We start from the raw sequence: 115,343 nt of genomic DNA on the forward strand, positions 1-115,343 counted from the left end.
CGTCACTCCTCGTCGTACAGGCCGGTCGGCCCGCTCAACTTTGCCTGTGCAAGCTATTCGTTTGCGAGAGTGAAACACGAAGACCCCCCGTCATCCCATCCCCCGCACCCCCGGCCCCCGACGCCCCCACCCTGGCGCCACCGCGCCACCGCGCCAGTAAAGCCGACGAGGCCCCGACCGCTCCAGCGGTCGGGGCCCCGCACTAGGACTGTTGTAGGAGCTCACACACCCGAACCTGCGGGTACGGAGTCGGTCGCCTCCGTCCACAGATCCTGCTCGGCGCGATCCGCCTGGATCTGGCGGTACACGAGGAGCCCGCCGATGGCGGCCAGTGCGACCAGGAGCAGCTTCTTCACCGCGCTACCTCGTCTCTTTCTTGACGTAGGGGACCTCTGGCGCCCGATGATACACACCGACCGATACCGATCGGTGACCTATGACCGGCATTGGCCGAGGAGAAATCGGGAAGGAGACGGGGATCAACTCCCTGCCTCCATACGACATCAGCCCGGACGGAAAAAATCTCCATCCAGGCTGATCGCGACGGTGGGGCTAACAGGACTTGAACCTGTGGCCTCTTCCTTATCAGGGAAGCGCTCTAACCGTCTGAGCTATAGCCCCGCGCTGCACCGAAAGATTAGCGCACCACCTGCCCCGTCCCAAAATCGGTAACGGCCGGGCCGCTACTCGTCCTCGGCCAGGGTCAGCTCGACGCCGCCCACAAAACCCGCCGACAAGTTGTAGATAAAGGCCCCGAGCGTGGCCAGCGCGGTCGCCAGCACCACATTGATCACGGCGATGATCCCGGTGAACCCCAGGACACGCGGAAGCGACAGGAAGGACTCCAGGTCGAACCCGCTGCCCTCCTGCGACTCCGTGGCGTCGCTTATGGTGCCGCCCACCGCGCTGAAGACGCCCATGGCGTCCATGACCATCCACAGCACCGCCACCGCGATCACGGTGCAGATCCCCAGCGCGATCGCCAGCAGAAAGCTGACCTTCATGACCGACCACGGATCGACCCTGGCGACCCGCAGCCGCGCCTTACGGGTCCGCGGCGCCGGACGGGCCCCCGCGGACGTACGGGGGCGGCGGACGGCCGTGGCGGCCTGCTGGTACCCCGTCTGGGCGGCCTGTGCCGACTGCCCGGGCACCGCGGAGCCGCCCCGCCCGGCCCCGCCGCCGGGCGGCGGGGCGTATGCCTGCGGCGGGTGGTACGGCTGCGCGGGCTGGGCGGGAGCGGGACGCTCGTTGGGGAGCGGGCTGGAGTACTGGGGCTTGGGGTGCGGATCGCGCTGCGGCCGCAGCTTCCGGGTCTCGGTCACCGCCGCGGGGGCGGAGTCCCCGGCCGGGCCACGGGCGCCGTCCCCAGCGGTGTGACCGCCCGTCGGGGCTCCTGATCCCGGATGCCCTCCGGCGTCCGCACCGCCGCCCGCGGCACCCGTGGCTCCACTCACGACTTACTCCTCGGTCTCGTCGGCCGGGGGCGCTGTGCCCTCGGCCGCCTCGGACTCGGCCTCCTCGGCTGGTGCGTTCCCGGCCGCGATCTCTTCCTCGACCTCTTCAGCCTCACGACCGGCCTCGGCGTTCCGGGCGATGCCGACGACGGCATCGCGCTTGCCCAGGTTGATCAGTTGGACGCCCATGGTGTCACGGCCCGTCTCCCTGACCTCATTGACCCGGGTGCGGATCACGCCACCGCTGAGCGTGATGGCGAGGATCTCATCGGTCTCCTCGACCACCAGCGCCCCGACCAGGGAACCACGGTCCTCGACGATCTTCGCCGCCTTGATGCCGAGGCCACCGCGCCCCTGGACGCGGTATTCATCGACATTGGTCCGCTTGGCGTACCCGCCGTCGGTGGCGGTGAACACGAACGTACCGGGCCTGACGACATTCATCGAGAGGAGCTCGTCGCCCTCGCGGAAGCTCATGCCCTTCACGCCGGAGGTCGCGCGCCCCATCGGGCGCAGCGAGTCATCGGTCGCCGTGAACCGGATCGACTGCGCCTTCTTGCTGATCAGCAGCAGATCGTCCGCGGAGGAGACCAGCTCGGCCCCGATCAGCTCGTCCTCGCGGCCGTCCTCCATCGCCCGGAGGTTGATCGCGATCACACCGCCCGAGCGGGGCGAGTCGTAGTCCTTCAGCGGGGTCTTCTTCACCAGCCCGGACTTGGTGGCCAGCACCAGGTACGGCACCGCCTCGTAGTCCCGGATGGCGAGGATCCGCGCGATCTTCTCATCGGGCTGGAAGGCCAGCAGATTCGCCACATGCTGGCCGCGCGCGTCGCGCCCCGCGTCGGGGAGCTCGTACGCCTTCGCCCGGTAGACCCGGCCCTTGTTGGTGAAGAACAGCAGCCAGTGGTGGGTGGTCGAGACGAAGAAGTGGGAGACGATGTCGTCCTGCTTCAGCTTCGTCCCCCGCACGCCCTTGCCACCGCGCTTCTGCGAGCGGTAGTCCTCGGTCTTGGTGCGCTTCACATAGCCGCCACGCGTGATCGTGACGACGATGTCCTCCTCGGCGATCAGGTCCTCGATGGACATGTCGCCGTCGAAGGGGACCAGCTTGGTGCGCCGGTCGTCGCCGAACTTCTCGACGATCGCGGTCAGCTCCTCGCTGATGATCTGCCGCTGCCGCTCGGGCGAGGCCAGGATCGCGTTGTACTCGTTGATCTTCACCTGGAGCTCGTCGTGCTCCTGGACGATCTTCTGCCGCTCCAGGGCGGCCAGTCGCCGCAGCTGCATCTCGAGGATCGCGTTCGCCTGGATCTCGTCGATCTCCAGCAGGCCCATCAGGCCCTCGCGCGCGGTCTCCACCGTGTCGCTGCGCCGGATCAGCGCGATGACCTCGTCGATCGCGTCCAGGGCCTTGAGCAGACCGCGCAGGATGTGCGCGCGCTCCTCGGCCTTGCGCAGCCGGAAGCGGGTCCGGCGGACGATGACCTCGATCTGGTGGGTGACCCAGTTGCGGATGAACGCGTCCAGCGAGAGGGTGCGCGGCACGCCGTCGACCAGCGCCAGCATGTTGGCACCGAAGTTGGTCTGCAGATCGGTGTGCTTGTAGAGGTTGTTGATGACGACCTTGGCGACCGCGTCCCGCTTGAGCACGATGACCAGGCGCTGGCCGGTGCGCGATGAGGTCTCGTCGCGGACGTCGGCGATGCCGCCGACCCTGCCGTCCTTCACCAGGTCGGCGATCTTCTGCGCGAGGTTGTCCGGGTTCACCTGGTACGGCAGCTCGGTGACCACCAGGCACTGCCGGCCCTGGATCTCCTCGACCTCCACCACCGCGCGCATGGTGATCGAGCCGCGCCCGGTGCGGTACGCCTCCTCGATGCCCTTACGGCCGACGACCAGGGCGCCGGTCGGGAAGTCCGGGCCCTTGATCCGGTCGACCAGCGCGTCGAGCAGCTCCTCCTGGGTGGCCTCGGGGTTGGCCAGCGCCCACTGGGCGCCCTCGGCCACCTCGCGCAGATTGTGCGGCGGGATGTTGGTGGCCATGCCGACCGCGATCCCCGCCGAGCCGTTGATCAGCAGATTGGGGAAGCGGGCCGGCAGGACCGTCGGCTCCTGGTTACGGCCGTCGTAGTTGTCCTGGAAGTCGACGGTCTCCTCGTCGATGTCCCGGAGCATCTCCATCGACAGCGGCGCCATCTTGCACTCGGTGTACCGCATGGCCGCCGCGGGGTCGTTGCCCGGGGAGCCGAAGTTGCCGTTGGAGTCGACCAGCGGCATCCGCATGGACCACGGCTGGGCCAGCCGCACCAGCGCGTCGTAGATCGACGAGTCGCCGTGCGGGTGGTAGGTGCCCATGACGTCACCGACGACGCGGGCGCACTTGTAGAAGCCCTTCTCGGGGCGGTACCCGCCGTCGTACATCGCGTACAGCACCCGGCGGTGCACCGGCTTGAGGCCGTCCCGGACGTCGGGCAGCGCACGGCTGACGATCACGCTCATCGCGTAATCGAGGTACGAGCGCTGCATCTCCGTCTCGAGGCCCACCGCCTCGACGCGGAGGGCGGCGCCCTCGGCGAGCTCGTCGGGGGTCAGGTCGTCGGGCGTGTTCGGGGTGTTCTCGTCGGCCATTGCTGGTCAAAGTCCTTCTGTCGTCTGCGGCTGGGGGCCGACTCAGATGTCGAGGAAGCGGACATCCTTGGCGTTGCGCTGGATGAACGAGCGCCGTGCCTCGACGTCCTCACCCATGAGGACCGAGAACAGGTCGTCGGCCTGGGCCGCGTCGTCCAGCGTGACCTGGCCGAGGACACGGTGGTCCTGGTCCATCGTGGTCACCCGCAGCTCTTCGGCGTTCATCTCGCCCAGGCCCTTGAAGCGCTGGACGGAGTCGTCCCTGATGCGCTTGCCCTGCTCCCGGCCGGCCTGGATCAGCGCGTCCCGCTCCCGGTCCGAGTACGCGTACTCGACCTCGTCCCGGCCCCACTTGATCTTGTAGAGGGGCGGGCGGGACAGGAAGACATGGCCCGCCTCGACCAGCGGGCGCATAAAGCGGAAGAGGAAGGTCAGCAGCAGGGTGTTGATGTGCTGGCCGTCGACATCGGCGTCCGCCATCAGAATGATCTTGTGATAGCGGAGCTTGGCGATGTCGAAGTCCTCGTGCACCCCGGTGCCGAAGGCGGAGATCAGCGCCTGGACCTCGTTGTTCTGGAGGATCTTGTCGACCCGGGCCTTCTCGACGTTGAGGATCTTGCCTCGGATCGGGAGGATCGCCTGATACTGCGGATTGCGGCCGGACTTGGCCGAGCCGCCGGCGGAGTCACCCTCGACGATGAAGATCTCGCACTTCGACGGGTCGTTGGACTGGCAGTCGCTCAGCTTGCCCGGCAGCGACGCGGTCTCCAGCAGCCCCTTGCGGCGGGTCAGATCGCGCGCCTTACGGGCGGCGACGCGGGCCGTGGCCGCCTGGATGCCCTTGCGGACGATGTCCGCCGCCTCATTGGGGTTACGGTCCAGCCAGTCGGCGAGATGCTCGTTGACGATCTTCTGGACGAAGGTCTTGGCCTCCGTGTTGCCCAGCTTGGTCTTGGTCTGGCCCTCGAACTGGGGCTCGCCCAGCTTGACCGAGATGATGGCCGTAAGGCCCTCACGGATGTCCTCACCGGTGAGGTTGTCATCGCGCTCCCGGAGCAGCTTCTTGTCCCGCGCGTACTTGTTGATCAGATACGTCAGCGCGGCGCGGAAGCCCTCCTCGTGGGTGCCGCCCTCATGGGTGTGGATGGTGTTCGCGAAGCTGTAGACACCCTCGGTGTACTGGGCGTTCCACTGCATCGCGATCTCGAGGGAGAGCATCCGCTCCTTGTCCTCGGCCTCGAAGCCGATCACCGTGGGGTGGACCAGCTCGCCCTTGCGGGAGTTGAGGTAGGTGACGAAGTCGACGATGCCGCCCTCGTAGTGGTACTTCACGGAGAGCGGCTTGCCCTCCTCGTCCACATGGGCCTCGCGCTCGTCCGTCAGCGAGATCGACAGGCCCTTGTTGAGGAACGCCATCTCCTGGAAGCGCCGGGCCAGCGTCTCGAAGGAGTACTCGGTGGTCTCGAAGACGTCCGGGTCCGCCCAGAAGGTGACCGTGGTGCCGGTGACCTCCGTGGCCTCGTTCCGGGCCAGGGGCGCGGTCGGCACTCCGGTCTTGTAGTCCTGGGTCCAGCGGTAGCCGTCCGTCCTGACCTCGACCGACACCTTCGACGACAGGGCGTTGACGACGGAGACGCCGACGCCGTGCAGACCGCCGGAGACGGCGTAGCCGCCGCCGCCGAACTTGCCGCCCGCGTGCAGCACGGTCAGCACGACCTCCACGGCCGGCTTCCCCTCCGAGGGGACGATGCCCACCGGGATCCCGCGGCCGTTGTCCACGACGCGGACGCCGCCGTCGGCGAGGATCGTGACCTCGATGCTGTCCGCGTGACCGGCCATGGCCTCGTCGACGGAGTTGTCGACGACCTCCTGGACGAGGTGGTGCAGGCCGCGCTCACCGGTGGAACCGATGTACATACCGGGTCGCTTGCGGACCGCCTCCAGCCCCTCCAGAACGGTGATCGCACTGGCGTCGTACGACGGCGGAGCCAGGGCCTCGTCGTCGGGCGTGGACGGGATGTTTTCGATGGGGTTGCCGGAATCGGCCACGAAGCGCCCTTTCTGGCACAGCACAAGCCGTCTCCGGGCAGGCGGGAGCGGCTGCGTCGTTCAACATGTGTCCGCAAGCGCTCGGTGCGCCAGCGGCGACGGTGTACGGCCCCAGTCTACCGGTAGCGCCGACAAGAATGGGGGCTTGCTGCCGCCTGAGTCCGCATGTGCCGCCCTGAACCGGCCGCCGCCGACTCCCCATATGCGGGGACGGGCTCCAAGAGGCTCACGCCGCCACTCAGCGCTTCGGGCTGTCAACCACCGGCTACCGTGACCGGGGTCTCAGCAGTCACCCTGTTACCCCCGGTTAACAGCAGGGCTCACACCGGATCACCCGTAGGTGTCCCCCGGGCCCGTGGAACCCGGGGAGCGCAGCGGGCCGTAGCGCCGGGACGGGCCCCCGGGGCCCAGAACCTTGATCAGCTTCACCGTGCCCTGGCCCAGGTCGGCGTTGAGCCTGGCCACGAGCTGGGGCGCGAGCAGCCGCAGCTGGGTCGCCCACGCCGTGGAGTCACAACGCACCGTGAGCACCCTGGCGTCCTCGTCATAGCGCAGGGGCTCGCAGTGCTGGGCCACCTCAGGGCCCACCATCTGGGGCCAGCGGCCCATCACCCCGCCGACCGCGGCCGGGGTCTCCCAGCCACGCTCGGTGATCAGCCGGTTGATCGCCGCGCCGAGCGGAAGCGGATCGCGGCCATCGGCGCGCGCGCCGGAGCGCAGGCCCCCTCTGCGCGCCTGCTTCTTCTGCTGGGCCGCGGCTCCCCGGGCGCGCGCCTGCTCCTTGGCGGCGCGCAGCGCCACCCGCGCGAGGTCGACGCCCGACGGCTCGGGCACCGGTGAGGACCCGGGCGCCGCCGAGGGCCGCGCGGGCTGGTCCATTCCGTCCGTCATGCCCGCCGCACCTCGCCCTCGGACACCGCGTAGCGCGTACCGGCGAGCACCCCCGGGACGTCGTCCTCCACCGCCGCGGTCACCAACACCTGCTCCCCGGGGGCGACCAGCTCGGCCAGCCGCTCCCGGCGCCGCTCGTCCAGCTCAGCGAAGACGTCGTCGAGCACCAGCACCGGCTCGCCCGCCTCGGTGCGCAGCAGATCGTAGGAGGCCAGCCGCAGGGCGAGGGCGTACGACCAGGACTCGCCATGGCTGGCGTAGCCCTTCGCCGGGAGCCGGCCCAGCTTGAGCACCAGGTCGTCGCGGTGCGGGCCCACCAGGGTGACCCCGCGCTCGATCTCCTGCTTACGGGCCTCGGTGAGGGCGGCCATCAGCAGCTCGTACAGCTCCTCGCGGCTGCCCGCGCCGGCCGGCCCCTCACCGGCCGAACCGCGGTACTCCAGCAGCACCGGGCCGCCGCCCGGGGCGAGCTGTTCGTACGCCTTGTCGGCGAGGGGCTGGAGCACGGAGATCAGATCGAGCCGCTGGGCGAGCAGCTCGGCACCGGCCCGGGCCAGGTGCTGGTCCCAGACGTCGAGGGTGGACAGGGCCGCGTCGCCGCCCCCGCCGCGCGAACCGTGGCGCCGGGCCAGGGCGGCGGTCTTCAGCAGGGTGTTGCGCTGCTTCAGCACCCGGTCGTAGTCGGAGCGGACCCCCGCCATCCGGGGCGCCCGCGCGGTGATCAGCTCGTCCAGGAACCGGCGGCGCTCGCCCGGGTCGCCCTTCACCAGGGCCAGATCCTCGGGCGCGAACAGCACCGACCGCAGGATCCCCAGCACATCACGCGGCCTGACCTGCGAGGACCGATTGATACGGGCGCGATTGGCCTTGCCCGGGTTGAGCTCGAGCTCTATCAGCTGCTGCCGGTCCCCCTGGACGACCGCGGCCCGGACCACGGCCCGCTCGGCGCCCATGCGCACCAGCGGGGCGTCGGAGGAGACCCGGTGGCTGCCGAGGGTGGCGAGATAGCCGACGGCCTCGACGAGATTGGTCTTGCCCTGGCCGTTGGGCCCGACGAAGGCCGTGACGCCCGGGTCGAGCGCCACCTCGGCCCGGACGTACGAGCGGAAGTCGGCGAGCGAGAGATGCGTGACGTGCATGGTGGGCTGCGCCGACCTCCCCCGGCAGTACTGCTCGCTTCCCACCCCGAGGGGTGGCTGCTTCTCGTTGCTCCCGACTACTTCTCGTTGCTCTCGACCGCGTGGCCGCCAAACTGGTTGCGCAGCGCGGCGACCATCTTCATCTGCGGCGAGTCCTCCTGGCGGGAGGCGAATCGGGCGAAGAGCGACGCGGTGATCGCCGGCAGCGGCACGGCGTTGTCGATCGCGGCCTCCACGGTCCAGCGGCCCTCGCCGGAGTCCTCCGCGTAGCCCCGCAGCTTGCCCAGGTGCTCGTCCTCGTCCAGGGCGCGGACGGCCAGGTCAAGCAGCCAGGAGCGGATGACCGTGCCCTCCTGCCAGGAGCGGAGGACCTCGCGGACGTCGGTGACCGAGTCCACCTTCTCCAGCAGCTCCCAGCCCTCGGCGTAGGCCTGCATCATCGCGTACTCGATGCCGTTGTGGACCATCTTGGCGAAGTGGCCCGCGCCGACCTTTCCGGCGTGGACGGCGCCGCCCCCGGCCTCGGGCTTGAGCGCGTCGAAGATCGGCTGGACCCGGGCCACATGGTCGGCAGAGCCGCCGTACATCAGCGCGTAGCCGTTGTCCAGGCCCCAGACGCCGCCGGAGACACCGCAGTCGACGAAGCCTATGCCCTTGGCGTTGAGCTGCTCGGCGTGGATCTCGTCGTCGGTCCAGCGGGAGTTCCCGCCGTCCACGACGATGTCACCGGGCGACAGCAGCTCGGCCAGCTCATCGATGGTGATCTGGGTGGGGACGCCGGACGGGACCATGACCCACACCACGCGCGGGCCCTCGAGTTGGTTGACGAGCTCATCGATGCTGTGGACATCGGCGACGTCCGGGTTGCGGTCGTATCCGATGACGGTGTGGCCAGCGCGGCGGATGCGCTCGCGCATGTTGCCGCCCATCTTGCCGAGGCCGATGAGACCGAGCTCCATCAGTGATCCTTTGTGCCGTAGTCCGTTGCGTTTCGCGGTGAATCCGAGCCTACGCCCGTGGGTAGCCGCACAGATGTGGGCTACACCCGCTCATTCGCTCGGCCTTCAGCCGCTCAGCCGGACCGGCATGATCAGGTACTTGTACGCCTCGTCCGCCTCGGCGTCGATGGCGGGCTTGCCACTCAGCAGGGCGGGCTTGGTCGAGGTCGTGAAGGACAGCTGGGCGATCGGTGAGTCGATCGCGCTGAGGCCGTCCAGCAGGAACGTCGGGTTGAAGGCGATCGAGATGTCGTCGCCGTCGAGCTGGGCGTCCACCCTTTCCACAGCCTGTGCGTCGTCACTTGACCCGGCCTCCAGGATCAACACGCCCTGCTCGAAGGTGAGCCGCACCGGGGTGTTGCGCTCGGCGACCAGGGCCACCCGCTTGACGGCCTCGACGAACGGGGCGGTCTCGATCACCGCGACCGAGTTGAACTCGGTGGGGAAGAGCGTGCGGTACTTCGGCAGGTCGCCCTCGAGCAGCCGGGTGGTCGTACGGCGCCCGGCGCCCTCGAAGCCGATCAGGCCCTCGCCCGCACCCGAGCCGGAGAGCGCGAGCGCGACGGTGTCACCGCTGGTCAGCGACTTGGCGGTGTCGAGGAGCGTCTTGGCGGGCACCAGCGCGACGGCCGAGATGTCGGGGGTCTCGGGCTTCCACAGGAACTCGCGGACCGCGAAGCGGTAGCGGTCGGTGGAGGCCAGCGTGACGGTGTCGCCCTCGATCTCGATCCGCACACCCGTGAGCACCGGCAGGGTGTCATCACGGCCGGCGGCGATGGCGACCTGGGCCGCGGCGGCGGCGAAGACCTCACCCGGGACCGTGCCGGTCGCGGTCGGCATCTGCGGCAGCGCGGGGTACTCCTCCACAGGCAGGGTGTGGAGTGTGAATCGCGAGGAGCCGCAGACGACGGTCACCCGCACCCCGTCGCTGGAGATCTCCACGGGGCGGTTGGGGAGGGCGCGGCAGATGTCGGCGAGGAGACGGCCGGAGACGAGGACCGTGCCGTCGTCCTCGATGTCGGCCTCCACCGAGACGCGGGCCGAGACCTCGTAGTCGAAGCCGGAGAGGCTGAGGGTGCCTTCCTCCGCCTTCATCAGGATCCCCGCGAGGACGGGCACCGGCGGTCGGGCCGGGAGGCTGCGGGCTGTCCAGGCCACCGCCTCCGCGAGTACATCGCGCTCCACCCGGATCTTCACCGTAAGCCGCCTCCCGCTGTTGCTGGCTCGCCCTGCTGGCCTTCGTCGTCGGCTGTGTCGCCAGAGACCAGTCTGACGCACGCCGCCGACAGTCGGTGCGGCTCGGGGTCAAGTCGATGCACGGGGTGTCGGGCGGCTCGGCCCGAGGTTGTGCACAGGCCCCACTTCGAAGCGATTTCCTCGCTATCTCTATGTGGTCGTAGTAGTAGGCCCTGTGGAAACCGTGGAAAACTCGATCTGCCCTGGTCAGAGGCGCTTTTTTATCCACCGGCCCTGTGGGTGGAGGCCGTGGATAACCAGGGCTTTCTGTGGACGCCGAAGAGTTCTGCACATGCGATACACAGACATCGCCCGGTTCTCCCCAGCGTCGTCCCCAGGTTTACCCAGCTTCCCCACAGCCCAACCCGCCTCTTCGGTGTGACGCCTTTCACTCGGTCCGGTGACCGAGGCCGTTTCGTTGCCGAACAGTGGACAGCGGTGTGGAGAAGCTGTGGGCAACGGGCCCTCGGCTGTGGGTTGCCGGTGGACAAGCTGACGGGCGGCCTGTGGGCGCCTCCATCATCCACAGTCTGTGGACTCCGGTTAGCCACAATTCCACAACCCGCTGACCTCGGGTGATCCTCTTTTCATCGCGCACCCTGTGGACGCGATCGGGACAACTCCCATGTCCCCAGGGTGTGGACGGTGGATGAGCTGTGGATCTGTGGAGAACCATGGTGCCCGGGCCATGAATCGAACAGCTTCGTAGCCATGAACGACGAGGGTTCGCGAGGCAACAACGCGATGCGACAGAGGTAACAACGCGAGGCGACAAGGGGGGACGACGAAGGGCGCCCCGGGAGATGTCCGTCCCGGAGCGCCCTTCGGCGGTGCGCGGTGGCCCTGTGGGCCCCTGTCAGCCGTTCTTGATGCGGTTGGTCAGCTCGGTCACCTGGTTGTAGATGGAGCGCCGCTCGGCCATCAGCGCCCTGATCTTGCGGTCGGCGTGCATCACCGTCGTATGGTCGCGGCCGCCGAACTGCGCGCCGATCTTGGGCAGCGAGAGATCGGTCAGCTCCCGGCAGAGGTACATCGCGATCTGCCGCGCGGTGACCAGCACCCTGCTGCGGGAGGCGCCGCACAGATCGTCGACCGTGTGCCCGAAGTAGTCCGCGGTCGCGGCCATGATCGCGGTGGCGGTGATCTCCGGGGCCGCGTCCTCGCCGCCGGGGATCAGATCCTTGAGCACGATCTCGGTGAGCCCGAGGTCCACCGGCTGCCGGTTCAGGCTCGCGAAGGCCGTCACCCTGATCAGCGCGCCCTCCAGCTCACGGATGTTGCGGGAGATCCGCGAGGCGATGAACTCCAGCACCTCCGGCGGCGCGTTCAGCTGCTCCTGCACCGCCTTCTTGCGGAGGATCGCGATGCGTGTCTCCAGCTCCGGCGGCTGCACATCGGTGATCAGGCCCCACTCGAAGCGGTTGCGGAGCCGGTCCTCCAGGGTGACCAGCTGCTTGGGCGGCCGGTCGGAGGAGAGCACGATCTGCTTGTTGGCGTTGTGGAGCGTATTGAAGGTGTGGAAGAACTCCTCCTGCGTCGACTCCTTGCTCGCCAGGAACTGGATGTCGTCGACCAGCAGGATGTCCATGTCGCGGTAGCGCTTGCGGAACGCGTCCGCCTTGCCGTCGCGGATGGAGTTGATGAACTCGTTGGTGAACTCCTCCGAGCTCACATAGCGCACCCGGGTGCCGGGGTAGAGGCTGCGCGCGTAGTGCCCGATGGCATGCAGCAGATGGGTCTTGCCGAGCCCGGACTCGCCGTAGATGAACAGCGGGTTGTACGCCTTGGCCGGCGCCTCGGCGACGGCGACCGCCGCGGCGTGCGCGAAGCGGTTGGAGGCGCCGATGACGAAGGTGTCGAAGAGGTACTTGGGGTTCAGCCGCGCGGTCGGCTCACCGGGGCCGGACGCGGGCGCGGGTTGAGCGGCGAGCGGGCCGGGGGCGCCGGTCTGCGAGGGCAGTACGGGCGGTCCGCCGCGGGCGCGCTCGAGCGGGTCGGGCAGATCGTGGCGCTGCTCGTACGGCGGGCGCTCGGGGCTCGGCGCGGGGCCGGGGATGCCAGCGGGACCGCCGCCGGGGCCGGGGCCCGGCCCGGGGCGTTCGGCGCCCGGACCGCGGTAGTCGCCGCGCGGCTGGTCGTACGGCTGCTGGTCATAGCCAGACTGCTGGTCATAGCCGGAGGAGGCGTGCCGGGAGGCATACGGGTCGCTCTCCGGGAAGCCGCCGAGCCGGGGCTGCTGCCAGCCATAGTCGTCATGGCCCCGCGGCCAGGCGCCCGGTTCGGGGCGCGACTGCTGATACCCGGGGTACGCGGGGCGGGCCGATGGAAGATCGTCCGCCGCCTGGCGGCTGTAGCCGTCCCGGCCGTCGTAGCCCTCGTAGGACTCGCGGTTCTCGTAGGACTCGCGCTGATCGCGCTGGGGCTGCGGGGGGACGATCGGTTCACCCGCGGACTCGTCCACGGTGATCGCGATGCGGATCGGGCGGCCGCACTCCCGGCTCAGTGTTTCGCTGACGACGGGGGCCAGCCGTCCCTCCAGTACGCCCTTGGCGAACTCATTGGGGACGGCGAGCAGTGCGGTGTCGGCGACCAGCGCGAGGGGCTGGCACCGCTTGATCCAGTGCTCGTCCTTGGCCTCGACGCCTTGTCCGCCCTGTCCGGAACCCTCTCCCAGCAGCCGCTCGAGCACGCGTGGCCACACTGCGGCAAGATCGGCGGGTACGTCAGCCACAGGGCACGCTCTCTCACTCGCTGGGTGGGGGACGCCGACAGGTCCCACGAATGCGTGGTTCTCGGGACGGGCGTGAAGGAATCGGAGCCTAGCCACGGTAGTCAGGCCGGGGTACGCGGTTCAAGTCGTTGTCCACAGGGTGTGTACAAATGTGCCATGCGATGTCGCCGGGCGTTCCCTTGCCCCTAGGCTGTGGGGGGATAGCGTGCCGTCAGGGTGTCGGCCACCGGTTTGACCGGATGGCGTAACCGCGCGTACCGTAACCAGGTCGAGTTGTCGATGGCTGCTGCCGCCTGCCTCCGATGGGCAAGGATTCACGGGCTGATGATCCGTGGTCGTGAAGCGGTGCACTCGGGCGTATTGCGAGCTACTCGTGGGCGCACGGTGACAGCCAAGCGATAGACCGCCACCATCCGATTCATTTCTGGAGCCCCCGAGTGAGCAAGCGCACCTTCCAGCCGAACAACCGCCGCCGCGCGAAGACCCACGGCTTCCGGCTGCGTATGCGCACCCGTGCCGGCCGCGCGATCCTCGCGTCCCGCCGCAGCAAGGGTCGCGCCCGCCTGTCGGCCTGAGCAGCCTGACCCAAGGTCCATGACGTGCTGCCTACCGAACATCGGCTGAGGCGGCGCGAGGACTTCGCGGCCGCGGTACGCCGAGGACGCAGGGCCGGGCGCCCGCTCCTTGTCGTGCATCTTCGTACCGGCCTCACCAGCGGTGATACGGACCCGCACGCATCCGGGGAGAGTGCTCCTCCGGCGCGTGCGGGTTTCGTCGTAAGCAAGGCTGTGGGTGGCGCCGTCGTCCGCAATCTGGTGAAGCGGAGACTGCGCCATCTGATGCGGGACCGCATCGACCGATTTCCCGCAGGTAGCCTTGTGGTCGTACGGGCGCTGTCCGGCGCGGGTGAGGCGGGTCACGACCAGCTGGCCCGTGATCTCGACACGGCAGTGCAGCGGCTACTGGGAGGGGTGCCGCGATGAAGTATCCGCTGCTGTGGTTGATCAAGCTGTACCAGTGGACCATCAGCCCGATGCTGGGACCGGTCTGCAAGTACTACCCGTCGTGCTCGCACTATGGCTATACGGCCATCAACCGGCACGGCGCGGTGAAAGGAACGGCGCTGACGGCCTGGCGCATCCTGCGCTGCAATCCATGGTCACTCGGTGGCGTCGACCACGTCCCGCCCCGGAAGCGTCCGGTGTGGCACCAGCGGCTGCGGAACCGCCTCGGCGGGCATCCGGCTGTGGAGCCTGCCGCACAGCCCGAGACCCAGCCCAAAGCCCAAGGAGCCTGATTCGTGGACACGATCCTCGGTCCTCTTTATGACGTAGTTTCCTGGATCATCGTCCAGTTCCACTCGTTCTACAGCTTGATCTTCGATCGGGACAGTGGCTGGGCGTGGGGTCTGTCCATCGTTTCGCTGGTGGTGCTGATCCGGATCTGCCTGATCCCGCTCTTCGTGAAGCAGATCAAGTCGACGCGGAACATGCAGGCGCTCCAGCCCAGGATGAAGGCGATCCAGGAGCGCTACAAGAGCGACAAGCAGCGCCAGTCCGAAGAGATGATGAAGCTCTACAAGGAGACGGGTACCAACCCGCTCTCGAGCTGTCTGCCGATCCTCGCGCAGTCACCGTTCTTCATCTCGCTGTACCAGGTGCTCAACCACATCGCGAACAACAAGACGGTCGGTGTCATCGACCAGTCGCTGCTGGACAGCGCCCGTAACGCCCATATCTTCGGTGCTCCGCTGTCGGTGAAGTTCATGGACTCGGCCTCGAAGGTCGAATCCCTCGGCGCCTCGCTGACCGACGTCCGCGTCGTGACGATCACCATGATCGTCCTGATGTCGGCCTCGCAGTTCTTCACCCAGCGCCAGCTGATGACCAAGAACGTCGACCTCACGGTGAAGACGCCGTTCATGCAGCAGCAGAAGATGCTGATGTACGTCTTCCCGATCATGTTCGCCGTCTTCGGCATCAACTTCCCCGTCGGTGTCCTCGTCTACTGGCTGACCACCAACGTCTGGACCATGGGCCAGCAGATGTTCGTCATCCGCCGGAACCCGACCCCGGGCAGCGTGGCCTTCCAGGCCCGCCAGGAGCGGCTGCGGGCGAGCGGCAAGCTGAAGGAGGAGCCGGCCGAGGTCGCCGCGAAGGAGGCGGCCGAGACGGCGCGCGCCAACCGTCAGCAGCCCAAGCGCCAGACCAAGTCCCAGCGCGCCACGACCGGCCACAGCCGGGCCAGCTCGCAGCCGGCCTCCCCGACCTCCTTGGAGAAGTCCCCCGAGGACAAGCCCGTCGAGAAGGAGGGCCCGGGGCAGAAGCAGGGCTCGGCACAGAAGAAGGGCGTGCAGGGTGGCAAGCCGGCCGGCGGCGGCTCGGCTTCCGGCTCCTCCCGTGGCTCGAAGTCCGGCCAGCGCAAGGGCCAGCAGCGCCCCAAGCACCCGTCCAAGAAGTAACGAAGGAGTCCATCCGTGACGGAAGGCACCACCCCGGCAGCCGAGGGTGTCGACACCCTGACCCGCCTTGAGCAGGAAGGGGAGATCGCGGCCGACTACCTCGAGGGGCTGCTGGACATCGCGGACCTCGACGGCGACATCGACATGGACGTCGAGGCCGACCGTGCAGCGGTGTCGATCATCAGCGACTCGACCAGCCGTGATCTGCAGAAGCTGGTCGGCCGCGATGGCGAGGTGCTGGAGGCCCTTCAGGAGCTGACCCGCCTCGCGGTGCACCGGGAGACCGGTGACCGCAGCCGGCTGATGCTCGACATCGCCGGATACCGGGCCCGTAAGCGTGCCGAGCTGACCGAGCTGGGCACCAAGGCGGCCGACGAGGCGAAGGGCACCGGTCAGCCGGTGAAGCTCAAGGCGATGACGCCCTTCGAGCGGAAGGTAGTGCACGACGCGGTGGCCGTCGCCGGGCTGCGCAGCGAGTCTGAGGGCGAGGAGCCCCAGCGCTGTGTGGTCGTGCTTCCGGTCTGAAGCGGTTCCGCCTCGTGATCCACACGGCCCCGTCTGCCCGCAGACGGGGCCGAATCTTGTCAGCCTTACATCATCGTGCAGCAGTGTTCGGTACGGAAGGACGGTCCCCGTGACGGAAGCAGCGGAGCTCCCCCCGGCGCCCCCCGAGGCAAGGGACGTATTCGGTGACCGCTTCCCGGAGGCCGTCCGCTATGGCGAGCTGCTGGCGGATGTGGGAGTGACCCGTGGGCTGATCGGCCCGCGTGAGGTGCCGCGGCTGTGGGAGCGGCACCTGCTGAACTGCGCCGTGCTCTCCGAAGTGGTGCCCGAGGGGGTCACTGTCTGCGATGTGGGGTCGGGGGCCGGGCTCCCGGGTATCCCGCTCGCCCTGACCCGTCCCGATCTCCGGATCACGCTGCTGGAGCCCCTGCTGCGCCGGACCAACTTTCTGCGGGAAGTGGTGGAGCTGCTGGGGCTGGAGCATGTGACGGTGGTGCGCGGCCGTGCCGAGGAGGTTCTCGACAGGCTGACCCCGATGCATGTGGTGACGGCTCGGGCGGTGGCCCCGCTGGACCGGCTGGCCGGCTGGGGGGTTCCGCTGCTGCGCCCGTACGGGGAGATGCTGCTGCTGAAGGGCGACACCGCCGAGGAGGAGCTGAAGCAGGCCCGGGCCGCGCTGGGCAAGCTGGGCGTGGTGGGGACCTCGGTGCTGCATGTCGGTGAGGGAGTGGTGGACCCGCTGTCCACGGTGGTGCGGGTCGAGGTCGGGGAGAGCCCCGGAGGTGTGCGCTTCGCGGCGAAGCGGGCCAAGGCGGCTCGCCGGTCGCCGCGCCGTCGGCCCTGAGTCACGTGGATTGCTCCATGGTCGCGGCTTAGACGCATTGCTGCATGGCCCTGACTCAGGGGCATTGCTCCATACAAGCTGGCAAAACTACACATACCGGAGTGTCGCGACCCATCGACGAGGCCTCCCGTGCATCGTGTTTCACGTGAAACGTCGCTCCCTGCTGCATGGAATCATCAGTCGCGGTCGTGCGGCGGCCTCGCCCCGCGACCGCCGACCCCGTATGAACGTGGATTCATCCACAGGAGAACGGGCCTCGCTGGTTCACGACCCCAAAAGCATGGCAGGCTCTGCTTATTGCGAGCCTGATGTCGAGGAGAGTGAATCCTTGCGGTCCGACGCCAACATCGCGGGGCCGATGACCGATCCGGTCCCCGGCCCCCGTACCGAATCGCCGGGGGAGGATGTTTCACGTGAAACGCCGCCTCCGATGGACGACACCCCCATCGGCCGTGCAGCCCAGCTGGCGGTCGAAGCCCTGGGTCGCGCCGGTGAGGGGCTGCCCAGGCCGGAGCAGACCCGGGTGATGGTGGTCGCCAACCAGAAGGGCGGGGTCGGAAAGACCACGACCACCGTCAACCTGGCCGCCTCGCTCGCCCTGCACGGCGGTCGTGTGCTGGTGGTCGACCTCGATCCACAGGGCAACGCCTCGACGGCGCTGGGGGTCGACCACCACGCCGAGGTCCCATCGATCTATGACGTGCTGGTCGACAGCAAGCCACTGTCCGATGTGGTGCAGCCGGTCCCGGATGTGGAGGGCCTTTTCTGTGCTCCGGCCACGATCGATCTCGCCGGCGCGGAGATTGAGTTGGTCTCTCTGGTGGCGAGGGAGAGTCGGCTCGAGCGGGCCATTGAGGCCTATGAGCAGCCGCTGGACTACATCCTCATCGACTGCCCGCCCTCGCTGGGCCTGCTGACGGTCAATGCGCTGGTGGCCGGCGCGGAGGTGCTGATCCCGATTCAGTGCGAGTACTACGCACTGGAGGGGCTGGGGCAGCTGCTGCGCAATGTGGATCTGGTGCGGGGTCATCTCAACCCCAAGCTCCATGTCTCTACGATCCTTCTCACCATGTACGACGGTCGCACCCGACTGGCCTCCCAGGTCGCCGACGAGGTGCGAAGCCACTTCGGCGGTGAGGTGCTTCGGACGAGCATTCCCCGGTCGGTGCGCATCTCCGAGGCCCCCAGCTATGGGCAGACCGTCCTCACCTATGACCCGGCGTCGAGTGGGGCGCTCTCCTATCTGGAGGCGGCCCGCGAGATCGCCCTCAAGGGTGTCGGCGTGCAGTACGACGCCCAGTACGCCCATGCCTTGCCCGAGCTCAGCCAGCACGACCAGCACAGCAGCATGCAGGAGGGGATTCAGTGAGTGAGCGACGCAGAGGACTGGGCCGTGGGCTCGGTGCCCTGATTCCTCCCGCGCCGAAGGGGGCGGACAACGCCGCGTCCTCGGCGGGGGCGGGAACGGTCACGACGACCGGGGCCACCACCTCACCGACCGCGGTCCCGGTGCTCACCCAGGAGCGCGGAGTGGCGGCGGCGAAGGTGGCCGGACTGGCCGCGACCACCGTTCCACAGGAAACCGAGCCCGCGCCGCCGGAGCAGGGGCCCGAGGCCGTAACCGCGGAGGCGATGCCGGAGGAGGTGGCCGGAGCCCATTTCGCCGAGCTGCCGCTGGACTTCATCACTCCCAACCCGCGGCAGCCCCGTGAGGTCTTCGACGAGGACGCGCTGGCCGAACTGGTCACCTCGATCCAGGAGGTCGGTCTCCTCCAGCCCGTCGTCGTACGGCAGTTGGCCCCGGAGCGCTATGAGCTCATCATGGGCGAGCGGCGCTGGCGGGCCTGTCGTGAGGCCGGGCTGGAGAAGATCCCCGCGATCGTCCGGGCCACCGATGACGAGAAGCTTCTCCTCGACGCGCTGCTGGAGAACCTTCACCGGGCTCAGCTGAATCCGCTGGAAGAGGCGGCGGCGTATGACCAGTTGCTGAAGGACTTCAACTGCACGCATGACGAGTTGGCCGACCGTATCGGGCGTTCGCGTCCGCAGGTCTCCAATACGCTGCGGCTGCTGAAGCTCTCCCCGTCCGTCCAGCGCAGGGTGGCGGCCGGGGTCCTCTCCGCGGGCCATGCCCGGGCGCTGCTCTCGGTGGATGACCCCGAGGAGCAGGACCGGCTGGCCCATCGCATCGTCGCCGAGGGGCTTTCGGTGCGTGCGGTGGAGGAGATCGTCACCCTGATGGGGTCGCGCTCGGGCGGTACGACAAAGCCCAAGAGTCCCAGGGCGGGCGCGAGGGTGTCCCCCGCGCTCACGGATCTGGCCTCACGTCTCTCTGATCGGTTTGAGACGCGGGTGAAGGTCGACCTCGGTCAGAAGAAGGGAAAGATCGTCGTCGAGTTCGCCTCAATAGAGGATCTTGAGCGGATCCTCGGCTCGCTGGCCCCCGGTGAGGGACCGGTGCTGGAGCAGCCGCTCTCCCCCGAGGACGAAGCGGTGGACGAGGACGAGTGAGGCGCTGCCCGTGCGGCCATCGCCGTACGGAAGGGCAGCGCGGGGCGGGTCGCGTTCCGACATGGTCGGAAGGCGACCCGCTGTTTGCCTAAGGGCGGTATCGGTGCAATCTCGGCACGGCTACGATGCGGTCAGATAGGGCGGATCCATGTGGAGGCGCCGCATATGGAGGGCAGGGCCATGCGATCGGTGAGCCGCACCGGACTGTTGGCCACAGGATTGGGCCTGGGAGCTGTCGGCGGTTTCGTCGGCAGTCTGCTCAGGGAGCGTAGTGCGCTGTCAGCCGCCCGTGGTGCGGCTGGCCACGGAAGTGAAGGACTGGCTTCATGGGGCGTCGGCTCGTACCGCTCACGTTGGACAACCTCCCGGACATCCCCAAGCGCTGTCGCGCATGTGTCTTCTGGGAGCTCGACCCGGTCAGCGGCGAAGCAGCCGTAAGGGCCGGGCGGCCGGAGCTGGAGAAGGAGGCATGGATCTCCGCCGTTCTGCTGGAGTGGGGATCCTGCGGCCGGGTGGTCTATGTCGATGAGGTTCCGGTGGGCTTTGTGCTGTACGCGCCTCCGGCGTATGTGCCGCGCTCCACGGCCTTCCCGACCAGTCCGGTCGCGGCGGATGCCGTCCAGCTGATGACGGCATGGCTGATGCCCGGATACCAGGGGCAGGGGCTGGGCCGGGTGATGGTGCAGACCGTCGCCAAGGATCTGATCCGCCGGGGCTTCAAGGCGGTGGAGGCGTTCGGGGACGCCACCTGGAAGGAACCGGCGTGTGTGCTGCCCGCCGATCATCTGCTGGCCGTGGGCTTCAAGACCGTACGGCCGCATCCGCGCTACCCCCGGCTCAGGCTGGAGCTGAGGACGACGATCTCCTGGAAGGAGGATGTCGAGCTGGCGCTGGACCGGCTGCTCGGCGCCGTCCAGAAGGAGCCCGCGCTGCGGCCGCTGTAGCGGTTCCACGTGAAACGCCAAGGGCTCGGCTTTCACGTGAAGGGCCCAGGTTCCACGTGAAACATGGAGGGGCTGCCCCGATGGGGCAGCCCCTCCATGTATGAGGCAACGCGTGGCGTGCTCAGCCGATGAAGTCGGCCAGGTCGCGCTCGATGGCGGCCTTGGGCTTGGCACCGACGATGGTCTTGGCGACCTCACCACCCTGGTAGACATTGAGCGTCGGGATGGACATCACGCCGTACTTGGCGGCTGTCGCCGGGTTCTCGTCGATATTGAGCTTGGCGATGACGATCTTGTCGGGGTGCTCGGCCGCGATGGCCTCCAGGGAGGGGGCGATCTGGCGGCACGGACCGCACCAGGCGGCCCAGAAGTCGACGAGTACCGGCTTGTCGCTCTTGAGGACCTTCTCCTCGAAGTCGGCGTCCGTCACGGTAACCGTGGGACCGGCCATGGCAATCTCCTTAGTGAGTTGGTGCAGAGGTGGGAAGCGGAGTCAGACGGTGGCGTCGCCCTGGCCCAGCGAGGCGAGGTACCGCTCGGCGTCCAGTGCCGCCGAGCAACCCGTGCCGGCCGCGGTGATCGCCTGACGGTAGGTGTGGTCCACGACATCGCCGGCGGCGAAGACACCGGGCAGGTTGGTCCGGGTGGTGGGCGCGTCCACCTTCAGGTACCCGTCGTCGTCCAGGCTCAGCTGGCCCTTGAACAGCTCGGTGCGCGGATCGTGGCCGATCGCGATGAACAGTCCGGTGACCGGCAGCTTGGATGCCTCGTCCTTCTTGACGTCGCGGATCGTGAGACCGGAGAGCTTGCCCTCGCCGTGGATCTCCTCGACCACGCTGTCCCAGACGAACGAGATCTTCGGGTCGGCGAAGGCCCGCTCCTGCATCGCCTTGCTGGCCCGCAGGGTGTCCCGGCGGTGGACCACGGTGACCGACTTGGCGAACCGCGACAGGAAGGTCGCCTCCTCCAGAGCCGTGTCACCGCCGCCGATGACGGCGATGTCCTGGTCCTTGAAGAAGAACCCGTCACACGTGGCACACCAGGAGACACCGCGGCCGGAGAGCTCGTCCTCGCGCGGCAGCCCCAGCTTGCGGTGCTGAGAGCCGGTGGCCACGATGACCGTCTTGGCCCGGTGGACCGTACCGGCGGAGTCGGTGACGGTCTTGATCTGCTCACTGAGGTCGACCGCGGTCACGTCGTCCGGAACGAGCTCGGCGCCGAAGCGCTCGGCCTGGGCCCGCATGTTGTCCATCAGATCGGGACCCATGATCCCGTCCCGGAAGCCCGGGAAGTTCTCCACATCGGTGGTGTTCATGAGAGCACCACCCGCGGTCACGGAGCCCTCGAAGATCAGCGGCTTCAAGGAAGCACGGGCGGTGTAGAGCGCGGCCGTATAGCCCGCGGGCCCGGAACCGATGATAATCACGTTGCGGACGTCGCTCACGGATGTCTTCCTTGTCTCTGCCGACTGCCGGACTGCTGACTGGGCGGGCGGCTCCGGGTCCCCCCGGAATTCCGCTGCCACCCCACCCAACGGATCCTACGGGTCAGGCATTCCCGAGCGCTGTCAGGCAGGGCCCCATGTGCGGTGCGCCTCAGCGGCGCGGATAGGTCCGGGTCACCAGAAGCTCCCCGGGGGACGACGGACGCGCCGAGACACACGACGCGTCGATCACAAAGGCGTCGACGCGTGAGCTGTCGGAGGGGTGCGGGAGGACGACGATATAGGCACTCTGGCCGTCGTAGGTGTCCTGCTGTGCCGCGAGCGCGGGCTCCTTGCGGCCGGTGCCGCTCTGTACGCAGGAGGGCACCTCAGGGTCGTCGTCGGCGCGCAGCGGCACATCGGGTGAGTTGCCCTGCCCGGTGACGCCGTCCGACGCGGTGGACTTCCGGTCGGCCAGCAGCTCGTGCACGCGGTCCTTGAGCGTGCCCGAGGAGAGGGTGGCCTTCGCGGTGGAGCTCTGGCTGGTGTGCGCCTGGGGGTCGCCGTCGCCGTGATCGCCGGAGGAGCCGCTTTGGAGGAAGAAGGATCCGATGCCGATCACCGCGGCGGCGCATGCGCCGCCGAGGACGGCCTTGCGCCAGCGGCGGGCGCGGCCGGTGCGGGTGCCGGGTCCGGTGGAGCTCCGTCCGGGCCCGGTGGCCCCACGGGGACGCCCGGCGGGCCGGTCCGCCGCGATGGACGGCTTGGCCGTGGTGGGCTCTGCGGTGCCGGTGCCGGTGCCGGTGCCGGGGTCGCTGGAGGCGTCATCGGCCGTTTCACGTGAAACGGCCGTGGGCGCGGCGGCCGGGTCAGGAGTTTCACGTGAAACATCGGCCCGGCGCTCGGGGGCGGTCGCGTCGAGAAGCGCTTCGGCGGCCAGGGCCGCATCGATGCGGCCCGCGATCTCGGCGGGCATCCGTACCGGCCCGGGAAGGGTCCCCAGCAGGGAGCGGATCTCGTCCAGGGACTCCCATACATCCGTACAGAGCACGCAGCTCGCGAGGTGAGTGCGCACATCGACGGCGCGGGACGGAGAGAGCAGACCCTCGGTGAGTGCGGAGATCTCCGCGACTTCAGGGTGCTCTTCCGTGTCCGTCGAGGATGTCACGCTCGCCCACCTCCGCCCTTCACGGCATCTGTGTCGTTCGGTCCTGCCGTCGGTGGGACGGACGTCCCCTGCGTCCGGTTCCTTCCCATGGCCGAGGGTGAGCTACCCCTCCCGCTGGGGTGGAGATGTGAGAGGAGGGGCAGCAGCCGTGCGCGGCCCCGGGCGCAGCGGCTCTTTACGGTGCCGGTGGGAACGTCCAGGACCTTGGCCGCCTCCGCGACCGGGTAGCCCTGCATATCGACCAGCACCAGGGCCGCGCGCTGCTCGGGAGGGAGGGTGCGCAGCGCCTGGAGCAGTTCGCGGTGGAGATCACCGCGCTCGGCGGGGGCTGCGGCCGACTCATGGGGTTCCAGAAGCTGCTCGAGCCGTTCGGTGTCGTCGACGGGGGAGGTGCGACGAGAGGCGGCCTTGCGTGCCCGGTCCAGACAGGCGTTGACCGTGATGCGGTGCAGCCAGGTGGTCACGGCGGACTGGCCCCGGAAGGTGTGGGCGGCGCGGTAGGCGGAGACGAGCGCGTCCTGGACCGCGTCGGCGGCTTCCTCACGGTCGCCGAGGGTGCGCAGCGCCACCGCCCAGAGTCTGTCGCGGTGGCGCCGCACTATTTCGCTGAAGGCGTCCGGGTCGCCGTCGACGTGCCGGGCGAGGAGCTCGCCGTCGCTCGCTCCGCCGATGGTGGCGTCGTCCAACGTTGAGCCCCTCCCCTCTCGGCCGACCGTAGAGGGTCAGCCCTTGACCTTGATCTCCGAGATGCCGCCACGGTAGCGATCGGGGGTGCTGGCCGGAAGCTCCGTGATGTGGACCAGGACGTATCGCGTCCGTACCGGCTTGTCGAGAACGGTGGACAGCTTCTTCCCGACGCTCTTCAGATCGGTGAGGTGCTTGGAGAAGGCGCTGAGTGAGGTGGGCTCGGAGGACGAGGGATCGGCGGCGAGGACTTCTACCTTCTGCCCGGTGCTGTAGAAGTCGATGTCGAGGCTCGAGACGCTTTTGGCGCTGCCGAGGTCGACGACGATGCCGCTGCCCTGCTTGCGATTGGGCAGGTTACCGAATTTTGGGTAGTCGTAGAACAACTTGGTCACCCAGGCGGTGGCCGCATCGCCGTCGACGGCGCCATTGACCTGGTCCGGGGCGAAGGGCCTGTCCAGCGGCGAGAACTCCGTGGCGCCCTCGATGCTGAGGGGCTTGCCCGTGGGCTTCTGGGCCTTACCGTCGTCCTTCTCACTGGTGGATCCGCCCGGGCTGGACTTGTTCTCCTCCTTGAGGAGGGTGTCCGCGAGTTGCCAGCTGCCGAGGCCGAGAGCGGCGATCAGAAGGGCGGAGACGGTCCACTTGAGGGCCTTGCCCGTACGGCTCTGCAGCGGTGGCGGAGGCGGCACGGGAGCGGCCGGACGGGCCGGGTGCGCGGTGCCCCCGCGGTTCGGCTGCTGGCCGTACACACCTTGTTGGTACGTCGTGCGCTGGTATGCCTGGGAAGGGGCGAAGGCGGGCTCCGGCGGCCTGATGCGCGGCATCGCCGCGACGGCCTTGGCCAGCTCCTCGGGGGTGGTGCAGGGCTGGTCCTGACGGGAGGCGGTGGCTCCGTCGTTGACCAGCGCGCGCATCGCGAGCTCGGACAGGCCGCGGTGCACTCCGGCACGGACCTGGTCGGGGGCGATCAGGCCCACGCCCTTGGGCAGCCCGGAGAGGCCGTAGGCGTCGGTCTCGTAGGGCCAGCGCTGAGTGAGCGCCGCGTACAGCAGCGCGCCGATCGCCTCGGTGTCGGTGCGCTGGGGGTGGTCGACGCTGATACCGCGCAGGGCGGCCATGACGGCCAGCCCGCGGATGCGGTACTGACCGGACTCGGTGCGCAGCACGGAGCCTGGGTTCAGCCGCAGATGGGCCAGGCCCTCGCGGTGGGCGGCGGCCATGGCCTGGGAGACCTGGCTGACGAGTTGGTACGCGTCGTGCGGCTCGAGGGGCCCGGCGGCCAGCACGGCGGTGAGCTCGGTGGCGTCGGGAAGCCACTCATGGACGACATAGACGAGGTCGTTCTCCTCGACGGCGTCGAGGACCTGGACGAAGCGGGGGTCGCCCAGCAGGGCCGCGGAGCGGGCGGCGGCGAGCACCGATCTGGCGCGCGGATGGTCCGCGGGAACGACATGCACCCCGACGGCGCGCCGCAGTTTCTCGTCCACGGCACGCCAACTGCTGAATCCGTCCAGACGGGTGACGCACTCCTCCAGACGGTAGCGTCTGGCCAGCTTGTGGCCGCTGTGTAGTTCGAGCGGGTTCGTTTCGGCCGCGGCGCCCTTGTCGTCGGTGACCGCGGCCTCTGTCCCCTTGCCGGCCTTCTGTTTCGTCCCCGCCCCGTCGGCCGTGGCCTTACCCGCCTTGGCGGTCAGCGGCTCCTCTCCACCGCTGTCGGCCACGTCGACGGCAGCCGTGCTCCGTTCCGCCACCGTCGTTCCTGCCTCCCCATCCGTTGCGCCTACTCCGAGCCAAGACAATTGTGCCCACAGTCCGCCGCTATGCACGACACACGGTGGCGGACGATGGTTGTGCTCAATGATCAGCGTCCGAGTCGTCCGCGCACCATACCGACCATGGCCGTCAGCTCATTAACGCGCATCCGTTTCGCAGCAATGTAGAAGACCGCGATAAGAACGAGACCGCCGCCGAGCAAAGCCGCTACGGAGCCGACGACGCCCATTCCGAGGGTCTGCATGATGGTGTAGGCCGAGCCGCCGCCCAGGAGGGCGGCGGGGATGCTGGCGCCGACGAGCCGGGCGTAGGTGCGTACGACGCGGGGGCCGTCCAGATCGCCGCCCAGCCGGTGGCGCAGCCGCTTCCAGGCCACGCCCACGCCGATGGCGTAGGCGAGGCCGTAGGCGGCGGCCATACCGGCGACGGCCCAGCGGGCGGGGAGCAGGAGATAGGCGAGCCCGGATCCGGCGGCGTTGACGGCGGCGATGATCACTGTGTTGTAGAAGGGGGTGCGGGTGTCCTCGTAGGCGTAGAAGCCGCGGAGGATGACGTACTGCACGGAGAAGGGGATCAGCCCCAGGCTGAACGCCATGAGGATGTAGCCCATGGAGACGGCCGCATCGGTGCCTGACGCGCCGAACAGCAGCGTGCACATGGGGATGCCCAGGGCGATGAAGCCGAAGGCGAGCGGGACGATGGCGACCGCGGAGGTGCGCAGCCCCTGCGAGATGTCGTCGCGGACCGCCCCGGCGTCCCCGTCGTGGGCCGACCGGGAGATCCGGGGCAGCAGCGAGGCCATGACGGAGACGGTGATGATCGCCTGTGGCATGCCCCAGATGAGCTGGGCGCTGGAGTAGCCGACGAAGCTCATGCCCGGTGCGTTCTGGTTCTCGGCATCGGCACCGGCCGCGGTGGACAGCTGGGTCACGACCAGCACGCCCGCCTGGTTGGCCAGGACGAACAGGACCGTCCACTTGGCCAGCTTGGCGGCCTTGCCGAGGCCGTGGCCGCGCCAGTCGAAGCGCGGCCGGAAGCGGAAGCCGGTGGCACGCAGATAGGGGAACATCGCCAGGGACTGGACGATGAGCCCCAGCAGGGTGCCCATGCCCAGCAGCCGGATGCCCTCGGCGGTGATGGTCGTGGTGTCCATCTTGGAGCTGCCGGCGGTGCCGAACACCCAGATGAACAGGCCGAAGGTGAAGATTATGACGATGTTGTTCAGGACGGGGGTCCACATCATCGCCCCGAACCGGCCCCGGGCGTTGAGGATTTGGCCGACCACCACGTGAATGCCCATGAAGAAGATGGTGGGCAGGCAGTAGCGGGCGAAGGTGACCGCGACCTCGTTGTCGGCGGGGTTGTCCGCGATGGTCGGCGACATCACGCGGATCAGCACCGGCGCGGCGATCACGGTCGCCGCGACCAGGAGGCCGAGCACCACCATCACCAGGGTGAGCAGCCGGTTGGCGAATGCCTCGCCGCCGTCGTCGTCCTCCTTCATCGCGCGTACGAGCTGGGGGACGAAGACGGAGTTCAGACCGCCGCCGATGGTGAGGATGTACACCATGGTCGGCAGCGTGTACGCGAGGGCGTAGGTCGAGCCGAGGGTGGCCGCGCCCAGGCCCGCGAGGACCACCATCTGCCGGACGAAGCCGGTGAGCCGGGAGACCAGGGTGCCCGCGGCCATCAGCGCGCTGGACTGGAGCACGCTGGACGCGCGGCCCTTGCCCCCTGAGGGCTTCTTCGGCTCGGGCTCGGCCGCGGGGGCGGTCACCACCGGGGCGGCCACCGTGGGGGCGGCGGCCGTCGCGCCCGCGGACTCGGATCTGGGCGGCCCGGGGACCGGTGGCTGCCCCTGAGCGGGCGCCTGGCCCTGGGGGCGGTTCGCCGGGGCCTGTGCGTAGCCCTGGCCCCGCGGGTAGCCCTGGCCCTGGCCGGGCCGGGGCTCATAGGGCTGCTGATCGCGGTAGAGGTGCGCGAAGGCGTCCCGCTGTGGCCGCTCCCCCGCGCCGTGGCCGCCGCCGGGCGCCGGATGGCCCTGGCCCTGCTGACCGGCGGTGTACGGCTGCTGTGCCGTGCCCTGCTGACCGGCGGCGGCCTCGGGGGACCAGACGCGCGGGTCGGGGCCCTGCGGCATGGGGGGCTGCTGGTAGTACTGCTGCTGGTGGCCGTCCTGCCGCGGTGCGTGGGAGGAGTGCCGGTCATACCGGGGGTCCGTCAGCGGATCGTGGGGGTACCGCTCCTGCGTCGGATACGGGTACGGCGTGAAGCTGCCCGTCGCGTACGCGTCGTCCAGATACGGGTCCGGCGCGTAGTACTGCTGGCCGTACGACTGGCGCGGATCGGCCGCGGAGGCCTGGTGGGCGTCGCCCAGATACGGATCCCGCTGGTGCGGTTCCTGCCCGTAAGGGTCGTGGGGGCCGTGAGGGGACGGCTGTGGCGGCGGTGGCACTCGGCCGTCACCGTCATACGGCGCGTTCATCGCTACCCCACCTCATCGTCCACTGCGGCCCACTGGCCCCGGCATTGGTCAATGGTCCACTTTCTCACCCGAGCCGGACGGGCCAGCGCTTTGCGATCCGGTGTCCGCCGCCGGGTCACTCGGCTGCCCGGGCAGGAGGGCGCCGGCGGGGTCACTCCGGTCGGTCTCCGGGGCCTCGCTGTCATCCTCATCCGGTCCGTCCGCCTCCTCGGCGTCTTCCCCGTCCCCGCCGTCCTCACCGCTCCTGGCGGCAGCGCGCTTGCGCTGGATATAGATCCGGACACCGGCGAGGACCAGCAGCAGCACACCGCCGGCGATCACCAGAATCACGGTCGACGTGATTTCGGTGACATTCACCTCGAACAGCATCTTGTCGCCGTACGGCTGGCCGTCCGGGGTGTAGAGCTGCGCCGAGACCCACACCGGGCCGTTCGCGTTGGCCGTGGTCCCGAACTTCACGGACTGGCTGTGGCCGCCCTCCACATTGACCAGCTGGGGGTCGCTGACCGTCAGCCGGTTGCCCTGCTGGGATTCGAGGACGAGCCGCAGGTCGACGCCCTGCACCAAGTTGTTCTGGACGGTCACCGGGACGGTCGCGCTGCGCCCGGAGAGGGTCATGGCCGACTTCGGGACCAGGCGCACCTTCTTGGTGAGCCCGGAGAGATAGGTCTGCACATCGTGCCGGAATCCGGCCGCGTTCCGCGCCTCGCTGCGCCACGAGGTCGACATCTCGCGCATGATCGCGTTCCCGAAGGGGGTGACCACCCGGTATTTGGCGTTCAGGATCGGCTCGAAATTGTCCAGGGTCTTCTGGGTCTTCTGGACGCTGTCGAACGCCTCGGTGGGCAGCTCCCGCGCGCGCAGCGACCGGGGGTAGGTGCGGGTGCTCGGCACCCGCTGGGTGGCGCCCGGGTCGGGCTTGGCCTTCGCGGCCTGCCCCAGGCCCAGCGGCTGTGTCCACTGTCCGGAAAGCCCCTCCAGGGCCGCCGCCATCGACTGCGCCTGGCTGGTGGTGGGCGTCCGCTGGGGGGCGACCACGATGCTGCGCTGCTTGTCCGGCGCCTGGAGGTTGATCATCTGGCTCTGGGCCAGGAACCGCTGGATGGCGAGGGTGGAGTTCTCCGCCTTGGACATGTCGCCGGTGAAGGCCGTCGACAGCCGCGCGTCGGCGACCACCGCCGTATTGCCGCCGCCGATCTGGCGGGCCGCGGTGGGGGTGTAGGAGAGCCCCCCGGTCTCGCGCAGGCTGTCGCTGCGGGCGATGACGTTGTGGGCGCCCGCGGAGGTGGCGACGTCCACGATCGAGGAGTCGACGGCGCCGTCGACGGGCCAGGCGAAGTCCGTGCGCGGCCGCACCCCGAGGATGGTCTCCACGGCCTTCGAGGCCAGTTCGGTGGCGGTCTGGAGGTGGCTGAGGGCGCCGGAGACGTTCTTACCGCGGTGGGCGAGCGAGGCGAGGTCGGGGTCGGCGAACGGCAGCGCGATCACCTGCTTGCCGTCCACGGCCTTCTGGAGGGAGTCCAGCCACTGCTTGGCGACGGTCTGGCCGCGGCCCGCCCTGGTCCCGTTGCCCGAGGGGTTCTGGACCTCGTACTTCTTGGTCATCGCGTCGACCGTGGCGAGCAGGTCGGGGTCGACCACCCAGGTGATGGGCAGGTTCTTCCCCAGGGCGACCATCTGCTGCAGCCGGCCGCCCGGGGCCAGCTCCTTGACCAGGCGGTCGTCCCGGAAGATCGGGGTGCGGTCCTCGTCGTTGTCCGTGCGGGCGGTCACATGGGTGGCGGAGACCAGCGGCCACAGATAGGTGAGCTGGGACTTCTTCGGGGACGGGCCGGACTGCCAGGGGAGGAAGGTCCGCTCGATGCCCAGCACCTGCGGCCAGGGCTGACGGGAGGTGCCACCGGTGAGCGAGACGCCGAGTTGATAGACGCCGTTCTCCCCCAGGTGCAGCTGATCCACCGGTATGGAGAGGGAGAAGTCACGGCTGGTGCCTGCCGCCAGCTTGCCGATCTTCTTGGCGTATTTGCCGTCGATCTCGGTGCCGTCGAGTCCTTCTGAGTAGCCGGTGCGGTGGGCGGTGCTGTCGATCGCGTTGCGGCCGCTCATGGTCGGTCCGACGCGGAGGCCCACCCGAGCTCCTGAGACCGTGCCCCTGGTGTCGTTGGTGACGGTGCCGCTGACGGTGAGGGTGTCGCTCTTCTTCGGCGCGGTGGGGGTCAGCGAGGTGATGGAGACGTCCACCGATCGCGAGCCCGTGGCCCTGCTCTCGGCGTGGGCGGTGGGTGCCGCCGGAATCTGTGTCAGGCCCGCGAGCATCGGCGCCGCGGCCAGCAGGGCCGCCGTGCGCCGCAACCATCGCCGGGCACGAGCGGAAGTTGTCCCCCGGAGGTCTGCCGCATCGGCCACGCGCTCGCCCGTCCCTCGTCGTCAGTGGTCGTCAGTGGTCGTCTGTCGTCAGTGGTCGTCGCAGTGTGCGTCCACGAAATGGTAACGATGCCCGCTGTGACGAAGTGCTGTGGATGGCTCCACAAGATCGTTACGCAGTGGTGGCCCCGTCTGGGGGTGGAGTCTCGGGGGCGCACGGCCACGTACCCTGTTCTGTTGTGCCGAACGCCAACAATGACAGCCGATCCCCGCAGTCGACCAACGAGCTCAGCCAGGTGCAGCGCCGCGCCGTGGGCGAACTCCTGCGGGTCTCTCCCGTTGCCGACGATCTTGCCCGCCGTTTCCAGCAGGCCGGTTTCCGCCTGGCCCTGGTCGGCGGGTCGGTACGGGACGCGCTGCTCGGACGGCTCGGTAACGATCTGGATTTCACGACGGACGCACGGCCGGACGAGGTATTGAAGATCGTACGGCCCTGGGCGGACGCGGTCTGGGACGTCGGCATCGCCTTCGGCACGGTCGGCTGCCGCAAGGGCATGTCGTCAGGAAGCGGTTCGGATCAGTGCTTCCAGATTGAAATCACGACTTATCGGTCAGAAGCCTATGACCGGACATCTCGGAAGCCCGAGGTGTCCTACGGCGACTCCATCGAGGAGGACCTGGTCCGTCGGGACTTCACGGTCAACGCGATGGCGGTGGCGCTTCCGCAGAAGGAGTTCATCGACCCGCACCGCGGTCTGGAGGACCTTGCCGCCCGGGTGCTGCGCACTCCGGGGACGCCCGAGGAGTCCTTCTCCGACGATCCGCTGCGGATGATGCGTGCCGCCCGCTTCGGGGCGCAGCTGGATTTCGAGGTGGCCCCCGAGGTGGTCGCCGCGATGACGGAGATGGCCGAGCGTATCGACATCGTCTCGGCGGAGCGGGTGCGTGATGAGCTCAACAAGCTCGTCCTGGCCGACCACCCCCGCCAGGGACTGCGGCTGCTGGTGGAGACCGGACTCGCCGATCGCGTCCTGCCGGAGCTTCCGGCGCTGTGCCTGGAGCGGGATGAGCACCACCGCCACAAGGATGTCTACGAGCATTCGCTGACGGTGCTGGACCAGGCTATCGATCTGGAGACCGAGGGCCCCGATCTGACGCTGCGGCTGGCGGCGCTGCTGCATGACATCGGCAAGCCCAGGACGCGCCGGTTCGAGAAGGACGGCCGGGTCTCCTTCCATCACCACGAGGTGGTGGGGGCGAAGATGACCAAGTACCGGATGACGCGGCTCAAGTACTCCAATGAGCTGATCAAGGATGTCTCGCGCCTGGTCGAGCTGCACCTGCGCTTCCATGGCTATGGCACCGGGGAATGGACCGACTCCGCGGTCCGCCGCTATGTCCGTGACGCCGGGCCGCTGCTGGACCGGCTGCACAAACTGACCCGCTCGGACTGCACCACGCGCAATCGGCGGAAGGCGCTGGCGCTCTCGCGTGCGTACGACGGCCTGGAGGAGCGCATCGCCCGGCTGCAGGAGCAGGAAGAGCTGGATGCGATCCGCCCGGATCTGGATGGCAACGAGATCATGAAGATCCTCGGTATCCCCCCGGGGCCACAGGTCGGCAAGGCGTATAAGCATCTGCTGGAGCTGCGGCTGGAACATGGCCCCATGGAGCGGGACACCGTGATCGCCGCGCTCCAGGAGTGGTGGGAAGCCCAGCCGGAGGACTGAGCCCCTTACGTTTCACGTGAAACATCGACCCGCTTGGGGCTCTGCCGGTCATGTTTCACGTGAAACCTCACCAGGACCGCGGTGACCGCGTAGAGTAGCGCCACACAGATCAGCAGCGCGGCCGATCTGCCGTCCGGCGGCAGTATCACCGCGGCGACTGCCGCGGCTCCCACGAACGCGACATTGAACAGCACGTCATAGAGGGAGAAGATCCGCCCGCGGAAGTCATCGGCGATGGCGGACTGCACCACGGTGTCGGTGGCGATCTTCGCGCCCTGGGTGATCAGCCCGAGGACGAACGCGGCGATCAGCATGGGAGCGGGTTCGAAGGGCAGTCCCAGCCCCGGCTCCAGGACGGCCGCGCTCCCCGCGCACACCATCACCCAGGAGAGCCGGCCGTCCGGCTGGGAGGACGGCATACGGGCGGCGAGCCGGGCCACCGCCCAGGGTGTGATCACGGCCGCCGCGAAGAAGCCCGCACCCGAGACACCGACGGCCAGCCCCAGAAGCGCGAGGCCCTCGGACTCGGTATCGGCCCATGCGTAGCGGCAGAGCATCAGCACCGTCACCGTGAGCGCTCCGTAGCAGAAGCGCATCAGCGTCATCGCGGTCAGTGCCACGGTGGGATCCCGGCGCTCCAGCAGATGGCGTACGCCCGCGACCAGGCCCCGCGCGGTGCTCATCAGGGCCGCGGAGAGACGGGGTTGAAGGGCCGCGGGGTCTGGCCCCAGCAGACCCGGGGCCATCAGCAGGGCCGTGAGTCCGGCGATGAGATAGAGCACGGCGCCCAGCAGAACGACCAGCGCGTCCGAGGAGGTGCCTCCCGGGCCCGACAGCCGGACGATGAAGGCGAGGCTCCCCCCGGCCGTGGCGGCGAGCGTTCCGGCCGTGGGCGAGAGGGAGTTGGCCATGACCAGACGTTCCTGGCTGTCCACGACGCGGGGCAGGGCCGCCGAAAGACCGGCCAGCACAAAGCGGTTGACGGCCGTCACCGACAGGGCCGAGACATAGAAGAGCCACGCCGGCACCTGACCCAGCACCAGCACGGCGGTTCCGACCGCCAGCCCCGAGCGCAGCAGATTGCCGTAGAGCAGCACCTGCCGTCGGCGCCAGCGGTCCAGCAGCACCCCGGCGAAGGGGCCGAGCAGGGAGTAGGGGAGGAGCAGGACGGCCATGGCGGAGGCAATGGCCGCGGCGGAGGTCTCCTTCTCCGGGGAGAAGACCACATAGGTGGCGAGCGCCACCTGGTAGACGCCGTCGGCCGACTGGGAGAGCAGCCGGATTCCCAGGAGGCGGCGGAAGTCCCGCAGTTGCAGCAGTACGCGGAGATCACGCACAACAGGCATGGCGTCAGCCTCACACACCACACGGGCCTCCGGGTGTATTACCCGGAGGCCCATGATCACGCGGCGGGAATCAGCGCATGGCGCTTCAGCGCTCGACCTCGCCCTTGATGAACTTCTCCACGCTCTCCCGCGCCTCGTTGTCGAAGTACTGCACCGGCGGCGACTTCATGAAGTACGAGGAGGCCGAGAGGATCGGGCCGCCGATGCCGCGGTCCTTGGCGATCTTCGCGGCACGCAGCGCGTCGATGATGACACCCGCGGAGTTCGGGGAGTCCCACACCTCGAGCTTGTACTCCAGGTTCAGCGGGACATCGCCGAACGCGCGGCCCTCCAGGCGGACATAGGCCCACTTGCGGTCGTCCAGCCAGGCCACGAAGTCCGAGGGACCGATGTGGACGTTGTCGGCGCCCAGCTCACGGTCGGGGATCTGGGAGGTGACGGCCTGGGTCTTGGAGATCTTCTTGGACTCCAGGCGCTCCCGCTCGAGCATGTTCTTGAAGTCCATGTTGCCGCCGACGTTCAGCTGCATGGTGCGGTCCAGGATGACGCCCCGGTCCTCGAACAGCTTGGCCATCACGCGGTGGGTGATGGTCGCGCCGACCTGCGACTTGATGTCGTCACCGACGATCGGCACCCCGGCCTCGGTGAACTTGTCCGCCCACTCCTTGGTACCGGCGATGAAGACCGGGAGCGCGTTGACGAAGGCGACCTTCGCGTCGATGGCGCACTGGGCGTAGTACTTGGCGGCGTCCTCGGAGCCGACCGGGAGGTAGCAGACCAGAACGTCGACCTGCTTGTCCTTGAGGACCTGGACGACGTCGACCGGGGCCTCGTCGGACTCGTCGATGGTCTGGCGGTAGTACTTGCCGAGTCCGTCGAGCGTGTGGCCGCGCTGGACCTGGACACCGGCGGTCGGCACGTCGCAGATCTTGATGGTGTTGTTCTCACTGGCGCCGATGGCGTCCGCGAGGTCCAGGCCGACCTTCTTCGCGTCCACGTCGAAGGCGGCCACGAACTCCACGTCCTTCACGTGGTAGTCGCCGAACTGCACGTGCATCAGACCCGGCACGCGGGTGTCCGGGTCGGCGTCCTTGTAGTACTCGACGCCCTGCACCAGCGAGGCGGCGCAGTTGCCCACACCGACGATGGCTACACGAACCGAACCCATTCCGGTTGCTCCCTGTGTGTACTGGACGAGGCCCCGCGGATGCCGGGCCTCACTTGGCGGTGTCATCGGACGGATCCGGCTGGGAACCACCCCGGTGCCGGGGCGGGCCGTCCGCATCTTCTGACTGGTCCTGTGACTGGTCCTGCTGTGGCGGCCGGTCCTCGTCCCGCTCGGTCGTCCGGTCCTGCCCGGCGGTGCCGTCGCGCCGATCGCGCCCGGCCCGCTCGCTCTCGATCAGCTCGTTCAGCCAGCGCACCTCGCGCTCCACCGACTCCATTCCGTGTCGCTGCAGCTCGAGGGTGTAGTCGTCCAGGCGCTCCCGGGTGCGGGCCATGGCGGCGCGCATCTTGTCCAGGCGCTCCTCCAGGCGGCTGCGCCGCCCTTCCAGCACCCGCATCCTGACGTCCCGTGACGTCTGGCCGAAGAAGGCGAACCGGACGCCGAAGTGCTCGTCCTCCCAGGCGTCCGGCCCGGTGTGGGAGAGCAGCTCCTCGAACCGTTCCTTCCCCGCCGCCGTGAGCCGGTAGACGATCTTGGCCCGGCGGCCGGAGAGGGGCGCCGAGAGAGCGTCCTGGGAGGCGATACCGGATTCCTCGATCAACCAGCCGTTGGCGACCAGCGTCTTGAGGCAGGGATAGAGACTGCCGTAGCTGAACGCTCGGAACACCCCGAGGGAGGTGTTGAGCCGCTTCCGCAGTTCGTATCCGTGCATCGGCGACTCGCGCAGCAGGCCGAGGACGGCGAACTCCAGGACGCCGGAGCGTCTGCTCATTCCCCGCCTCCCCTCTCGTTCGGGCCCGCTATGTCGAGCTGATGTATCGACTCGATACATCAAGACGATAGAACCGTGCTCGGGGTGGGACAAGAGGGACCACGGTGAAGGCCGTCACATCATCAATTCGAGACACTCAATCTGACGGTTATGGAGTGAAGGTGACGGCTGGGCGGGTTTTGACCGTGCGTACTCTGTTCGCCATGCAGACCTATGGGAACCAAGTGACGCCGCGATGCGTCCTCGTCCCGGATGCAGTGCGTCCGGTTGCCTGGTGCGACCGGTTCGCACATTGGGGGGACCGGAAGCCATCTGCCGCTTTCAGGCGATAGCGCCTGCCCGAGGAGAAGTCGTTCCATGAGCGAGCACCGTCGCAAGCCGCCGCAGCCCCAAGGTGGCGGACGAGCAGCGGCCCGGCGAGCCGGACAGCAGTCGTCCGGCCGCCGCGCAGCACCGACGCACAACGCCGCAGCCGGGTCGGGCGCCACCCCGCAGGGGGAAGAGCGTCCTTACGGGGGCCGCGCGGCGGCCCGCCGGGCCGCCCAGCGCAGCGGTGGCCGTAGACGAGGATCCGAGGCGAGCTCGGCCGGCGCGGGCCATGGCGGTCGCGGAGGCGGCCGGCGGGGGACCGGCGGCGGCCAGGGGGGCGATGGGCGCCCCGGCAAAAAGCGCTTCATCGACTATCCGCGGGGCGGGCGGTCGGGTTTCCGGCGCTGGATCCCGTCCTGGAGGCTGGTGACGGGGACCTTCATCTTCTTCTTCGCCGTGCTGGTCGGCGCCGTCGGCATAGGTCTGTGGCTGGTGGAGGTGCCGACCGCCCAGGCCGCGTCCCAGACCCAGAAGAACGTCTACTACTGGGCGAACGGCAAGCAGATGGTGGTCTCCGGCGGTGGTGACCTCAACCGTCAGATCGTCCCCCTCAGCAAGATCCCCAAGTCCATGCAGAACGCGGTGATCTCCGCGGAGAACGCCAGCTTCTACGAGGACAGCGGCGTCGACCCGATGGGTATCGCCCGCGCGGTCGTCAACATGGCGAAGGGTGGAGCGACCCAGAGTGGTTCGACCATCACCCAGCAGTTCGTGAAGAACACCTACCTGGACCAGTCACAGACGCTCACGCGCAAGGTCAAGGAGCTGTTCATCTCCATAAAGGTGGGCGCGACCAAGGACAAGGACTACATCCTCGGGAGCTATCTGAACACCGCGTACTACGGGCGCGGTGCCTACGGCTGCCAGGCGGCCGCCCGCGCCTACTTCGACCAGGACTGCGCGAAGCTGACGCCCAGCCAGAGCGCCTTCCTGGCCGCGACGCTCAACGGCCCCAACCTCTACGACCCCAACGGCGGCTATGGCGCCGCCGCCACCAAGGAGGCCAACACCAAGCGCGCCAAGCAGCGCTGGGAGTGGACTCTGCGGCGTGAGGTCGCCACGCACAGGATGAGCAAGGCCGAGGCCCAGAAGTGGATCGGCAGAGACTTCCCGATGCCACAGGACCCCAAGGTGGCCACGAACAAGCAGGGCCAAATCGGCTACCTCACCGATCTCGCGGACAACTACATCGTCGCCAACACCGGCATCAACAAGTCACAGTTGGACAAGGGCGGCTATCAGATCCACACCACCTTCGACCAGAAGAAGATCGGTGAGCTGACCCGGGCGGTCGAGAAGGTCTCCAAGGAGAACATCAAGCCGAATGACCGCGCCGTGGACAAGCACGTCCAGTTCGGCGGCGCCTCGGTGGAGCCCAAGACGGGCAAGATCGTGGCCATCTACGGCGGCAAGAACGCCCTGGAGCACTACCGCAACAACGCCGACTACACCGGTGTTCAGGTGGGCTCGACCTTCAAGCCCTTCGTGATGGCCGCCGCGATGACCAATGGCGCCCGCGATCCGAAGGGCCAACGGGACCAACCCGATTCCGAACGCACCCGGGTCTCGCCGAGCAGTGTCTACAACGGCGACAACAAGGTGACCCTGCGGGACTACGACGGGACCGTCTGGCACGACAAGGACGGCAAGGAGTGGCACCAGCGGAACGACGGTGACGAGGACAAGGGCCCGATCAGCCTGCGCACCGCGATGCAGTATTCGGTGAACACCCCGTTCATCCAGCTGGGCATGGACGTCGGCACCGACAAGGTGCGGGACGCGGCCCTGAACGCGGGCCTCAGCAAGGAACAGCTGTCCTCGATCACCCCGACGTTCTCGCTCGGCACCTCCGCACCCAGCGCCATCCGGCTCGCCGGGGCGTACGCCACCTTCGCGGCCAGCGGTCAGCAGGCCGATCCGTACTCGGTGGAGCGGGTCGAGGACAAGAACGGCACCGTCTACGACCACAAGCAGGAAGCCGAGGTCAAGCGGGCGTTCGACTCGAACGTGGCGAACAACGTCACCGACGTCCTGGAGAACGTGGTCCAGCACGGCACCGGTACCTCGGCCAAGATCGGCCGTCCGGTCGCGGGCAAGACCGGAACCACCGACGAGAACAAGTCGGCCTGGTTCTCCGGCTACACCCCGCAGCTGTCCACCGCGATCGGCATGTGGCGGGTGAACGACCAGGCCAAGAGCCAGAAGTTCCTGTCCATGCGCGGTGTGGGCGGCCAGCAGACGATCCACGGTGCGTCGTTCCCGGCGGAGATCTGGGCCGACTACATGCGCGGTGCCCTGAAGGGCGTGCCGGCCAAGGACTTCCCCGCGGCCACCCCGATCGGCGAGAAGGTCTTCGGCGAGGACGCGAGCCCGAGCCCGACCCCGACGACCGAGAAGCCGACCGAGTCCCCGTCGGAGACGCCTACGGAGACTCCGACGGAGTCCCCCTCGGAGACGCCGCCCGGCAGCCCGACCCCGACCGGTACCTGTGACCCGCTGGATCTGGACTGCAACGACAACGGCGGCAACCAGAACGGAGGCGCGGACGGCGGCCCGGGAGATCCGTCCACGACGCCGACGACGGAGGATCCGGGCGGCCCAGGCGGCCTGTTCGGCGGCCCGTCCGGGGCCCGCAGGGAGGAATAGCCCACCGTCCCGTACGACCGTTCACCCCTCACCGGCCGCGCCGGAGCGAACCCGCTCCGGCGCGGCCGGCCCCGTTGCGGGCCTTGGACGGCCCTCTGCGCCTCTGGTACGCCTCGCCCCGGCTGGGTAGCCACCCGGGCGTCCGCGGCGCGCTCAGCGGCCGCTGGGGCGGTCCTGACTCCTCCTGCGGGGCCCGTGCGGCAGGATGGGGGCCATGAGCGTGCGCGACGACCCACAGGCCCAGCCCGTACGGCCGACGGCCGAGGACCCGGTGGCCGCCGCCGGCAGCGAGCTGATCGGTGGGCCGACCGGGCGCCGGGCCCTGCTCGGCACGAGCTGGTGGACCCCGGTGCGGATCGTGGCGATCGTCGCCATCGGCATGTTCGCCCTGGGCATGGCGCAGAAGCTGCCGTGCTACGACGGCGGCTGGTTCTACGGGGCCACCGCCCAGTACACCCACGCCTGCTACTCCGACATACCGCACCTCTACAACGGCCGCGGCTTCGCCCTCGACCTGGTTCCGTACTTCGACCGGATACCGGACAGCGTCTCGGGCGGGATGGAGTACCTGGAGTACCCGGTCCTCACCGGCCTCTTCATGGAGGTCGCCTCCTGGATGACCCCGCACGGCGGCTCCATCCAGGACCGGGAGCAGATCTACTGGCTGGTCAACGCGGGCATGCTGATGGTCTGCACCGCGGTCATCGCGGTCTGTGTGGCCCGTACGCACCGCCGCCGTCCCTGGGACGCGCTGCTGGTCGCCCTGGCCCCGGCCTTCGCGCTCACGGCCACCATCAACTGGGACCTGTTCGCCGTCGCCCTTACGGCCGCCGCCATGCTGATGTGGTCCCGCAGCCGCCCGCTGGCCGCCGGTGTGCTGCTGGGCCTGGCGACGGCCGCCAAGCTCTACCCCGGGCTGCTGCTCGGTCCGCTGCTGCTGCTCTGCCTGCGGGCGGGCCGGCTGCGGACCTTCTGGACGGCCGCGGGCGGAGCCCTGGCCGCCTGGCTCGTGGTGAACCTTCCCGTGATGGTCAGCACGCAGGGCGGTCCGCACATCCGCGACGGCTGGAAGATGTTCTACACCTTCAGCCAGGAGCGCCCCGTGGACTTCGGCTCCGTATGGCTGATCATCTCGCAGCGCACCGGGAACTCCCTGGAGGACGTCAACACCTACGGGACCGGTCTGATGGTCCTGGCCTGCCTCGGAGTGGCGGCGCTCGCCCTGTGCGCCCCGCGCCGTCCGCGCCTGGCCCAGCTGTCCTTCCTGATCGTCGCGGCGTTCGTGCTCACCAACAAGGTCTACTCACCGCAGTACGTGCTGTGGCTGATCCCGCTGGCCGCGCTGGCCAGGCCGCGCTGGCGGGACTTCCTGATCTGGCAGGCGTGCGAGGTCATGTACTTCCTGGGGATCTGGATGTACCTCGCGTACACGGGCAGCGGCGACCAGCACCGGGGACTGCCCGCGGAGGGCTATCAGCTGGCGATCGCCGTCCATCTGCTGGGGACGCTCTATCTGTGCGCCCTCATCGTCCGGGACGCGTTGGTGCCGGAGCGGGACCCGGTGCGCTGGGACGGGTCGGATGATCCAGGGGGAGGCGTGCTGGACCGTGCCCCCGACGCGTTCGTGCTCGGAGAGGCGCGGCGCGGGGCCCGCGCGGAGAGCGCGGCGCTGGTGGACTGGGGCGTCCACCGGGAGTGAGCCCAGGACCGGAACCCCTCCCGGCGGTGCGGAGCCCCACCCGCTGCGGGCTCAGCGGTCGAGCAGCCGGTCGAACTGCGTCGTGGTGTGCCGCAGATGGGCCACCAGCTGATCCCCCACCTCGGGTGCCTGGACCTCACTGGGCACGAACAGGATGGACACCTGCATATGCGGCGGCTCGGCGAACCACCGCTGCTTGCCCGCCCACACGAACGGCGAGAGATTGCGGTTGACGGTCGCCAGACCGGCGCGGGCGACCCCCTTGGCGCGGGGCATCACCCCGTGCAGCGCCTTGGGCGCCTCCAGACCGACGCCGTGCGAGGTGCCGCCCGCGACCACGACCAGATGGCCGTCGGAGGCGGCCTTCTGCTGGCGGTAGCCGAAGCGGTCACCCTTCGCGACCCGGGTGACGTCGAGCACCGAGCCCCGGTACTCCGTCGCGTCGTGGTCGCCCAGCCACAGCCGGGTGCCGATCCGCGCCCGGAAGCGGGTCTGCGGGAACTGCTGCTGGAGCCGGGCCAGTTCCTCGGCCTTGAGGTGGCTGACGAACATGGTGTGCAGCGGCAGCCGCGCCGCCCGCAGCCGGTCCATCCAGGCGATGACCTCCTCGACCGCGTCCAGGCCGTCGGTGCGGTCGAGCGGGAGGTGGATGGCGAACCCCTCCAGCCGGACGTTCTCTATCGCGGCGTGCAGCTTGGGCAGGTCCTCCTCGGTGACGCCGTGCCGCTTCATGCTGCTCATGACCTCGATGACCACGCGCGCGTTCACCAGGCCGTAGACGCCGTCGACCGACGAGACCGAACGGATCACCCGGTCCGGCAGCGGCACCGGCTCCTCACCGCGGCGGAAGGGGGTGAGCACGAGCAGGTCACCGCTGAAGAAGTCCTTCATCCGGGCGGCCTCGTACGTGGTTCCGACCGCGAGGATGTCGCTGCCGAAGCGGGCGGCTTCCTCGGCCAGCCGCTCATGGCCGAAGCCGTAGCCGTTGCCTTTGCAGACCGGGACTATCCCCGGGAACTGCTGGATCACCGTTTGCTGATGCGCCCGCCAGCGAGCGGTGTCGACGTAGAGGGTGAGCGCCATTGACCGGTCACGGAACCTTTCTCGTAGCCGCGGTGTATTGGAGGTATGGGAAACAGCGGATCGTGGTCAGCGGCGCGACATGTAGATGTCGAGCGCCTTGTGCAGGAACTTGTTGAGCGGGAAGTCCCACTCGCCGAGGTATTCGGCAGCCTGCCCGCCGGTGCCCACCTTGAACTGGATCAGGCCGAAGAGATGATCCGTCTCATCGAGGGAGTCGCTGATGCCGCGCAGGTCATAGACGGTCGCGCCCAGTGCGTAGGCGTCGCGGAGCATCCGCCACTGCATCGCGTTCGAGGGCCGGACCTCGCGCTTGTGGTTGGCGGAGGCGCCGTAGGAGTACCAGACATGGCCGCCGACGATCAGCATCGTGGCGGCGGCCACGGCCTCGTTCTCGTGCATCGCGAAGTACAGCCGCATCCGGTTGGGGTCCTCGGTGTTGAGGGCCGTCCACATGCGCTGGAAGTAGCTGAGCGGCCGCGGCCGGAAGTGGTCGCGCTCCGCGGTGATCTCATAGAGCCGCTGCCACTCGGCGAGATGCTCGTAGCCGCCCTGGACGACCTCGACACCGGCCTTCTCGGCCTTCTTGATGTTGCGGCGCCACAGCTGGTTGAAGCCCTTGTGGACATCCTCCAGGGAGCGGTTCTCCAGCGGCACCTGGAAGACATACCGGGGCTGGACGTCACCGAAGCCGGCCCCGCCGTCCTCGCCCTGCTGCCAGCCCATCCGCCGCAGCCGCTCGGCCACCTCGAAGGCGCGCGGCTCGATGAAGGTGGCCTCGATATCGCGCAGCCGCTTGACGTCGGGGCTCTGGATGCCGGACTTGATCGCGGCGGAATCCCAGCGGCGGATGACGACCGGCGGGCCCATCTTCACGGAGAAGGCGCCCTGCTGCTTCAGATGCGCGAGCATCGGGCGCAGCCAGTCCTCCAGATTGGGGGCGTACCAGTTGATGACCGGGCCCTCGGGGAGATAGGCGAGATAGCGCTTGATCTTGGGCAGCTGGCGGTAGAGGACGAGACCGGCGCCGACGAGCTGACCCGTGGCGTCGAACCAGCCGAGGTTCTCCGAGCGCCACTCCGACTTGACGTCAGCCCATGCAGGCACCTGCATGTGGCTTGCCGCCGACAGGCTCTGGATGTACGCCAGATGCTGCTCTCGGCTGATCGTCCTCAGGGTCAGGCTCATGTGGGGCGCTCCTCGGCAGGTTTGTCCCCAGGGTCGGGGCTCCGGCTCTCGCGCCGAAGCCTACTGCGACCGGGACACACCCCGTTCGGGCCCGGGGAGAACCGGGCTCCGCGCGGCTCAGCCCAGCACGCCGCCGAAGAGCCCTCCATGTGCCATGCCCAGATAGAAGCCGACCCCGGCGGCACCGAGCCCGATGATCAGCAGGAACCGCTCACCGGTGGTCACGGACCTCAGTTGGCCCCAGGCACCGCTGATCATCCCGATCAGCCCGACCCACGAGCTGACCAGGTGGAGGTGAGGGAAATGAGCCGTGACAAAGGCGATCACGCCGATCACCACGGTCACCACGGCGACCGTGTTCTCTACGGGATGCGACTTGCCGTCGGTGTCCAGGAAGCTGAGCAAGCCGTGGTGGGATCGTGCTGCCTGTGCCATGGGGCACCTCCAGGTAGGCCCATAGAGCAGGGCGGCGAACTGTTACGCCGCTCACACCCGATGTGTACAGATTGCGGGCCAAGACGCCCGGATTTCAAGCGGGCGGCCGGTGCCGGGTACTGTGTACCGTCCGCGGTGGTGTCTGTACCGACGCCGAAGCGGATACGCATCACGACCCTCCTGCCACGGAACGACCGTGGCCGCTGAGTCCAAAGGAGGTGGGTTCCACATGCGTCACTACGAGGTGATGGTCATCCTCGACCCCGATCTCGAGGAGCGCGCTGTCTCCCCGCTGATCGAGAACTTCCTCTCCGTTGTCCGTGAGGGCGACGGCAAGGTTGAGAAGGTCGACACCTGGGGCCGTCGTCGTCTCTCGTACGAGATCAAGAAGAAGCCCGAGGGCATCTACTCGGTCATCGACCTGCAGGCCGAGCCCGCGGTCGTCAAGGAGCTCGACCGCCAGCTGAACCTGAACGAGTCGGTCCTCCGGACCAAGGTCCTCCGTCCCGAGACCCACTGACCGCGTAAGCGTTCAGCGGTCATCGGGGCCGAATCGCAACGAGTAGCAAGCAGCCCAGCAGTACCCGCCGAGAGGTTCCCCCAATGGCAGGCGAGACCGTCATCACGGTCGTCGGCAATCTCGTCGATGACCCCGAGCTGCGTTTCACCCCGTCCGGTGCGGCGGTCGCGAAGTTCCGCGTCGCGTCCACTCCCCGTACCTTCGACCGGCAGACCAACGAGTGGAAGGACGGCGAGAGCCTCTTCCTCACGTGCTCGGTGTGGCGGCAGGCCGCGGAGAACGTGGCCGAGTCCCTTCAGCGCGGCATGCGCGTCATCGTGCAGGGCCGTCTGAAGCAGCGGTCCTATGAGGACCGCGAGGGGATCAAGCGCACGGTCTATGAGCTGGATGTCGACGAGGTCGGCGCCAGCCTGCGCAACGCCACAGCCAAGGTCACCAAGACCACCGGTCGCGGTGGTCAGGGTGGTTACGGCGGCGGTGGCGGCGGTGGCCAGGGCGGCGGCTGGGGCGGCGGCCCCAGCGGCGGCGGCCAGCAGCAGGGCGGCGGCGCTCCGGCCGACGACCCGTGGGCGACCGGCGCTCCGGCCGGTGGCCAGGGCGGCGGTGGTGGTGGCTGGGGCGGCGGCTCCGGCAACTCCGGGGGCTACTCGGACGAGCCGCCCTTCTAGACCCGAGGCGTTGTTTCACGTGAAACAGCGCGCGGTCTGGTCAGGGCGACCAGCACACACTTCTTGATCACACTGGAGAGAGACAATGGCGAAGCCGCCTGCTCGCAAGCCTAAGAAGAAGGTTTGCGTGTTCTGCAAGGAGAAGATCTCCTACGTCGACTACAAGGACACGAACCTGCTGCGGAAGTTCATCTCCGACCGCGGCAAGATCCGTGCCCGCCGGGTCACCGGCAACTGCACCCAGCACCAGCGTGACGTCGCCACGGCCGTGAAGAACAGCCGTGAGATGGCGCTGCTGCCCTACACCTCCACCGCGCGATAAGGGAAGGGTGACTGACTCATGAAGATCATCCTCACCCACGAGGTCTCCGGCCTCGGCACCGCCGGTGATGTCGTGGACGTCAAGGACGGTTACGCCCGTAACTATCTGGTCCCGCGTGGTCTGGCGCTTCGCTGGACCAAGGGCGGCGAGAAGGACGTCGAGCAGATCCGCCGCGGTCGTCGCATCCGCGAGATCGCCACGATCGAGCAGGCCAATGAGGTCAAGGCTCAGCTCGAGAGCGTCAAGGTGCGTCTGAAGACCCGTGCCGGCGATGCTGGTCGGCTGTTCGGCTCTGTCACCCCGGCCGACATCGCTTCGGCGATCAAGGACGCGGGTGGCCCGGATGTCGACAAGCGCCGCATCGAGGTGCAGGCCCCGATCAAGACCCTGGGCGCGCATCAGGTCTCGGTCCGTCTGCACGCCGAGGTTGCCGCCAAGGTCGGCGTCGAGGTCGTCGCCGCCTGACGACGACGGCCGTGACGGTCGCCGTCGGCGCCGTGCACAGTGCACCGGAGGGCCGCATCCCCGTTGTGTGGGGTGCGGCCCTCCGCCGTGCGCCAGCCTTCTACCACTCCCGTGTCGGCCCCCATCCGTGCCGACCTTCCGACGCGCTGCCGTTCGCCGCGCTGCCCTCCGCCGTGTCGGGGCTGGACGGCGGGGCATGGGCTCAGCCCCGTACCGCGCCGGTGACGATCCAGCGGCCGGAGCGGGTGCGCAGCCACAGGGTCGCCATCCGGACCGACATCATCAGCGCCATGGTGCACCACAGCGCGGTCAGGCCCCCGCCGAGCGAGGGCACCAGCAGCGCCACCGGAGCGAAGACGGCCAGGGTGGCGATCATCGCCCAGGCCAGATACGGCCCGTCGCCCGCGCCCATCAGCACGCCGTCGAGGACGAAGACCACTCCCGAGACCGGCTGGATGAGGGCCGTGACCAGCAGGGCGGGCAGCAGGGCGTCCCGTACCGCGGAATCGGTGGTGAACAGGGGGATGAACAGCGGCCGGGAGGCGACGACCAGCAGGCCCAGCGCCACGCCGGAAGCGACGCCCCACCGCACCATGCGACGGCAGGCGGCCCGTGCCCCCTCCTCGTCACCGGCGCCCAGATGGCGTCCGATGATCGCCTGGCCCGCGATGGCGATGGCGTCCAGGGCGAACGCCAGCAGGCTCCACAGGGTGAGCACGATCTGATGGGCGGCGATATCGGTGTCGCCGAGGCGGGCCGCCACGGCCGTCGCGATCAGCATCACGGCGCGCAGCGAGAGCGTACGGATCAGCAGTGGCGCCCCGGCGTGGGCACAGGCCCTGATCCCCGCGGCATCGGGCCGCAGCGAGGTGCCATGGCGGCGTGCGCCCCGGATGACGACCGCGAGGTAGACGGCGGCCATGGCGTTCTGGGCGATCACCGTGCCCCAGGCCGAGCCCGCGATGCCCAGCCCGACCCCATAGACCAGGGCGGCGTTCAGCGCGGCGTTGGCCCCGAAGCCGCCGATGGCGACGTACAGCGGGGTACGGGTGTCCTGGAGGCCGCGCAGCACGCCGGTGGCGGCGAGCACCACCAGCATCGCGGGGATGCCGAGGGTGCTGATCCGCAGATAGGTGATGGCGTAGGGCGCGGCGGTGTCCGAGGCGCCGAAGAGGTCGACCAGGGCGGGGGCGGCGGGAAGGGCGACGGCGATGATGGCGGCGCCGAGCAGCAGGGCGAGCCAGATGCCGTCCATGCCCTGGCGTATCGCCCCGGCGAGGTCGCCCGCGCCGACCCGGCGGGCCACCGCCGCGGTGGTGGCGTAGGCGAGGAAGACGAAGATGTTGACGGCGGTGGCGAGCAGGGCCGCGGCGACGCCCAGACCGGCCAGCTGGGCGGTGCCCAGATGGCCGACGACGGCACTGTCGACCATGACGAAGAGGGGTTCCGCCACGAGTGCGCCGAAGGCGGGAAGCGCGAGTGCGATGATCTCGCGGTCGTGGTGGCGCGGGGTGCTCCGCGCGCTCGTGGGGGCCTGTGTCATGAGGGCAATGTAATCGTCCACAGGTAAGAGACACAAGCTGCCTCCGGTCCTTACAAGGCGGCGCGCGCGACGATCTTCTCTGCGCCCTTTGTCGTGATCTTGCGCTAGGGGCGGAAGTTTTTCTTCTACACAGCCACTGGATAGAGAAACCGCAGGTCAGGCTTGGCCTCTCGAGGTGATTGTGTGTTTGTCCACAGCACTGTCCCCCGGCCCGTGCACAGGTTCGCGCGACTTACCCACAGGATGGATCCCATCATCCACATGCCCTGTGGATAACCAAGTTGGCTGGCGGTCCCGACGGGCCTACCGTGGTCCGGCGCCCGCCACCCGATCCGGCCCTGGAAACCCCAGCCTCCGATGCGCCGTGTCCGGAAAGCCGGCCGCTCAGTTGTGTCATAGCCGTGCCGTAAGAAGGACGGGCACAGCAAGGTTCGCTTCGCGGACGGGAGGAGGTGGCGGTGTGAGCGTGCCCGAGCCCATGGACGACCCCTGGGCGGACTCCGGCTCGTCCGACCGGTTCCCGTCCCCCCGCTTCCGCCGCGGTGACGGCGGCGGCCGGGGCCGCGACGGCGGCGACCGCGACGGAGGCGGCGGCTCCCCCTGGGAGGGCTCCGGCTTCGAGCGCGTTCCACCCCAGGACCTCGACGCCGAGCAGTCCGTCCTCGGCGGCATGCTGCTCTCCAAGGACGCCATCGCCGATGTGGTGGAGGTCCTCAAGGGCCATGACTTCTACCGGCCCGCCCATGAGACCGTCTACCAGGCCATCCTGGACCTCTACGCCAAGGGCGAGCCCGCCGACCCGATCACCGTCGCCGCGGAGCTGACCAAGCGCGGCGAGATCGCCCGGGTCGGCGGCGCCTCGTACCTCCACACCCTCGTCCAGTCGGTGCCCACCGCCGCCAACGCCGAGTACTACGCGGAGATCGTCCACGAGCGCGCCGTGCTGCGCCGCCTGGTCGAGGCGGGCACCCGCATCACCCAGATGGGATACGCGGCGGACGGTGACGTCGATGAGATCGTCAACAACGCCCAGGCGGAGATCTACGCCGTCACCGAGCAGCGCACCAGCGAGGACTACCTCCCGCTCGGCGACATCATGGAGGGCGCGCTCGACGAGATCGAGGCGATCGGCTCGCGCAGCGGACAGATGTCCGGCGTGCCCACCGGCTTCACCGACCTGGACTCCCTGACCAACGGGCTGCACCCGGGCCAGATGGTCGTCATCGCCGCCCGCCCCGCCATGGGCAAGTCCACCCTGGCCCTCGACTTCGCGCGCGCCTGCTCCATCAAGCACGCCATGCCGAGCGTCATCTTCTCCCTGGAGATGGGGCGCAACGAGATCGCCATGCGGCTGCTCTCCGCCGAGGCTCGAGTGGCGCTCCACCACATGCGCTCCGGCAGCATGACCGACGAGGACTGGACCCGGCTGGCCCGCCGGATGCCGGACGTCTCCCAGGCCCCGCTCTTCATCGACGACTCCCCGAACCTGTCGATGATGGAGATCCGCGCCAAGTGCCGCCGCCTCAAGCAGCGCAATGACCTCCAGCTGGTCGTCATCGACTACCTGCAGCTGATGCAGTCCGGCGGCGCCCGGCGCCCCGAGAGCCGCCAGCAGGAGGTCTCGGACATGTCGCGGAACCTGAAGCTGCTGGCCAAGGAGCTGGAAGTGCCCGTCATCGCGCTCTCCCAGCTCAACCGGGGCCCCGAGCAGCGCACGGACAAGAAGCCGATGGTCTCGGACCTCCGCGAGAGTGGATCCATCGAGCAGGACGCGGACATGGTCATCCTGCTCCACCGCGAGGACGCCTACGAGAAGGAGTCGCCGCGCGCGGGCGAGGCGGACCTGATCGTCGCCAAGCACCGCAACGGCCCGACGGCCACGATCACGGTCGCCTTCCAGGGTCACTACTCCCGCTTCGTGGACATGGCCCAGACCTGACACCCCCCGCTGCGCGGCGGCTTGGATCGCGGGCCGGGATCTCGGTCAGCGGGATTCATCGCCCAGCCATGAGCGCGAGCACCCAGCCACGAGCCCAAGCGTCCAGCCATGCGCCAAAGCGGGGCGGGGAGGCGCGTCGGGCCCGGCATCATGGCCCGGTGACCACATGGATGCGCTGCTACTGGGACGAGGAAGACATCTGGTTCTACTTCGAGGTCGATGGGGAGGGCTGGGTGCTCCGGCAGGTCGAACTCGAAGGGCCCGAGCTGACCCCGGTCGCGGCCGCGTCCCTCGCCGAGTGGCAGCGGGCCTGCGACGCAGGCCGCCTGGACGAGTACGACAGCAGGTTCGGGAGCACGGCCGAGCTGCCCGTCTCGGAATGGGAAGGCCATGACCCCGAGGAACTTACCTCCGAGGAGTTCGAGGAAGTCTGGGGCCCTGCCCGTCGGCGGATCGCGTCCCGGCACCGCTGAGCTCCCGGCCCCACTGATCTCCCTGCGCCGCGGGCCTCTTGGCATCATCTCGACATGACCGCCACGCACGGCTTCAGCCAGCGCCTCCCGGTCGACTGGCTTCGAGAGAACCTGGCCGCAGGGGCGACGCACTACCTGTTCCCCACGCTCGTACAGCGGTTCACCCACCGTCCGGAGGTGCCGCTGCAGTGGAGGTGCCAGCAGCCGCTGATAGGTGGCCGCCTTCAGCCGGGTTGGAAGAACGCGAGCATTTTCTGGGCGGCGTCCGGCGACATCAGCAATTCCTGGATGTCCGCGGACATCCGGGCGGCAGCGCCGGTGCGTTCGAACATCTCGCGTTCGTATTCTCTGACGGCGGCGGGAAAGTCATCCGGATGGGCGGCCAGCGCGAGACCGAGCAGGGCGCCGTCGAGCAGCGCCATGTTGGCGCCCTCTCCCACCGGCGGCATCAGATGCGCGGCATCGCCGAGCAGCGTGACGTCTGGCGCCGACGGCCAGGTCAGGCCGACCGGGAGGGTGGTGATCGGCCGCGGCACGACCGTGTCGTCACAGGCCGCGATCAGCGCGGTGAACCGTGCGTCCCACCCGGGGAGCAGTTCGATCAGCCGCGTCCGGGCGGCGGCCGGGTCGTCGAACGGGATCCCACTGGTGGCGAGCCAGTCCGCGGCGGTGTGGTAGAAGCTGAGGCCGATGCGAACGCGGCCGTCGCCGTTGCGCTGCGCCGCCAGGGACAGTCCGTCGCCGAGCACCCAGTAGTTGCCGCGCCCGATCATCGCCGCGAGGTCGGGGTGGGTGCGGTCGATATCGGGAATGCCGACCTCAACGATGTTCTGGCCGATGTGCGTCGGTCGGGCGTCGGTGAGCAGCGCGCGCACCCGGGACTGTGCGCCGTCCGCGCCGACCAGCAGGTCGTACGGCGCACTGCTGCCGTCGGCGAAGTGCAGCAGGCCCCCGTCGGCGGATGTGTACGCGTGCCCCCAGCGCACCACGCCTTCGGGAAGGGATTCCAGCAGCAGGTCGCGCAGATCGGCGCGGTCGACCTCGGGTCGCTCCAGCGGGGCGTCGTCGGGCGTGTCCTCCTGGAGCAGCAGGGTGCCGTCCGGCTCGAGAAGTCGCATGTCCTGGCCCTCACCACGGGCAATCGCGCGGAACTCGTCGATCAGACCGGCCTCGCGCAGCGCCCGCTGGCCTGAGTGGATGTCGAGCATGCCGCCCTGACCGCGCGCAGCGCGTGACGTTTCGCGTTCGTAGACGACGGAATCCATGCCGTTCACGTACAGCACCCGGGCGAGAGCCAGGCCGCCGAGGCCCGCTCCGACGATGGCAATGGTCATGGCTGGTTGCCTCCCCCTTCGATACACCGTACTGAAAGATACACTGTATCGAATCGATGCGATGTATGGTGAGCGGCATGTTGGTGTGGGAGAGGCCGGAGCCGCCGGATCGACCCGTCCCGGCCCCGCTGAGCCGGGAGCGGATCGTGCGGGCGGCGATCCAACTGGCCGACGCTGACGGCCTGGACGCGGTGTCGCTGCGCAAGGTCGCCACCGCGCTGGACGTCCGTCCGATGCGGCTGTACGGCTATATCGCCAGCAAGGAGGAGTTGCTCGACCTGATGGTCGACGCCGCCTATGCCGAGATCCGGCCGGTCGGAGACGGCTGGCGGGAGGTGCTCCGGTCGCTCGCCGAAGCCACTCGGCACGCCGCTCATGAGCACGAATGGCTCGCCGATCTCCTGGGCGGCCGACCCCAGCTCGGGCCGCACGCGCTGGCCACCGGGGAGACCGTGGTGGCCGCACTGGACGGCATCGACGTGGACGCCATCATGCCGGTGGTCGGCGCGGTCAACGCGTATGTGATCGGCGCGGTGCGCCGGGAGATCGCCGAGCGGCGTGCCGAGCGGGCCACCGGGATGGACGAGAAGCGCTGGCAGGCCTCGCTCGGGCCCTATCTGAAGCGGGCCTTCGCCACCGGCCGATTCCCCGCGCTGGCCACGGTGGTGCGCGATGCCGCCCACCTGGACGCCGACCACACCTTCCGGATGGGCCTCGACTTCCTGCTCGACGGCATCGAAGCCCGCATCTCACGGTGACGCGCGGCCGGAGGAGCCGCGCGCAGTGGCCGCGGTGAGCGGCGGCCGGGGCCGGGCCGGCTGGGCCGGAGCGGTCAGGGCTGGAGCTGGTGGCCCAGGTCCTTCGCCTTCTCCGCGCGGCGGGCAAGGACCTCCTCGTGGCGGGCCGCCATCTGCCGCAGTGCGTCCTTACGGTCGCGTTTGGAGAGCCGGTCGATGTAGAGGTGCCCCGAGAGGTGGTCGGCCTCGTGCTGCAGACACCGGGCGAAGTAGCCGGTGCCCTCGATCACCAGCGGCTCGCCGTACTGGTCGACGCCGCGGACCACGGTGTGGTCGGTGCGCGGTACGTCCATCCGCGCACCCGGTACGGACAGACAGCCCTCGGCCTCCTCGATGAGCAGCCGGTGGGCCGGGTCGGGCTGGTCCAGGACGGGGTTGATGATGTGGCCGATGTGCCGTACGCCGTGGTCGTCGGGGCAGTCGTAGACGAACAGCCGTAGATCGACGTCGACTTGGTTGGCGGCCAGCCCGGCGCCGTCCGCGATGTACATGGTGAGGAACATGTCGTCGATGAGGGCGCTCAGCTCGGGGGTGCCGAACTCGGTCACCTCGCGGCAGGAGCGGCGCAGCACCTCCTCACCGACCTCGGTGATCCGGCGTGGGGAACCGCGCTCAGCCTCGGGAGGCAGCGCCGGATAGGAGTCGACGGGTTTCCCCTGCACCAGGACGCGCACCGCTGACCTCACCTTTTCCGTCCCCACTGATGGCCGCCCGATGGCCACTTGACTGCCGCCTGATGACCGCTCACGGCCGCTGGGGCCGCCCCCGCTGGTGGTCATGTCCGGCCAACGTAGCAGGGGCGGTTCGGCCGAGGCTCCGGTGCCCGTCAGATCGCGTCAGCCGCGGGGTCAGAGCGCTTCGCCGAACTCCTCCAGTAGCCGCCGCTTGCTGCGGGCCCCCACCAGCGACCGCACCGGCTCGCCCGCGCGGAACAGCATCAGCGTCGGCATCGAGAGCACTCCGTAGGCGTTGGTGGTGGACGGGTTCTCGTCCACGTCCAGGGCCACCACCTTCAGCCGGTGGCCCTCCTCCCGCGCGATCTCCGCCAGCACCGGCGCGATCATCCGGCAGGGCGGGCACCACGAGGCGGTGAACTCCACCAGCACCGGCAGCCCGGCCGCCAGCACCTCCTCGGCGAAGGTGGCGTCGGTGACCGTGGCCACTCCCCCGGTTTGTGTCAGTGACATGTCATGTCTCCCTTGGTCGTCGTCGGTAGTGGGTGTGGAGCCGTGGCCGCGGTTACGGCGGGTTCACTGGCCTGGCGGGGCCAGCTCGCAGTGCGGCTCCGGGGCGCCTCCGGGTGCCGTCGCCGCGGTCTCCAACTCGGCGCGGGCCCGCTCCGCCCGGACGAGCTGCGTTCCGACCCGCTCCCGGATCGCGCCCAGCCGGGCGATGCACTCGTCCAGCTCGGCGAGCTTGCGCCGGTAGACCTCCAGCGAGGCGGGGCAGGAGTCACCGGCCGGATGGCCCGAGCGCAGGCAATCGACGAACGGACGCGTCTCCTCCAGCTCGAAGCCGAAGTCCCGCAGCGTGCGGATCTGCTGGAGCAGCCGCAGGTCCTCCTCGTCGTACGACCGGTAGCCATTGCCGGTGCGGCGCGCGGGCAGCAGCCCGAGCGACTCGTAATAGCGCAGGGTGCGGGTGGTCGTACCCGCCCGTTCGGCCAGCTCTCCGATCCGCATGTGCTGACGGTAGACCTTGACCCCGGCGTCAAGGCCAGGGCGCGGTGCGGGGCCGGGCGGTGCCCGGCGGCCGGCCGATGACCGACCGTTGTCAGACCCTCGCCGTAGAGTGCCGATATGACCACACCCGACGCGGATGAGTTCGCCGAGCCGCTGCCCGCCACCCGCCGTGCCCTGCTGCGGCGCCTCGCCCGCGGCCAGGCCGAGGGCCGCGCCCCGTCCCTGGTGGGGGCCGTGGTGCGGGAGGGGCGGCTGGTGTGGACGGGTTCGCGCAGCTGTGTGGACGGATCCGCACCTGACGCCGACACCCAGTACCGCATCGGCTCCCTGACCAAGACCTTCGTGGCGGTGCTGGTGTTGCGGCTGCGCGACGAGGGGCTGCTGGACCTCGGCGATCCGCTGGCCAAGCACCTGGACGCGCCGGAGGCCGAGGGCGCGACCGTGGCCCAGCTCCTCTCCCACACCTCGGGTCTGGCCGCCGAGGCCCGCGGTCCGTGGTGGGAGCGCACGCCCGGAGCGCTGCGGCCCGAGACGGCCGATATCTTCGGCGAGCGACCGCTGCTCCACCCCGCCGGCCGCCGCCACCACTACTCCAATCCCGGTTTCGCGCTGCTCGGCGCGCTGGTCGAGCGGCTGCGCGGAGCCCCCTGGGGCGAGGTGCTCGCGCATGAGGTGCTGGAGCCGCTGCGGATGGGGCGTACGTCGCTCGAGCCACGTGCTCCGCACGCCGGGGGATGGGCGGTGCACCCCTGGGCGGATGTGCTGCTGCCCGAACCGGCGGAGGACACCGGGCGGATGGGCCCGGCCGGACAGCTCTGGTCGACCGCCGGAGATCTGGCCCGCTTCGCCGCCTTCCTGCTGGACGGGGACGGGCGGGTGCTCGGCGCGGAGTCGCTGGCCGAGATGCGGGCCCCCGCCGTCGCTCCCGAGGAGGGGGACTGGGACGGCGGCTATGGCCTGGGGACGCAGCTCGTCCGGCACGGCGGGCGGTTCCTCCACGGCCACACCGGCTCCATGCCCGGCTTCCTGGCCTCGCTGTGGGTGAGTGCCGAGGACCGGCTGGCCGGGATCGCGCTGACCAACACCACCTCGGGGCCCGCGATCGGTGCCATCGCCGCCGACCTCATACGGATCGTGGCGGAGCGCGAGCCCCGTATCCCCGAGCCGTGGCGGCCGCTGACCGAGGTCGATCCGGCGCTGCTGGCGCTGACCGGCCCCTGGTACTGGGGCCCCCGCGCCTACCATCTGCGGCTGCGCGCGGACCGCGGCCTTGAGCTGTCCCCGGCCACCGGGGGAGGCCGGGCCTCCCGCTTCAGGGCCGAGCCGGACGGCACCTGGACGGGGCTCGACGGCTATTACGCGGGCGAGACGCTGCGGGTGGTCGAGGGGGAGGGCGGCGCCGCGGCCCATCTGGACCTGGGCACCTTCGTGTTCACCCGGGAGCCCTACGCCCCGGGCGACACGGTGCCCGGCGGGGTCGACCCGGAGGGCTGGCGGGCGCTCTGAGGGGAGGCGTCGGGGTGCGGCGGAGCGGGGGTGCGGCGGTCCGGCGGGCTGTCGAGGATCCGGCGGCCATAGCCTGACCTCGCCGGTGGTACGCACGGCTGGGGGCTGGGTCAGCGGTGCGGCGGGCGGCAGGTTGGTCCGCGGTTCTCCCGTACGCCGGTTGGTGGGGACGTCGGTAGGCCGGTGCGCCGGGTCAGCCGATTCGCCCGGTACAGCGGTACGCCGGTGGGTCGGTACGCCGGTGGGTCGGCTCGGCCGTACGTCGGTGCGTCGGTACGTCGGAGCTCATGTGCTCCCGTGACCGCGTACCCGCGTCCGCGTACCCGCCGACCGGCGTACGGGAGCGGCCTGATCTGGACCCACTCGTCAGCCCTTCCCCAGGAGTCCCGCCGTGCGCTTGTCCTCGCTTCGTTTCAGCGCCTCCCTCCTCGCTCTCAGCGCCGTTATGGCCGCCTCCATGGGCGCCTCGGGGACGGCCACGGCCCGGCCGGGCGGTCCGGCGGTCGGCCGCGACCGGACGGGGGCCGTCTGGTCGGCCGGGTGGGCCGCTCCCGTTCAGCGCCCCAGTGCGGGCTTCGAGGAGAACTGGGCCGAGAGCGGGTTCGCCGGGCGCACCGCCCAGACCCTGCGGCAGGTCGTCCGGGTCACCGGCGGCGGTACGGCCGCCCGGATCAGGCTGTCGAACCGCTATGGCACCACCCCGCTGCGGATCGCGGGCGCGACCATCGCCCGTACCGCCCACGGCGCCGCCGTCCACGGCGCGAGCCTGCGCGCGCTGACCTTCGGGCACCGGCGGTCCGCGGAGATCCCGGCGGGCGGGGAGACGGTGAGCGACGCGGCTCCGCTGCGGGTTGCGGCCCGTCAGCCGGTCACGGTCACGCTGTACTTCGACCGCCCGACCGGCCCCGCCACCTTCCACGCCCAGGCGTACGCCCGCAGCTTCCGCGCGGACGGCGACCACCGCGCCGACCGCGCCGGGACGGCCTTCACCGAGACCACCCACTCCTGGTACTACCTCTCCGATGTCGAGGTCACCGGCGGCCCTCGGCATCCGGGCACGGTGGTCGCCTTCGGCGACTCGATCACCGACGGCTTCGGCTCGACCTACGACGCCGACCGCCGCTGGCCGGACCTGCTGGCCGAGCGCCTGGCGGCCGCGGGCACCCCGCGCCCCGTCCTCAACTCCGGGATCGGCGGCAATCTGCTGCTGCACGACTCGGCCTGGTACGGCGACCGGGCGGCCGCCCGCTTCCGGCGCGATGTCCTGGACAAGCCGGGCGTACGGTCGGTGATCCTGCTCGAGGGGCTCAACGACATCGGCTTCAGCGAGGTCGAACTGCCCACCTACAAGCCCAATCCGCAGGTGTCGGCCGAGGAGGTGATCGCCGGTTACCGGAAGCTGATCGCCGTCGCCCGCGCTCGCGGGATCAAGGTCATCGGCGGGACGGTCCTCCCGTTCAGGGGCGCCGAGTACCACACCCCGCGCTCCGAGGCGAAGCGTGCCGCGATCAACGACTGGATCCGCACCTCGGGCGCCTTTGACGCGGTCGTCGACTTCGCGAAGGTCATGGCCGCGCCGTCCGATCCGCTGCGGCTGAACCCGGCGTACGACTCGGGCGACTTCAAGCACCCGAACGACGCGGGCTACCGGCGGATGGCCGAGGCCGTCGACCTCACGGTGCTATGAGGCCACTGGCCGGGAGGTGAGACCCGGCCGGTTCAGGCCAGCGACAGCTTGAAGCCGATGTGGCTGGCCTCGAAGCCGAGCCGCTCGTAGAAGCGGTGGGCGTCGATACGGGTCGCGTCCGAGGTGAGCTGCACCAGTACGCAACCCTCGCGGCGCGACTCCTCGACGGCCCATTCGATCAGCTGGGTGCCGAGCCCGCCGCCGCGCTCCTCGGAGTGGATCCGGACGCCTTCGACGATCGAGCGCGTGGCGCCGCGCCGCGACAGCCCGGGGATCACGGTCAGCTGGAGGGTGCCGACGACGCGGCCCTCCCGGACCGCGACGACCAGCCGCTGTTGGGGATCCGCGGCCAGTCGATCGAAGGCGGCGCGGTACGGGGCCAGGTCGTCCGGGGACTCCCGGCGGGCGCCGAGCGGGTCGTCCGCCAGCATGGCCACGATGGCCGGGAGGTCATCGGCGGTCGCGCGCCGTATCTCGAAGTCGCTCATGCGGTGGAGCCTACGTCGGGCCCCACGAGCCCCGGACGGCATCAGCACGCGGTGCCGGTCAGCCCCTCCACGGCGGCGACGAGGGGCGCCAGCTCCGGCCGCCGGGCGGCCTCGGCGAGGGCCTGGCGCAGCGCGGTGTCATGCGTCGGCCGCGCCTCGTCCAGGAGCTTCAGCCCCTCGTCGCTGACGTCGGTGTAGATGCCGCGGCGGTCGCCGGGGCAGATGTACCGGGCGAGGAGACCGCGGTCCTCCAGCCGGGTGACCAGCCGGGTCGTGGCGCTCTGGCTGAGCACCACGGAGTCGGCGAGCTGCTTCATCTGCAGATGTCCGCCGTCGCCGTCGTGCTGCCCGCTGAGCACGTTGAGCACGGAGAATTCGCGGACGCTCAGATCGTGCCTGGCCTGCAGCGCACGCTCGATATGCGTCTCTATCCGGCCGTGCAGGGAGGACAGGGCGCACCAGCCCTGGGCCAGGGCCTGTCCCGCGGGCGGGGCGACGGCGCCGTGCGGTTCGTCCGGCATGGAACCCCTCCTAGGTGGGTGAGCGGATTCCAGGATAGTCCAGGGATGAAAAAGACCGCGTATGCAATTATCGGCGCTTTGTCGCCCGCTGCCGCCGCCCCCGGGCCGTCAGCCCCCAGGGCTTGATCACCGAGATCGCGGTGAGAAAGGTATAGACGCCCAGGCTGACCGACGGGGCCACGATCAGATCCGTGGTCGCGCCGACCGTCCGCCCCGTCACCACATCGGCCATCGCGGCGTCCATCCGGGCGCGCAGGGCGAACGCCGTGGCCGCGGTGGTGATCATCGTCAGCCAGAACTTCACATACACCCAGCGGTGGCGCGCCAGCCCCCAGGGCGTCCCCAGCGCCAGCACGATCCCGCTGACCAGCGACAGCAGGCTGATCGGGATCAGCAGCCGGTCGCCCAGCACATTCATGGACCGATACGCCGCCCCGGCCTCTTCGGCCGAGCCGGCCGTGGCCCCGGTGATCCCCAGGGCCAGCACTCCGAGGGTCAGCCCGAGCCATCCGACGGAGACGACGACATGAACGACGAGGAGGCCCCGGCGCACGGGGCGGATGAGTTGCCGCATGCCCCCACCGTGGCGGCGCCGCGGCCCCCGGGGCGTCTGACGGCGGGAGTATCCGCGCGTACTCCCGGCGGCCCGAACGCCCCGGGGCGCTGGGAGCCGGCGGCTGCATCTACGCTCGGCTGGTATGACCAGACTGCATCTGTTCGATCTGGACGGGACGCTTATCCACGGCTCGGCCGCCGCGATCGAGATCTCCCGGCAGCTCGGTCTGGAGCGGGAGATCGCCGCGCTGGAGCGGGCGTTCGCGGACGGGGAGCTGACGACGGCCCAGTTCGCGGAGCGGGCCTGTGCGCTGTGGGGGGCGCTGACGGAGGACCATGTGGCGGCGGCGTTCGAGGGGGCGCCGTGGCTGGCCGGGATCCGTGAGGTGTGGGCGGACATCCGGGCGCGGGGCGAGCGCTGCGCCGTGATTTCGATCTCGCCGGGCTTCTTCGTATCGCGCCTGCTGGAGTGGGGCGCGGACGCCACATACGGCTCGGCCTGGCCCGCCGTGCCGTTCCGGGAGCCGGTGGATCCGGCGGGGATCCTGACCCCGGCCGCCAAGGTCCGGATCGCCGATGAACTCTGTGCGGAGTTCGGCTTGACCAGGGATCACTGCGTGGCCTACGGGGATTCCCTGTCGGATGCCGAACTGTTCACGGTGGTGCCGGTCTCGGTCGCCGTGAACGCCGACCACCATGTGAGCGAAATCGCATCCCACGCCTATACAGGTCGTGATCTCCGAGAGGCTTACGAATTGATGGGTAACCACTCGTAACTATCGGTAATTACACGAGTTGGTAGGTGTAACAGATGCGGGGCACTTGGGGCTTGTGAATTCATCCGGGGCCGGTAGGGTCGGGTCCGGTTCCGTGCGGCGTGCTGTGGCGGGGTCAGAACGGGCATCCCAGGGCAACCGGCATAACGGGAACGCAGCCTCCGTTTCCCGGACTTCGGGCAATGCGCCCGACGCGGGGAACGAGCATGGCATGCTGCCCGGATGAGAGTGACGGAGAGGGTCAGCGTGACCATTCTCGCTTGAACCAGTGCACCAGGGCGAGGAATTGCGGGCACATTCCGGCAGCGGAAGTGCGAAGACCGACAGAAAGATGTTCGAGGCGAGGCAACCATGGACGCTCCGACCACCACATCGTCGGCCGGCAGCGACGGCTCCGGCGGAAACAGTGGCGACTGGGGCTGGTTCACCCCGAGCAGGAAACCGGACGAGGACCGCAGGGCCCCGGACCGGCGGAGCGGTGAGCGCGCGCCCAGCCGCCCGGTGAACCCGATACGGCCGGTCGGCACCGAGGCCGACCGCCGTGCGCCCGCTGAGCCCGCCCCCGCGCCCGGCTCGGGAGCGGGCGACCGCCACCCGGGCGACCGCCGTACGGATGACCGCCGCACCGACGACCGCCGGGCCCCCGGCCCCGCGGGTCACGGCCCCGCCGCCCCCGGGTGCGAGGAGCACCAGCGCCCCGATGAGGCGCCCCCGGCCCCGCAGGACGTCCGGCCCGGCCCCGACTCGCCGTTCGCCGTCCCCGAGACCGCCTCGCCCGACGCGATCCTGCTGCGCCGCACCATGGCCGAGGTCGAGCCCGTCAGCGACAAGGTCACCTCGTACTTCTACGCGCTGCTCTTCGTCCAGCACCCCGAACTGCGGCCGCTCTTCCCCGCCGCCATGGACGCCCAGCGCGACCGGCTGTTCAAGGCGATCCTCACCGCCGCCCGGCTCGTCGACGACCCCGACATCCTCACCGAGTTCCTGTCCCGGCTCGGCCGCGGCCACCGTAAGTACGGCACCCAGCCCGAGCACTACCCCGCCGTCGGCGAATGCCTGATCGGCGCGCTCACCCGCTACGCCGTCAACACGTGGAACGACGAGGCCGAGGCCGCCTGGGTGCGGGCCTACACGGCGATCTCCCAGATCATGATCGACTCGGCCGCCGAGGACGAGCTGATCGCCCCCGCGTGGTGGCAGGCCGAGGTGGTCGGGCACGAGCTGCGCACCCATGACATCGCCGTGATCACCGTCCGCCCTGACCAGCCGTACCCCTTTCTGGCCGGCCAGTACACCTCACTGGAAACGCCCTGGTGGCCGCGGGTCTGGCGGCACTATTCGTTCGCCGCGGCGCCTCGCTCCGACGGGCTGCTCTCCTTCCATGTGAAGGCCGTCCCGGCCGGATGGGTGTCCTCGGCGCTGGTGCACCGGGCCCGCCCCGGCGATGTGATCCGGCTCGGGCCGCCCGCCGGTTCCATGACGGTGGACCACGCCAGCGACAACGGGCTGCTCTGCCTCGGCGGGGGCACCGGTATCGCGCCGATCAAGGCGCTGGTCGAGGACGTCGCCGACCACGGCCGCAACCGTTCGGTCGAGGTCTTCTACGGCGCCCGCAACGATCGCGATCTGTACGACATCGACACCATGCTGCGGCTGGCCCAGAAGCATCCGTGGCTCGCGGTCCGCCCCGTCGTCTCCGACGGCCCGACCAACGGCCTCAGCGGTCGGCTGCCCGACGCCGTGCGGCAGTACGGCCCGTGGCACGCGTTCGACGCCTATCTCTCCGGGCCGCCCGGGATGATCCGCAGCGGGGTCGACGCGCTGATGGGCATCGGCATTCCGTCGCACCGCATCCGGCACGACTCCATCGAGGAGCTCGCCGCGGCGGCGGAATAGGGCGCCGACGCGGACGGCTCACGGCGAAACACCAACCAAACACTAGGCAGGCATTCCGGCGATTCCGGACGGCGAATCAGGACGGGGACGAGAACCGTGGACAGTGCGGAGCACCTGGACGACCGCGCGTGGCGTCCGGGGAGCGACGGCGAACACCATCTGCAGCGGCGACTGGGCACCGTCGACCGCGCCGACCGCTTCTATGACGACCAGGTGCTGGATCACCTGAATCTCCGGATGCGGCAGTTCATCGAGCGTCAGGAAATGTTCTTCCTGGCCACCTCCGACCGGCACGGGGAGTGCGACAGCACGTTCCGGGCCGGTCCGCCCGGCTTTCTGAGAGTGCTCGGCACGCGCACGCTGGCCTATCCCGAATACCGGGGGAACGGCGTCCTGGCCAGCCTCGGCAATATCCAGGAGAACCCCCACCTGGGCATTCTCATGGTCGACTTCTTCCGCGACCGGATCGGGCTGCATGTGAACGGCCGGGCCCGGGTGGTGGAGGACGCCGAGATGCGCGCGGCACACCCCGGGCTGCCGGTGGACCCGGTGCCGGGGCGGCGCGCGGTGGTGTGGGTCGAGGTGACCGTCGAGGAGGCGTATATCCACTGCGCCAAGCACATCCCGCACCTCCAGAAGGTCCCGGTGCAGCGGCGCACCGGCGGTGGCGACGCCCAGCGGCGCCGGGGTGCCTCCGGCGCCGGTGACCAGGCCCTCGATCACGACCGGGAGCGGGACTGGGGGACGGATGACGTCAAGCGGAAGGGTGGGGACTTCTTCGGTGCCGCGGCGGAGGCGCGCGAGGGCCGCAGGGTCCCTCCCACGCCGCCCGTCCCGTCTGCGCCCCCCGTTCCGTCTGCGCCGTCTGCGCCGCCTGCGCCGTCTGCCTCTGCCGCGCCGCCCGGTCCGCCCGCGGCTCCTGCGCCGTCTGCCCCTCCGGCCCGGCCCGCTGCGCCCGCGCCGCCCGTCTCACGGCCCTCGTGGGCGGTGGACCTGCCGGGCCAGGCCGCCCGGCCTGTTCCGGCCGCTCAGCCCGGGCCGGGAGCCTCGGTCCCGCGGGCTCCGGCCGCTCCCCCTTCGGCCGCTCCCCCTTCGGCCGCTCCCCCTTCGGCCGCTCCCCCTTCGGCCGCTCCCCCTTCGGCCGCTCCCCCTTCGGCCGCTCCCCCTTCGGCCGCTCCCCCTTCGGCCGCTCCCGCCGCCCCGGCCCCTCCGCCCCTGACGGACACGGACACTCAGGTCCTGGCCATCCCTCCGGCCCCGGCCACGTCACCTGTCTCGTGGCCGGTGGGCCTGCCTCCCCAGACCGCGCCGACGGCCCCCACGCTCCCGGCTCCTCAGGACGCCCTGTCCCCCCAGGCTCCGGCCGCCGAACCGGCGGACCCCGTCGGCCAGGCCGTGGAGCCCTCCGTCGTACGTGATCTCAGCCCGGCCATCCGACGGCCGCCGGTCCAGCCCGACGCGGGGCCCGAGGACTGGCGGGAGGAGGCAGAGCGGGTACTGGCCGAGGCGCGTCAGCGGGCGGCCCGCAAGGCCCAGCAGCCGTTCAGCGGCTGGTTCCGTTAGACCGTTGGGCAGGGGGCAGGGGGCAGGGCCTCAGCCGAGGTCGTCCGCGAGCAGGGCGAGCACGCCCTCGATGTTGGCGTCGAGATAGGCCCGCAGCGAGGGCGGCACCACCCCGACCGAGGCGATCCCCTCGCGGGTGAACGGGACGCTCACCACCTCGTACTCCCCGCAGGGCTCGTCCACCTCCGGGCCGTGCCGCCGGGTGAGATCCATCGAGGCGAGTCTGCAGACGAAGAAGTGCTGCACCTTCACACCGGCCGAGCCCCCGCCCCCGGCGCCCTCCGCGCCCTCATCGGGATGCGGGACGGTGTCGACGAAGGCGGGCACCACGTCCGTCACCTTCGCGCCCAGCTCCTCGTCCACCTCGCGGTACAGGGCCTCGACGACGGTCGAGTCCTCGGGCTCCATCCCGCCGCCGGGAGTGATCCAGTACGGCTCCTGGCCGGGCTTGGTGCGCTTGATCAGGATCATGCGGGGCTCGGTGTCGCCCTCGTCGCCCTCGAGGAGAATGGCACGGGCGGTGCGCTTGACCACGGGTCGTTCGGTCATGCAGGAGGTCTGCCGCACCCTGGGCCCCGCGAAACCACTTGCTCACCAATCGACAGCCGCACGCAACAGCCACTCGTGCGCCCGCGCGATATGCGGCAGCGCGAGCGCCCCCGTCCGCACCACCAGGAAATAGGTGCGCAGCGGCGGCACGGGCGGGTTGAGCAGGGCCACCACCTCCCCGGCGTCCAGCGCGTCCATGCACAGATAGCGCGGCAGGACGCCGAGCCCCGCGCCCTGTGCGACGCAGGCGAGCACCGCGCGCAGATCGGGCGCGATGATCGTGCCGGCGGTGACCGGCCGGGCGTCGAAGACGGCCGACCAGTAGCGGGTGACCAGCGGCAGGCTCTCATGCACCTCGACCACGGGCAGCGCCTCCAGCGCCCGTACCCCCTTGACCTGGAGCATCGCTGGGCCGCCGAGCCTGGCGGCCCAGCGCGGGGCCGCGACCAGCACATGCTCCTCGTCGCACAGCGGCGTGGCGGCCAGCAGTCGCCCCCGTGGCCGGGCGGTGGCGATGACCAGGTCGTGATGGCCGGCGCCCAGCCCCTCGAACAGCTCCTCGGCGCTGCCGAAGGCGCAGCGCACCGCGAGCCCCTGGGTGACCAGGGTGGTCAGCGCGGGCAGGGCACGCAGCGCGGTGAACTCCGGAGGGCCCGCGAGGTGCAGGGTGCGCAGTGCCGAGCGATCGTCCAGGCCCGCCTCGGCGATCTCCACGAGGGCGTCGAGATGCGGCGCGGCCTTGTGGGCGAGCTCGTCCCCGACGGTCGTGGGGACGACGCCGCGCGCCGTACGGAGGAACAGGGGGCGGCCGAGCTGCCGCTCCAGGGTGCGTATCTGGCCGGTGACCGCGGGCTGGGAGAGCCCGAGCAGCCCGGCGGCCCGGGTGAAGGACCCGGCGCGGTGGACCGCGACAAAGGTGCGTAAGAGGGCCAGATCCATGCGGTTCCCCTCGCCTCGTCGCGCCCCGCACGCATGCCAACTATAAATATGCCGATAGGTCCATGTCGCTACTGTGATTGGACACTGACGCTGAGTCAACTAGCCTTGTTCGAGCGGTTCTCCACGAGAAGAACCGGGGCGTCTCAAGCCACGAGGGGGGAGGCTTGAGACGCCCGCACAGGCTTACCCGCCCGCTTTCAGCCACCCGCCCCGGTGCCTGTCGTGTCCGGTGCCGCGCCGGTGCCCGATGCCGTGTCCCTGTCGGACGGCGTATCCCTCCCCGATGCCGTATCGAGCGCGCGCAGCACGTCGGCGATCAGATCCTCCGCGTCCTCCGCGCCCACCGAGAACCGGATGAACCCCTCGGGCACCGCGTCGCCGCCCCACCGTCCGCGCCGCTCCGCCGTGGAGCGCACCCCGCCGAAGCTGGTGGCGTCGTCCACCAGCCGCAGCGCGGTCAGAAAGCGTTCGGCGTGCTCCTTGTCCGGCAGGGTGAAGGAGACCACACAGCCGAAGCGCCCGCCGCGCATCTGCCCGGCCGCCACCCGGTGGGAGGGGTCGGTCGGCAGCCCGGGGTGGCGCAGCCCGGCGACCTCGGGGCGGTCGCGCAGCGCCTCGGCGAGGGCCAGGGCGGTCGCCGCCTGGCGGTCGACGCGCAGCTGGAGGGTGGCCAGGGAGCGGTGGGCGAGCCATGCCTCCATGGGGCCGGGGATCGCGCCCACCGTCTTGCGCCAGGCCCGCACCTCGGCGGCGAGCCGTGGATCGCGGCAGGTCACATAGCCGAGCAGCACATCGCCATGGCCGGTGAGCGCCTTGGTGCCGCTCGCCACGGCGAAGTCCGCGCCGAGCTCCAGCGGGCGCTGGCCGAGCGGGGTGGCGAGGGTGTTGTCGACGGCGACCAGCGCGCCCCGGGCGTGCGCGGCCTCGGCGAGCCGACGGATGTCACAGACGTCCAGTCCGGGATTGGACGGGGTTTCCAGCCACAGCAGCTTCGTCCGGTCGCCCAGTCCCTCCAGGGCGGCCAGTTGGGCGTCCTCTCCGGTCGGGGCGGTGCGCACGGTGACCCCGAAGCCCGCCAGGCGTTCGATCAGCGCCGGGAGCAGCTGGTAGCCGTCGGACGGCAGGACGGCCGCGTCGCCCTGGCGCAGCTGGGACAGCAGTACGGCCGAGATCGCGCCCATACCGGAGGCGAAGACGACCGTCTCGGCGTCGGTGCCCGGCGACTCCAGCTCGCTGATCGCCCGTTCCAGCAGGGACCAGGTGGGGTTGGCGTCCCGGCCGTAGGTGTACGGGCCGACGGCGTCGCCGGGGAGGTGGTAGTGGGCGGCGAAGACCGGGCCCGGCAGCGTCGGTTCGTACGCCTCGGCCTCGGGCAGCCCGGCCCGTACGGTGCGGGTGCCGTCGCCGGTCATGCGGATTCCCTTCCCGCGTCCGGCCCCGCGGCGGGGTCATCGGCGGCCGACGCGTTCTCGGCACTCGTGCTCTCCGCGGCCTTACTTGTGCTCTCCGCGGTGTCGATGGCCCCGGCGACCGCGTCCAGCAGCCCACCGCCCGCGGACTCGATCATCGCCAGGCACTCCTCGAAGTCGTTCAGCCCGCCGAAGTACGGGTCCGGTACATCGAGGCCGCCCAGCGCGTCGTGGTCCGCGTCCGGGTCGTAGCTCCGCAGCAGCCGCACCTTCGCGGCGTGGTGCGGGGTCGGCGCGAGCGCGCGCAGCTCATGCAGATGGCCGCTGTCCAGGGCGATCACCAGATCGAGGCGATCGAACCACTCGGCCCGGAACTGGCGCGCGATGTGATCCTGCTCATATCCATGGGCGGTCAGTACGTCGATGGTGCGGCGGTCGGCCCCGTCGCCCTCGTGCCAGGGGCCGGTGCCCGCGCTGTCCACCTCGAGGAGGCCGTCCAGCCCGGCCTCCGCGGCATGGGCGCGGAAGACGGATTCGGCCATCGGCGAGCGGCATATGTTGCCGGTGCAGACGAAGCAGACACGGTAGGGCGACGGGTCTCTCATGCCTTCCATCATCTCCGGCCGTGATCAGTCCTTGTCATCGGGCAGTACGACGTGCAGGGCCCACGCGACTATGGAGACGATCAGGCCGCCGAGCACCGCCGTGCCGAAGCCCTCGACGTGGAAGCTCAGGTCCAGCTTTCCGGCCAGCCAGGAGGTCAACAACAGCATCAGGGCGTTGATCACCAGTGTGATCAGTCCGAGGGTCAGGATGAACAGGGGGAAGGCCAGCAGCTTGACGATCGGCTTGACCACCACGTTCACCACGCCGAAGACCAGTGCCACGAGAATGAGGGTGAGCGCCTGGCGGCCGGTGTTGTCGCCGGTGAGCGTGATGTCCTTGAGCAGCCAGATGGCGACGCCGAGGGCGCCGGCGTTCGCGATCGTCTTGACGAGAAAATTCTTCATGGTTGAGATCGTCGCAGACAGGCCCCGGCGCAGGCAGGGGCACCGTAGGCATGGGTCAGGCAGGGGTGGAGAGGCGAATGAAGGCGTTCCGGCTGGATGAGCTGGAGGCGGAGCGGGCCGCGAACGACGGCGCGTATCTGCAGTTCCTGCGGGAGCGGAACATGTCCGTGGGGCTGTACGCGCTGAACGCGGGCCAGGCCGACCCACAGTCGCCGCACGGCCAGGACGAGGTGTACGTCGTGATGAGCGGCCGGGCGGCGGTCACGGTGGGGATGGAGACGACACAGGTGGCGCGGGGCAGTGTGGTGTACGTCCCGGCGGGCACGGCGCACAAGTTCCACCACATCACCGAGGACCTGAGGGTGCTGGTGGTGTTCTCGCCGCCGGAGGGCTGACCCACGCTCGACGGCTTGTCCATCACGGAGCCGATGGGCGCCTGACCGGTCCCGTAGGGGACCGGTCAGGGGAGGACGGGGGGCGCGGACCGCCCGCGTGCTTCCGTCTCGTCCTAGCATCGACGGCAGGGAAGACCGGCCGTCGGCGTCCGGACCCACGGCTCGGAGAGAAAGCAGGGAGTTACGTGACCACGAAGGGGATATTCCAGGGCCTGCCGTGGTGGGTGACCTGGATCGCGATACCGGTCCTCGTCCTCGCCGTGTTCGGTGGCCTGATCATGAGCGTGATCGGGTTCGTGGTGGGCCTCGTCTTCAAGGCGCTGCTGCTGGTGGTGCTGATCGCCGGGCTGGTCTACGTCGTACGGAAGTTCACGTCCTGACCTGACCCGACCTGCCCAGCTGGCCTCGCGCGGATACGCCGCGCGGGGGATACCGCCGGGGCGGGAGCACCGCCCGGCGCCACCCCTGCCGTTACAGTGCGAGTCCTCGGCGTTCTTCCTTCGGCGTCTGCCTCGCAACAACACCCCGGGGGTGCCTGTTGACGACAGCGATCTTCGATACGGCCGGTGCGCTGGCCCCGATCTCCCGCCCACCGGGCCCGCGCCGTTCGCGCCGCCCGGCCCCGCGGGTCTCCTCATGGCAACACTGGCCATTTTCGTTCCCTCACACGAGGCAAACCGACTCCGCACCGCAATCGAGTCGCTACGCTCCAGAGTCGGCGAAGCGCAAACAACCCGGGGCGGCGAACGATGCGTGAGATGCGTGACACGGTTCAGGCGGAAGTGACGATGACCTTCCTGGTCTCGCAGGATCTCTCCTTCCGGATCCCGGTCGAGCTGTCCTACGACAGCAGCGACCCCTATGCCGTCGAGATCACCTTCCATTTGCCCGGTGACGCGCCGGTGAGCTGGGCGTTCGCGCGGGAGCTGCTGCTGGACGGGTTGAGCAGACCCACCGGCGAGGGGGATGTGCGCATCGCCCCCGCCTCCCCCGAGGGGCTTTCGGACGTCTTCATCAGACTCCAAGTGGGTTGTGAACGGGCCCTGTTCCGGGCCGGGGCCGCTCCGCTGGTGGCCTTTCTCGACCGTACGGACCGGGTGGTGCCTTTCGGCCAGGAGCCCGCGGCCTGTGACCCGGTCGGCGATCTCGATGCCGAACTCCACCGCATCCTGGCCGAGGACCGGTACGCGGGCTGAGGGCCGGACGCGCGGCGGGCCCAGGGCCGGTGGTGGGTGCCGTGGCCGGGCCGACGGGCAGCGTGCCCGGCGGCTTTGCGCCGTCTCAGCGCCCCTTCGCCCGGCGGCGCCGCCCACGGCCGCCCCGGCCGGTCCGGGGCGCCTGGGCCGCCTGGGCGCCGCCCGGACCGGCCGTCCGCTCCGCGCCGCCCGCGCCGGCCCCACGCTCCGCGCCGCCGACCGCCGCCGGGCTGCGGTCCGCGGAGACCACGAGCACGGCCAGCGCGGTGGTCACCGGTACCGAGGCGACGAGCCCGATGCTGCCCACCAGCGTCCGTACGATCTCCTCCGCGACGATCTCGCTCGTGGCGACCGCGCCCACCCCGCTGTCCGCGATGGAGAACAGCAGCAGCAGCGGAAGCGACGCGCCCGCGTACGCCAGCACCAGGGTGTTCACGACGGAGGCGATGTGGTCCCGCCCGATCCGCATCGCCGCCCCGTAGAGCTTGCGCCGGGACGTGGTCGGGTCCGCGTCCCTCAGCTCCCACACCGCCGAGGTCTGGGTGACCGTCACATCGTCCAGCACGCCCAGCGAGCCGATGATCACGCCCGCGAGCAGCAGCCCCCGTATCTCGATGTTCGGATAGAGGCCGTGCACCAGCCCGGTCTGGTCGTCCGTGTTGCCGGTCAGGCTGGCCCAGCCGATGAACAGTGAGCCCAGCACCCCGATCAGCAGCAGTGACACCAGTGTGCCGAGCACGGCGACCGATGTACGCGCCGTCAGCCCATGGCACATGTACAGCGCGAGAAGCATGATCGCGCTGCCCCCGACGACCGCGACCACCAGCGGATTGGAACCCTGGAGTATCGCCGGGAGGATGAAAAGCGTCAGCACCCCGAAGCTGATCGCCAGCGCCACCAGCGCGAACACCCCGCGCAGCCGCCCCACCGCCACGACCGCGAGCGCGAACAGCCCCGCCAGCAGCGCCATCGGCATCGACCGGTCGACGTCGGACACGGAGTACTGCAGTTCCTTGGGCGCCTTGGGGGCGTACGCCAGCTTCAGCTCCTGCCCGGCGCTGAAGTGACGCGAGGCGTTGGGCTGGACGATCTCGGGGAAGGTGCGGCCCTTGTCCTTGCCCGAGGTGACCTCGATCGTGGCCTTATCGCAGACGCTCTTCTTCCCGCCCTGCCCCGGGCCTCCGCTCTGGCCCGGGCCTCCGCTCTGCCCGGGGGCGCCGTTCTGGGCGGCGCCGTCCTGGCCGGGCTCGGTGGGTGCCTGCGGCTGGGCGTTCACATCGGCGCAGTTCACCTCCTCGACCTTCACCACCCGTCCGGCGACGGTCGTCTGGTCGAAGCCGAGACCGCTGCGGCCGTGCGCCTTGTGGTCGGGTGTGCCGCCCGGCCAGAGCACGATCAGACCGGCCACGACGGCGACGGTGAAGGGGATGAGCACCGCAGCGATGATCTTGCGGAGGCGCGCCGAGACGGGGGTGGCGGGGCCATGACCGTGGGAGTGGCCAGGGGAATGTCCGTGGCCGTGGGGAGGTCCATGGCCGTGGTCATACGCCTGATCGGAGGGGCGGGGCTGCTCGGGCGGGTGGTCCTGCTGGATGGCGGTCACGGTCGCATCATCGCAAGAGATGTGGGCCCCCTGTTCAGGGCTGTGGATAAACCGTTAGCGTGGTGACGAACCTTTGCAATCGCGGGAGCTCGGAGCACCGGGCTGAGAGGGCGCTGACGCTGATGGCTGCGCCGACCGCTGAACCTGTTACCGGGTAATGCCGGCGTAGGGAGTGGGTCTCATGACTCAGCAGGATGCACCATCGCGCGCCGAGAAGGCCGAATTCGGCTGGCATAAGGGGTATGTCACGGGTTCGCGCCCGGACCTCCAGGTGCCGGTCCGTCGCGTGCACCTCACCAACGGCCAGGATGTGACGCTGTACGACACCTCAGGTCCGTACACCGACCCCACCATCGAAACGGATGTCCGCCGCGGTCTCGCACCGCTGCGGCAGAACTGGATCGTCGCCCGCGGCGACACCGAGGAGTACGCGGGCCGTCCCGTGCGCCCCGAGGACGACGGGATCAAGCACACCTCGCCCCGCGGCGGACTGCGCAACCTCGACGCGGTCTTCCCCGGCCGTCCGCGTCAGCCGCGGCGCGGCCGTACGGGCGCCCCCGTGACCCAACTCGCCTATGCGCGGCGGGGCGAGATCACGGCGGAGATGGAGTACGTGGCGATCCGCGAGAACGTCTCCCCCGAGGCGGTCCGGGAGGAGATCGCGGCGGGCCGCGCCGTCCTCCCGGCCAATGTGAACCACCCGGAGATCGAGCCGATGATCATCGGCAAGCGATTCCTGGTGAAGGTCAACGCCAACATCGGCAACTCCGCCGTCACCTCCTCCATCGAGGAGGAGGTCGAGAAGATGACCTGGGCGACCCGCTGGGGCGCCGACACGGTCATGGACCTCTCGACCGGCCGCAACATCCACACCACCCGCGAATGGGTGCTGCGCAACTCCCCGGTCCCCATCGGCACCGTGCCGCTCTATCAGGCGCTGGAGAAGGTCGACGGCAAGGCCGAGGAGCTGACCTGGGAGATCTACAAGGACACGGTCATCGAACAGGCCGAGCAGGGCGTCGACTACATGACCGTCCACGCCGGCGTCCGGCTGCCATACGTGCCCCTGACCGCCCGCCGCAAGACCGGCATCGTCTCCCGCGGCGGCTCCATCATGGCGGCGTGGTGCCTCGCCCACCACCAGGAGTCCTTCCTCTACACCCACTTCGGGGAGCTGTGCGAGATCCTGGCGGCGTACGACGTCACCTACTCGCTGGGCGACGGGCTGCGGCCGGGGTCTATCGCCGACGCCAACGACGACGCACAGTTCGCGGAGTTGCGCACCCTCGGCGAGCTCAACCGGATCGCCAAGGAGCACGGCGTCCAGACGATGATCGAGGGCCCGGGCCATGTCCCGATGCACAAGATCAAGGAGAATGTCGATCTCCAGCAGGAGGTCTGTGAGGAGGCCCCCTTCTACACCCTGGGCCCCCTCACCACCGATATCGCCCCCGCCTATGACCACATCACCTCGGGCATCGGCGCCGCGATGATCGCCTGGTGGGGCACGGCGATGCTCTGCTACGTCACCCCCAAGGAACATCTGGGCCTGCCGGACCGCGATGACGTCAAGACCGGCGTGATCACCTACAAGATCGCCGCCCATGCGGCCGACCTGGCCAAGGGCCATCCGGACGCCCAGGCATGGGATGACGCGCTCTCCGACGCGCGCTTCGAATTCCGCTGGGAGGACCAGTTCAACCTGGCCCTCGACCCGGATACGGCCCGCTCCTTCCACGACGAGACCCTTCCGGCGGAACCGGCCAAGACGGCACACTTCTGCTCGATGTGCGGGCCCAAGTTCTGCTCGATGAAGATCAGCAGAAGCATCACCGAGCAGTTCGGCGGCGACGCCGACGCGACCCCCGAGGAGATCGAGGCCGGGATGCTCCAGAAGTCCAGGGAGTTCGCGGCCGCGGGCAATCGCGTCTACCTGCCGCTCGCGGACTGAGACGCGGGCCCGTAGGCCAGGATCCCGGATGGAACCCGGCAAAGCGGCGCCTGCGGAGGGAACCAGGAGATACGCTGCGGGTGGGTCCGAAGCCGCAACTTCGATTTGCGACTTCGGACCCTCAGCGTGCCGCTACGCGGGCGGGAGTTCCGCCACGTAGATCGGGTTTCCGCTGTCCGTCAGCCCGTTCTGACGGATGCAGTGGTGCTTCTGGAGGAACCGCAGACAGGCGTGCACCCGCTGCCGGGTGAGCCCCGTCTTGGCCGAGAGCGTCTCCAGCGAGTGGCCGATCCGTCCGGCCTCGGCCAGCGTGGGGAGGATGTAGACGGCCACGGCCCACACATCCTCGGTGATGCTCAGCCGGTCCTTCCACTGAGCGAACAGTGCCTCCGTCCTGAGCCTCAGCTCCCGCTTGTCCGCCTCGGGCTCCTCGCCCGGTCGGCAGCCCAGCGCCTCGAGGATCCGCGTCCAGGCCTGCTCGGACCGGTGCAGGGAATCCAGCACCTCCGTATGGAAGCGTTCGGTCCGCATCTCCAGCCGGACGATCGCGTCCATGAGCTCGCTCGGCGGAGTGGGACGGGAGACCTCGGAGACGTCCAGCGCGTACGAGCCGTCGCGCTGGACGGTGGCGATCACCCTGGAGACCCACTGTTTGAAGGGCAGGCACGCGGGTTTGGTGCAGCCGTTCACCAGCTGAATCAGCCCTTGCAGATTCACCAGATGCAAGTCTCGACGCCACTCCCTACCTGCGGGAATGCTGAGACCGTAACGTGAGGTTACGGTCTCGAGCGTAGACTTTCCGCCAGGTTGAACATGATCTGCCAACGCCTTTCGCGGGTTGGTGTGGCCGAGTTCCGCGCAGACGTCGACCGTCGGGAACCAGTGTTCGCCGTCCGGCATGGTCAGTCGGCGAAGCCGGGCCCCCGTGGCCGCGTAGACGAAGTCGCTGACGTCCATGGCGTCGTGCCGAGCAGACGGGCCCGGCGGTGTGTTGTGTTTGCGCATCGCGCATCACCTCCGCCATGAACGCTAAACATCACCGCCCATCAATTCCCCCGAATGGGCGGAAGTTCCCCCGATCGGTTGGTAATTTATCGATCCGAGGACAAACCGCACACCAGCGCTAACTGAGCACGGGCCGGGTGGCGGTTAGGTGGTGAGTGCGGTGACGACCCGGGTGATCATGTCCTCCTGGGTGGTCAGTGGCGTCGGGGTGTACGAGAGGACGAAGCGGAGGCTCAGGTCGCGGGTGGCGAATATGCGGGTGCGGTAGCCGGCGGTCTCGCCGGTTTTGCCCCAGAAGGTCACGCCGTTCACGGTGGCCGTCTGGAGGCCCAGGCTGTAGCGGGCGGGGCTGCCGTCCAGCATGCGTACGGAGTCGGGGGGCAGGGTGAAGAGCTTGTCCAGGGCGCGGGGCGGCAGCAATGCGCCGGAGAACAGGGACCGTTGGAAGCGGAACAGGTCGTCGAGGGTCGAGACCAGCTCGCCTTCGCCCCAGGCGGAGGACTGGTTGTACACGGTGGCATCGCGCAGGGAGCCGTCGGTCATCCGCAGATAGCCGTGCACATGCGGGCCGTGGAGGCGGGGGTCCTGGCCCGGTAGCAGGGTCCGGGCCAGACCCAGCGGGCGCAGGACGCGTGAGGCGATGACCTGGCCGTAGGGGCGGGCGGTCAGCCTTTCGATGAGCAGGGCGAGCAGTACGTAGTTGATGCCCCGGTACTCCTGTTTGGTGCCCGGGGCGAACTTGAGCGGATCGTGTGTCACCGTCTTGACCCACTCCCGCGGCGTCCACCGGTCCCATCGGTGCCGCAGGACCGATTCCGGAGTGCTGTCGTCCGGGATGCCCCGGTGGTCGGGCAGTCCGCTGGTGTGGTTGAGCAGCTGGGCCACGGTGATGTGGCGGGCGAAGGCGGCGGGCAGCAGGTCCGGGAGGTAGCGCCCGATGGGGGCGTCGAGCTCCACCCGGCGTTCGGCCCACAGCTGGAGGACCACGGTGGCCACGAACGCCTTGGTGACGCTGCCCGCGCGGAACCGGTCGTCCGGGCGTACGGCCCGTCCGCTCCGGATGTCGGCCGCCCCCGCCGTGCCGTACCAGCGGTCTCCCCGGCGGTCGACATGCAGTTGGGCTGAGGTGGCGTCTGGGTGGGCGAGATCGCTGATCGCGGCCTGGAGGTCGGTGTGGTCGGACGCGGTGGTCGACGCGGGGGTAGGCGCGGCGGTCCGCGCCGTCCTCGTTGCCGCGCGGGCTCCGGTGCTCCCGGTCATCGCCAGCAGCGTTCCGGCCGCGCAACCGCCCATGAAGGTACGTCGGGTCAAGGAAGTCATGGTCAGCCATGGTGCCGATGCGGCCGCGCCCGGCCATCAGGGATGACCCGCATACGCACCCCTACGGTGCCCCTAGCGGGCCCGGACTCGCCTACGTCCCCGGCCCCCGGCTCGGCCGTGTTTCAGAGCCCGGTCACCCGGCTGGTCGCCCGGCTCGGGACGTCGCGGGCGGCCATCCAGACGGTGTGGTGTCGCGACGGACGATCTCGTAGCGCTCCGTAGCACTGAGCCCCATGTCGCACCTCATCCCGCCCGCTCGTCCTGGTCGCGGTCAGTCGGGCTGGTGCTCCGGGCCGCCGTAGTCGGGGCTGGTGTAGTCCGGGCTGCTGTAGCGGGGACGGGCCTTGGGGCCTTCGCCGTCGGTGCTGAAACCGGGGCGGGTGTAGCCGAGGTGAGGGGTGCGGCTGACCGCCTCGGGGTTGATCGGGACGTAGGCCGAGGGCGACGGGGCCGAGGGGTTGGCCAGGGCCTCGCGGAGGAACGGCAGTATGCCGCGCTCCAGCAGGGCGTCCCGCCAGGCCTCCCTGGCGCGGTCCACCTCCTCCATCCGCTCGCTGCGCGCATCGCCGCGGATCGCGCTGGAGCCGTTGCGCAGCGCGGTCAGGAGCAGTCCGACGGCGGCGATCAGGATGCCCGCGGCGGTCAGCGCGGCGAAGAACCAGCCCGCGGTGACCATCGGCTGGGCGATGGACGGGGCCGGGTCCAGGACGTTGAGGACATAGCCGACGATGAGGAAGATGATCGCCGCGGTGCCCGCGAGCACCGGGGCCAGCACCGCGAGCATGGCGACGAGCCCCGCCCCCGCTGCGCCCTGCATCGCACCGGCGAGCCCCACCGTTCCGTCCGGCCGTTCGCGCTCGCCCACATCCCCGGCGAGCGGGAAGAGCGGGGCGGGTTCGCGCAGTTTGGCGCGAGTGTCGCGGTAGGTCTGGTACTCGTCGGCCGCGCATGCCGCTATCGCGGCCGATGCCCCGAGCGCCATCGTGCGCAGCTGCTCGGTGGTGAGCCGCTGCCCGATACCGCTGAGGTCCGGGCGAAGTTCGGCGGTGCGCAGTGCGTCGTCGAGAACCCGCTCGAACTCCGGGCGGTCCTCGGTCAGCAGGTGCGGAGCGCTTTTCATGGTGCATCCCCCGATGCTCCGTAGGGCCGTGACGACCGGCTTTCGCCGGGCAGTCGGGCGGAAACGGAGGAGAGCCTGCGACGGATAAGCCGATGGTAGAGCCGATCCGGCGCGGGGTGACAGCAAGTTTCCCGAATTGCTCCCTCGCCGGTGAAGCCCTCTATCTGCCCCGGACAGCGTCCGCTGAATCCTCAGTTCGCCAGGGGAAGTTGAACGACCAGCAGTTTTCCGGCCATCGTGATGCCGCCGTCCATCGCCACCGCGAGATTGTCCGCGTACACATGCGGGCCCTCGACCGCGGGCGCGCCGCCGTCCTCGCCGTCCTCGGAGCCGACCTCGCCGAGCAGATACGGGATGGGGCTGTGGCCGTGGACGATGCGCTCCCCGCCGTAGGTGTCGAGCAATTCGCGGACCGCCGTGGGCCCGGTGTCCTCGTCCCGGAAGGCGAACCGCTTGGTGAATTTGCGGAACAGGTCCCAGCACTCGTCGGCGTCGCTGCGCTGCAGCGTCTCGGTGACCGTGTCGTTGACGGCCTCGATCGAGTCGCCGTACTCCAGATAGGCGGTGGTGTCGGAGTGGACCAGCAGATGGCCGTCCGCCTCCGCCATCGCGTCCAGCCGGGACATCCACTGGAGGTGGTGGTCCTCGAGCCGTTCCATGTCGCTGCGCTGGCCGCCGTTGAGCAGCCAGGCCGCCTGGAAGGATGCCGTTCCGGCACCGGAGTTGACCGGCGTGTCGCCGAACCGCTTGGCGCCGATCAGCAGCAGCTCGTGATTGCCCATCAGCGCCTTGCAGTAACCGCCCGCGGCGGCGGCCTCGGCGGAGAGCTGCATGACCAGGTCGATGACGCCGATGCCGTCCGGGCCGCGGTCGGTGAAGTCACCGAGGAACCACAACCGGGCGTTCCCCGCGGACCAGTTGCCCTTGGCGTCGATCAGGCCCTCGGCGGCGAGGGCGTCGCGCAGCTCCTCGTGGTAGCCGTGGACGTCGCCCACGACGTACAGCGGGCCGGAGCCCTCGTCCTGGGCCAGCGGGCCGTCCTCGGGCTCGGGCACCGGGGTGAGCGCCACGGTGGGGCGGTCCTGCGGCGGGACGAGCTGGGTGTCCTTGATGGTGTGCCCGGGGCCCATGACCGGAAGCCGCTCGGTCGGGGTGTACTCGACGGGCGGGGGCTTGGGCGCGTCCGGCGCGGGCGCCCCGGGCGCCGGTGCGCCAGGAGGGGGCACGGGCGTGCCGTGCTCGGGCGCCCGGGGAGCGGGCGCGGGCGGCGGCACGGAGGCGGGCGGCGGCACCGGCGCGGGCTGCGGCACGGGCGCGCCGGTGCCCGGCGCGGCGTGCGCGGACCCGGGCGGCATGGCTCCGGGCGCGGCCATGCCGGGCGGGGTGTACGCCCCGTACGCCGGCACAGGAGGGATCGCAGCCGTGGTCCCTGCCGTGGCTTCCAGACCGGCCCCCTGAGTCATCGACCCCTCCACCATCACGCCGCCGTGCCACCTTGTGGACCTTGCCTGGTCGACGGCGGTCCGCGGTGTCGTCCGCCCATCATAGGAATGACCGTGAGGGCTTGTGACGCACCAGGGTGCCGTCAATCGCTGCTGGCTCCTGCTTCGTCGGACTTTTATCCCGGATTGGCCCAGTAGCGGAAGCCCATGGGGCCCACCTCCTCCTCGGGTCATCCTTGATTCGCCCTCAGGTCAGCCTCCAGCGCGGCTGCGCGGGGCGCTGACCGTCGTGCGCGGCGGACGGCGCTGAGAGGACGTCCGCACCATCAATTCGGTGGGTATGACCTGCTCAACGGGTTGGTCGGTGGCAAGGCCCTCGATGGCGTCGATGAGCAACTGGACGACTGCCGTGCCGATCCGGCGGGGTTTGAGTGAGAGGGTCGTGATGGGCGGCTCGGTGGTGCGGTAGACGGCCGATTCGCTGCAGCACACCAACAGCAGGTCGTCGGGGACCCGCAGTCCGTAGCGGCGGGCGGCGGCGAGCAGATCGGTGCCGTTGGGGTCGAAGAGGCCGTAGACCGCGTCGGGCCGGTCCGGGCGGGCGAGCAGCCGGTCGGCGGCGACGGCACCGGCACAAGGGTCGTGGGCCGGGTACGCCTCATAGACCGGATCCTGTCCCACCCGTTCGCACCACCGCAGGTACGCCGTGGTGGACAGCCGGGTGTAGGTGTCGGTGGAGGTCCCGGTGAGCAGTCCGATCCGGCGGGCACCGGCCTCGGCGAGGTGGTCGAGCAGCCCCAGCACCGCCGCCTCGTGGTCGTTGTCGACCCAGGCGGTGACGGGGAGGGCGCCGGCGGGGCGGCCGTCGCTGACGACGGGGATGCGCTGGCGCAGCAGCTCGGTGACCACCGGATCGTGGTCGGAGGGGTCGATCACCACGGTGCCGTCGAGGGCGACGTTGGACCACACGTCGTGGCGGGAGGTGGCGGGCAGGATGACGAGGGCGTAGCCGCGGGCCAGCGCCGCGGAGGTGGCGGCCCTCGCCATCTCGGCGAAGTAGGCGAACTCGGTGAAGGTGAAAGGTTCATCCCCGTACGTGGTCACGGTCAGGCCGATGAGGCCGGACTTGCCGGTACGGAGCGTGCGGGCCGCTGCGGACGGGCGATAGCCCAGCCGCTCGGCGACCTCGCGGACATGGCGGCGGGTGGCCTCCGGGAGCCGGCCCTTGCCGTTGAGCGCGTCGGAGACGGTCGTGATGGAGACCCCGGCGGCGGCGGCCACGTCCCGGATGCCCGCCCGCCCTAACCGGCGGCCGGCCGACCGGCTCACCTGGTGCTTCCCTGCTGCTGTCATGGCCAGCCGATAGTAGGGCGCGGGTGGGAGGGTTGCGCGATTCCGCCATCGGTATTCGGAAGGCACGTTTCTGCATGAGCGCCATCCCCAATTCCCTTGGAAGTGAAGCCAGTTGGGGGTTCCACCGGGCCTCTGATCGCCCCTGGCATATCTACGCCTGCTGATTGATACATGTCTCGAAGAGGTCTCAACTCACCTGCACGGGTGATGCGCGCCACGGCGCTCGCCACCGGCGCGCGGGAAAAACCGGGGCGCTCCCCCCGCTGGGTACGCGGGCGCCGGGGGCGGATACGCGGCGGCGCCCGGCGGGTACGCGAGATGGGGGAATCCTCATAAGGTGTGCAGTATTGCCGTGTGCGAACGCTGTACACGCCCGGGACAGGATGGGTCGAGGAGGACTGTCGGTGACCGAGAAGAGCCCCAAGCTGCGCGCCGCGCTGGACGGCATTCCGACGTACAAGCCCGGTAAGCCGGCCGCCGCGGGCGGGCCCCTGGCCTTCAAGCTCTCCTCCAACGAGAACCCCTATCCGCCGCTGGCCGGGGTGCTGGAGACCGCCGCGAACGCCGCCGCCTCCTTCAACCGCTATCCGGACCTCGCCTGCACCGCGCTGCTCGCGGAACTGGCGGGCCGTTTCGACGTACCGCTGGAGCATCTGGCCGCCGGGACCGGCTCGGTCGGCGTGGCCCAGCAATTGGTCCAGTCCACGGCGGGGCCGGGCGATGAGGTGATCTACGCCTGGCGGTCCTTCGAGGCATATCCGATCATCACTCAGATCGCCGGGGCGACCTCGGTACGGGTTCCGCTGAACGCCGCCGAGGAGCACGACCTGGAGGCGATGGCGGATGCCATCACCGACCGCACCCGGCTGATTTTCGTCTGTAATCCCAACAACCCGACCAGCACCGTGGTGCGCCGGGCCGCGCTGGAGCGGTTCCTGGAGCGGGTGCCGTCCGATGTGCTGGTGGTGCTGGACGAGGCGTACGTCGAGTTCATCCGGGACGAGCGGGTGCCCGACGGGATCGATCTCTACCGGGACCGGCCGAATGTGTGTGTGCTGCGCACCTTCTCCAAGGCGTACGGCCTGGCCGGGCTGCGGGTCGGCTTCGCGATCGCCCATGAGCCGGTGGCGGCGGCGCTGCGCAAGACCGCGGTGCCGTTCGGCGTCAGCCAGCTCGCCCAGGACGCGGCGGTGGCCTCGCTGCACAGCGAGGACGCGCTGCGGGAGCGGGTGGACGCGCTGGTCACCGAGCGGGGCCGGGTCTGGGAGGCGCTGACCGCCCAGGGGTGGACGGTGCCGGACTCGCAGGCGAACTTCGTCTGGCTGCGGCTGGGGGAGCGCACCGCCGACTTCGCCAGGGCGTGCGAGGCGGCGGGCGTGGTGATCCGTCCGTTCCCGGGTGAGGGGGTGCGGGTGACCATCGGCGAGCGCGAGGCGAACGAGATCTTCCTGCGGACGGCGGCGGAGTACCGCAAGGAGCTCTGAGCCGGGCGGGCTCGCCGCCGGGCTGGCGGGCCGTGCGCGGGATACCCATGCGTGTCCCATTCGCCCCCTACCACCCCCGGTGGGAGGGGGCGAAGCCATGTGCGTATCATTGCTTGTGAATGTGAATACGTTCACAAGCTCGCTTCGCGGGCAGGCACGACCGTAAGGAGAGATTCAGGTGAATCTGGCTCTGGCGCCGGAGACTCTGGCCCGATGGCAGTTCGGCATCACGACCGTCTACCACTTTCTCTTCGTGCCGCTGACGATCTCTCTCGCCGCGATCACGGCGGGTCTGGAGACCGCCTGGGTCCGTACGGGCAAGGAGAAGTACTTCCATGCCACCAAGTTCTGGGGAAAGCTCTTCCTGATCAACATCGCGATGGGCGTGGTCACCGGAATCGTGCAGGAGTTCCAGTTCGGCATGAACTGGTCGGACTACTCCCGCTTCGTCGGTGATGTCTTCGGTGCCCCGCTCGCGATGGAGGCCCTGCTGGCCTTCTTCTTCGAGTCCACCTTCATCGGTCTGTGGATCTTCGGCTGGGACAAGCTGCCCAAGAAGATCCACTGCGCCTGCATCTGGATCGTCGCGATCGGCACGATCCTCTCCTCGTACTTCATCCTGGCCGCCAACTCCTGGATGCAGCACCCGACCGGCTACACCATCGACAAGGCCACCGGAAAGGCCCAGCTCACCGACGTCTGGGCGGTGCTGACCCAGAACACCACCCTGGTCGTGGTCTTCCACACGCTGACCGCCGCCTTCCTCACCGGCGCCGCCTTCATCATCGGGATCTCCTCCTTCCATCTGCTGCGGGCCAAGCGCGGCCGGGAGCGCGGCGAGGAACTGGGTGAGCAGCGGAAGAAGCGGATCGGGGCGATGCGGGCCTCGCTGCGGGTGGGCCTGGTGGTCGCGGTGATCGCGGGTCTCGGCACGGCGATCAGCGGTGACCAGCTCGGCAAGGTGATGTTCGAGCAGCAGCCGATGAAGATGGCGGCGGCCGAGGCCCTTTGGGATACCCAGGCGCCCGCGCCCTTCTCGGTCTTCGCCGTCGGCGATGTCGGCAAGGGGCACAACAGCGTCGAGCTGGAGGTCCCCGGGGTGCTCTCCTTCCTGGCGCACAGCAACTTCACCGACTCCGTCCCCGGCATCAATGACATCGCCCAGCGGGAGGCCGACGCCTACGGCGGTCAGCCCGATGACTACATCCCCAGCATCTTCATGACCTTCTGGGGCTTCCGGCTGATGATCGGCTTCGGGATGACCGCGTTCGTCGCCGGGCTGATCGGGCTGTGGACGACCCGCCGCAAGCGGTGGCTGGCGCCCGCGTTCCGCACCGGCGAGGACGAGGTGCCCCGGCTGATGCTCACCAACAAGCGTGAGCTGAGCCCGCGGCTGTCCACCTGGTCCTGGCGGATCGGCATCCTCACCATGGGCTTTCCGCTGATCGCCAACTCCTTCGGCTGGATCTTCACCGAGATGGGCAGGCAGCCCTGGGCGGTCTACGGGCTGATGAAGACCGGCGACGCGGTCTCCCCCGGCGTCGGCCAGACCGAGGTGCTGATCTCGCTCGGCGTCTTCACGCTGCTGTACGGGGCGCTCGCGGTGATCGAGGTGCGGCTGCTGGCCACGTACGCCAAGGCCGGGCCCGACACCGACGAGAAGCCGCCCGCCAAGGACCCGAAGCTGCGGCTGCCCTCGGGCGGTCCGGACGGCGGGGGCGGTCCTGGCGGTCCGGACGGCGGGGCCTCCGCCGATACCGGGGGCGGGAACGGGGACGAGGATGCCGACAAGCCGCTGACCTTCGCGTACTGACGGCCGGAGAGGATCACCGGAGAGGATCATGCACCTTCACGACTTCTGGTTCCTGCTGATCGCCTTCCTGTGGACGGGCTACTTCTTCCTGGAGGGCTTCGACTTCGGCATCGGCGTGCTGACCAAGCTGCTCGCCCGCGACCGCACCGAGCGCCGGGTCCTGATCAACACGATCGGGCCGGTGTGGGACGGCAACGAGGTCTGGCTGATCACGGCGGGCGGGGCGACCTTCGCCGCCTTCCCCGACTGGTACGCGACGCTCTTCAGCGGCTTCTATCTGCCGCTGCTGGCCATCCTGGTCTGCCTGATCCTGCGCGGTGTCGCCTTTGAGTACCGGCACAAGCGCCCCGAGGACCGCTGGCAGCGCAACTGGGAGCATGCGATCTTCTGGTGCTCGCTGCTGCCCGCGTTCCTCTGGGGTGCGATCTTCGCCAATCTGGTGCACGGGGTGCCGATCGGCCGGGACGGGAACTACGCGGGCGGTCCGTCGGACCTGCTCACGCCGTACGCCCTGCTGGGCGGGGTGGTCACGCTGGTGCTGTTCACCTTCCACGGCGCCGTCTTCGCCGCGCTCAAGACGGACGGGGACATCCGGACCAGGGCGCGGCGGTACGCCGCCCGGCTCGGGTGGGCCACCGTCGCCGTCGCGGTGCCGTTCCTGGTCTGGACGCAGGGCGACAGCGGGAACGCCCGGAGCATGGTCGCGGTTGTCATCGCCGTTCTGGCCCTGGCCGTGGCGCTGATCATGAACGGACGGGGGCGTGAGGGATGGGCGTTCGGGCTGTCCGGGGTGGCCGTCGCGGCGGCCGTCGCCATGCTCTTCCTGGCGCTCTTCCCCGAGGTCATGCCCTCCTCGCTGGACCCGGGGTGGAGCCTGACGGCGGCGAACGCGGCCTCCAGCCCGTATACGCTCAAGATCATGACGTGGGTCGGCGCCATCATGATGCCGCTGATCATGGCGTACCAGGCGTGGACGTACTGGGTCTTCCGTAAGCGCATCGGCACCCGGCACATCCCGGCCGCCCACTGACGCGGATGCGGTGTTTCACGTGAAACCAATCGATCCCCGGCTGCTGCGGTACGCACGGGCCACCCGTTTCTTCCTGGCCGCCTCCGTGGTGCTGGGCCTGGCCGGAGCGGGGCTGGTCATCGCGCAGGCGATGCTGATCGCCGAGATCGTGGTGGGCGCCTTCCAGCGGGGCGATGGCGTAACGGCCCTCACGCTTCCGCTGGGGCTGCTGGCCCTGGTCGCCGTCGGCCGGGCGGTCATCTCCTGGCTGACCGAGCTGGCCGCCCACCGGGCAGGTGCGGCGGTCAAGTCGCGGCTGCGGCTGCGGCTGCTGGAGCGGGCCGTACGGCTGGGGCCGAGCTGGCTGGACTCCCAGCGGACCGGTGAACTCACCACCCTCGCCACCCGGGGCATTGACGCGCTGGATGACTACTTCGCGCGCTATCTGCCCCAGTTGGGGCTGGCGGTGGTGGTGCCGGTGGCGGTGCTCGCCCGGATCGTCACCGCGGACTGGATCTCGGCGCTGATCATCGTCGCGACGCTGCCGCTGATTCCGCTGTTCATGATGCTCATCGGGTGGGCCACCCAGTCCCGGATGGACCGTCAGTGGCGGCTGCTGTCCCGGCTGTCCGGGCACTTCCTCGATGTGGTGGCCGGACTGCCCACGCTCAAGGTCTTCGGCCGGGCCAAGGCCCAGGCCGCCTCGATCCGCGCCATCACGGGCGACTACCGGCGGGCCACCCTCAAGACCCTGCGGCTGGCCTTTCTGTCCTCCCTGGCCCTGGAACTGCTCTCTACGGTGTCGGTCGCGCTGGTCGCGGTCGACATCGGCATGCGGCTGGTGCATGGCGAGATGGACCTCTTCACCGGGCTGGTGGTGCTGGTGCTCGCCCCCGAGGCGTATCTGCCGCTGCGGCAGGTGGGCGCCCAGTACCACGCGGCGGCCGAGGGGTTGACGGCGGCGGACGAGGTCTTCGCGGTGCTGGAGCGCGAGCCCTCCGGGGCGGGCGGCTCGCCCGCACCCGACGCCCGGGGTGCCGTGCTGGCGCTGGACGGGCTGGTGGTCCGCCACTCCGGGCGCCCCGAACCGTCCCTCGCCCGGACCTCGTACGAGATCCGCCCGGGGGAGACGGTCGCCGTCGTTGGCCCCAGCGGCGCCGGGAAGTCGACCCTGCTGAACGCCGTGCTGGGCTTCGCGGTGCCGCACGAGGGCAGGGTGCTGATCGGAGGCCGGGACCTGGCCGACCTGGACCCGGGGAGCTGGCGGCGCCAGATCGCCTGGGTGCCCCAGCGCCCGTACCTCTTCGCCGGGACGATCGCGGAGAACGTCCGGCTGGCCCGGCCGGACGCCGACGACGCGGCGGTACGGGCCGCGCTGCGGGACGCGGACGCGCTGAGTTTCGTCTCCGCGCTGCCGGACGGGGTCGAGACCCGGCTGGGCGAGCTGGGCGCCGGGCTCTCCGCGGGCCAACGCCAGCGGATCGCCCTGGCCCGCGCCTTCCTGGCCGACCGCCCGGTGCTGCTCCTGGACGAGCCGACGGCGAACCTGGACGGCGGGACGGAGGCGTCGGTGGTCGACGCGGTGCGTCGGCTCGCCGAGGGCCGTACGGTCCTCCTGGTCATCCACCGCCCGGCACTGCTGCCGCTGGCGGACCGGGTGCTGAGGTTGCCCGGGCAGGGCTCGGAGCGGGGGGCCGGGGCCGGGCGCCCGTGGGTGGAGGTGCGCGGGTCTGCGCGGGAGGCGGCTGCGGGTGTGGGGCGGACGTCCGCCCCCGTGCAGACGTCCGCCCCCGTGCATGAGGCGGTGGCGGACGGCGGGCCCGGTGGGCGGCTGGGCGATACGCGGCCTGGACCGGACGGTGCGGGCCTTACAGGCAGTGGGGGCAGTACGGGGCTGAGTGCGTCGCATGGTTCGGCCACGCGCGATGGCTCGGCCCCGCGCCCGCGCCGGGGCGCTTTGGCGCGGGTGCGGGGGGCCGCGTACGGGGCCCGGGGGCGGTTTGGGCTGGCGCTGCTGCTCGGGAGCCTTGCCCTGCTGAGCGCGGTCGGGCTGATGGCCGTCTCCGGGTGGCTGATCTCGCGGGCCGCGCAGCAGCCGCCCGTGCTCTATCTGATGGTGGCGGTCACCGCGACCCGGGCGTTCGGGATCGGCCGGGCCGTCTTCCGCTACGCCGAGCGCCTGGTCTCGCACGACGCCGTGCTGCGGGTGCTGGCCGAGCTGCGGGTCGCCGTCTACCGGCGGCTCGAGCGGCTGGCGCCAGCCGGGCTCGGCCGGACGCGCCGCGGCGATCTGCTCTCCCGGCTGGTGGCCGATGTGGACACCGTGCAGGACTACTTCCTGCGCTGGCTGCTGCCCGTCGGCACCGCGCTGACCGTCGGCGCGGCCTCGGTGGGCTTCCTCACCTGGGTGCTGCCCGGAGCCGGGGCCGTACTGGCGGCGGGGCTGCTGGTGGCGGGGGTCGTGGTGCCCGCCGTGTCCGGGCGGCTCGCGCGGCGCGCGGAGCGGCGGCTGGCGCCGGCGCGCGGCGCCCTGTCGGCGCAGGTCGTGGATCTGCTCGCGGGGACCGCCGAGTTGACCGTCGCGGGCGCGCTGCCGAGTCGGCTGGACGCGGTGCGCCGGGCCGATGGGGTGCTCACCCGGATCGCCCGGCGGACGGCGACCGCCGCGGGTGCGGGCTCCGGGCTGTCCGCGCTGGTCTGCGGGGTGACCGTGGCGGCCGCGGCGTGGGTGGGCGTGGCTGCCGTGGCGGACGGCCGGATCCAGGGGGTGTGGCTGGCGGTCGTGGTGCTGACCCCGCTCGCCGCCTTCGAGGCCGTCGCGGGGCTGCCGCTGGCGGTGCAGCACCGCCAGCGGGTGCGGCGGGCCGCGGAGCGGGTGTACGAGGTGCTGGACGAGCCGCTGCCGGTGCGTGAGCCGGAGGAGGCGGGGTGCGAGGAGGTGCGGCGCGAAGAGGCGGGGCGCGAGGGATCGGCACGCGAAGGGGTGCGGCGGAAGGGAACGCGGCGTGAGGAGGCGCGGCGCGAGGAGGCGCCGAGCGCGCCGTATCCGCTGGTGCTGCGCGGGATCACCGCCCGCCACCCGGGGCAGTCCGTCCCCGCCCTGGACGGGTTCGGGCTGGAGCTGCGGCCGGGCCGCCGGGTCGCGGTCGTCGGGCCGTCGGGGGCGGGCAAGACCACCCTCGCCCAGGTGCTGCTCCGTTTCCTGGACACCGAGGGCGGTACGTACACCCTGGCGGGCCGGAACGCCGCCGCCCTGGACGGGGACGCGGTGCGGCGGCTGGTCGGCCTCTGCGCCCAGGACGCCCATGTCTTCGACAGCTCGCTGCGCGAGAACCTGCGGCTGGCGCGCCCCGGCGCGGGCGACGACGAGCTGCGCGCGGCGCTGGCCACGGCCCGCCTGCTGGACTGGGTGGACGGGCTGCCGAACGGCCTGGACACGCTCGTCGGCGAGCAGGGCGCACGGCTCTCCGGCGGTCAGCGGCAGCGGCTTGCGCTGGCCCGCGCGCTGCTGGCGGACTTCCCCGTACTGATCCTCGACGAGCCCGCCGAGCACCTGGACCTGCCCACGGCCGACGCCCTGACCGCCGACCTGCTGTCGGCGACCCGGGGCCGCACCACCGTCCTGATCACCCACCGGCTGGCGGGCCTGGCCGCGGTGGACGAGGTGATCGTCCTCGACGGCGGCCGCGCCGTCCAGCGCGGAACGTACGCGGAGCTGGCCTCGGCCGGGGGCCCGTTCCGCCGCATGCTGGAGCGGGAGGCGATGGAGGACGGAGCCCTGGTGGGCGCCGGGTAGCCGGATGTGGGCCGGGGGCGCTCCGGCGGATCTTTCGCGGGGCACACGACGCCCGGCGTGCGTGCCCCCGGCAGCGCTGGGGGCGTTCTCGCACCGGACGCCCCCGGGACGCGACATCTGCCGCCGGACCGCGGCATCTGGCTGCCGGGTCGCGGGTGCGCGGCCGTACCGGGGCATGAGCCGCCGCATGGGTTGGCCCCGGCCCGTGCGCGCCGCCCTACGGCACCCCGGAGCGGCCGACGCGGTGCCCAGCACGGTGCCCGGCGCCAACGGGGCGTTTGCCCGTGGGATTCATTAGGCTCGACGCATGGCGGCCGCTGCCCCCTCCCCCGACCCCTGGATGTGGCCGCGGAGGCGACCCGCGGTCTGCGGGGGCTGTCCACCGAGCTCACGGCCCGGCTGCCGCGGCTGCTGGAGGCGATGCGCTCGCTCGGCACCGGGCCGGACGCGCACACCGTCCTCGACCGGATCGTCCGCACCGCGGCCGAGCTGGTCGGCGCGCGCTGCGCCGCGATCGGGGTGCACCACATCGAGGGCGACGCCGCCGCGGGCCAGGGCCTGGCCGATGTGGTCACGTACGGCGCGACCGAGGCCGACCGGGAGCGCTGCGCGGCGCTGCTCGCCGACGCGCGCCGCACCGTGGCGCCCTCGGCCGCCGAGCCGCCTGGCCTGTCCCCGCCCCCGGGTCCGTCCCGGTCGCTGGGCTCGTTTCTCACCGTTCCGTTGCGCGTCGGGGAAGAGATCTTCGGCGTCCTCTGCCTCGCCGAGAAGCGGTACGGCGGTCCGTTCACCGACTCCGACCGGCATCTGGTCGAGGTGCTGGCGACCGAGGCCGGGATCGCCATCGGCCACACCCGCCTCCAGGGGGCCACCCGGCAGCGCGAGCGCTGGATCGAGGGGTCGGTGGCCGTGACCCAGGCGGTGCTGTCCGGCGGTGCCGGGGACGGACCGGCCGTGGTCGCCGAGAAGGCCCGGGAGCTCGCGGACGCGGCGGTGGGCATCGTCTTGCTGCCGGAGGACGGCGGTGACGGGCTGAAGGCCGTGGCGGTGGCCGCGGACGAGCGGTCCGGGCTGCTCGGCGCGGTGCTTCCGGCCCGCTCCCCGGCCGTGCCGAGGCTGCTGGCCGGTCAGCCGGTCCTCATCGAGGACCCGGCCACCGACCCGCTGTTCGGCACCGGCGTCCCCGGGCGCTACGGCCCGGGCATGATGGTCCCGCTGAGCAGCGGGGACCGGGTGCTCGGCGCGCTGGCCACCGCGCGGGAGCGCGACGCCCGCCCGTTCACGGCGACCGAGCGCACCCTGGCCGCCCAGTTCGCCGCGCAGGCCGCGGTGGCGCTGCTGCTCGCCGAGGCGCAGCGCGACCGGGAGCGGCTCGCGGTCCTGGAGGAGCGCGACCGGATCGCCCGCGACCTCCACGACCTCGTCGTCCAGCGGCTCTTCGCGACCGGGATGCTGCTGGAGAGCGCGGAGCGCCAGTCGGACGCGCCGGAGGTACGGGAGCGGATCGAGCGTGCCGTCGAGGAGTTGGGCGCCACCGTCCAGGAGGTACGGACGGCGATCTTCGCGCTGCAGCAGACCCCGCCCGAGACGCCGCCCGGGCTGCGCGGCCGGGTGCTGCGGGAGGTCAGGGCGGCCGCCGTGCCGCTGGGCTTCCAGCCGTCGCTGACCTTCGTGGGCCCGGTGGACGACCTGGTCGTCTCGGTGACCGGCGCCCATCTCGTCGCGGCACTGCGCGAGTCGCTGTCCAACGCGTTCCGGCACGCCAGGGCCGAGCGGATCGAGGTGGTCGTGGACGCCACCGCCCGGCTCGCGGACGGACGGCCCGCGGTCCGGCTGACGGTCGCGGACGACGGGGTGGGCGTGCCCGCGGACGGTCGGCGCAGCGGCCTGGCCAACCTGGCACGGCGGGCCGAGGCACTGGGCGGATCGAGCGCCTTCGGCCCCGGCCTCGGCGAGGACGGCCGCGGCACGACGGTGGTCTGGGAGGCACCCTTGCCGAGCGAGGACGCCTGACCGGCGGTCGTGCGGGGTCTGACCAGCGGTCGGGCGGTTGCTGACTCGCTGGAGGACGGGCCGAGGGCCGGTGGGGCGCCGGGGGCGGTGGTTGTTCGCTCGCCCGGCGCAACGGCTCACCTACGCGGTCCAACTAGCGCCTCGTCAGAGTGCGGGTCGTGATCGCCGACGGTGGGATGAGGCTCGCGGGCCGTTCGGACCTTCGTATCCCATCGCACTCCGCGACAGATGTTGGCCCGACCGCGGGGAAGGAAGTCATGACGTGAACAGCCAGAATCCCACTCCCAACCGATCCCGGACGCGTCGCCGGGCCTTGTTCGCCTCCGTCGCGGCAGTCGCCGCCGTTTCCAGCCAGATGCTGACCATGTCCCCCGCGGCGCAGGCGGATGACCCCACGGGCGGTGGTCACGGCCGTCCCAAGCCGCCGAGGCCCCCGGCCATCATCCACGGGATCCAGGAGTTCACCGCGGACGGCACCTTCACGCCTCCCGCGGGTGTCACCTCGGTGCACATCCAGGCATGGGGAGCGGGCGGTGGCGGCGGCGGTGGCGGCGGCGGTGCCAGCGCCCCGCTGACCGGCGCCGGCGGCACCGGCGGTGGTGGCGGATCCGGCGGCTTCACCTGGTGCGTCCTCCCGGTGACCCCGTTCGCCAGCTACACGGTGGACCTGGGCACCGGTGGCACCGCCGGTACGGCTGGTCCGGGCGGCGCCGCGGGCGGCAACCCCGGCTCGGCGGGTGGCACCGGTGGCAACGGTGGCACGACGACCCTGGCCTCCAGCTCCGGAACCCAGCTCTCCGCCACGGGCGGCACCGGCGGCACGGGCGGCGGCGGTGGCACGGCTGCCCCGGGCACCCCGGGCACCGGTGGCACCGGTGGCACCGGTGCGTGCAACAGCCTCTCCGTGGTGAACCGCGGCGGTGAGAACGGTGCGAGCGGCGCCGACGGCGGCGAGGGCGGCGACGCGGTCGACGGCATCGTCGAGCTGCCCCCGACGAACAGCAGCGCGGGCGGCGACGGCGGCGTCGGCGGCCCCGGCGGCGAGACCCCCGGCGCCGCCGGTTCCGCCGGCACCGCCGGTGGCAACGGCTACGCGGTCATCTTCTGGTAAGACCCCCGGTCAGGCGAACCGCCCCCAGGCCCTCACGGTGCCGGGGGGCGGTGTCCCCGGTCCACGCCCACGCGTTCCGAACCCCGTTGCAGAACCGGGTGTCGGACGGCGCTACGAACCCGCCAGGATCCGCTCGATGACGGCGGCGACGCCGTCCTCCGTATTGGCGCCCGTGCGGTGGGTGGTCGCGCCGAGCACATCCGGATGGGCGTTGGCCATCGCGTACGAGGTGCCCGCCCACATCAGCATCTCCAGGTCGTTGGGCATGTCCCCGAACGCCACGACCTCCGAGGCCGAGATCCCGCGCTCGGCACAGCACCGGGCCAGGGTGCTGGCCTTGCTGACCCCGAGACCGCTGACCTCCAGCAGGGCGGACGGGCTGGAGCGGGTGAAGTCGCCGTGGGCCCCGGCCACCGAGCGGGCCAGCTGGAGGAAGTCGTCCGGCGCCAGCTCGGGGTGTTGGGCGAGCAGCTTGAGGACCGGCATGTCGGCGTGCGCGAACCCGTCGTTGAGCAGCTTCTCGGCGGGGGCGACGATCGCGCCCGGGTCGAGGGGGAAGGGCGGGTACCGCGGTTCGTAGAAGATCCCGCCACTGCGCTCGACCGCGAAGGACGTGCCAGGGGCCGCCTCGCGCAGCGCCTCCACGATGGCGAGGGCCCGGTCGGTGGCGAGCGGGCGGACCGCGACCGGCAGCCCGCCCTGGTGGAGATCGACGACGGCGGCGCCGTTGGCGCAGATCGCCAGGCCGTGGCCGTGCACATGGGCGCTGACGACGTCCATCCAGCGGGCCGGGCGGCCGGTGACGAAGAACACCTCGATGCCCGCCCGCTCGGCCGCCGCGAGCGCCGCCACGGTGCGGTCGGAGACCGTCTTGTCGTCCCGCAGCAGCGTGCCGTCGAGGTCGGTGGCGATCAGCCGGGGCCGGGTCGGGACGGGGCGGAAACGCTCTGGGGCCGGGGTGTTCGGCCGGTCGGTCGCAGGAGTCACGGCAACCATCCTCCCGCATATGCCGCTCATCGGTGAGGGCACGGTGCTCGGGTGGGCCTGCTCGGGCGTCCCGTCGTACGGCTGGGACGGCTCGTACGGCTCGGTGCGGCGCTGTCACACCCACCGCTTAGGCTCGCGGTATGCGAGTGAGCACCGTGATCCTGCCCATCTACCGCTGGTCCGAGCGCGGCCGGGAGATGTGGCAGCGCGCCGAGGAGCTGGGTTTCCACGCCGCGTACACCTATGACCACCTGTCCTGGCGCAGCTTCCGCGACGGCCCCTGGTTCGGGGCGGTGCCCACGCTGACGGCCGCCGCCGCGGCGACCTCGCGGCTGCGCCTGGGCACCCTCGTCACCTCCCCGAACTTCCGGCATCCGGTGACGCTGGCCAAGGAGCTGATCACGCTGGACGACGTGTCCGGCGGGCGGATCACCCTCGGCATCGGCGCGGGCGGCACCGGCTTCGACGCGACGACGCTGCTGCGCGGCGGCGAGGAGCCGTGGTCACCCCGGGAGCGGGCGGACCGGTTCGCCGAGTTCACCGAGCTGCTCGACCGGCTGCTGACGCATGACGCGGTGACGTACGAGGGCACCCACTACAGCGCGCACGAGGCGCGTGACATCCCCGGCTGTGTGCAGCGGCCACGGCTGCCGTTCGCGGTGGCCGCCACCGGTCCGCGCGGGCTGCGTCTCACGGCGCGGTACGGCCAGGCGTGGGTGACCACGGGCGATCCGAAGATCTCCGAGACCGGCACCCCGGCCGATTCGCTGGCCGCGATCGGCGGTCAGATCGACCGGCTGGGCAAGGCGTGCGCGGAGGCCGGGCGGGGCGTCGGCGACCTCGACAAGATCTTTCTCACCGGCTTCACCCCGGACGGCACGGCGCCGCTGAGCTCGGTGGACGCCTTCGTGGACTTCGCCGGACGCCATGCCGAGCTGGGCATCGAGGAGATCGTGCTGCACTGGCCGATCCCCGATTCGCTCTTCGCGGCCGACCTCGGGGTCTTCGAGAAGATCGCCACGGAGGGCGCGGCCCAGATAGCGGGGTAAGCGGAGGGCCCGGACCGGATAGCGGGGGAAGCGGTCCGGACCGCCGGACACGGCGGCTCGCCGGAGAAAGGGCGGCGGCGCACGGCGCGGATCGCCCGATAAGCGGCAGAATCGGGTATAGAGCCTTTGGCGTCATGTCACTGGGGAGGCATCTCATGCCGCATACCCGCTATGCCCCGGACCGTGGGCTGACCACGCGCATGGTCACGACGATGTTCTTCATCGGGCTGCTCTATGTGGTCTTGATCGGAGTGCTGCTCGCCCTGTTCAAGGGCGCCTGGCCGCTGATCGTGATCATCGCGGGAGGGCTGTTCGTGGCGCAGTTCTGGTTCAGCGACCGGATCGCTGCGTTCAGCATGGGCGCCCGGGAGGTCACCCCGCAGCAGGCCCCCGAGCTGCACGGCGCGGTGGACCGGCTGTGCGCGCTCGCGGACATGCCCAAGCCCCGGGTGGCCATCGCCGACACCGATGTGCCGAACGCCTTCGCCACCGGCCGCAATCAGCGCAACGCACTGGTGTGCGCCACCACGGGGCTGCTGCGGCGGCTGGAGCCTGAGGAGCTGGAGGGCGTGCTCGCCCATGAGCTGTCGCATGTGGCGCACCGCGATGTGGCGGTCATGACCATCGCCTCCTTCCTCGGCGTGCTGGCGGGCATCATGACCCGTGCGGCGCTGTGGGGCGGGCTCAGCCGGGGCAGCCGTAACAACAATGTGGGCATCGCCGTGCTGCTCATCCCGCTGGTCAGCGCCGTGGTCTACGTGATCAGCTTCCTGCTGACCCGGCTGCTGTCCCGCTATCGCGAGCTGTCCGCCGACCGCGCGGGCGCGCTGCTCACCGGGCGGCCCTCGGCGCTCGCCGCCGCGCTCACCAAGGTGACGGGGCAGATGGCCCGGATCCCGACCCGGGACCTGCGCAAGGTCGAGCCGTACAACGCGTTCTTCTTCGCGCCCGCGCTCTCCGGCGAGAGCGTCAGCCGGCTGTTCTCCTCGCATCCGACGCTGGAGCGGCGGCTCGACCAGCTCGCCCGCATCTCCACCCAGCTGGGCCAGGCCGGAAGGGGCTGAGGCATGAGGCTGCTGGACGCCATCCTGGGCCGCAGCAAACCGGTGCGCCCCGACCTCGACCGGCTCTTCGGGCTCCCGGGAGCCGCGATCAGCCTGGAGGCGGGGGCCGGGTTCACCCCGACCGGCCGGGGCTCGGTCTGCTTCGCGAGCGTCGAGGGCGGCGCCTTCTCCCAGCTCCAGCGGGATGTGCGGGAGCTGCTGGACGCGGACACCGAGCGGGGCGGGGTGCCCGTGGAGTTCAGCCAGGACGCGTACGGCTACACCTGGCTGCTGGCCCGGCAGCGGCCGGACGACGTGGCCGCCCTGGTGAACGATCTGCACGCGGTCAATTCGCTGCTCCAGGACGGCGGGTTCGGCCCCCAGTTGCTGTGCTCGCTGATCGGCTTCCAGGACACGGCGGGGCGTTCGCTCGCGCTGGTGTACCTCTACAAGCGCGGCACCTTCTACCCCTTCGCGCCGCTGCCGGGCGCCGCGGAGAAGCGGGACAACGCGCTGGAGCTCCAGATGCGGGCGCTGCTCGGGGACGATCTGCGGATCGAGGAGGACCTGAGCCGCTGGTTCCCGGTCTGGGGCGCACCGGGCCTGTGACGCTCCGGCTCCCGGCCCGGGGCCCCGGCCTGTGACGCTCCGGCTCCCGGCCGTACGGTACGACTCCGGCCGGGGCTCTGCCCAACTCCCCCTCCCCGCAGCCAAATCCACGGGCCGGGCAGCCCATCAGGCATAGGACCGGGCTCGCGGGGCACCTTCTCCCTTCGACATCCCACGACGGAATGTGACCTGACGCCCGGGGGAGGGTCAAATGAGTTACCTGCGCGGATTCCTGCCATGGATCGCCCTCGCGATCGTGTCCACGCTGGGCTGGCAGTGGGGCGCCCTCGCCGGGCTGGTGCTCGGGGCCGCGATGCTGGTCCGGGCCCGTCGGGCGGGCCTGGCGGCCGACGCCCTCATCCTCGAGTGCAGCACAGTGGCCTTCTTCACCGCGCTGACGATCGTCGCCTTCGCCCGCCCGGACAGCGGGCTCAAGGACCACATCGGAGCGCTGGCGCTGGGCTGGCTGGCCGTCACCGCCTGGACGACCCTCGCCGTGGGGCGGCCCTTCACCACCGGTATCGCCCGGCGCCAGGCGCCGCCCGAGGTGTGGGACACCTATGCGTTCAGGCATATCAATGTGGTGATCACCCGGGCCTGGGCCATCGCCTTCACCCTCTCCGCCGCGGCCATGGCCGGGGTCGTCTGGGCCGGTCTGGGCGCGGTGGCGGCGCTGGTCACGCAGTTCGCTGGATTTGTCCTTCCGGCCCTGTTCACCGCGTGGTACCCGGGATGGGCACGGGCCCGGCTGGCCCCCGCCGCGCATCGGGCATAAGCGCACCAACCGGCTGTGGATACCCTTGGTTACCCCCTCCGGTCGGGGCCCGCCCCCTACGGGCGAGTCAGACCCGAGGACGAGGCGAATCCCACCGTCTGGAGTGACGCCCCCTGTGTCTCACACCACTACCGTCGAACGCGTGACTGTGATCGCCACCGAAAGTCTGAGCAAGCGGTTCCCCCGCGTCACCGCGCTCGACCGGCTGTCCGTCGACATCGCACCAGGGGTCACCGGCCTGGTGGGTGCCAACGGCGCCGGTAAGTCCACGCTGATCAAGATCCTGCTCGGGCTGTCCCCCGCCAGCGAGGGCCGCGCTTCCGTGCTCGGCCTCGATGTGGCGAGGGACGGCAGCGCCATCCGCGAAAGCGTCGGCTATATGCCCGAGCACGACTGTCTGCCGCCCGATGTCTCGGCCACCGAGTTCGTCGTCCACATGGCGCGGATGTCCGGGCTGCCGCCCTCCGCGGCCCGCGAGCGCACGGCCGACACCCTGCGCCACGTAGGGCTGTACGAGGAGCGGTACCGCCCCATGGGCGGCTACTCCACGGGCATGAAACAGCGGGTCAAACTGGCCCAGGCCCTGGTGCACGACCCGCGCCTGGTGCTGCTGGACGAGCCGACCAACGGGTTGGACCCGGTCGGCCGCGACGAGATGCTCGGGCTGATCCGCCGCGTGCACACCGACTTCGGCATCTCGGTGCTGGTCACCTCGCATCTGCTCGGCGAGCTGGAGCGCACCTGCGACCACGTGGTGGTCATCGACGGCGGCAAGCTGCTCCGCTCCAGCTCCACCAGTGACTTCACCCAGGCCACGGCCTCCCTCGCGGTCGAGGTGACCGACACCTCCGACCACCCGGACGGCACCAGGGCGCTGCGCACCGCGCTCGACCGGGCCGGGCTCACCGTCCAGCCCGCCGGCCGGGGCGCCGACGGGTCGCCAGGCTCCGACCATGTGCTGCTGGTCGACGTCGCGGGCGAGAAGACGTACGACACGGTCCGCGACGCCATCGCCGACCTCGGCCTCGGTCTGGTCCGCATGGAGCAGCGCCGCCACCGCATCGCGGAGATCTTCCGGTCCGACGACGAGGACACGGAGGCCGCGGACGTCCCGGACACCCCGGACGCCGCGGGTGCCCCGGACGGCACGAGCGGGCCCGGCAGCCCGGCCAGCGCAAGCGCACACGGGAACGGAGGTGCCGTCGATGCCGCCTGAGACCGTGACCAAGCAGCGCGCCGACGTCATTCACAACATCGGCTACCGCCACTACGAGGGCCCGCGCCTCGGCCGCGCCTACGCCCGCCGCTCGCTCTTCTCCCAGAGCCTGCGCGGCGCCTACGGCCTCGGCCGCTCGGCCAAGTCCAAGGTCGCGCCGATGCTGCTGTTCGCCGTGATGTGCCTGCCCGCCGCGATCATCGTCGCGGTGGCCATCGCCACCGCCGCGGATGAGCTGCCCGTCAAGTACACCCGCTACGCGATCATGCTGCAGGCCGTGATCGGCCTCTACACCGCCTCCCAGGCGCCGCAGGCCGTCTCCCGGGACCTCCGCTTCAAGACGGTCCCGCTCTACTTCTCGCGGCCCATCGAAACGATGGACTACGTGGTGGCCAAGTTCGCCGCCATGGCCTCCGCGCTGTTCATCCTCACCGGCGCGCCCCTGCTGATCCTCTACGTCGGGGCGTTGCTCGCCAAGCTGGACTTCGCCGATCAGACGAAGGGATTCGGACAAGGACTGGTCTCCGTGGCTCTGCTCTCGCTCCTCTTCGCCGGCATCAGCCTGGTCGTCGCCGCGCTCACCCCGCGCCGCGGCTTCGGCGTCGCCGCCGTCATCGCCCTGCTGACCATCTCCTACGGCGCGGTGTCCGTCGTCCAGGCCATCGCCTGGGACCAGGGCAACACCGACTCGGTGAGCTGGATCGGGCTGTTCTCGCCGATCACCATCATCGACGGGGTGCAGACGGCGTTCCTCGGCGCCACCTCCTCCTTCCCCGGCGGGGTCGGCCCCGGCACCGGGACCGGGCTCCTCTACGTCCTCGTTCTCCTCGGCCTGATCGCCGGCTCGTACGGGCTGCTGATGCGCCGCTACCGAAAGGTCGGCCTGTGACCACGATCGCCATCGACAACGTCTCCCGCTGGTTCGGGAACGTCGTGGCCGTCAACGACGTGACCATGGACATCGGCCCCGGTGTCACCGGGCTCCTCGGCCCCAACGGCGCCGGGAAGTCCACCCTCATCAACATGATGGGCGGCTTCCTGGCCCCCTCCACCGGGTCCGTGACCCTGGACGGCGCCCCGATCTGGCGCAATGAGCAGGCGTACCGCCACATCGGGATCGTCCCCGAGCGGGAGGCGATGTACGACTTCCTCACCGGCCGCGAGTTCGTGATCGCCAACGCCGAGCTGCACGGGCTGCCCGATCCGCGTGGTGCCGCCCGCAAGGCGCTCGACACCGTCGAGATGGACTACGCGGGCTCCCGGAAGATCGCCACGTACAGCAAGGGCATGCGGCAGCGCGTGAAGATGGCCTCCGCGCTGGTGCACGAGCCGTCGGTGCTCCTCCTGGACGAGCCGTTCAACGGAATGGACCCCCGGCAGCGGATGCAGTTGATGGAGCTGCTGCGGCGGATGGGCGCGGAGGGCCGCACCGTGCTGTTCTCCTCGCACATCCTCGAGGAGGTCGAGCAGCTGGCGGCGCACATCGAGGTGATCGTCGCGGGGCGGCACGCCGCCTCGGGTGACTTCCGCAAGATCCGCAGGCTGATGACGGACCGTCCGCACCGCTATCTCGTACGGTCCAGCGACGACCGCGCGCTCGCGGCGGCGCTGATCGCCGACCCGTCGACCACCGGTATCGAGGTCGACGCGAGCACCGGCGCCGACGGCGGGCTGCACATCCAGGCGGTGGACTTCGCCCGCTTCACCGAACTGCTGCCCCGGGTCGCCCGTGACCAGGGCATCCGACTCCTCACGGTCTCGCCCTCCGACGAGTCCCTGGAGAGCGTCTTCTCCTACCTCGTCGCGGCCTGAAAGGAGCCCACAGCGATGTCCTCGCTCTACCACCCCACCGTCGCGCGGCTCACCTACCGGGCCCTGCTCGGCCGCCGCCGTGCGCTGATCCTCTTCACCCTCCCCGGATTGCTGCTGATCATCTCGCTGGCCGTACGGCTGCTGACCGGAGCGGACGACGACACGGCCGACGCGATCCTCGGCGGCTTCGCGATGGCCACCATGGTTCCGCTGATCGGCGTGATCGCCGGTACGGGTGCGATCGGCCCGGAGATCGACGACGGCTCGGTCATCTATCTGCTGGCCAAGCCGGTGAAGCGGCCGACGATCATCGTCACCAAGCTGATCGTGGCGATCGGCGTCACGGTCGCCTTCTCCGCGATCCCCACCCTGCTCGCGGGCTTCGTGCTGAACGGCAACGCGAATCAGCTGGCCGTCGGCTACGCCGTCGCCGCCGCCGTGGCCTCCGTCGCCTACAGCGCGGTCTTCCTGCTGCTGGGCACCGTGACCCGGCACGCGGTGATCGCGGGGCTGGTCTACGCCCTGGTCTGGGAGACCTTCTTCGGCAGCCTGGTCGCCGGGGCCCGCAAGCTCAGCGTGCAGCAGTGGGCACTGGCGCTCGCGCAGAAGGTCGCGGACGGCGACGTGATCACGTCGGACGTCGGCCTGGCGACCGGCGTCATCCTGCTGCTGGCCGTGACCGTGGCCGCGACCTGGTACGCGGGCCGCAAGCTGCGCACGCTGACCCTCGCGGGGGAGGAGTGACCACCGGCGCGGGGTGAGGACCGGGGGCCGCCCAGCGGTCCGCCCCAGGTCTGCGCCATACCGGGCAGCCGCGCCGAGGTGTGGGCGTCCCCGGTCCGCAGCACCAACCTCGAAGTACTCCGCGACCATGTGTGTCACGAGGGGCGGGCGCCCAACGGCGCCCGCCCCTCGTGGTGCCGACTCGTGTCGCGTCGGTCGTTGCTCAGGCGTGGACCGGCTCCGGTGGGGACTTCTCGGGGGTTGGTTTCGGGGGTGTGCCGCCGGGGCCGCCGCGGACGACGGCGAGGACCAGGAGGCCCGCCGCCAGGGCCGCGATGCCCGCGATGACGCAGATGCGGTCGAGACCGGCCGCGAACGACTCGTGGACCAGGGTGCGCGCCGCGTCCGCCCGGGACGGGGGCGCGGCGGCGATCACGGCGTCGGCGTGGCCGCCGCTGATGGCCTCGGCGGCCCGCCCGGCCGCCCGGGCCGGAACGGTGTCGCCGCCGTCCACCACGTCCCGCACCCGCGTCGCGAACACCGTGCCCAGGACGGCGATCCCCAGCGCGTAGCCCAGCTGCCGGAAGGTGTTCACCGCGCCGCTGGCCATGCCCGCCCGCTCCGGCGGGGCCGAGCCGAGGGCGGCCGAGACCAGTACCGGCATGGCCAGGCCGATCCCCAGACCGGCCAGGGCCAGGCCGGGGACGAAGGCGGTCCAGTCCGCGTCCGGGGTCACCATCGCCGCGTTGACCAGCGCGCCCGCGCCCACCAGCAGCAGCCCGCCGCCGAGCGCCCGCCCGGGGGCGACCCGGTCCAGCAGCCGTCCGCCCACCGCGCCGACGACCAGCGAGACGCCCGCCATCGGCGTCACCGCGAGCCCCGCCCGCACCGGGCTCATGTCCAGCACCGACTGCAGCCACAGCCCGGCGTAGGTGAGGTACGGGAAGGCCGCCGCCTGGAGCAGCAGCGCCGCCGCCATCAGTACCGCGAACGTCGGGCGGCGCATCAGCCCCAGGTCCAGCAGCGGCTGCCGCCTGCCGCGCTCCAGCAGGACGAAGGCGAGCAGCGCGATCACGGCCGCCACCAGCGCGGTGACCGTGCCGGTGTCGGCCCAGCCCTCCTCGCCGCCGCGCATCAGCCCGTACGTCAGCGCCCCGGCGCACACCGTGAACGTGGCGGCGCCCGGCCAGTCGATGCGCACCCCCGCCGCGCCGCGCGACTCCTCGATGGAGCGGACCGTGATCCACACCGCGATCGCCGTCAGCGGCAGGTTGACCAGGAAGATCGCGCGCCAGTCGACGTACTCGGTGAGCACCCCGCCCAGCACCGGGCCGACCGCCGCGGCCGCCCCGCTCGTACCGCCCCACACGCCGAAGGCGATACCGCGGTCGCGTCCGGAGTACGTCGCCATCAGCAGCGGGGTGTTGGTGGCGAACATGGCCGCGGCCCCCACCCCCTGCACGGCGCGGGCCGCGATCAACACCCCGGCATCCGGTGCCAGCCCGCAGACCAGGGAGGAGAGCGCGAACACCGCGAGGCCCACCAGGTACAGCCGTCGCCGTCCGAAGAGGTCCGCCGCCGATCCGGCCACCATCAGCAGCGCGGCCAGCGCCAGCGCGTAGATGTCCATCACCCACTGCAGGGAGGTGAAGGACGCGTCGAGCCCCCGTGCCACCTGGGGCAGCGCGGTGTTCACGATCGTGACGTCTATCAACAGCATGAAGTTGCCGAGGGTGATGGCGGCGAGCGGCCACCATGATCTGCGCATGACTGACTCCGGGATCCGGCACATTCCGACAAGGGGAGGCGGGGCCGGCCCCGAGGGCGGTTCCCGCGGCTCTCACGGTCGCCCCGACCGGGCCGCCCCCTCCAGCCACCCCGCCCCCGGTGGCGCTATCCGACGCCCGCTAGCGTGGTGCGGTGGAATCCGACGCGTACGACGACCTGGACCGGGCGCTGGTGCACGCCCTCCAGCTCGACGGGCGGGCCCCCTTCAGCCGGCTCGCCGAGGTGCTGGGCGTCTCCGACCAGACCGTGGCCCGCCGCTACACCCGGCTGCGGACGACCGGAGCGCTGCGGGTGCTGGGGCTCACCGACCCGGCGGCGGTCGGCGACGTGGTCTGGATGGTGCGGGTGCGCTGCCTGCCGGACGCGGCCCTGCCGGTGGCCGAGGCGCTGGCCCGACGGACCGACACCTCCTGGGTGCATGTGCTCTCCGACGGCACCGAGGTCGCCGCGTCGACGCGGGTGGCGTCCGGGCAGGACAGCGATGCCCTGCTGCTGCGCAAACTTCCGCAGACGCCACGGGTGGTGGGGGTGAGCGCGCACTGTGTGCTGCATGAGTACTTCGGCGGGGAACAGAGCCTGGTCAACAAGTCCGACGCGCTGACGGCCGAGCAGATCGCGCGGCTGCGCCCGCCCGGCCAGGACCGGCCGAAGAGGGATCAGCCGAAGGACCAGCCGAAGGGGCGCCAGTCGAACGGCGACCAGCCGAAGCGCGACCGCCCGAAGGGCCCGCGCGGACCCATGAGCGCCGGGGACCGCAAACTGCTGGACGTCCTCGCGCGGGACGGCCGGGCGCCGCTGGCCCAGCTGGTCGCCGCCACCGGCTGGTCGCAGTCGACGGTGCGCCGCCGGCTGGCCAATCTGCGCGCCGACGGCACCCTGTACTTCGACGTCGACTACTCCCACCGGCTGTTCAGCCAGGGCGTCACCACCGCGATATGGCTGTCGGTCCGGCCGTCGGAGCTCGCCGCCACCGGTCAGACGCTCGCGAACCACCCCGAGGTGGCGTTCGCATGTGCGACCACCGGAACGAAGAATCTACTGGCGACCGTGGTCTGCGCCGATGTCCCGGCCCTCTACACCTATCTGACCACCCGTATCGCCGAGCTGACCTCCGTGCGGGACATCGAGACCTCCCCGATCCTCCGCCGGGTCAAGGGCCCGGGGCCGCTGCTCACCCCGTCGTCCAGGGCGCCCTGGCGCGCCTCCTGAACGGCCCGTTCCGCAGGCATAGTTGGAGGAATCTCCGAAACTCCGGTGGTTGAACTCTGTTCATCTCTACGTCGATGTAGATCTTGACGGTTGTCAGGGACCTGGCGAACTCTTGGCGTGCGCCGAATCACACCGCGCCGTCCCCTCCGTTCCGTCACAAGCGATTGAGGGGGCGTCAGAAGTGAAAAAACGGAGGGAACCCGAATGCGCCGCCTCGTCACGAGCCTCGCCGCCGCCGCAGTCACCACGGCCGCCACCGTCGCCCTGGCCGCACCCGCCCAGGCGGTCCCCGCGGACAAGCCGCAGGTCCTCGCCAGCTGGACGCAGACCAGCGCCAGCAGCTACAACACCTGGCTCGCGGCCCGGAACAACCAGGGAGCCTGGGCCTCCTACGAGTTCGACTGGTCCACCGACTACTGCAGCAGCTCCCCCGACAACCCGTTCGGCTTCCCCTTCCAGACCGCCTGCGCCCGGCATGACTTCGGCTACCGCAACCACAAGGCGATGGGCATCTTCGACGCCAACAAGGCGCGCATCGACAGCGCCTTCTACGAGGACCTGAAGCGGGTGTGCAGCGCCTACAGCGGTGCCACCAAGACGTCGTGCGACGGCACGGCCTGGACGTACTACCAGGCGGTCAAGGTCCTCGGCTGACGCGGGGCCCGGATGCCGAGCCCGGATGCCGGGCGGTCCGCCGAGGCGGCCGCACCGGCATCCGGCCGTTTCACCCGCTCGCCGCCGCCGGGAAGAGCCGCTCCAGCACCACGGCGATGCCGTCCTCCGCGTTGGACGCGGTGATCTCGTCGGCGACGGCCTTGAGGTCCCGGTGCGCGTTCGCCATCGCGACCGCGTGCTTCGCCCAGCCGAACATCGGGATGTCATTGGGCATGTCGCCGAAGGCGATCGCGTCCTCCGCGGCCATCCCCAGCCGCCGCGCGGCCAACGACAGACCCGTGGCCTTCGTCAGGCCCAGCGGCAGCAGCTCCACCAGCCCGGTGCCTGCCATCGTCACCCCGACCAGCCCGCCGGCGGCCGTCCGCGCGGCGTCCGCGAGCGCGTCGTCGCCCAGCTCCGCGTGCTGGATGTAGAGCTTGCTGACGGGCCGCGACCACATCTCGGCCGACTCCGTGAACGGCACCAGGGACATCCCCTCGTGGTCCATCCGGTACCCCTCGCCGAACAGCACCTCGCCGTCCAGCCCGTCGCGGGCCGCGGCCAGGAACAGCGGGCCGACCTCCGCCTCGATCTTCTCCAGCGCCAGCTGCGCCACCTGGCGGTCCAGTGTGACGGAGGTCAGCAGCCGGTGCTCACCCGCGTGGTAGAGCTGTGCGCCCTGGCCGCACACCGCGAGCCCCTGGTAGCCGAGGTCGTCGAGTATGTGCCGGGCCACCGGGACGGTCCGCCCGGTGACCACGATGTGCGCGGCGCCCGTCGCGGTGGCCGCGGCGAGCGCGTCACGGGTCCGCGCCGAGACGGTGTGGTCGGGGCGCAGCAGCGTCCCGTCGAGATCGGTCGCGACCAGGCGGTACGGAGGGACGCCGCCGCTCACCGGGTGACCGGTTCCAGGACCTCGCGCCCGCCGAGGAACGGCCGCAGCGCCTCGGGCACCCGCACCGAGCCATCGGAGCGCTGGTGGTTCTCGAGGAGCGCGACGATGGTCCGGGTGATCGCGCACAGTGTGCCGTTGAGCGTGGCCAGCGGACGGACCCGCTTGCCCTCGCGCATCCGGATCGACAGCCGCCGCGACTGGAACTCGGTGGTGTTGGAGGTCGAGGTCAGCTCGCGGTACTTGCCCTGGGTCGGGATCCACGCCTCGCAGTCGAACTTCCGCGTGGCCGACGAGCCCAGGTCACCCGAGGCCAGATCGACCACCCGGAACGGCAGCTCCAGCGAGGTCAGCCACTGCTTCTCCCACTCCAGCAGCCGCTGGTGCTCGGCCTCGGCCTCCTCCGGCGTCGTGTAGACGAACATCTCGACCTTGTCGAACTGGTGCACCCGGAAGATCCCCCGGGTGTCCTTGCCGTACGACCCGGCCTCGCGGCGGAAGCAGGAGGAGAACCCGGCGTAGCGCCGCGGCAGCTGGTCCGCCTCCAGGATCTCGTCCATGTGGTACGCGGCCAGCGGCACTTCGGAGGTGCCGACCAGGAACAGGTCGTCCTTGTCAAGGTGGTAGACGTCCTCGGCGGCCTGGCCGAGGAAGCCGGTGCCCTCCATGGCCTTCGGCTTGACCAGCGCCGGGGTGAGCACCGGGGTGAAGCCCGCCGCGGTGGCCTGCGCCATCGCCGCGTTCACCAGCGCGAACTCCAGCAGGGCGCCGACGCCGGTCAGGTAGTAGAAGCGGGAGCCTGAGACCTTGGCGCCGCGCTCGGTGTCGATCGCGCCGAGCAGCTCGCCGAGCTCCAGGTGGTCCTTGGGCGCGAAGCCCTCGGCCTCGAAGTCGCGCGGGGTGCCGACGGTCTCCAGGACGGAGAAGTCGTCCTCACCGCCGACCGGGACCTCGGGGTGGACCAGATTGCCCAGCTGGAGCAGGAGCCGCTGGGTCTCCTCGGCGGCCACGTCCTGCTCGGCGTCGGCCGCCTTGACGGCGGCGGAGAGCTCGCCCGCCTTCTTCAGCAGCTCGGCCTTCTCGTCACCGGAGGCCTTGGGGATGAGCTTGCCGAGCGCCTTCTGCTCGGCGCGCAGTTCGTCGAAGCGGACACTGGAGGACCTCCGCCGCTCATCGGCGGTCAGGAGCGCGTCGACGATGCCGACGTCCTCTCCACGAGCGCGCTGGGAGGCGCGCACACGATCGGGGTCCTCACGGAGCAGGCGAAGGTCAATCACCCCCCCAGGTTACCGGTGTGACCTCGGGCGCTCGACGCGATATTCCTTTGCGTCCCATTTTGCCCCCTTTTGGGGCTGTGGGTAAACCGGGGAATTCCTGTGACGGCCACCGTCAAGGAATACCTCCGCATTCCCCGAAAAGGGGCAAAGAGGTGGCGCCGGGTCGACCCTTTTCCCTTGTGCGCGGGGTGAGTTGGGGCTCGGTTGTCCACAGGTGCTGGGGCAATCCCCGAAGTTATCCACAGGCTGTGTGTGAGATCTGTGGATGTCGCAGTGATCATTAAGACCGCCCAGATGCTCGGCGATGGATTCCCCTATCAAACCGCGTTCACACACCCCACAAGAGAGGAATCCCTCACTCCAAAGAGTTGGTTGAGCGAATTGGGGTGACAGGTGAGTGATGTTCCGTAGCGGAGGTGAAGGAGGGGAAAGTTGCGATGTGCCCACTGTGTCCGATGGAGGATGTCGACTTATCCCCAGCGCGGGGCGTCAGCCTGTGGATAACTTTTCCGAGCGATTCGGTTGACGGGCTCCGGGGGCAGGTCCGACTGCTCAAGCGTGGCTCAGGCCCGGCCGTCCTGGCAGCGGGCCAGCCACTCCGCCGCCTCCGTGAACGCCTCGTCCGACGTCCCGTGCCGCAGCGGCGCCACATCGTCGGCCGTCGCACCCGCCCGGGGGTACGAGCCCAGGAACCGCACCTTCGGGCAGATCCGCTTCAGCCCCATCAGGGCCGACCCCACCCGCCGATCGGTGATGTGCCCCTCGCAGTCCACCGAGAAGCAGTAGCGGCCGATGCCCTCGCCGGTCGGGCGCGACTCGATCCGCATCAGGTTGACCCCGCGCGCGGCGAACTCCTGCAGCAGCTCCAGCAGCGCGCCCGGGTGGTCGTCACCGAGCCAGATCACCACGGAGGTCTTGTCCGCGCCCGTCCTGGCGGCGGGCCGGGCGGGCCGTCCGGCCAGCACAAAGCGGGTCATCGCGTTCTGCGCGTCGTGGACGTCGGTGACCAGCGGCTCGAGACCGTATCTGGACGCCGCGAACTCGCCCGCGAACGCCGCGTCGTACCGCCCCTCCTGCACCAGCCGCGCACCGTCCGCGTTCGAGGCGGCCGACTCCCACACGGCGTCCGGGAGGTTCGCCGCCAGCCAGTTGCGCACCTGGGGCTGGGCCACCGGGTGCCCGGTCACCGTCTTGATGTCCGCGAGCGCGGTGCCCGGCCGCGCCAGCAGCGCGAAGCTGATCGACAGCAGCACCTCGCGGTAGATCATCAGCGGTTCGCCGGTGGCGAGCTCGTCCAGGGTCGCGGTGACCCCGCCCTCGACCGAGTTCTCGATGGGCACCAGGGCGGCCGCCGCGGCCCCGGAGCGCACCGAGTCGAGCGCCACCGGCACGGAGACCATCGGCACCAGCTCCCGGGTGGCGGCCTCCGGCATCGACCGCAGCGCGGCCTCGGTGAAGGTGCCCTCGGGGCCGAGGTAGGCATAGCGGCTGGCCGACATCACGGTCGCTCCCTGTGATCAGACGAGACCGCCACGATACTCGCGTCCGCGGGGCCCGCGGGCTGGCCGGTCGGTCCGTGGACGCGGTGGGCCGGGGGCCGTGGGGGCCAGGGGCCGCGAGGGCCGGGACCGCGGTGACCGGGGGCGGCTCGTCCCCGTCTCCTATCCCTCCAAGAGTGCCTGACCCACGTACTCCCCCGGAGCGCAGCCCGGAGGCACCGCGAACAGCGCGCTGGCCTCGTGCCGCAGGAACCGCGACAGATCGTCGCCCAGGTCCAGCTTCCGCTGCACCGGCACGAACCCCTTCATCGGGTCCGCCTGCCAGGCGATGAAGAGCAGCCCGGCGTCCGGCGCCCCGTCGTCGCGGAAGCCGTCGTGGTACGAGAAGGGCCTGCGCAGCATCGCGGCGCCCTGGTTGGACGCGGGCGCCGCGACCCGTACGTGGGCGGCGCCCGCGATGGCCAGCGCACCGTTCTCGTCGACCTTGTCGAGCTGAACGGGGGTGCTCTCGGTGCCGCCGGACAGCGGGGCGCCGTCCGACTTGCGGCGGCCGACCACCTTCTCCTGCCGCTCCGGGGAGAGGTGGTCCCAGGAGTCCAGCAGCATCCGGACACGCCGGACGACCGCGTAGGAGCCGCCCGCCATCCACGCGGGCTCGACCCTCTCCGGTACGAAGATCCGCCGCTCGAAGTCGTCGTCGGAGGGCTTGGGGTTGTTGGTGCCGTCGATCTGGCCCATGAGGTTGCGGGTGGTCATGGGGCGGGCGGTGGCGCCGGGGGACCGGTTGAAGCCGTTCATCTGCCAGCGCGGCCGGGCCGTGTCCGCGGCGTCGCGCTGCAGGGCGCGCAGCGCGTGGAAGGCGACCAGCGCGTCATTGGCGGCGATCTGGATCCACAGATCGCCGTTGCTGCGCTTGGGGTCGAGCGCGTCCGAGACGAAGTCGGGGAGCGGGGCCAGTGCCTCCGGCAGCTGGTCCCCGACCCCGGCCTTGCCGAAGAAGGTCCGGCCGAAGCCGAAGGTGACCGTAAGGGACGAGGGACCGGCGTCGAGCGCGATCCCGGTGTCATCCGGCGGGGCCTCGCCCGCCATCAGCTCCTTTGCCGTCCGCGACCAGCGGCGCAGCAGTGCGGCGGCCGCCTTACGGTTCGCACCGGGCGCCAGGTCGAAGGCGAGCAGATGGCCGTGGGCCTGGAGGGGGGTGGTGATGCCCGCCTGGCGCCTGCCGTGGAAGGGCACGGCGGTCGCGCCCAGCGAGCTGAGGGGCGCGGGCGCCTCCCGCGCCGCCTCGGACGCGTAGGCTCCGGCGGCTCCGCCGGCGACCAGCCCGGCCGCTCCGGCGGCGCCCGCCGAGCCCAGCAGGCGCCGCCGGGAGATGCCGGACGGGGGTGGTTGCGCTGTGGTCGACGAGGGTGCTTGCTCTGTGGTCATTGAGCGACTTTCACGTTCCTGGTCTCCGTCACCTGGTCGATGTCGGAGGTTCGTACGGTCAGGGAGAGCTGCCAGGTGCCCGCCATCGGGAGCTGGACGGTCTTGGCGCTCCAGTGCCCGGTCGAGAGGCGCTCGAGCGGGATGCGCAGCGGTCCGATCCCCTTGCCCTTGAGCGTCAGCGACAGCTTGACCTCGGGCACGTCCACGGGGCGGTCGGCCAGGTCGGTGGTGAAGACGTGCAGCGTGTTGTCACCCGGCAGGGCAGGGTCGATCATCACCACGGCCTTGCCGCGGCCGCTTTTGGGACCCGTGTCGTAGGGGATCAGCACGCTCACCGGGTCGACGTTCAGCTGCCCGCCGGGCTTCGCGGCCCGGGCGCTGGCCTGCTCGGTCTCGGCCCGGCCCGGCTGGGTGCCGCTGAGCACGGTGGCCACCGCGAGCAGCACGACGGCCACGATGGTCTCGGCGATCACCGACCGGCGCAGCCCGCTGCGCTCGCGGTCGGCGTCGCGCTCCCGCAGGGTGGCGGTCTTGTCCTTGGCGGCCCGCTGCCGGGCGAGCTGGGCGGCGCGCACGGGATCGTCGTCGGCGGCGCCGGTACGGGAGTCGCGGCCGGTTCCGTCGCCGGACTCGGTTCCGTCACCGGATTCGGTTACGGCGTCGGCAGGGGCGTCGGCGGACGTGTCGGCAGGAGCATCCGCAGGGGCGGCGTCGGGAGTGTCGACCACCGCGTCGGCCGCACCGGTACGCACCGGCCGCGCGGCGGTCACCGCCGCCTTGCCCCCGGCCGTGGCCACGACATCGGCCTCGGCATCACCCTCCGCCGCCTCGGCCTTCCCTCTCTCCGCGTCCGCACCGACCTCCGCGTCCGCCTCGCCCCCGGCCGCCTCCGCGGTCTCCGCGGTCTCCGTAAGGCGCCCGGTCCAGCGCCGCGAGACGGCGGCGATGCCCACGAGCACCGCCATCAGACCCACCTTGACCAGCAGCCATCGCCCGTACTCGGTATCGCTCAGCGCGCCCCAGGAGCCCACCTGCCGCCACGACTGGTACAGCCCGGTGACCACCAGGGCGACGACCGAGCCGAAGGCCAGCCGTGAGAAGCGGCGCACGGCGGCCCGCTCGATCGGCTCGCCCGCCCGGAGCGTCACCGCGAGCGAGGCCAGACCGCCCAGCCAGACCCCGACCGCGATCAGATGGATCACGTCCACCGGCATGGCCAGCTGCCGCTGCAGGCCCACCGAGGCGTGCTCGGCCATCGCCCAGGTCGCGGCGAGGCCCACCGCCATCACCGTGCCGCCGAAGCCGAGCCCGAAGGCGAGGTCCTGGCGGCGCCGCGCGTCCGCCTCCCCCTCCCCGGTGCGCCGGGTGTACGAGCCGAAGAGGACGGCCAGGAAGACCGCCGCCGCGCCGAGCAGCAGCAGCCGCGACAGCAGCGCCGCGCCCGGCTTGGTGGACAGCACATCGCCCAGCCTGCCGAGGTCGAGGATCCCGCCGATCCCCTCCCCGTCGGTATACGGCCCGCGCAGCAGCAACAGCAGCAGGCTGGAGGTGAAGACCGTCACCCAGCCGCCCACCGCGATCTTCCGCACCGGGCGTGAGGACCGGCAGAGCCCGGCGAACACACAGCCGCCCACGAGCGCCGCGAAACCGCCGTAGGCGGCGTACCGGCCGATCCCGTAGAGCGTGCCGACGGTGGCGTCGGACGCCTCGCCCGTGGGCACCTTCGCCGTGGTCTTGGAGGGGGCGCCGATGGAGAAGGTGAACGCGCCGCTCACCGGGTGGCTGTCCTCCGAGACCGCCTTCCACGCCACGGTGTAGGTGCCGTCCGGCAGTCCGGAGTGCAGCCCGGCGGCGGCGGTCGACGACTTGCCGCCGACATGGGCGGTCTTCCCGGTGTCCACGCGCTTGCCCTTGGGGTCGAGCACGCGCACCGAGTCGCCGGAGAGCAGCACGCCCTCCGAGAAGTTCAGCGTGACCTCCCTGGGGGCGGTCTTCACCACCGAGCCGTCGGCGGGGTCGGTCGAGGTGAGCGCGGCATGCGCCGACGCGGAGCTCGCGCCCACGCTCAGCGCGCACAGCAGCGCGGCCAGCAGGGTGCCGCAGATCGCCGTCAGCCGCCGGGCGGTCGCGGTGGTCCGGGTGGGAGTCGCGGTGGGTCCGGCGGGGGCCAGGGAGGTCAGCGAGGGCATCGGGGCGTCAGTCCTTGGGGCGGTACGTCGTCGGCTCGACCGGGACTTTGATCTCGATGGGGTCGGAGGTGGCGAAGTGCAGGGTGAAGCTGACCTTCTCACCGACCTTCGGCCGGTGGGTGAGGTTTGTCAGCATCAGATGATCTCCGCCGCTGGTCAGCTCGAGCCGGCCGTCGGCCGGGACATCGAGCGAGCTCACCTGCTTCATCCGGGTGCCCTTGGTGGTGTGCAGGGTGACCTCGGAGGCGAGCGGGGTGGTGACGGACGTCAGCTCGTCGGCGCCGCCACCGGCGTTCCGTACGGTCAGATAGCCCGCCGCCATGTCGTCCATGGGCGGCTGCGAAACATAGGCACCGCTCACGGACAGCTTCGGGGCGCCCTTGTGGCCCGCGTGGTCCCCGCCGTTCCCGCTGCCGCCGTCGTCGCTCCCGCAGGCGGCGAGAGCGGCGGACAGGCCGACGGCGAGGACCACGGCGGCCGCCTTACGGACGCCAGGACCGGTCGCGTTACGGCTGCCGGGGCCGGTCGTCTTACGGAGACCAGGACCGGCCACCTCACGGATGCCGGGACGGGCCGCCCTCATGGGTTCCGCCCCTCGATGATCTTCGGCAGATCCTTGGCGTAACGATCCGCCGTGGCCTCCGTCGTGTAGATCCAGTGGCCCTTGCCGTCCTTGGGTGAGAAGCCGATCACCTCGGCGCCGTGGCTGACGGTGATGCTGCCGTCCTTCTCCTTCTTCGGCTTCTCGATGTAGATGCCCAGCGGGCGCGCGGCGGCCTCGATGGTGTCGAAGTCGCCGGTCAGGCCGACGAAGTCGGTGCCGCCCTGGGCGTCCAGCCAGGAGCGCATCCGCTTCGGGGTGTCCCGGGCGGGGTCGGTGCTGACGAAGACGACCCGCAGCTTCTCCCGCTCGGCCTTGGGGAGCTTCTTCACGGCGATGCCGACGTTGCTCATGGTCAGCGGGCAGACGTCGGGGCAGTGGGTGTAGCCGAAGAAGAGCAGCGTGGGGCGGCCTTTGGTCTCCTTCAGCAGGTCGTACTTCTCGCCGTCGGTGTCGGTGAGGACGAGGTCCGGCTTGGCCTTCGCCCGGTCGAGGACGATGGCCCGCCCGGACTTCTGGCCGCCCTTGACCTCGGCGGCGGCGTTGTCGCCCTTGCCCCCGTCGTCCGAGCCGCCGCAGGCGCTGAGGGTGAGCGCGGCGGCGGTGACGAGCGCGGTGGCCAGGATTTTGGTGCGCATGGAGCTGTTCTCCCAAGAGGGGGGTGGATCGGTGGCGCGCGGGGCGGCGGGCACGGGGCCCGCCGCCCCCACCGGGATCACGCGGTCGTTTCAGGACCCGTGGTCACCGGCGGTCGCGCGCATCCGGTCGTGTGGTCGGCGGTCAGGCGGAGCGGCGGCGGCTGGCGACTACGCCGAAGACGACACCGGCGGCCCCGATGACGATGCCCGCGATGCCCAGCACCCGGGCCGTGGTGTCGCTGCCGCCCTCGTCGTCCGAGGCGTCCTCCGAGGCGTCCTTGGCGGCGGAATTCTCCGCTCCGGCCTTCTCCGAGTCCTTGTTCTGGCCGGACGCCGCGGCGGCGCCGTCCGCGCCCTCGGCCGGGGCGACCAGCTTGAGCACCGGAGCCGGGTTCTCGGGCTCGGCGGCGCCCTCCTTGGGCTCCTCGATCCAGCGCACGACCTCCTTGTTGTCGTACGTCTGGAGGGCCTTGAAGGCGAGCTGGTCGGCGTCCTCGGGCAGCTGGCCGACCGACACCGGGAACTGCTGGAACATCCCCGGCTCGATCTTGCCGCCGGTCCAGGTGACCTTGGTGACCGCCTCGGTCACCTTCTCGCCGTGCATCTGGATGGGCTTGGGGAGCTTGGACTTGGTGACCTTGACGTCCCAGCCGGGCACCGGCTGGGGCATCACCGAGGCGAGCGGGTGGTCGGCGGGGAGGGTCACCTCGAGCTTGACGGTGGAGGAGTCGTCACGCTCGTTGGGCACCTTGAAGTTGATGGTGCTGTAGCCGCCCTTCTCGGCCTGACCGGGCTGCACGCTCACGTGCGCGAAGGCCGGGCCCGCGGTGAGCAGCACCAGGCCGCCCGCGGTGAGGCATCCGAGGACCGGCAGACGGCGGAGACGCATGGCGTTCATGTCAACACTCCAGGAACAGGAATGATCAGATGGGTGGGCGCGCGTGCGGCGACGTCGCGGCCGCCCTCCGGTCCCGCTGGAGGAGCGTCGCGTCGGTCAGGCCGCGAGGTCGCACACCGGCGGTCCCCGCCTGATCACGCTGTGCTGGAGGACCAGGGCCGTCGACCCGCCCTCGTCCCGCTCGGCCGTGCGCGGACGGCACGGCCCGCCGTAAGGCGCCTGCGAAGGGGCCAGAAGTACCCGTACGAGCCTCAGGGCGGTGCGCAGCGCCCGTACGAGCGCGGCCTCCGCGACCCCGCGGGCGCCGTCCACCGACAGCCGCACCGCCCGCCATACGGCCATCTCGCCCCGGCGCAGCAGCCAGCCGATGGCCAGCGCGGCGAGCAGATGGCCCAGGGTCATGGGCAGCGACGGCAGCAGGCCCTCCATCCCGGCCGCCTGCCCCGCGGGGGCGGTGGACGACGGCATGGTGTGCACGCCGCCGTGTGCGGCGGACGGGTCGATGCCCGCGTGGGCGACGATCCGGTGGGCCGTCGCGGCGTCGGGCCGTCCGGGGCCCGACGCGCACAGCAGCCTGGCGGCCAGGCCGATCACGTGACCCTGGGCGGCGTCGGCCCGGTGGGCGGCCTCCCCGGCCGCCGCGGCCCGGCCCTGCCCGAACGCGAAGAGCGCGTGCAGCGCCAGCTGCCCGACGGCCAGCAGCGCCGCGATCCCGGGCAGCGACCGCTCCCGCCCGGCCAGCGACAGCGCCACCGTGAACATCGCCGCGCAGCCCACGCCCAGCGTCCACAGCGGCACGGTGGCGCAGGAGCCCAGCACATGCCCCGCCGCGGACAGCACGACGCAGACCGCGGTGAACACCGCGGCCCGCAGCATTCGCAGATCGGCGCCGGCACGGGCGACAGGGGAAGCCATGGCCGCGCCATCATCCCACCGCGTGGACGCGTTCCCTACGGCGGGTGGGGCGTACCGGCGCACACCAGGACAGGCCCATACACCGGTTCGCGCATCGAGCGCGTCCGCTGAATGAGCGGAGTCACGTCGATAACACGCTTACGGACCATGGACCCAGGCAATACGTAACGGTATGTCGAGCCGCGGCCGGGAGGCTGGAGCATGAGCATCTGGTGGTCACTCCATTTGCCCCGCGAGGCGGCGAGCGTTCCGCTCGCACGACGACTGCTCCTCGGCACCATGGAGACGGCCGGAGTGGATCCGGAGATCTCCTACGATCTGTCGGTCGCCCTCTCCGAGGCGTGTGCGAACGCGGTGGAGCACGGGGGCCGCGACGGCGCGGGCGGGGATTACCGGGTCACGGCCTACATCGACGGCGACACCTGCCGCATCGAGGTCACCGACTCCGGTCCCGGCTTCGCCGGACGCGGCACCGTCCGCCGCGAGGCCCGCACCCGCAGCGAGCGGCGTCCGGCGGGCGCGCCGAGACCACAGCAGCCGCGCGGTCCGGCCCCGCCACAGGCGGAGCACGGACGGGGGCTCTTTCTCATCGAGGCCCTTACCGACCATGTCCGCTACCGCGACCGTCCGGGTCGCGGCGGGGTGGTGGTGAGCTTCGACAAGATCCTCAAGTGGCGTGAAGGGGCGCTGCTCAGGGCGTCATAACCGCCCCTACGCCGAGATCCGCCGGAACGTCAGACAGCCGCCGCAACGTACAGGCACGCGCCGGGACGTCAGGTGACCGTCTGTGCGGCGCCCTGTGCGGGCACCTCAGGTGGCCGTCCGTCCGGGCGGCAGGGCGCGGCACAGCGCGTCCAGCGCCTCGGTGAACGAGTGCTCGGGCGGGGCCGCGTAGCCCACCACGAGCCCGTCGCGATGGGGTGTGGTGGCGTCCGGGTGGCGGTAGCCGCCGAGGCCGTCGAGCGCCAGCCGCTGGCGGGCGGCGGCGCGCAGGGCGGAGCGCTCGGTGCCGGGCGGCAGCTCCAGCACCGCGTGCAGACCGGCCGCGATCCCCGCGACGCGGACATGGGGCGCGTGTTCGGCGAGGGCGGCGACGAGCCGGTCCCGCCGACGGCCGTAGTGCTGGCGCATGCGGCGCACATGGCGGTCGTAGCCGCCCGATTCGATGAAGTCCGCGAGGGTCAGCTGGTCGAGGACGCCGGTCCAGCCCTCGTGCTCCCCCTTGGCGGCCAGCAGGCCGTCGACCAGATGGTCGGGCAGCACCATCCAGCCCAGCCGCAGCGCCGGGGAGAGGCTTTCGCTGACCGAGCCGAGGTAGAGCACCCGGTCGGGGTCGAGGCCCTGGACGGCGCCCACCGGACGGCGGTCGTAGCGGAACTCCCCGTCGTAGTCGTCCTCCAGCACCAGGCCGCCGCTCTCCCGCGCCCAGGCGACGGCCGCGGCCCGCCGCCCGGGGCGCAGCGGACCGCCGGTCGGGAACTGGTGGGCGGGGGTGAGCAGGGCCGCCCGTACGCCGTCGAGGTCCGCCAGTCCCTCCGTGAGGGCGCCATCGGCGTCCAGGGGAAGCGGGACCGTACGGATTCCGGCGGATCTCAGCAGCGAGCGGTGGAAGGCGGGGCCGTAGGACTCGACGGCCATCCGGGGCCGCAGCAGCCGGGTGTCGCTGAGCAGCCGTACGGCGTGCGCGAAGCCCGCGCAGACGACGATCCGCCCGGGGTCGGTGCGTACGCCGCGGACGCGGGCCAGGTAGTCGGCCAGGGCACGGCGCAGCTCCGGGCGCCCGCGCGGATCGCCGGGGCCGAACGCCTCGTGGGGTGCGGCGGTCAGGGCGCGGCGGGCCGAGGCGAGCCAGGCGGTGCGGGGGAAGGAGGCGGCGTCGGGCTGGCCCGGGAGCAGGTTGTGCACTGGGTACGGGGCGGGCCGGGGCCCGCGGCGGCCACCGGTCGCCCCGGTCGGGGGCCCGCCGCGCTCCGGGCCGGGCGCGCGGCGCCGGGGCGGGGGCGAGGCGGGGCGGGGCGCCACCCGGGTCCCGGAGCCCTGGCGGGCGGTGAGCCAGCCCTCGGTGATCAGCTCGGCATAGGCGTCGGCGACGGTGTTCCGGGCGATGCCCAGGTCGGCGGCGAGGGAACGGTAAGGCGGCAGCCGGGTGTCCGGGGCGAGCCGCCCGTCGCGGATGGCCTCCCGGAGAGCGGCCATCAGGGCGGTCCTGCGGCTGCCCGCGCGGGTCAGCTCCAGATGGAGGTCACTGCCGAGGATCCGTGCCGAATTGACCCGTGAATCCGCCATGGAATCGCACTCTACAGAGGGTCGCTTAGCGGCCGGATTTCATTCCCGTGACGACACCGACAGCGACACCGATAGCGATACCGATACCGATTGCCACGACGAAGGCGACGACGGAAGAGACGGCGGCAGAGCGGCCCGTGGGGAGCGGCGCCGCCGCTCCCCACGGGCCCGGGCCACCGCACGATCGGGCGGTGGGCCGCCGCTGTGCGGCCCCCCTCAGCCGGTGAGGCGGGCCATCCACGCCTCGACGTCATCGGCGGTCCGCGGCAGCGCGGCCGACAGCACGCGGTTGCCGTCCTCCGTCACCAGGATGTCGTCCTCGATCCGTACGCCGATGCCCCGGTACTCCTCCGGCACGGTCAGGTCATCGGGCTGGAAGTACAGCCCCGGCTCGACCGTCAGGCACATACCGGGCTCCAGGGTGCCGTCCACATAGGTCTCGGTGCGGGCCGCGGCGCAGTCGTGGACGTCCAGGCCGAGCATGTGGCCGGTGCCGTGCAGCGTCCAGCGGCGCTGTAGCCCCAGCTCGAGCACCCGCTCGACCGGGCCCTCGACCAGGCCCCACTCCACGAGCTTGGTGGCGAGGACGTGCTGGGCGGCGTCGTGGAAGTCGCGGTACTTCGCCCCCGGCCGGACCGCGGCGATGCCCGCCTCCTGGGCCTCGTAGACCGCCTCGTAGACCTTGCGCTGCAGCGGGCTGTAGGTGCCGTTCACGGGCAGGGTGCGGGTCACATCGGCGGTGTAGAGGGTGGTGGTCTCCACGCCCGCGTCCAGCAGGAGCAGATCGCCGGAGCGTACCGGGCCGTCGTTGCGCACCCAGTGCAGGGTGGTGGCGTGCGGGCCCGCGGCGGCGATGGTGCCGTAGCCGACGTCGTTGCCCTCGACCCGGGCCCGGAGGAAGAACGTTCCTTCGATGTAGCGCTCCGACGTCGCCCGCGCCTTGTCCAGAACCTTGACGACGTCCTCGAAGCCGCGGACCGTCGAGTCGACGGCCGCCTGCAGCTGCTCGACCTCGAACTCGTCCTTGACCAGGCGCTGCTCGCTGAGGAATACCCGCAGCTCCTCGTCGCGCTCACCGGTGACCTTGTCGGTCAGGGCGGCCTCAAGACCGGCGTCGTGACCGCGCACGATACGGACGGGGCCGGTGGCGTCCCTGAGCTCGTCGGCCAGCTTGCGGACGTCCCTGGCGGGCAGGCCCAGCCGCTTCTCGGCCTCCGTAAGGCTGAACCGGCGGCCGACCCACAGCTCGCCCTGGCCGTCCAGCCAGAACTCGCCGTTCTCCCGGTCGGAGCGCGGCAGCAGATACACCGTCGCGGTGTGGCCGCCGCCCGCCTCGGGCTCCAGCACCAGCACACCGTCCTCGGTCTGGTCGCCGGTGAGGTACGCGTACTCGGTCGAGGCGCGGAAGCCGTAGTCCGTGTCGTTGGAGCGCGTGCGGAGATTCCCCGCGGGGATCACCAGGCGGTCGCCGGGGAAGCGCGCGGAGAGCGCGGCGCGGCGGCGGGCGGTGTGCGGAGCCTGTGCGATGGGCTCCAGGTCGTGCTGCTCGGTGTCCGCCCAGCCGGACTTCATGCTCGCGGCGAGCTCGTCGGAAACGCCTGGGTACAGGCCGTTCTTCCGCTGCTTGATGGGCTCCTCGCCTTCCGGGGTCTCCGGGGCTTCGGAAGTGGGCTCCTCGGTCACGTCTTCCTCCTCGAACTGGACCCCACCCATCGTATGTGCGGGGCCTGATGGCGCGAAGGGCACGAGGCCCCGGGCGACCACGGCTCCGGCGGGGGCGTGGCCGTGCTCGAGCCGCGACCGTAAGGGGGCCATGTGTCAGTCCGGCCGACGCGGGCCGCACGTCAGTCGAAGTGCGCCACGAGCAGGACGAGGTCTTCGGCGCCGTCCTCCGAGGGCCGCCCCGCGGAGGCCGCCGGACCGTCGGGGAGCACCGTACGGAGCACGTGGTCGGCGAAGGCGTCCGGGTCGCCGCGGACGCCCTTGGGAGCGCTCGACGCGGCCGTGTGCAACCGGGCGAACGCCCGGTCCATCGGCTCCCCGGTGCGGTGGAGCAGCCCGTCGCTGTAGAAGAGGAGGGTCTCCCCGGAGGACGGCGCGACCTCCACGCTGGGCGCCTCCCAGCACGAGAGCATCCCCAGCGGCGCGGACAGGGTGGTCTCCACGAACTCGGTGCGCCGCTCCCCGGTGAGCAGCGGCGGGCAGTGCCCGGCCCCGGCCAGCACCACTTTGCGCGTCCCTGGCTCGCAGTAGGCGAAGAGGGCGGTCGCGGAGCGGGCGGGCTCGGTGAGCCGCAGCAGCAGCTCCAGGTCGGACAGCACGGCCACCGGGTCCTCGCCCTCCATCACCGCGTACGCCCGCAGTGAGGCCCGCAGCCGCCCCATGGCGACCACGGCGCTCGGCCCGGAGCCGGAGACCCCGCCCACCGAGAGCCCGAGCGCCCCGTCCGGCAGCGGCAGCGCGTCGTACCAGTCCCCGCCGCCGTGCGGGCCGGGGTGATGGCGGACGGCCAGGCGCACCCCGGGGACGCGGGGCAGCCGGGTGGGCAGCAGCTCTTCGTGGACGGTCGCGACGGCGGCGCGGGCGCGGGAGAGCTCGATCAGCCGGGCGATATGGGCGGCGGCGTACTGGCAGTACAGGCCCACGAGATGGCGCTGGCGCTCCGCGGGCTCGGCGGGCTCGTCGTAGAGCCAGGCGGCTCCGCCGAGCCGCCCGGAGGGGCCATCGGCGCCCATGGCGGCCGTAAGGCCGGACGAAGGCGCGGCGGCCGGTGCCGTATCGCGCCCGTGGCCGGTGCCGGGGACGGGCGGGGCGTCGGTGACGCTCGTCGTTCCGGGGACGCCGGGGGTGCCGGGGGCCGGGTGGTCGACCGCGCC

At 70.7% G+C, this 115,343-nt stretch carries 100 protein-coding genes and 1 tRNA gene (1 of these 101 running past the window's edge); 45 read left to right on the top strand and 56 right to left on the bottom strand.

All coding sequences use genetic code 11. From position 1 onward, the window contains the following. Positions 1–221 precede the first annotated feature (221 nt). The 10 genes from VT50_RS40445 to dnaA all read right to left on the bottom strand — a co-directional run bounded on the left by VT50_RS40445 (position 222) and on the right by dnaA (position 13,129). Complete coding sequence (locus VT50_RS40445; RefSeq protein ID WP_003958712.1) at positions 222–356, bottom strand: DLW-39 family protein; 135 nt, start codon at positions 354–356, stop codon at positions 222–224. Between the two features lie 191 nt (positions 357–547). After that, positions 548–621, bottom strand: a tRNA-Ile gene (locus tag VT50_RS16100). Positions 622–683: 62 nt separating this feature from the next. Further along, positions 684–1,457, bottom strand: coding sequence for a DUF3566 domain-containing protein (locus VT50_RS16105; protein WP_075200291.1), 774 nt, complete (start codon positions 1,455–1,457; stop codon positions 684–686). Positions 1,458–1,460: 3 nt separating this feature from the next. Further along, a complete protein-coding gene (gene gyrA / locus VT50_RS16110) occupies positions 1,461–4,085 on the bottom strand; it encodes a DNA gyrase subunit A (protein ID WP_046085117.1) in 2,625 nt (874 codons plus the stop codon). 42 nt (positions 4,086–4,127) lie between these two features. Continuing rightward, positions 4,128–6,158 (bottom strand): DNA topoisomerase (ATP-hydrolyzing) subunit B, encoded by a 2,031-nt coding sequence (gene gyrB, locus VT50_RS16115; RefSeq protein WP_046085116.1) that lies wholly within the window; start codon positions 6,156–6,158, stop codon positions 4,128–4,130. 306 nt (positions 6,159–6,464) lie between these two features. After that, positions 6,465–7,025, bottom strand: a complete 561-nt coding sequence (locus tag VT50_RS16120) for a DciA family protein (RefSeq protein WP_046085115.1) — start codon at positions 7,023–7,025, stop codon at positions 6,465–6,467. Further along, positions 7,022–8,164, bottom strand: coding sequence for a DNA replication/repair protein RecF (gene recF / locus VT50_RS16125; protein WP_046085114.1), 1,143 nt, complete (start codon positions 8,162–8,164; stop codon positions 7,022–7,024). Before recF ends, VT50_RS16120 begins: the two co-directional genes overlap by 4 nt. 77 nt (positions 8,165–8,241) lie before the next feature. Further along, positions 8,242–9,123 (bottom strand): phosphogluconate dehydrogenase (NAD(+)-dependent, decarboxylating), encoded by an 882-nt coding sequence (gnd, locus tag VT50_RS16130; RefSeq protein ID WP_046085113.1) that lies wholly within the window; start codon positions 9,121–9,123, stop codon positions 8,242–8,244. Positions 9,124–9,228: 105 nt separating this feature from the next. Continuing rightward, positions 9,229–10,359 carry a DNA polymerase III subunit beta gene (gene dnaN / locus VT50_RS16135; protein WP_046085112.1) on the bottom strand — a complete coding sequence of 377 codons (1,131 nt, stop codon included), beginning with the start codon at positions 10,357–10,359 and terminating at the stop codon, positions 9,229–9,231. A gap of 895 nt (positions 10,360–11,254) precedes the next feature. Continuing rightward, complete coding sequence (gene dnaA, locus VT50_RS16145) at positions 11,255–13,129, bottom strand: chromosomal replication initiator protein DnaA (RefSeq protein WP_075200290.1); 1,875 nt, start codon at positions 13,127–13,129, stop codon at positions 11,255–11,257. Positions 13,130–13,566: 437 nt separating this feature from the next. Between dnaA and rpmH the strand changes: the two genes are divergently transcribed. From rpmH to VT50_RS16190, 9 genes are all read left to right on the top strand, one after another. Then, positions 13,567–13,704, top strand: coding sequence for a 50S ribosomal protein L34 (gene rpmH / locus VT50_RS16150; RefSeq protein ID WP_003956500.1), 138 nt, complete (start codon positions 13,567–13,569; stop codon positions 13,702–13,704). A gap of 24 nt (positions 13,705–13,728) precedes the next feature. Continuing rightward, the gene (gene rnpA, locus VT50_RS16155) at positions 13,729–14,112 is read left to right on the top strand and encodes a ribonuclease P protein component (RefSeq protein WP_075200289.1); all 384 of its coding nucleotides are present in this window, start codon (positions 13,729–13,731) and stop codon (positions 14,110–14,112) included. Continuing rightward, positions 14,109–14,426: a membrane protein insertion efficiency factor YidD gene (gene yidD, locus VT50_RS16160; protein ID WP_020869966.1), complete on the top strand. Its 318-nt coding sequence runs from the start codon at positions 14,109–14,111 to the stop codon at positions 14,424–14,426. Before rnpA ends, yidD begins: the two co-directional genes overlap by 4 nt. Before the next feature lie 3 nt (positions 14,427–14,429). Next, a complete protein-coding gene (gene yidC / locus VT50_RS16165; RefSeq protein ID WP_046085110.1) occupies positions 14,430–15,590 on the top strand; it encodes a membrane protein insertase YidC in 1,161 nt (386 codons plus the stop codon). 15 nt (positions 15,591–15,605) lie between these two features. Continuing rightward, positions 15,606–16,115: a Jag family protein gene (locus VT50_RS16170; RefSeq protein WP_046085109.1), complete on the top strand. Its 510-nt coding sequence runs from the start codon at positions 15,606–15,608 to the stop codon at positions 16,113–16,115. Between the two features lie 109 nt (positions 16,116–16,224). Beyond that, positions 16,225–16,938: a 16S rRNA (guanine(527)-N(7))-methyltransferase RsmG gene (gene rsmG / locus VT50_RS16175; protein WP_046085108.1), complete on the top strand. Its 714-nt coding sequence runs from the start codon at positions 16,225–16,227 to the stop codon at positions 16,936–16,938. Between the two features lie 280 nt (positions 16,939–17,218). Continuing rightward, positions 17,219–18,307, top strand: a complete 1,089-nt coding sequence (locus tag VT50_RS16180) for a ParA family protein (protein WP_075200288.1) — start codon at positions 17,219–17,221, stop codon at positions 18,305–18,307. Next, positions 18,304–19,449, top strand: coding sequence for a ParB/RepB/Spo0J family partition protein (locus VT50_RS16185; protein WP_046085106.1), 1,146 nt, complete (start codon positions 18,304–18,306; stop codon positions 19,447–19,449). The genes VT50_RS16180 and VT50_RS16185 overlap by 4 nt, the downstream gene beginning before the upstream one ends. 326 nt (positions 19,450–19,775) lie before the next feature. Beyond that, positions 19,776–20,393 (top strand): GNAT family N-acetyltransferase, encoded by a 618-nt coding sequence (locus VT50_RS16190; protein ID WP_037954609.1) that lies wholly within the window; start codon positions 19,776–19,778, stop codon positions 20,391–20,393. 121 nt (positions 20,394–20,514) lie between these two features. Here VT50_RS16190 and trxA (VT50_RS16195) read toward each other — a convergent pair whose 3' ends face one another. The 7 genes from trxA (VT50_RS16195) to VT50_RS16225 all read right to left on the bottom strand — a co-directional run bounded on the left by trxA (VT50_RS16195) (position 20,515) and on the right by VT50_RS16225 (position 30,335). Continuing rightward, positions 20,515–20,844 carry a thioredoxin gene (trxA, locus tag VT50_RS16195; RefSeq protein ID WP_046085105.1) on the bottom strand — a complete coding sequence of 110 codons (330 nt, stop codon included), beginning with the start codon at positions 20,842–20,844 and terminating at the stop codon, positions 20,515–20,517. A gap of 42 nt (positions 20,845–20,886) precedes the next feature. Beyond that, a complete protein-coding gene (gene trxB, locus VT50_RS16200; protein WP_046085104.1) occupies positions 20,887–21,837 on the bottom strand; it encodes a thioredoxin-disulfide reductase in 951 nt (316 codons plus the stop codon). Between the two features lie 151 nt (positions 21,838–21,988). Continuing rightward, on the bottom strand, positions 21,989–22,984 hold the full coding sequence (locus VT50_RS16205) for a hypothetical protein (RefSeq protein ID WP_046085103.1): 996 nt from the start codon (positions 22,982–22,984) through the stop codon (positions 21,989–21,991). Continuing rightward, positions 22,981–23,670 (bottom strand): RNA polymerase sigma factor SigM, encoded by a 690-nt coding sequence (sigM, locus tag VT50_RS16210; RefSeq protein ID WP_046085102.1) that lies wholly within the window; start codon positions 23,668–23,670, stop codon positions 22,981–22,983. Before sigM ends, VT50_RS16205 begins: the two co-directional genes overlap by 4 nt. Before the next feature lie 36 nt (positions 23,671–23,706). Beyond that, positions 23,707–25,422 (bottom strand): protein kinase family protein, encoded by a 1,716-nt coding sequence (locus VT50_RS16215; RefSeq protein WP_046085101.1) that lies wholly within the window; start codon positions 25,420–25,422, stop codon positions 23,707–23,709. A 110-nt stretch (positions 25,423–25,532) separates the two neighbouring features. After that, positions 25,533–27,929: a murein biosynthesis integral membrane protein MurJ gene (gene murJ, locus VT50_RS16220; protein ID WP_046085100.1), complete on the bottom strand. Its 2,397-nt coding sequence runs from the start codon at positions 27,927–27,929 to the stop codon at positions 25,533–25,535. 48 nt (positions 27,930–27,977) lie between these two features. Beyond that, entirely contained in the window at positions 27,978–30,335 is a 2,358-nt protein-coding gene (locus VT50_RS16225; RefSeq protein ID WP_046085099.1) for a DUF6049 family protein, read from the bottom strand. A gap of 197 nt (positions 30,336–30,532) precedes the next feature. Between VT50_RS16225 and VT50_RS16230 the strand changes: the two genes are divergently transcribed. Further along, a complete protein-coding gene (locus tag VT50_RS16230) occupies positions 30,533–32,023 on the top strand; it encodes a CCA tRNA nucleotidyltransferase (protein ID WP_046085098.1) in 1,491 nt (496 codons plus the stop codon). A 5-nt stretch (positions 32,024–32,028) separates the two neighbouring features. Here the strand turns inward: VT50_RS16230 and VT50_RS16235 are convergent, their stop codons facing one another. The 3 genes from VT50_RS16235 to VT50_RS16245 form a co-directional block, all read right to left on the bottom strand. Then, on the bottom strand, positions 32,029–33,369 hold the full coding sequence (locus tag VT50_RS16235; protein ID WP_046085097.1) for an MFS transporter: 1,341 nt from the start codon (positions 33,367–33,369) through the stop codon (positions 32,029–32,031). 85 nt (positions 33,370–33,454) lie between these two features. Further along, on the bottom strand, positions 33,455–34,537 hold the full coding sequence (locus VT50_RS16240) for an inositol-3-phosphate synthase (protein WP_046085096.1): 1,083 nt from the start codon (positions 34,535–34,537) through the stop codon (positions 33,455–33,457). 49 nt (positions 34,538–34,586) lie between these two features. Next, positions 34,587–35,309, bottom strand: coding sequence for a PadR family transcriptional regulator (locus tag VT50_RS16245; RefSeq protein WP_046085095.1), 723 nt, complete (start codon positions 35,307–35,309; stop codon positions 34,587–34,589). A 357-nt stretch (positions 35,310–35,666) separates the two neighbouring features. Between VT50_RS16245 and VT50_RS16250 the strand changes: the two genes are divergently transcribed. Both VT50_RS16250 and VT50_RS16255 read left to right on the top strand, forming a co-directional pair. Continuing rightward, entirely contained in the window at positions 35,667–38,324 is a 2,658-nt protein-coding gene (locus tag VT50_RS16250) for a transglycosylase domain-containing protein (protein WP_075200287.1), read from the top strand. 214 nt (positions 38,325–38,538) lie between these two features. Continuing rightward, the gene (locus VT50_RS16255) at positions 38,539–40,023 is read left to right on the top strand and encodes a glycosyltransferase family 87 protein (protein ID WP_046085094.1); all 1,485 of its coding nucleotides are present in this window, start codon (positions 38,539–38,541) and stop codon (positions 40,021–40,023) included. A 51-nt stretch (positions 40,024–40,074) separates the two neighbouring features. On the opposite strand, the gene VT50_RS16260 is transcribed toward VT50_RS16255, so the two are convergent. The 3 genes from VT50_RS16260 to VT50_RS16270 all read right to left on the bottom strand — a co-directional run bounded on the left by VT50_RS16260 (position 40,075) and on the right by VT50_RS16270 (position 42,726). Continuing rightward, positions 40,075–41,106, bottom strand: coding sequence for an alanine racemase (locus tag VT50_RS16260; RefSeq protein WP_046085093.1), 1,032 nt, complete (start codon positions 41,104–41,106; stop codon positions 40,075–40,077). Positions 41,107–41,172: 66 nt separating this feature from the next. Further along, positions 41,173–42,291, bottom strand: a complete 1,119-nt coding sequence (locus tag VT50_RS16265) for a lipid II:glycine glycyltransferase FemX (RefSeq protein ID WP_046085092.1) — start codon at positions 42,289–42,291, stop codon at positions 41,173–41,175. Positions 42,292–42,408: 117 nt separating this feature from the next. Beyond that, positions 42,409–42,726 carry a hypothetical protein gene (locus VT50_RS16270; protein ID WP_046085091.1) on the bottom strand — a complete coding sequence of 106 codons (318 nt, stop codon included), beginning with the start codon at positions 42,724–42,726 and terminating at the stop codon, positions 42,409–42,411. 229 nt (positions 42,727–42,955) lie between these two features. Here VT50_RS16270 and rpsF point away from each other — a divergent pair, with 229 nt between their 5' ends. From rpsF to rplI, 4 genes are all read left to right on the top strand, one after another. After that, positions 42,956–43,246: a 30S ribosomal protein S6 gene (gene rpsF / locus VT50_RS16275; RefSeq protein WP_020869989.1), complete on the top strand. Its 291-nt coding sequence runs from the start codon at positions 42,956–42,958 to the stop codon at positions 43,244–43,246. An 83-nt stretch (positions 43,247–43,329) separates the two neighbouring features. After that, a complete protein-coding gene (locus tag VT50_RS16280) occupies positions 43,330–43,914 on the top strand; it encodes a single-stranded DNA-binding protein (RefSeq protein WP_046085090.1) in 585 nt (194 codons plus the stop codon). An 85-nt stretch (positions 43,915–43,999) separates the two neighbouring features. Continuing rightward, the gene (gene rpsR / locus VT50_RS16285; protein ID WP_003978893.1) at positions 44,000–44,236 is read left to right on the top strand and encodes a 30S ribosomal protein S18; all 237 of its coding nucleotides are present in this window, start codon (positions 44,000–44,002) and stop codon (positions 44,234–44,236) included. 18 nt (positions 44,237–44,254) lie between these two features. Then, complete coding sequence (rplI, locus tag VT50_RS16290) at positions 44,255–44,701, top strand: 50S ribosomal protein L9 (protein WP_046085089.1); 447 nt, start codon at positions 44,255–44,257, stop codon at positions 44,699–44,701. A 202-nt stretch (positions 44,702–44,903) separates the two neighbouring features. Here rplI and VT50_RS16295 read toward each other — a convergent pair whose 3' ends face one another. Beyond that, positions 44,904–46,244, bottom strand: coding sequence for an MATE family efflux transporter (locus tag VT50_RS16295; protein WP_046085088.1), 1,341 nt, complete (start codon positions 46,242–46,244; stop codon positions 44,904–44,906). A gap of 460 nt (positions 46,245–46,704) precedes the next feature. On the opposite strand from VT50_RS16295, the gene dnaB reads away from it, so the two are divergent. Continuing rightward, entirely contained in the window at positions 46,705–48,183 is a 1,479-nt protein-coding gene (gene dnaB, locus VT50_RS16300; protein WP_046085087.1) for a replicative DNA helicase, read from the top strand. Positions 48,184–48,353: 170 nt separating this feature from the next. Then, positions 48,354–48,656 carry a hypothetical protein gene (locus tag VT50_RS16305; protein ID WP_046085086.1) on the top strand — a complete coding sequence of 101 codons (303 nt, stop codon included), beginning with the start codon at positions 48,354–48,356 and terminating at the stop codon, positions 48,654–48,656. 224 nt (positions 48,657–48,880) lie between these two features. On the opposite strand, the gene VT50_RS16310 is transcribed toward VT50_RS16305, so the two are convergent. Next, positions 48,881–49,990, bottom strand: coding sequence for an FAD-dependent oxidoreductase (locus VT50_RS16310; RefSeq protein ID WP_046085085.1), 1,110 nt, complete (start codon positions 49,988–49,990; stop codon positions 48,881–48,883). A 77-nt stretch (positions 49,991–50,067) separates the two neighbouring features. Between VT50_RS16310 and VT50_RS16315 the strand changes: the two genes are divergently transcribed. After that, complete coding sequence (locus tag VT50_RS16315) at positions 50,068–50,748, top strand: TetR/AcrR family transcriptional regulator (RefSeq protein WP_046085120.1); 681 nt, start codon at positions 50,068–50,070, stop codon at positions 50,746–50,748. 74 nt (positions 50,749–50,822) lie between these two features. Here the strand turns inward: VT50_RS16315 and def are convergent, their stop codons facing one another. The 3 genes from def to VT50_RS16330 all read right to left on the bottom strand — a co-directional run bounded on the left by def (position 50,823) and on the right by VT50_RS16330 (position 52,469). Then, on the bottom strand, positions 50,823–51,461 hold the full coding sequence (gene def / locus VT50_RS16320; protein WP_206269417.1) for a peptide deformylase: 639 nt from the start codon (positions 51,459–51,461) through the stop codon (positions 50,823–50,825). Positions 51,462–51,635: 174 nt separating this feature from the next. Continuing rightward, positions 51,636–51,974 (bottom strand): thioredoxin, encoded by a 339-nt coding sequence (gene trxA, locus VT50_RS16325; protein WP_046085084.1) that lies wholly within the window; start codon positions 51,972–51,974, stop codon positions 51,636–51,638. A gap of 63 nt (positions 51,975–52,037) precedes the next feature. Continuing rightward, complete coding sequence (locus VT50_RS16330) at positions 52,038–52,469, bottom strand: MerR family transcriptional regulator (protein WP_046085083.1); 432 nt, start codon at positions 52,467–52,469, stop codon at positions 52,038–52,040. Positions 52,470–52,586: 117 nt separating this feature from the next. Here VT50_RS16330 and VT50_RS16335 point away from each other — a divergent pair, with 117 nt between their 5' ends. Both VT50_RS16335 and VT50_RS16340 read left to right on the top strand, forming a co-directional pair. Further along, positions 52,587–53,975 carry a serine hydrolase domain-containing protein gene (locus VT50_RS16335; RefSeq protein ID WP_046085082.1) on the top strand — a complete coding sequence of 463 codons (1,389 nt, stop codon included), beginning with the start codon at positions 52,587–52,589 and terminating at the stop codon, positions 53,973–53,975. A 391-nt stretch (positions 53,976–54,366) separates the two neighbouring features. Beyond that, entirely contained in the window at positions 54,367–55,662 is a 1,296-nt protein-coding gene (locus tag VT50_RS16340) for an SGNH/GDSL hydrolase family protein (RefSeq protein ID WP_046085081.1), read from the top strand. Positions 55,663–55,694: 32 nt separating this feature from the next. Here the strand turns inward: VT50_RS16340 and VT50_RS16345 are convergent, their stop codons facing one another. From VT50_RS16345 to VT50_RS16355, 3 genes are all read right to left on the bottom strand, one after another. Then, positions 55,695–56,150, bottom strand: coding sequence for a GNAT family N-acetyltransferase (locus tag VT50_RS16345; RefSeq protein ID WP_046085080.1), 456 nt, complete (start codon positions 56,148–56,150; stop codon positions 55,695–55,697). 41 nt (positions 56,151–56,191) lie between these two features. Beyond that, positions 56,192–56,671: a MarR family winged helix-turn-helix transcriptional regulator gene (locus tag VT50_RS16350; protein ID WP_046085079.1), complete on the bottom strand. Its 480-nt coding sequence runs from the start codon at positions 56,669–56,671 to the stop codon at positions 56,192–56,194. Between the two features lie 67 nt (positions 56,672–56,738). Further along, entirely contained in the window at positions 56,739–57,245 is a 507-nt protein-coding gene (locus tag VT50_RS16355) for a membrane protein (protein WP_046085078.1), read from the bottom strand. 124 nt (positions 57,246–57,369) lie between these two features. On the opposite strand from VT50_RS16355, the gene VT50_RS16360 reads away from it, so the two are divergent. From VT50_RS16360 to VT50_RS41365, 3 genes are all read left to right on the top strand, one after another. Further along, complete coding sequence (locus VT50_RS16360) at positions 57,370–58,002, top strand: HAD family hydrolase (protein ID WP_046085077.1); 633 nt, start codon at positions 57,370–57,372, stop codon at positions 58,000–58,002. Between the two features lie 351 nt (positions 58,003–58,353). Then, on the top strand, positions 58,354–59,898 hold the full coding sequence (locus VT50_RS16365) for a globin domain-containing protein (RefSeq protein WP_046085076.1): 1,545 nt from the start codon (positions 58,354–58,356) through the stop codon (positions 59,896–59,898). A 96-nt stretch (positions 59,899–59,994) separates the two neighbouring features. Continuing rightward, positions 59,995–61,461, top strand: a complete 1,467-nt coding sequence (locus tag VT50_RS41365) for a pyridoxamine 5'-phosphate oxidase family protein (protein ID WP_420822196.1) — start codon at positions 59,995–59,997, stop codon at positions 61,459–61,461. Between the two features lie 30 nt (positions 61,462–61,491). Here the strand turns inward: VT50_RS41365 and VT50_RS16375 are convergent, their stop codons facing one another. From VT50_RS16375 to VT50_RS16395, 5 genes are all read right to left on the bottom strand, one after another. Then, positions 61,492–62,010 (bottom strand): NUDIX domain-containing protein, encoded by a 519-nt coding sequence (locus VT50_RS16375; protein ID WP_046085027.1) that lies wholly within the window; start codon positions 62,008–62,010, stop codon positions 61,492–61,494. Positions 62,011–62,052: 42 nt separating this feature from the next. Then, positions 62,053–62,949 carry a LysR family transcriptional regulator gene (locus VT50_RS16380; protein ID WP_046085026.1) on the bottom strand — a complete coding sequence of 299 codons (897 nt, stop codon included), beginning with the start codon at positions 62,947–62,949 and terminating at the stop codon, positions 62,053–62,055. Positions 62,950–63,146: 197 nt separating this feature from the next. Then, positions 63,147–64,361, bottom strand: coding sequence for a cystathionine gamma-lyase (locus tag VT50_RS16385; protein ID WP_078840603.1), 1,215 nt, complete (start codon positions 64,359–64,361; stop codon positions 63,147–63,149). Then, positions 64,358–64,963: a low molecular weight protein-tyrosine-phosphatase gene (locus tag VT50_RS16390; RefSeq protein ID WP_046085043.1), complete on the bottom strand. Its 606-nt coding sequence runs from the start codon at positions 64,961–64,963 to the stop codon at positions 64,358–64,360. The genes VT50_RS16385 and VT50_RS16390 overlap by 4 nt, the downstream gene beginning before the upstream one ends. A gap of 24 nt (positions 64,964–64,987) precedes the next feature. Next, complete coding sequence (locus VT50_RS16395) at positions 64,988–65,368, bottom strand: phage holin family protein (RefSeq protein WP_046085025.1); 381 nt, start codon at positions 65,366–65,368, stop codon at positions 64,988–64,990. Between the two features lie 77 nt (positions 65,369–65,445). Here VT50_RS16395 and VT50_RS16400 point away from each other — a divergent pair, with 77 nt between their 5' ends. The 3 genes from VT50_RS16400 (at position 65,446) to VT50_RS16410 (ending at position 66,959) form a co-directional block, all read left to right on the top strand. After that, positions 65,446–65,763: a cupin domain-containing protein gene (locus VT50_RS16400; RefSeq protein ID WP_046085024.1), complete on the top strand. Its 318-nt coding sequence runs from the start codon at positions 65,446–65,448 to the stop codon at positions 65,761–65,763. Positions 65,764–65,948: 185 nt separating this feature from the next. Continuing rightward, on the top strand, positions 65,949–66,143 hold the full coding sequence (locus VT50_RS16405) for a DUF5326 family protein (protein WP_046085023.1): 195 nt from the start codon (positions 65,949–65,951) through the stop codon (positions 66,141–66,143). Positions 66,144–66,521: 378 nt separating this feature from the next. Beyond that, positions 66,522–66,959 (top strand): SsgA family sporulation/cell division regulator, encoded by a 438-nt coding sequence (locus VT50_RS16410; protein ID WP_046085022.1) that lies wholly within the window; start codon positions 66,522–66,524, stop codon positions 66,957–66,959. 85 nt (positions 66,960–67,044) lie between these two features. Here the strand turns inward: VT50_RS16410 and VT50_RS16415 are convergent, their stop codons facing one another. Beyond that, positions 67,045–68,562, bottom strand: coding sequence for a YibE/F family protein (locus tag VT50_RS16415; protein ID WP_046085021.1), 1,518 nt, complete (start codon positions 68,560–68,562; stop codon positions 67,045–67,047). Positions 68,563–68,743: 181 nt separating this feature from the next. On the opposite strand from VT50_RS16415, the gene thiC reads away from it, so the two are divergent. After that, positions 68,744–70,513 carry a phosphomethylpyrimidine synthase ThiC gene (thiC, locus tag VT50_RS16420; RefSeq protein WP_046085020.1) on the top strand — a complete coding sequence of 590 codons (1,770 nt, stop codon included), beginning with the start codon at positions 68,744–68,746 and terminating at the stop codon, positions 70,511–70,513. Between the two features lie 132 nt (positions 70,514–70,645). Here the strand turns inward: thiC and VT50_RS16425 are convergent, their stop codons facing one another. The 5 genes from VT50_RS16425 to VT50_RS16445 all read right to left on the bottom strand — a co-directional run bounded on the left by VT50_RS16425 (position 70,646) and on the right by VT50_RS16445 (position 76,753). Continuing rightward, entirely contained in the window at positions 70,646–71,518 is an 873-nt protein-coding gene (locus tag VT50_RS16425) for a BRO-N domain-containing protein (RefSeq protein WP_046085019.1), read from the bottom strand. 144 nt (positions 71,519–71,662) lie between these two features. Beyond that, positions 71,663–72,838, bottom strand: a complete 1,176-nt coding sequence (locus VT50_RS16430) for a serine hydrolase domain-containing protein (protein ID WP_046085018.1) — start codon at positions 72,836–72,838, stop codon at positions 71,663–71,665. A 271-nt stretch (positions 72,839–73,109) separates the two neighbouring features. Continuing rightward, positions 73,110–73,958: a membrane protein gene (locus tag VT50_RS16435; protein ID WP_046085017.1), complete on the bottom strand. Its 849-nt coding sequence runs from the start codon at positions 73,956–73,958 to the stop codon at positions 73,110–73,112. Positions 73,959–74,149: 191 nt separating this feature from the next. Continuing rightward, positions 74,150–75,436, bottom strand: a complete 1,287-nt coding sequence (locus tag VT50_RS16440) for a metallophosphoesterase (RefSeq protein WP_167396606.1) — start codon at positions 75,434–75,436, stop codon at positions 74,150–74,152. Positions 75,437–75,652: 216 nt separating this feature from the next. After that, on the bottom strand, positions 75,653–76,753 hold the full coding sequence (locus VT50_RS16445; RefSeq protein ID WP_063893201.1) for a LacI family DNA-binding transcriptional regulator: 1,101 nt from the start codon (positions 76,751–76,753) through the stop codon (positions 75,653–75,655). A gap of 404 nt (positions 76,754–77,157) precedes the next feature. On the opposite strand from VT50_RS16445, the gene hisC reads away from it, so the two are divergent. From hisC to VT50_RS39305, 6 genes are all read left to right on the top strand, one after another. After that, on the top strand, positions 77,158–78,237 hold the full coding sequence (hisC, locus tag VT50_RS16450; RefSeq protein ID WP_046085015.1) for a histidinol-phosphate transaminase: 1,080 nt from the start codon (positions 77,158–77,160) through the stop codon (positions 78,235–78,237). Between the two features lie 178 nt (positions 78,238–78,415). Continuing rightward, positions 78,416–80,050, top strand: coding sequence for a cytochrome ubiquinol oxidase subunit I (locus VT50_RS16455; RefSeq protein WP_046085014.1), 1,635 nt, complete (start codon positions 78,416–78,418; stop codon positions 80,048–80,050). A gap of 28 nt (positions 80,051–80,078) precedes the next feature. Beyond that, a complete protein-coding gene (gene cydB, locus VT50_RS16460) occupies positions 80,079–81,080 on the top strand; it encodes a cytochrome d ubiquinol oxidase subunit II (protein WP_046085013.1) in 1,002 nt (333 codons plus the stop codon). Between the two features lie 19 nt (positions 81,081–81,099). After that, positions 81,100–84,855: a thiol reductant ABC exporter subunit CydD gene (gene cydD, locus VT50_RS16465; protein WP_079343842.1), complete on the top strand. Its 3,756-nt coding sequence runs from the start codon at positions 81,100–81,102 to the stop codon at positions 84,853–84,855. Positions 84,856–85,191: 336 nt separating this feature from the next. After that, the gene (locus tag VT50_RS16470; protein ID WP_046085497.1) at positions 85,192–86,868 is read left to right on the top strand and encodes a sensor histidine kinase; all 1,677 of its coding nucleotides are present in this window, start codon (positions 85,192–85,194) and stop codon (positions 86,866–86,868) included. A 262-nt stretch (positions 86,869–87,130) separates the two neighbouring features. Beyond that, positions 87,131–87,979 (top strand): hypothetical protein, encoded by an 849-nt coding sequence (locus VT50_RS39305; protein WP_046085472.1) that lies wholly within the window; start codon positions 87,131–87,133, stop codon positions 87,977–87,979. 111 nt (positions 87,980–88,090) lie between these two features. Here the strand turns inward: VT50_RS39305 and VT50_RS16485 are convergent, their stop codons facing one another. After that, complete coding sequence (locus tag VT50_RS16485; RefSeq protein WP_046085473.1) at positions 88,091–88,975, bottom strand: HAD hydrolase family protein; 885 nt, start codon at positions 88,973–88,975, stop codon at positions 88,091–88,093. A 131-nt stretch (positions 88,976–89,106) separates the two neighbouring features. Between VT50_RS16485 and VT50_RS16490 the strand changes: the two genes are divergently transcribed. From VT50_RS16490 to VT50_RS16525, 8 genes are all read left to right on the top strand, one after another. After that, the gene (locus VT50_RS16490) at positions 89,107–90,015 is read left to right on the top strand and encodes an LLM class flavin-dependent oxidoreductase (RefSeq protein WP_046085474.1); all 909 of its coding nucleotides are present in this window, start codon (positions 89,107–89,109) and stop codon (positions 90,013–90,015) included. A gap of 155 nt (positions 90,016–90,170) precedes the next feature. Beyond that, a complete protein-coding gene (gene htpX, locus VT50_RS16495) occupies positions 90,171–91,079 on the top strand; it encodes a zinc metalloprotease HtpX (protein WP_046085475.1) in 909 nt (302 codons plus the stop codon). Between the two features lie 3 nt (positions 91,080–91,082). Next, a complete protein-coding gene (gene pspAB, locus VT50_RS16500; protein ID WP_046085476.1) occupies positions 91,083–91,667 on the top strand; it encodes a PspA-associated protein PspAB in 585 nt (194 codons plus the stop codon). Positions 91,668–91,878: 211 nt separating this feature from the next. After that, complete coding sequence (locus VT50_RS16505) at positions 91,879–92,442, top strand: hypothetical protein (protein ID WP_046085477.1); 564 nt, start codon at positions 91,879–91,881, stop codon at positions 92,440–92,442. 115 nt (positions 92,443–92,557) lie between these two features. Then, positions 92,558–93,658, top strand: a complete 1,101-nt coding sequence (locus VT50_RS16510; RefSeq protein ID WP_075200314.1) for an ABC transporter ATP-binding protein — start codon at positions 92,558–92,560, stop codon at positions 93,656–93,658. Next, positions 93,648–94,547, top strand: a complete 900-nt coding sequence (locus VT50_RS16515) for a membrane protein (protein WP_046085479.1) — start codon at positions 93,648–93,650, stop codon at positions 94,545–94,547. The genes VT50_RS16510 and VT50_RS16515 overlap by 11 nt, the downstream gene beginning before the upstream one ends. Next, on the top strand, positions 94,544–95,470 hold the full coding sequence (locus tag VT50_RS16520) for an ABC transporter ATP-binding protein (RefSeq protein ID WP_046085480.1): 927 nt from the start codon (positions 94,544–94,546) through the stop codon (positions 95,468–95,470). The genes VT50_RS16515 and VT50_RS16520 overlap by 4 nt, the downstream gene beginning before the upstream one ends. Positions 95,471–95,485: 15 nt before the next feature. Then, complete coding sequence (locus tag VT50_RS16525; RefSeq protein ID WP_046085481.1) at positions 95,486–96,214, top strand: ABC transporter permease subunit; 729 nt, start codon at positions 95,486–95,488, stop codon at positions 96,212–96,214. A 202-nt stretch (positions 96,215–96,416) separates the two neighbouring features. On the opposite strand, the gene VT50_RS16530 is transcribed toward VT50_RS16525, so the two are convergent. Beyond that, the gene (locus tag VT50_RS16530) at positions 96,417–97,961 is read right to left on the bottom strand and encodes an MFS transporter (RefSeq protein ID WP_046085482.1); all 1,545 of its coding nucleotides are present in this window, start codon (positions 97,959–97,961) and stop codon (positions 96,417–96,419) included. Positions 97,962–98,113: 152 nt separating this feature from the next. Here VT50_RS16530 and VT50_RS16535 point away from each other — a divergent pair, with 152 nt between their 5' ends. Next, positions 98,114–99,190: an Lrp/AsnC family transcriptional regulator gene (locus VT50_RS16535; RefSeq protein WP_046085483.1), complete on the top strand. Its 1,077-nt coding sequence runs from the start codon at positions 98,114–98,116 to the stop codon at positions 99,188–99,190. 204 nt (positions 99,191–99,394) lie between these two features. Beyond that, positions 99,395–99,844: a phospholipase gene (locus VT50_RS16540; protein ID WP_046085484.1), complete on the top strand. Its 450-nt coding sequence runs from the start codon at positions 99,395–99,397 to the stop codon at positions 99,842–99,844. Positions 99,845–99,914: 70 nt separating this feature from the next. Here VT50_RS16540 and VT50_RS16545 read toward each other — a convergent pair whose 3' ends face one another. From VT50_RS16545 to VT50_RS16585, 9 genes are all read right to left on the bottom strand, one after another. Further along, a complete protein-coding gene (locus VT50_RS16545; RefSeq protein WP_046085485.1) occupies positions 99,915–100,739 on the bottom strand; it encodes an HAD family hydrolase in 825 nt (274 codons plus the stop codon). Beyond that, on the bottom strand, positions 100,736–102,013 hold the full coding sequence (serS, locus tag VT50_RS16550) for a serine--tRNA ligase (protein ID WP_046085486.1): 1,278 nt from the start codon (positions 102,011–102,013) through the stop codon (positions 100,736–100,738). Before serS ends, VT50_RS16545 begins: the two co-directional genes overlap by 4 nt. Positions 102,014–102,576: 563 nt before the next feature. Then, the gene (gene pheA, locus VT50_RS16555) at positions 102,577–103,512 is read right to left on the bottom strand and encodes a prephenate dehydratase (RefSeq protein WP_046085487.1); all 936 of its coding nucleotides are present in this window, start codon (positions 103,510–103,512) and stop codon (positions 102,577–102,579) included. A gap of 162 nt (positions 103,513–103,674) precedes the next feature. Beyond that, positions 103,675–104,940 carry an iron uptake transporter deferrochelatase/peroxidase subunit gene (efeB, locus tag VT50_RS16560; protein ID WP_046085488.1) on the bottom strand — a complete coding sequence of 422 codons (1,266 nt, stop codon included), beginning with the start codon at positions 104,938–104,940 and terminating at the stop codon, positions 103,675–103,677. After that, positions 104,937–107,129 carry a copper resistance CopC/CopD family protein gene (locus VT50_RS16565; protein ID WP_078840651.1) on the bottom strand — a complete coding sequence of 731 codons (2,193 nt, stop codon included), beginning with the start codon at positions 107,127–107,129 and terminating at the stop codon, positions 104,937–104,939. The genes efeB and VT50_RS16565 overlap by 4 nt, the downstream gene beginning before the upstream one ends. Before the next feature lie 7 nt (positions 107,130–107,136). Then, entirely contained in the window at positions 107,137–107,712 is a 576-nt protein-coding gene (locus VT50_RS16570) for a copper chaperone PCu(A)C (RefSeq protein ID WP_078840652.1), read from the bottom strand. Beyond that, positions 107,709–108,368: an SCO family protein gene (locus tag VT50_RS16575; protein WP_046085489.1), complete on the bottom strand. Its 660-nt coding sequence runs from the start codon at positions 108,366–108,368 to the stop codon at positions 107,709–107,711. Before VT50_RS16575 ends, VT50_RS16570 begins: the two co-directional genes overlap by 4 nt. A 142-nt stretch (positions 108,369–108,510) precedes the next feature. Continuing rightward, the gene (locus tag VT50_RS16580; protein ID WP_420822197.1) at positions 108,511–109,266 is read right to left on the bottom strand and encodes a YcnI family copper-binding membrane protein; all 756 of its coding nucleotides are present in this window, start codon (positions 109,264–109,266) and stop codon (positions 108,511–108,513) included. Between the two features lie 96 nt (positions 109,267–109,362). Beyond that, positions 109,363–110,181 (bottom strand): hypothetical protein, encoded by an 819-nt coding sequence (locus VT50_RS16585; protein ID WP_046085490.1) that lies wholly within the window; start codon positions 110,179–110,181, stop codon positions 109,363–109,365. A 201-nt stretch (positions 110,182–110,382) separates the two neighbouring features. Here VT50_RS16585 and VT50_RS16590 point away from each other — a divergent pair, with 201 nt between their 5' ends. Beyond that, complete coding sequence (locus tag VT50_RS16590) at positions 110,383–110,886, top strand: ATP-binding protein (RefSeq protein WP_046085491.1); 504 nt, start codon at positions 110,383–110,385, stop codon at positions 110,884–110,886. Between the two features lie 105 nt (positions 110,887–110,991). Here VT50_RS16590 and pdxR read toward each other — a convergent pair whose 3' ends face one another. The 3 genes from pdxR to VT50_RS16605 all read right to left on the bottom strand — a co-directional run. Beyond that, entirely contained in the window at positions 110,992–112,467 is a 1,476-nt protein-coding gene (pdxR, locus tag VT50_RS16595; RefSeq protein ID WP_046085492.1) for a MocR-like pyridoxine biosynthesis transcription factor PdxR, read from the bottom strand. Positions 112,468–112,683: 216 nt separating this feature from the next. Further along, the gene (locus VT50_RS16600) at positions 112,684–114,180 is read right to left on the bottom strand and encodes an aminopeptidase P family protein (RefSeq protein WP_046085493.1); all 1,497 of its coding nucleotides are present in this window, start codon (positions 114,178–114,180) and stop codon (positions 112,684–112,686) included. A gap of 131 nt (positions 114,181–114,311) precedes the next feature. Then, a protein-coding gene (locus tag VT50_RS16605) for a PP2C family protein-serine/threonine phosphatase (protein ID WP_053048509.1) crosses the window boundary here: on the bottom strand, positions 114,312–115,343 show its 3' portion. It continues 651 nt past the right edge of the window; 1,032 of the gene's 1,683 nt are visible here — the last part of the coding sequence; its start codon lies beyond the right edge, outside the window; the stop codon is at positions 114,312–114,314.

The sequence above is a fragment of the Streptomyces antioxidans genome, from assembly GCF_000968685.2.
GTDB lineage: Bacteria > Actinomycetota > Actinomycetes > Streptomycetales > Streptomycetaceae > Streptomyces > Streptomyces antioxidans.

What these genes read in the sequence shown, in the direction of transcription:
- gyrA (WP_046085117.1), bottom strand. Translation starts at nt 4,085, where the DNA reads ATGGCCGACGAGAACACCCCGAACACGCCCGACGACCTGACCCCCGAC.
- VT50_RS16120 (WP_046085115.1), bottom strand. Translation starts at nt 7,025, where the DNA reads ATGACGGACGGAATGGACCAGCCCGCGCGGCCCTCGGCGGCGCCCGGG.
- recF (WP_046085114.1), bottom strand. Translation starts at nt 8,164, where the DNA reads ATGCACGTCACGCATCTCTCGCTCGCCGACTTCCGCTCGTACGTCCGG.
- gnd (WP_046085113.1), bottom strand. Translation starts at nt 9,123, where the DNA reads ATGGAGCTCGGTCTCATCGGCCTCGGCAAGATGGGCGGCAACATGCGC.
- yidD (WP_020869966.1), top strand. Translation starts at nt 14,109, where the DNA reads ATGAAGTATCCGCTGCTGTGGTTGATCAAGCTGTACCAGTGGACCATC.
- VT50_RS16180 (WP_075200288.1), top strand. Translation starts at nt 17,219, where the DNA reads ATGGCAGGCTCTGCTTATTGCGAGCCTGATGTCGAGGAGAGTGAATCC.
- VT50_RS16190 (WP_037954609.1), top strand. Translation starts at nt 19,776, where the DNA reads ATGGGGCGTCGGCTCGTACCGCTCACGTTGGACAACCTCCCGGACATC.
- trxA (WP_046085105.1), bottom strand. Translation starts at nt 20,844, where the DNA reads ATGGCCGGTCCCACGGTTACCGTGACGGACGCCGACTTCGAGGAGAAG.
- murJ (WP_046085100.1), bottom strand. Translation starts at nt 27,929, where the DNA reads ATGAACGCGCCGTATGACGGTGACGGCCGAGTGCCACCGCCGCCACAG.
- VT50_RS16235 (WP_046085097.1), bottom strand. Translation starts at nt 33,369, where the DNA reads ATGCCTGTTGTGCGTGATCTCCGCGTACTGCTGCAACTGCGGGACTTC.
- VT50_RS16240 (WP_046085096.1), bottom strand. Translation starts at nt 34,537, where the DNA reads ATGGGTTCGGTTCGTGTAGCCATCGTCGGTGTGGGCAACTGCGCCGCC.
- VT50_RS16245 (WP_046085095.1), bottom strand. Translation starts at nt 35,309, where the DNA reads ATGAGCAGACGCTCCGGCGTCCTGGAGTTCGCCGTCCTCGGCCTGCTG.
- VT50_RS16250 (WP_075200287.1), top strand. Translation starts at nt 35,667, where the DNA reads ATGAGCGAGCACCGTCGCAAGCCGCCGCAGCCCCAAGGTGGCGGACGA.
- VT50_RS16255 (WP_046085094.1), top strand. Translation starts at nt 38,539, where the DNA reads ATGAGCGTGCGCGACGACCCACAGGCCCAGCCCGTACGGCCGACGGCC.
- VT50_RS16260 (WP_046085093.1), bottom strand. Translation starts at nt 41,106, where the DNA reads ATGGCGCTCACCCTCTACGTCGACACCGCTCGCTGGCGGGCGCATCAG.
- VT50_RS16265 (WP_046085092.1), bottom strand. Translation starts at nt 42,291, where the DNA reads ATGAGCCTGACCCTGAGGACGATCAGCCGAGAGCAGCATCTGGCGTAC.
- VT50_RS16270 (WP_046085091.1), bottom strand. Translation starts at nt 42,726, where the DNA reads ATGGCACAGGCAGCACGATCCCACCACGGCTTGCTCAGCTTCCTGGAC.
- rpsF (WP_020869989.1), top strand. Translation starts at nt 42,956, where the DNA reads ATGCGTCACTACGAGGTGATGGTCATCCTCGACCCCGATCTCGAGGAG.
- VT50_RS16280 (WP_046085090.1), top strand. Translation starts at nt 43,330, where the DNA reads ATGGCAGGCGAGACCGTCATCACGGTCGTCGGCAATCTCGTCGATGAC.
- rpsR (WP_003978893.1), top strand. Translation starts at nt 44,000, where the DNA reads ATGGCGAAGCCGCCTGCTCGCAAGCCTAAGAAGAAGGTTTGCGTGTTC.
- rplI (WP_046085089.1), top strand. Translation starts at nt 44,255, where the DNA reads ATGAAGATCATCCTCACCCACGAGGTCTCCGGCCTCGGCACCGCCGGT.
- VT50_RS16295 (WP_046085088.1), bottom strand. Translation starts at nt 46,244, where the DNA reads ATGACACAGGCCCCCACGAGCGCGCGGAGCACCCCGCGCCACCACGAC.
- VT50_RS16305 (WP_046085086.1), top strand. Translation starts at nt 48,354, where the DNA reads ATGCGCTGCTACTGGGACGAGGAAGACATCTGGTTCTACTTCGAGGTC.
- VT50_RS16310 (WP_046085085.1), bottom strand. Translation starts at nt 49,990, where the DNA reads ATGACCATTGCCATCGTCGGAGCGGGCCTCGGCGGCCTGGCTCTCGCC.
- VT50_RS16315 (WP_046085120.1), top strand. Translation starts at nt 50,068, where the DNA reads ATGTTGGTGTGGGAGAGGCCGGAGCCGCCGGATCGACCCGTCCCGGCC.
- trxA (WP_046085084.1), bottom strand. Translation starts at nt 51,974, where the DNA reads ATGTCACTGACACAAACCGGGGGAGTGGCCACGGTCACCGACGCCACC.
- VT50_RS16330 (WP_046085083.1), bottom strand. Translation starts at nt 52,469, where the DNA reads ATGCGGATCGGAGAGCTGGCCGAACGGGCGGGTACGACCACCCGCACC.
- VT50_RS16335 (WP_046085082.1), top strand. Translation starts at nt 52,587, where the DNA reads ATGACCACACCCGACGCGGATGAGTTCGCCGAGCCGCTGCCCGCCACC.
- VT50_RS16345 (WP_046085080.1), bottom strand. Translation starts at nt 56,150, where the DNA reads ATGAGCGACTTCGAGATACGGCGCGCGACCGCCGATGACCTCCCGGCC.
- VT50_RS16350 (WP_046085079.1), bottom strand. Translation starts at nt 56,671, where the DNA reads ATGCCGGACGAACCGCACGGCGCCGTCGCCCCGCCCGCGGGACAGGCC.
- VT50_RS16355 (WP_046085078.1), bottom strand. Translation starts at nt 57,245, where the DNA reads ATGCGGCAACTCATCCGCCCCGTGCGCCGGGGCCTCCTCGTCGTTCAT.
- VT50_RS16360 (WP_046085077.1), top strand. Translation starts at nt 57,370, where the DNA reads ATGACCAGACTGCATCTGTTCGATCTGGACGGGACGCTTATCCACGGC.
- VT50_RS16365 (WP_046085076.1), top strand. Translation starts at nt 58,354, where the DNA reads ATGGACGCTCCGACCACCACATCGTCGGCCGGCAGCGACGGCTCCGGC.
- VT50_RS16375 (WP_046085027.1), bottom strand. Translation starts at nt 62,010, where the DNA reads ATGACCGAACGACCCGTGGTCAAGCGCACCGCCCGTGCCATTCTCCTC.
- VT50_RS16380 (WP_046085026.1), bottom strand. Translation starts at nt 62,949, where the DNA reads ATGGATCTGGCCCTCTTACGCACCTTTGTCGCGGTCCACCGCGCCGGG.
- VT50_RS16385 (WP_078840603.1), bottom strand. Translation starts at nt 64,361, where the DNA reads ATGACCGGCGACGGCACCCGCACCGTACGGGCCGGGCTGCCCGAGGCC.
- VT50_RS16390 (WP_046085043.1), bottom strand. Translation starts at nt 64,963, where the DNA reads ATGAGAGACCCGTCGCCCTACCGTGTCTGCTTCGTCTGCACCGGCAAC.
- VT50_RS16395 (WP_046085025.1), bottom strand. Translation starts at nt 65,368, where the DNA reads ATGAAGAATTTTCTCGTCAAGACGATCGCGAACGCCGGCGCCCTCGGC.
- VT50_RS16400 (WP_046085024.1), top strand. Translation starts at nt 65,446, where the DNA reads ATGAAGGCGTTCCGGCTGGATGAGCTGGAGGCGGAGCGGGCCGCGAAC.
- VT50_RS16410 (WP_046085022.1), top strand. Translation starts at nt 66,522, where the DNA reads ATGCGTGACACGGTTCAGGCGGAAGTGACGATGACCTTCCTGGTCTCG.
- thiC (WP_046085020.1), top strand. Translation starts at nt 68,744, where the DNA reads ATGACTCAGCAGGATGCACCATCGCGCGCCGAGAAGGCCGAATTCGGC.
- VT50_RS16425 (WP_046085019.1), bottom strand. Translation starts at nt 71,518, where the DNA reads ATGCGCAAACACAACACACCGCCGGGCCCGTCTGCTCGGCACGACGCC.
- VT50_RS16430 (WP_046085018.1), bottom strand. Translation starts at nt 72,838, where the DNA reads ATGACTTCCTTGACCCGACGTACCTTCATGGGCGGTTGCGCGGCCGGA.
- VT50_RS16435 (WP_046085017.1), bottom strand. Translation starts at nt 73,958, where the DNA reads ATGAAAAGCGCTCCGCACCTGCTGACCGAGGACCGCCCGGAGTTCGAG.
- VT50_RS16440 (WP_167396606.1), bottom strand. Translation starts at nt 75,436, where the DNA reads ATGGTGGAGGGGTCGATGACTCAGGGGGCCGGTCTGGAAGCCACGGCA.
- VT50_RS16445 (WP_063893201.1), bottom strand. Translation starts at nt 76,753, where the DNA reads ATGACAGCAGCAGGGAAGCACCAGGTGAGCCGGTCGGCCGGCCGCCGG.
- cydB (WP_046085013.1), top strand. Translation starts at nt 80,079, where the DNA reads ATGCACCTTCACGACTTCTGGTTCCTGCTGATCGCCTTCCTGTGGACG.
- VT50_RS16485 (WP_046085473.1), bottom strand. Translation starts at nt 88,975, where the DNA reads ATGGTTGCCGTGACTCCTGCGACCGACCGGCCGAACACCCCGGCCCCA.
- VT50_RS16490 (WP_046085474.1), top strand. Translation starts at nt 89,107, where the DNA reads ATGCGAGTGAGCACCGTGATCCTGCCCATCTACCGCTGGTCCGAGCGC.
- htpX (WP_046085475.1), top strand. Translation starts at nt 90,171, where the DNA reads ATGCCGCATACCCGCTATGCCCCGGACCGTGGGCTGACCACGCGCATG.
- pspAB (WP_046085476.1), top strand. Translation starts at nt 91,083, where the DNA reads ATGAGGCTGCTGGACGCCATCCTGGGCCGCAGCAAACCGGTGCGCCCC.
- VT50_RS16505 (WP_046085477.1), top strand. Translation starts at nt 91,879, where the DNA reads ATGAGTTACCTGCGCGGATTCCTGCCATGGATCGCCCTCGCGATCGTG.
- VT50_RS16515 (WP_046085479.1), top strand. Translation starts at nt 93,648, where the DNA reads ATGCCGCCTGAGACCGTGACCAAGCAGCGCGCCGACGTCATTCACAAC.
- VT50_RS16525 (WP_046085481.1), top strand. Translation starts at nt 95,486, where the DNA reads ATGTCCTCGCTCTACCACCCCACCGTCGCGCGGCTCACCTACCGGGCC.
- VT50_RS16530 (WP_046085482.1), bottom strand. Translation starts at nt 97,961, where the DNA reads ATGCGCAGATCATGGTGGCCGCTCGCCGCCATCACCCTCGGCAACTTC.
- VT50_RS16540 (WP_046085484.1), top strand. Translation starts at nt 99,395, where the DNA reads ATGCGCCGCCTCGTCACGAGCCTCGCCGCCGCCGCAGTCACCACGGCC.
- pheA (WP_046085487.1), bottom strand. Translation starts at nt 103,512, where the DNA reads ATGTCGGCCAGCCGCTATGCCTACCTCGGCCCCGAGGGCACCTTCACC.
- efeB (WP_046085488.1), bottom strand. Translation starts at nt 104,940, where the DNA reads ATGACCACAGAGCAAGCACCCTCGTCGACCACAGCGCAACCACCCCCG.
- VT50_RS16565 (WP_078840651.1), bottom strand. Translation starts at nt 107,129, where the DNA reads ATGCCCTCGCTGACCTCCCTGGCCCCCGCCGGACCCACCGCGACTCCC.
- VT50_RS16570 (WP_078840652.1), bottom strand. Translation starts at nt 107,712, where the DNA reads ATGAGGGCGGCCCGTCCCGGCATCCGTGAGGTGGCCGGTCCTGGTCTC.
- VT50_RS16575 (WP_046085489.1), bottom strand. Translation starts at nt 108,368, where the DNA reads ATGCGCACCAAAATCCTGGCCACCGCGCTCGTCACCGCCGCCGCGCTC.
- VT50_RS16580 (WP_420822197.1), bottom strand. Translation starts at nt 109,266, where the DNA reads ATGAACGCCATGCGTCTCCGCCGTCTGCCGGTCCTCGGATGCCTCACC.
- VT50_RS16585 (WP_046085490.1), bottom strand. Translation starts at nt 110,181, where the DNA reads ATGGCTTCCCCTGTCGCCCGTGCCGGCGCCGATCTGCGAATGCTGCGG.
- VT50_RS16590 (WP_046085491.1), top strand. Translation starts at nt 110,383, where the DNA reads ATGAGCATCTGGTGGTCACTCCATTTGCCCCGCGAGGCGGCGAGCGTT.
- pdxR (WP_046085492.1), bottom strand. Translation starts at nt 112,467, where the DNA reads ATGGCGGATTCACGGGTCAATTCGGCACGGATCCTCGGCAGTGACCTC.
- VT50_RS16600 (WP_046085493.1), bottom strand. Translation starts at nt 114,180, where the DNA reads ATGGGTGGGGTCCAGTTCGAGGAGGAAGACGTGACCGAGGAGCCCACT.